Source organism: Methylobacterium gossipiicola, assembly GCF_900113485.1.
GTDB classification, from domain to species: Bacteria; Pseudomonadota; Alphaproteobacteria; order Rhizobiales; family Beijerinckiaceae; genus Methylobacterium; species Methylobacterium gossipiicola.
In genome coordinates this window covers 109,901-221,822 of the sequence record NZ_FOPM01000007.1, presented here as the reverse complement: position 1 = coordinate 221,822, position 111,922 = coordinate 109,901, and the positions used below count along the sequence as shown (strand labels likewise).

The 111,922-nt window shown below is 67.7% G+C and carries 115 protein-coding genes, 1 tRNA gene and 2 pseudogenes (2 of these 118 cut by a window edge); 69 read left to right on the top strand and 49 right to left on the bottom strand.

Translation table 11 applies throughout. From position 1 onward, the window contains the following. The 3 genes from BM249_RS08655 to BM249_RS08645 form a co-directional block, all read right to left on the bottom strand. A protein-coding gene (locus BM249_RS08655) for a hypothetical protein (RefSeq protein ID WP_091970839.1) crosses the window boundary here: on the bottom strand, positions 1–122 show its beginning. It extends 340 nt beyond the left edge of the window; only the first 122 of its 462 coding nucleotides appear in the window; it begins with the start codon at positions 120–122; its stop codon lies off the left edge, out of view. Between the two features lie 129 nt (positions 123–251). Further along, a complete protein-coding gene (locus tag BM249_RS08650) occupies positions 252–1,292 on the bottom strand; it encodes a hypothetical protein (RefSeq protein ID WP_091970933.1) in 1,041 nt (346 codons plus the stop codon). Next, positions 1,289–2,539: an MBL fold metallo-hydrolase gene (locus BM249_RS08645; protein WP_091970838.1), complete on the bottom strand. Its 1,251-nt coding sequence runs from the start codon at positions 2,537–2,539 to the stop codon at positions 1,289–1,291. The genes BM249_RS08650 and BM249_RS08645 overlap by 4 nt, the downstream gene beginning before the upstream one ends. Before the next feature lie 110 nt (positions 2,540–2,649). Here BM249_RS08645 and BM249_RS08640 point away from each other — a divergent pair, with 110 nt between their 5' ends. Continuing rightward, a complete protein-coding gene (locus BM249_RS08640; RefSeq protein WP_091970837.1) occupies positions 2,650–2,907 on the top strand; it encodes a helix-turn-helix domain-containing protein in 258 nt (85 codons plus the stop codon). A gap of 75 nt (positions 2,908–2,982) precedes the next feature. On the opposite strand, the gene BM249_RS08635 is transcribed toward BM249_RS08640, so the two are convergent. Continuing rightward, complete coding sequence (locus tag BM249_RS08635; RefSeq protein ID WP_091970835.1) at positions 2,983–4,740, bottom strand: site-specific integrase; 1,758 nt, start codon at positions 4,738–4,740, stop codon at positions 2,983–2,985. A gap of 664 nt (positions 4,741–5,404) precedes the next feature. Here BM249_RS08635 and BM249_RS08630 point away from each other — a divergent pair. The 3 genes from BM249_RS08630 to mcrC all read left to right on the top strand — a co-directional run bounded on the left by BM249_RS08630 (position 5,405) and on the right by mcrC (position 9,296). Beyond that, the gene (locus BM249_RS08630) at positions 5,405–5,626 is read left to right on the top strand and encodes a site-specific integrase (RefSeq protein WP_091970833.1); all 222 of its coding nucleotides are present in this window, start codon (positions 5,405–5,407) and stop codon (positions 5,624–5,626) included. A 427-nt stretch (positions 5,627–6,053) separates the two neighbouring features. After that, positions 6,054–8,198 carry an McrB family protein gene (locus BM249_RS08625; RefSeq protein WP_244528651.1) on the top strand — a complete coding sequence of 715 codons (2,145 nt, stop codon included), beginning with the start codon at positions 6,054–6,056 and terminating at the stop codon, positions 8,196–8,198. Positions 8,199–8,201: 3 nt separating this feature from the next. Further along, on the top strand, positions 8,202–9,296 hold the full coding sequence (mcrC, locus tag BM249_RS08620) for a 5-methylcytosine-specific restriction endonuclease system specificity protein McrC (RefSeq protein ID WP_244528650.1): 1,095 nt from the start codon (positions 8,202–8,204) through the stop codon (positions 9,294–9,296). Between the two features lie 119 nt (positions 9,297–9,415). Here mcrC and BM249_RS08615 read toward each other — a convergent pair whose 3' ends face one another. From BM249_RS08615 to BM249_RS08585, 7 genes are all read right to left on the bottom strand, one after another. Next, positions 9,416–10,492 carry a glycosyltransferase family 2 protein gene (locus tag BM249_RS08615; RefSeq protein WP_056459914.1) on the bottom strand — a complete coding sequence of 359 codons (1,077 nt, stop codon included), beginning with the start codon at positions 10,490–10,492 and terminating at the stop codon, positions 9,416–9,418. 48 nt (positions 10,493–10,540) lie between these two features. Beyond that, positions 10,541–11,026: a GNAT family N-acetyltransferase gene (locus BM249_RS08610; RefSeq protein WP_143103724.1), complete on the bottom strand. Its 486-nt coding sequence runs from the start codon at positions 11,024–11,026 to the stop codon at positions 10,541–10,543. After that, a complete protein-coding gene (locus BM249_RS08605; protein ID WP_056459922.1) occupies positions 11,007–12,005 on the bottom strand; it encodes a hypothetical protein in 999 nt (332 codons plus the stop codon). The genes BM249_RS08610 and BM249_RS08605 overlap by 20 nt, the downstream gene beginning before the upstream one ends. A 5-nt stretch (positions 12,006–12,010) precedes the next feature. Beyond that, complete coding sequence (gene yhhB / locus BM249_RS08600; protein ID WP_091970829.1) at positions 12,011–14,158, bottom strand: cyclophane-forming radical SAM/SPASM peptide maturase YhhB; 2,148 nt, start codon at positions 14,156–14,158, stop codon at positions 12,011–12,013. An 8-nt stretch (positions 14,159–14,166) separates the two neighbouring features. Next, the gene (gene yhhA / locus BM249_RS08595) at positions 14,167–14,349 is read right to left on the bottom strand and encodes a YhhA family cyclophane-containing RiPP (RefSeq protein ID WP_056459928.1); all 183 of its coding nucleotides are present in this window, start codon (positions 14,347–14,349) and stop codon (positions 14,167–14,169) included. A 424-nt stretch (positions 14,350–14,773) separates the two neighbouring features. Then, a complete protein-coding gene (locus tag BM249_RS08590; RefSeq protein WP_091970827.1) occupies positions 14,774–17,638 on the bottom strand; it encodes a TrlF family AAA-like ATPase in 2,865 nt (954 codons plus the stop codon). A gap of 203 nt (positions 17,639–17,841) precedes the next feature. After that, positions 17,842–18,090 (bottom strand): hypothetical protein, encoded by a 249-nt coding sequence (locus BM249_RS08585; protein WP_056459934.1) that lies wholly within the window; start codon positions 18,088–18,090, stop codon positions 17,842–17,844. Between the two features lie 708 nt (positions 18,091–18,798). On the opposite strand from BM249_RS08585, the gene BM249_RS08580 reads away from it, so the two are divergent. Next, complete coding sequence (locus tag BM249_RS08580; RefSeq protein WP_056459938.1) at positions 18,799–19,419, top strand: tyrosine-type recombinase/integrase; 621 nt, start codon at positions 18,799–18,801, stop codon at positions 19,417–19,419. A gap of 545 nt (positions 19,420–19,964) precedes the next feature. Further along, positions 19,965–20,102, top strand: a pseudogene (locus BM249_RS21950) (flagellin); the annotation flags it as partial. A gap of 111 nt (positions 20,103–20,213) precedes the next feature. Here BM249_RS21950 and BM249_RS08570 read toward each other — a convergent pair. Next, positions 20,214–21,287 carry a hypothetical protein gene (locus BM249_RS08570; RefSeq protein ID WP_091970825.1) on the bottom strand — a complete coding sequence of 358 codons (1,074 nt, stop codon included), beginning with the start codon at positions 21,285–21,287 and terminating at the stop codon, positions 20,214–20,216. Positions 21,288–22,117: 830 nt separating this feature from the next. Here BM249_RS08570 and BM249_RS08565 point away from each other — a divergent pair. The 7 genes from BM249_RS08565 (at position 22,118) to BM249_RS08535 (ending at position 31,179) form a co-directional block, all read left to right on the top strand. Continuing rightward, positions 22,118–25,243, top strand: coding sequence for a MobA/MobL family protein (locus tag BM249_RS08565; protein ID WP_056459944.1), 3,126 nt, complete (start codon positions 22,118–22,120; stop codon positions 25,241–25,243). A 282-nt stretch (positions 25,244–25,525) separates the two neighbouring features. After that, positions 25,526–26,170 (top strand): ParA family protein, encoded by a 645-nt coding sequence (locus BM249_RS08560; RefSeq protein WP_024830162.1) that lies wholly within the window; start codon positions 25,526–25,528, stop codon positions 26,168–26,170. Then, the gene (locus tag BM249_RS08555; RefSeq protein WP_024830161.1) at positions 26,167–26,496 is read left to right on the top strand and encodes a hypothetical protein; all 330 of its coding nucleotides are present in this window, start codon (positions 26,167–26,169) and stop codon (positions 26,494–26,496) included. The genes BM249_RS08560 and BM249_RS08555 overlap by 4 nt, the downstream gene beginning before the upstream one ends. 370 nt (positions 26,497–26,866) lie before the next feature. Then, positions 26,867–27,934, top strand: a complete 1,068-nt coding sequence (locus tag BM249_RS08550; RefSeq protein WP_143103723.1) for a hypothetical protein — start codon at positions 26,867–26,869, stop codon at positions 27,932–27,934. A gap of 458 nt (positions 27,935–28,392) precedes the next feature. Beyond that, positions 28,393–29,346 (top strand): hypothetical protein, encoded by a 954-nt coding sequence (locus tag BM249_RS08545; protein ID WP_056459954.1) that lies wholly within the window; start codon positions 28,393–28,395, stop codon positions 29,344–29,346. A 235-nt stretch (positions 29,347–29,581) separates the two neighbouring features. Beyond that, positions 29,582–30,949 (top strand): exodeoxyribonuclease VII large subunit, encoded by a 1,368-nt coding sequence (locus BM249_RS08540; protein ID WP_244528649.1) that lies wholly within the window; start codon positions 29,582–29,584, stop codon positions 30,947–30,949. 23 nt (positions 30,950–30,972) lie between these two features. After that, positions 30,973–31,179 carry a hypothetical protein gene (locus BM249_RS08535; protein WP_244528648.1) on the top strand — a complete coding sequence of 69 codons (207 nt, stop codon included), beginning with the start codon at positions 30,973–30,975 and terminating at the stop codon, positions 31,177–31,179. A gap of 498 nt (positions 31,180–31,677) precedes the next feature. On the opposite strand, the gene BM249_RS08530 is transcribed toward BM249_RS08535, so the two are convergent. Then, the gene (locus BM249_RS08530; RefSeq protein ID WP_024830156.1) at positions 31,678–32,352 is read right to left on the bottom strand and encodes a Crp/Fnr family transcriptional regulator; all 675 of its coding nucleotides are present in this window, start codon (positions 32,350–32,352) and stop codon (positions 31,678–31,680) included. 185 nt (positions 32,353–32,537) lie between these two features. Between BM249_RS08530 and BM249_RS08525 the strand changes: the two genes are divergently transcribed. The 3 genes from BM249_RS08525 (at position 32,538) to BM249_RS08515 (ending at position 35,856) form a co-directional block, all read left to right on the top strand. Next, complete coding sequence (locus BM249_RS08525; RefSeq protein ID WP_024830155.1) at positions 32,538–33,338, top strand: pentapeptide repeat-containing protein; 801 nt, start codon at positions 32,538–32,540, stop codon at positions 33,336–33,338. 278 nt (positions 33,339–33,616) lie between these two features. Further along, entirely contained in the window at positions 33,617–34,699 is a 1,083-nt protein-coding gene (locus BM249_RS08520) for a YeiH family protein (protein WP_024830154.1), read from the top strand. A gap of 65 nt (positions 34,700–34,764) precedes the next feature. Beyond that, positions 34,765–35,856: a molybdopterin-dependent oxidoreductase gene (locus BM249_RS08515; RefSeq protein ID WP_056459962.1), complete on the top strand. Its 1,092-nt coding sequence runs from the start codon at positions 34,765–34,767 to the stop codon at positions 35,854–35,856. A gap of 13 nt (positions 35,857–35,869) precedes the next feature. Here the strand turns inward: BM249_RS08515 and BM249_RS08510 are convergent, their stop codons facing one another. The 3 genes from BM249_RS08510 to BM249_RS08500 all read right to left on the bottom strand — a co-directional run bounded on the left by BM249_RS08510 (position 35,870) and on the right by BM249_RS08500 (position 38,119). Continuing rightward, positions 35,870–36,754: a LysR substrate-binding domain-containing protein gene (locus BM249_RS08510; RefSeq protein ID WP_056459965.1), complete on the bottom strand. Its 885-nt coding sequence runs from the start codon at positions 36,752–36,754 to the stop codon at positions 35,870–35,872. Between the two features lie 61 nt (positions 36,755–36,815). After that, positions 36,816–37,613, bottom strand: a complete 798-nt coding sequence (locus BM249_RS08505) for an anti-sigma factor family protein (RefSeq protein ID WP_091970823.1) — start codon at positions 37,611–37,613, stop codon at positions 36,816–36,818. Further along, positions 37,610–38,119 (bottom strand): sigma-70 family RNA polymerase sigma factor, encoded by a 510-nt coding sequence (locus BM249_RS08500; protein ID WP_056459972.1) that lies wholly within the window; start codon positions 38,117–38,119, stop codon positions 37,610–37,612. The genes BM249_RS08505 and BM249_RS08500 overlap by 4 nt, the downstream gene beginning before the upstream one ends. A 197-nt stretch (positions 38,120–38,316) precedes the next feature. Between BM249_RS08500 and copM the strand changes: the two genes are divergently transcribed. After that, positions 38,317–38,715, top strand: a complete 399-nt coding sequence (gene copM / locus BM249_RS08495) for a CopM family metallochaperone (RefSeq protein WP_056459976.1) — start codon at positions 38,317–38,319, stop codon at positions 38,713–38,715. Positions 38,716–38,764: 49 nt separating this feature from the next. Then, the gene (locus tag BM249_RS08490; protein ID WP_056459978.1) at positions 38,765–40,204 is read left to right on the top strand and encodes a YncE family protein; all 1,440 of its coding nucleotides are present in this window, start codon (positions 38,765–38,767) and stop codon (positions 40,202–40,204) included. 49 nt (positions 40,205–40,253) lie between these two features. On the opposite strand, the gene sorB is transcribed toward BM249_RS08490, so the two are convergent. From sorB to BM249_RS08395, 22 genes are all read right to left on the bottom strand, one after another. Next, a complete protein-coding gene (gene sorB, locus BM249_RS08485) occupies positions 40,254–40,574 on the bottom strand; it encodes a SorB family sulfite dehydrogenase c-type cytochrome subunit (RefSeq protein WP_091970929.1) in 321 nt (106 codons plus the stop codon). 13 nt (positions 40,575–40,587) lie between these two features. Next, positions 40,588–41,799 carry a SorA family sulfite dehydrogenase catalytic subunit gene (gene sorA / locus BM249_RS08480; protein WP_091970821.1) on the bottom strand — a complete coding sequence of 404 codons (1,212 nt, stop codon included), beginning with the start codon at positions 41,797–41,799 and terminating at the stop codon, positions 40,588–40,590. Positions 41,800–41,922: 123 nt separating this feature from the next. After that, positions 41,923–42,639 (bottom strand): anti-sigma factor family protein, encoded by a 717-nt coding sequence (locus BM249_RS08475; RefSeq protein ID WP_056459988.1) that lies wholly within the window; start codon positions 42,637–42,639, stop codon positions 41,923–41,925. Continuing rightward, a complete protein-coding gene (locus tag BM249_RS08470) occupies positions 42,639–43,127 on the bottom strand; it encodes an RNA polymerase sigma factor (protein WP_056459991.1) in 489 nt (162 codons plus the stop codon). The genes BM249_RS08475 and BM249_RS08470 overlap by 1 nt, the downstream gene beginning before the upstream one ends. Positions 43,128–43,522: 395 nt before the next feature. Next, entirely contained in the window at positions 43,523–45,748 is a 2,226-nt protein-coding gene (locus BM249_RS08465; RefSeq protein WP_024830143.1) for a tyrosine-type recombinase/integrase, read from the bottom strand. Positions 45,749–46,143: 395 nt separating this feature from the next. Further along, entirely contained in the window at positions 46,144–47,328 is a 1,185-nt protein-coding gene (locus BM249_RS08460) for a tyrosine-type recombinase/integrase (protein ID WP_091970819.1), read from the bottom strand. A 192-nt stretch (positions 47,329–47,520) separates the two neighbouring features. Then, the gene (locus BM249_RS08455; protein ID WP_091970928.1) at positions 47,521–47,880 is read right to left on the bottom strand and encodes a DUF4031 domain-containing protein; all 360 of its coding nucleotides are present in this window, start codon (positions 47,878–47,880) and stop codon (positions 47,521–47,523) included. Beyond that, the gene (locus BM249_RS08450) at positions 47,877–49,034 is read right to left on the bottom strand and encodes a phage Gp37/Gp68 family protein (RefSeq protein WP_091970817.1); all 1,158 of its coding nucleotides are present in this window, start codon (positions 49,032–49,034) and stop codon (positions 47,877–47,879) included. The genes BM249_RS08455 and BM249_RS08450 overlap by 4 nt, the downstream gene beginning before the upstream one ends. Then, positions 49,034–49,462, bottom strand: coding sequence for an ASCH domain-containing protein (locus tag BM249_RS08445; protein ID WP_091970814.1), 429 nt, complete (start codon positions 49,460–49,462; stop codon positions 49,034–49,036). The genes BM249_RS08450 and BM249_RS08445 overlap by 1 nt, the downstream gene beginning before the upstream one ends. Positions 49,463–49,467: 5 nt before the next feature. Next, positions 49,468–51,411 carry a DNA cytosine methyltransferase gene (locus tag BM249_RS08440; protein WP_091970811.1) on the bottom strand — a complete coding sequence of 648 codons (1,944 nt, stop codon included), beginning with the start codon at positions 51,409–51,411 and terminating at the stop codon, positions 49,468–49,470. After that, positions 51,408–51,920 (bottom strand): zinc-finger-containing protein, encoded by a 513-nt coding sequence (locus BM249_RS08435; RefSeq protein WP_091970809.1) that lies wholly within the window; start codon positions 51,918–51,920, stop codon positions 51,408–51,410. The genes BM249_RS08440 and BM249_RS08435 overlap by 4 nt, the downstream gene beginning before the upstream one ends. Positions 51,921–51,924: 4 nt before the next feature. Continuing rightward, positions 51,925–52,374, bottom strand: coding sequence for a winged helix-turn-helix domain-containing protein (locus tag BM249_RS08430; protein WP_091970807.1), 450 nt, complete (start codon positions 52,372–52,374; stop codon positions 51,925–51,927). 84 nt (positions 52,375–52,458) lie between these two features. After that, the gene (locus BM249_RS08425; protein ID WP_091970805.1) at positions 52,459–53,169 is read right to left on the bottom strand and encodes an exonuclease domain-containing protein; all 711 of its coding nucleotides are present in this window, start codon (positions 53,167–53,169) and stop codon (positions 52,459–52,461) included. Further along, positions 53,169–53,822 carry a hypothetical protein gene (locus BM249_RS08420; RefSeq protein WP_091970803.1) on the bottom strand — a complete coding sequence of 218 codons (654 nt, stop codon included), beginning with the start codon at positions 53,820–53,822 and terminating at the stop codon, positions 53,169–53,171. The genes BM249_RS08425 and BM249_RS08420 overlap by 1 nt, the downstream gene beginning before the upstream one ends. Further along, positions 53,819–54,538 (bottom strand): lambda exonuclease family protein, encoded by a 720-nt coding sequence (locus BM249_RS08415; RefSeq protein ID WP_091970927.1) that lies wholly within the window; start codon positions 54,536–54,538, stop codon positions 53,819–53,821. The genes BM249_RS08420 and BM249_RS08415 overlap by 4 nt, the downstream gene beginning before the upstream one ends. Positions 54,539–54,543: 5 nt before the next feature. Next, on the bottom strand, positions 54,544–54,765 hold the full coding sequence (locus tag BM249_RS08410; protein WP_143103722.1) for a hypothetical protein: 222 nt from the start codon (positions 54,763–54,765) through the stop codon (positions 54,544–54,546). Next, the gene (locus BM249_RS21635; RefSeq protein WP_177232367.1) at positions 54,762–54,920 is read right to left on the bottom strand and encodes a hypothetical protein; all 159 of its coding nucleotides are present in this window, start codon (positions 54,918–54,920) and stop codon (positions 54,762–54,764) included. Before BM249_RS21635 ends, BM249_RS08410 begins: the two co-directional genes overlap by 4 nt. Next, on the bottom strand, positions 54,920–55,225 hold the full coding sequence (locus BM249_RS21225; protein ID WP_143103721.1) for a hypothetical protein: 306 nt from the start codon (positions 55,223–55,225) through the stop codon (positions 54,920–54,922). The genes BM249_RS21635 and BM249_RS21225 overlap by 1 nt, the downstream gene beginning before the upstream one ends. A 64-nt stretch (positions 55,226–55,289) precedes the next feature. Then, positions 55,290–55,802: a hypothetical protein gene (locus BM249_RS08405; RefSeq protein ID WP_091970799.1), complete on the bottom strand. Its 513-nt coding sequence runs from the start codon at positions 55,800–55,802 to the stop codon at positions 55,290–55,292. A gap of 63 nt (positions 55,803–55,865) precedes the next feature. Beyond that, positions 55,866–56,741 (bottom strand): hypothetical protein, encoded by an 876-nt coding sequence (locus BM249_RS08400; protein WP_091970797.1) that lies wholly within the window; start codon positions 56,739–56,741, stop codon positions 55,866–55,868. A gap of 208 nt (positions 56,742–56,949) precedes the next feature. Continuing rightward, positions 56,950–57,315 carry a hypothetical protein gene (locus BM249_RS21220; protein ID WP_143103720.1) on the bottom strand — a complete coding sequence of 122 codons (366 nt, stop codon included), beginning with the start codon at positions 57,313–57,315 and terminating at the stop codon, positions 56,950–56,952. A gap of 6 nt (positions 57,316–57,321) precedes the next feature. Continuing rightward, positions 57,322–58,053 (bottom strand): XRE family transcriptional regulator, encoded by a 732-nt coding sequence (locus BM249_RS08395; protein ID WP_177232366.1) that lies wholly within the window; start codon positions 58,051–58,053, stop codon positions 57,322–57,324. Between the two features lie 83 nt (positions 58,054–58,136). Here BM249_RS08395 and BM249_RS08390 point away from each other — a divergent pair, with 83 nt between their 5' ends. After that, positions 58,137–58,364 carry a transcriptional regulator gene (locus BM249_RS08390; protein ID WP_091970793.1) on the top strand — a complete coding sequence of 76 codons (228 nt, stop codon included), beginning with the start codon at positions 58,137–58,139 and terminating at the stop codon, positions 58,362–58,364. A gap of 192 nt (positions 58,365–58,556) precedes the next feature. Here the strand turns inward: BM249_RS08390 and BM249_RS21215 are convergent, their stop codons facing one another. Continuing rightward, entirely contained in the window at positions 58,557–58,751 is a 195-nt protein-coding gene (locus tag BM249_RS21215) for a hypothetical protein (protein ID WP_143103719.1), read from the bottom strand. A gap of 110 nt (positions 58,752–58,861) precedes the next feature. Between BM249_RS21215 and BM249_RS21630 the strand changes: the two genes are divergently transcribed. The 14 genes and pseudogenes from BM249_RS21630 (at position 58,862) to BM249_RS08325 (ending at position 69,046) form a co-directional block, all read left to right on the top strand. Further along, positions 58,862–59,014 carry a hypothetical protein gene (locus BM249_RS21630; RefSeq protein WP_177232365.1) on the top strand — a complete coding sequence of 51 codons (153 nt, stop codon included), beginning with the start codon at positions 58,862–58,864 and terminating at the stop codon, positions 59,012–59,014. 621 nt (positions 59,015–59,635) lie between these two features. Next, positions 59,636–60,073, top strand: coding sequence for a hypothetical protein (locus BM249_RS08380; protein WP_177232364.1), 438 nt, complete (start codon positions 59,636–59,638; stop codon positions 60,071–60,073). A 2-nt stretch (positions 60,074–60,075) separates the two neighbouring features. Beyond that, on the top strand, positions 60,076–60,837 hold the full coding sequence (locus BM249_RS08375; protein ID WP_091970789.1) for a Gp49 family protein: 762 nt from the start codon (positions 60,076–60,078) through the stop codon (positions 60,835–60,837). 81 nt (positions 60,838–60,918) lie between these two features. After that, a pseudogene (locus tag BM249_RS08370) lies at positions 60,919–61,185 on the top strand (DUF2312 domain-containing protein); the annotation flags it as partial. A gap of 300 nt (positions 61,186–61,485) precedes the next feature. Further along, entirely contained in the window at positions 61,486–62,025 is a 540-nt protein-coding gene (locus BM249_RS08365; RefSeq protein ID WP_091970787.1) for a RusA family crossover junction endodeoxyribonuclease, read from the top strand. Then, entirely contained in the window at positions 62,022–62,903 is an 882-nt protein-coding gene (locus tag BM249_RS08360) for a DNA adenine methylase (protein WP_091970785.1), read from the top strand. The genes BM249_RS08365 and BM249_RS08360 overlap by 4 nt, the downstream gene beginning before the upstream one ends. After that, entirely contained in the window at positions 62,900–63,748 is an 849-nt protein-coding gene (locus BM249_RS21945; RefSeq protein WP_244528647.1) for an MT-A70 family methyltransferase, read from the top strand. The genes BM249_RS08360 and BM249_RS21945 overlap by 4 nt, the downstream gene beginning before the upstream one ends. A 5-nt stretch (positions 63,749–63,753) precedes the next feature. Next, entirely contained in the window at positions 63,754–64,299 is a 546-nt protein-coding gene (locus BM249_RS08350) for an endonuclease domain-containing protein (protein ID WP_091970783.1), read from the top strand. An 816-nt stretch (positions 64,300–65,115) separates the two neighbouring features. Next, complete coding sequence (locus BM249_RS08345; RefSeq protein ID WP_091970782.1) at positions 65,116–65,670, top strand: hypothetical protein; 555 nt, start codon at positions 65,116–65,118, stop codon at positions 65,668–65,670. Then, the gene (locus tag BM249_RS08340; RefSeq protein ID WP_091970780.1) at positions 65,667–66,068 is read left to right on the top strand and encodes a hypothetical protein; all 402 of its coding nucleotides are present in this window, start codon (positions 65,667–65,669) and stop codon (positions 66,066–66,068) included. The genes BM249_RS08345 and BM249_RS08340 overlap by 4 nt, the downstream gene beginning before the upstream one ends. Beyond that, positions 66,058–66,468, top strand: a complete 411-nt coding sequence (locus tag BM249_RS08335; RefSeq protein ID WP_143103717.1) for a hypothetical protein — start codon at positions 66,058–66,060, stop codon at positions 66,466–66,468. The genes BM249_RS08340 and BM249_RS08335 overlap by 11 nt, the downstream gene beginning before the upstream one ends. A 167-nt stretch (positions 66,469–66,635) precedes the next feature. Continuing rightward, complete coding sequence (locus BM249_RS08330) at positions 66,636–67,379, top strand: DNA-processing protein DprA (protein ID WP_244528646.1); 744 nt, start codon at positions 66,636–66,638, stop codon at positions 67,377–67,379. Next, entirely contained in the window at positions 67,376–68,020 is a 645-nt protein-coding gene (locus BM249_RS21205; RefSeq protein ID WP_143103716.1) for a hypothetical protein, read from the top strand. Before BM249_RS08330 ends, BM249_RS21205 begins: the two co-directional genes overlap by 4 nt. A gap of 105 nt (positions 68,021–68,125) precedes the next feature. Then, positions 68,126–69,046: a hypothetical protein gene (locus BM249_RS08325; protein WP_091970776.1), complete on the top strand. Its 921-nt coding sequence runs from the start codon at positions 68,126–68,128 to the stop codon at positions 69,044–69,046. Between the two features lie 7 nt (positions 69,047–69,053). On the opposite strand, the gene BM249_RS08320 is transcribed toward BM249_RS08325, so the two are convergent. Continuing rightward, on the bottom strand, positions 69,054–69,890 hold the full coding sequence (locus tag BM249_RS08320; protein WP_091970772.1) for a S1 family peptidase: 837 nt from the start codon (positions 69,888–69,890) through the stop codon (positions 69,054–69,056). 255 nt (positions 69,891–70,145) lie between these two features. Between BM249_RS08320 and BM249_RS08315 the strand changes: the two genes are divergently transcribed. Then, a complete protein-coding gene (locus BM249_RS08315; protein WP_091970770.1) occupies positions 70,146–70,433 on the top strand; it encodes a hypothetical protein in 288 nt (95 codons plus the stop codon). Here BM249_RS08315 and BM249_RS21200 read toward each other — a convergent pair whose 3' ends face one another. Then, positions 70,434–70,874: a hypothetical protein gene (locus tag BM249_RS21200; RefSeq protein WP_143103715.1), complete on the bottom strand. Its 441-nt coding sequence runs from the start codon at positions 70,872–70,874 to the stop codon at positions 70,434–70,436. Positions 70,875–70,936: 62 nt separating this feature from the next. On the opposite strand from BM249_RS21200, the gene BM249_RS08305 reads away from it, so the two are divergent. From BM249_RS08305 to BM249_RS08210, 20 genes are all read left to right on the top strand, one after another. After that, positions 70,937–71,779: a recombinase family protein gene (locus tag BM249_RS08305; RefSeq protein WP_091970924.1), complete on the top strand. Its 843-nt coding sequence runs from the start codon at positions 70,937–70,939 to the stop codon at positions 71,777–71,779. 52 nt (positions 71,780–71,831) lie between these two features. Continuing rightward, positions 71,832–72,023, top strand: coding sequence for a hypothetical protein (locus tag BM249_RS08300; RefSeq protein WP_091970766.1), 192 nt, complete (start codon positions 71,832–71,834; stop codon positions 72,021–72,023). A gap of 13 nt (positions 72,024–72,036) precedes the next feature. After that, entirely contained in the window at positions 72,037–72,270 is a 234-nt protein-coding gene (locus BM249_RS08295; RefSeq protein WP_143103714.1) for a hypothetical protein, read from the top strand. Next, complete coding sequence (locus BM249_RS08290; protein WP_244528645.1) at positions 72,267–72,905, top strand: putative metallopeptidase; 639 nt, start codon at positions 72,267–72,269, stop codon at positions 72,903–72,905. The genes BM249_RS08295 and BM249_RS08290 overlap by 4 nt, the downstream gene beginning before the upstream one ends. A 24-nt stretch (positions 72,906–72,929) precedes the next feature. Continuing rightward, the gene (locus BM249_RS08285) at positions 72,930–73,397 is read left to right on the top strand and encodes a DUF2280 domain-containing protein (RefSeq protein WP_091970760.1); all 468 of its coding nucleotides are present in this window, start codon (positions 72,930–72,932) and stop codon (positions 73,395–73,397) included. Next, complete coding sequence (locus BM249_RS08280) at positions 73,330–74,688, top strand: PBSX family phage terminase large subunit (RefSeq protein ID WP_091970758.1); 1,359 nt, start codon at positions 73,330–73,332, stop codon at positions 74,686–74,688. Before BM249_RS08285 ends, BM249_RS08280 begins: the two co-directional genes overlap by 68 nt. Then, complete coding sequence (locus BM249_RS08275; protein WP_143103725.1) at positions 74,685–76,634, top strand: portal protein; 1,950 nt, start codon at positions 74,685–74,687, stop codon at positions 76,632–76,634. Before BM249_RS08280 ends, BM249_RS08275 begins: the two co-directional genes overlap by 4 nt. A gap of 61 nt (positions 76,635–76,695) precedes the next feature. Next, positions 76,696–77,718, top strand: coding sequence for a hypothetical protein (locus tag BM249_RS08270; RefSeq protein WP_091970754.1), 1,023 nt, complete (start codon positions 76,696–76,698; stop codon positions 77,716–77,718). Between the two features lie 4 nt (positions 77,719–77,722). Then, positions 77,723–78,319: a hypothetical protein gene (locus tag BM249_RS08265; RefSeq protein ID WP_091970752.1), complete on the top strand. Its 597-nt coding sequence runs from the start codon at positions 77,723–77,725 to the stop codon at positions 78,317–78,319. Continuing rightward, positions 78,319–79,692, top strand: a complete 1,374-nt coding sequence (locus tag BM249_RS08260) for a phage head spike fiber domain-containing protein (protein ID WP_091970750.1) — start codon at positions 78,319–78,321, stop codon at positions 79,690–79,692. Before BM249_RS08265 ends, BM249_RS08260 begins: the two co-directional genes overlap by 1 nt. After that, positions 79,692–80,114: a hypothetical protein gene (locus BM249_RS08255; RefSeq protein WP_091970749.1), complete on the top strand. Its 423-nt coding sequence runs from the start codon at positions 79,692–79,694 to the stop codon at positions 80,112–80,114. Before BM249_RS08260 ends, BM249_RS08255 begins: the two co-directional genes overlap by 1 nt. Before the next feature lie 415 nt (positions 80,115–80,529). Further along, the gene (locus BM249_RS08250; RefSeq protein ID WP_091970747.1) at positions 80,530–81,633 is read left to right on the top strand and encodes a N4-gp56 family major capsid protein; all 1,104 of its coding nucleotides are present in this window, start codon (positions 80,530–80,532) and stop codon (positions 81,631–81,633) included. A gap of 84 nt (positions 81,634–81,717) precedes the next feature. Further along, positions 81,718–82,131: a hypothetical protein gene (locus BM249_RS08245; protein WP_091970745.1), complete on the top strand. Its 414-nt coding sequence runs from the start codon at positions 81,718–81,720 to the stop codon at positions 82,129–82,131. A 109-nt stretch (positions 82,132–82,240) separates the two neighbouring features. Beyond that, entirely contained in the window at positions 82,241–82,882 is a 642-nt protein-coding gene (locus tag BM249_RS08240; RefSeq protein WP_091970743.1) for a phage adaptor protein, read from the top strand. Positions 82,883–82,894: 12 nt separating this feature from the next. Beyond that, on the top strand, positions 82,895–84,376 hold the full coding sequence (locus BM249_RS08235) for a hypothetical protein (RefSeq protein WP_091970740.1): 1,482 nt from the start codon (positions 82,895–82,897) through the stop codon (positions 84,374–84,376). Next, the gene (locus BM249_RS08230) at positions 84,373–84,678 is read left to right on the top strand and encodes a hypothetical protein (RefSeq protein WP_091970737.1); all 306 of its coding nucleotides are present in this window, start codon (positions 84,373–84,375) and stop codon (positions 84,676–84,678) included. The genes BM249_RS08235 and BM249_RS08230 overlap by 4 nt, the downstream gene beginning before the upstream one ends. Then, positions 84,678–85,094 carry a hypothetical protein gene (locus BM249_RS08225; RefSeq protein WP_091970735.1) on the top strand — a complete coding sequence of 139 codons (417 nt, stop codon included), beginning with the start codon at positions 84,678–84,680 and terminating at the stop codon, positions 85,092–85,094. Before BM249_RS08230 ends, BM249_RS08225 begins: the two co-directional genes overlap by 1 nt. After that, positions 85,091–86,386: a hypothetical protein gene (locus BM249_RS08220; protein WP_091970734.1), complete on the top strand. Its 1,296-nt coding sequence runs from the start codon at positions 85,091–85,093 to the stop codon at positions 86,384–86,386. The genes BM249_RS08225 and BM249_RS08220 overlap by 4 nt, the downstream gene beginning before the upstream one ends. Before the next feature lie 291 nt (positions 86,387–86,677). After that, complete coding sequence (locus BM249_RS08215; RefSeq protein WP_177232363.1) at positions 86,678–89,119, top strand: LPD23 domain-containing protein; 2,442 nt, start codon at positions 86,678–86,680, stop codon at positions 89,117–89,119. Next, on the top strand, positions 89,116–92,427 hold the full coding sequence (locus BM249_RS08210) for a hypothetical protein (protein WP_091970729.1): 3,312 nt from the start codon (positions 89,116–89,118) through the stop codon (positions 92,425–92,427). Before BM249_RS08215 ends, BM249_RS08210 begins: the two co-directional genes overlap by 4 nt. 188 nt (positions 92,428–92,615) lie before the next feature. On the opposite strand, the gene BM249_RS08205 is transcribed toward BM249_RS08210, so the two are convergent. Continuing rightward, complete coding sequence (locus BM249_RS08205; RefSeq protein ID WP_091970727.1) at positions 92,616–93,047, bottom strand: hypothetical protein; 432 nt, start codon at positions 93,045–93,047, stop codon at positions 92,616–92,618. Between the two features lie 142 nt (positions 93,048–93,189). Next, positions 93,190–93,444, bottom strand: a complete 255-nt coding sequence (locus tag BM249_RS08200) for a hypothetical protein (RefSeq protein WP_091970725.1) — start codon at positions 93,442–93,444, stop codon at positions 93,190–93,192. A gap of 396 nt (positions 93,445–93,840) precedes the next feature. On the opposite strand from BM249_RS08200, the gene BM249_RS21195 reads away from it, so the two are divergent. The 9 genes from BM249_RS21195 (at position 93,841) to BM249_RS08155 (ending at position 101,033) form a co-directional block, all read left to right on the top strand. After that, complete coding sequence (locus tag BM249_RS21195) at positions 93,841–94,680, top strand: hypothetical protein (protein WP_143103712.1); 840 nt, start codon at positions 93,841–93,843, stop codon at positions 94,678–94,680. Between the two features lie 298 nt (positions 94,681–94,978). Further along, complete coding sequence (locus tag BM249_RS08190) at positions 94,979–95,758, top strand: transglycosylase SLT domain-containing protein (RefSeq protein ID WP_091970721.1); 780 nt, start codon at positions 94,979–94,981, stop codon at positions 95,756–95,758. An 87-nt stretch (positions 95,759–95,845) separates the two neighbouring features. Beyond that, positions 95,846–97,114 (top strand): tail fiber protein, encoded by a 1,269-nt coding sequence (locus BM249_RS08185; protein WP_091970720.1) that lies wholly within the window; start codon positions 95,846–95,848, stop codon positions 97,112–97,114. Between the two features lie 15 nt (positions 97,115–97,129). Further along, entirely contained in the window at positions 97,130–97,924 is a 795-nt protein-coding gene (locus BM249_RS08180) for a hypothetical protein (protein WP_091970719.1), read from the top strand. Between the two features lie 71 nt (positions 97,925–97,995). Next, complete coding sequence (locus BM249_RS08175; RefSeq protein ID WP_143103711.1) at positions 97,996–99,114, top strand: hypothetical protein; 1,119 nt, start codon at positions 97,996–97,998, stop codon at positions 99,112–99,114. A 65-nt stretch (positions 99,115–99,179) separates the two neighbouring features. Further along, positions 99,180–100,001 carry a hypothetical protein gene (locus tag BM249_RS08170; protein ID WP_244528644.1) on the top strand — a complete coding sequence of 274 codons (822 nt, stop codon included), beginning with the start codon at positions 99,180–99,182 and terminating at the stop codon, positions 99,999–100,001. A 4-nt stretch (positions 100,002–100,005) separates the two neighbouring features. After that, positions 100,006–100,260, top strand: coding sequence for a hypothetical protein (locus BM249_RS08165; protein WP_091970717.1), 255 nt, complete (start codon positions 100,006–100,008; stop codon positions 100,258–100,260). Further along, a complete protein-coding gene (locus BM249_RS08160) occupies positions 100,260–100,667 on the top strand; it encodes a hypothetical protein (RefSeq protein ID WP_091970716.1) in 408 nt (135 codons plus the stop codon). The genes BM249_RS08165 and BM249_RS08160 overlap by 1 nt, the downstream gene beginning before the upstream one ends. 3 nt (positions 100,668–100,670) lie before the next feature. Further along, complete coding sequence (locus BM249_RS08155; RefSeq protein ID WP_091970715.1) at positions 100,671–101,033, top strand: hypothetical protein; 363 nt, start codon at positions 100,671–100,673, stop codon at positions 101,031–101,033. 62 nt (positions 101,034–101,095) lie between these two features. Here BM249_RS08155 and BM249_RS08150 read toward each other — a convergent pair whose 3' ends face one another. Continuing rightward, positions 101,096–101,350 (bottom strand): hypothetical protein, encoded by a 255-nt coding sequence (locus tag BM249_RS08150; RefSeq protein WP_091970714.1) that lies wholly within the window; start codon positions 101,348–101,350, stop codon positions 101,096–101,098. A gap of 128 nt (positions 101,351–101,478) precedes the next feature. Here BM249_RS08150 and BM249_RS08145 point away from each other — a divergent pair, with 128 nt between their 5' ends. Beyond that, a complete protein-coding gene (locus BM249_RS08145) occupies positions 101,479–101,934 on the top strand; it encodes a LexA family protein (protein WP_425284806.1) in 456 nt (151 codons plus the stop codon). Then, complete coding sequence (locus BM249_RS08140; RefSeq protein ID WP_091970713.1) at positions 101,931–103,223, top strand: Y-family DNA polymerase; 1,293 nt, start codon at positions 101,931–101,933, stop codon at positions 103,221–103,223. Before BM249_RS08145 ends, BM249_RS08140 begins: the two co-directional genes overlap by 4 nt. Before the next feature lie 1,027 nt (positions 103,224–104,250). Here the strand turns inward: BM249_RS08140 and BM249_RS08135 are convergent. Continuing rightward, positions 104,251–104,325: transfer RNA gene (locus BM249_RS08135), tRNA-Gln, on the bottom strand. Between the two features lie 97 nt (positions 104,326–104,422). Between BM249_RS08135 and BM249_RS08130 the strand changes: the two genes are divergently transcribed. The 4 genes from BM249_RS08130 (at position 104,423) to BM249_RS21625 (ending at position 108,191) form a co-directional block, all read left to right on the top strand. Beyond that, the gene (locus BM249_RS08130) at positions 104,423–105,175 is read left to right on the top strand and encodes an SDR family oxidoreductase (RefSeq protein WP_091970712.1); all 753 of its coding nucleotides are present in this window, start codon (positions 104,423–104,425) and stop codon (positions 105,173–105,175) included. Between the two features lie 121 nt (positions 105,176–105,296). Then, complete coding sequence (locus BM249_RS08125) at positions 105,297–106,916, top strand: peptide chain release factor 3 (protein ID WP_091970711.1); 1,620 nt, start codon at positions 105,297–105,299, stop codon at positions 106,914–106,916. A gap of 433 nt (positions 106,917–107,349) precedes the next feature. Further along, a complete protein-coding gene (dksA, locus tag BM249_RS08120) occupies positions 107,350–107,769 on the top strand; it encodes an RNA polymerase-binding protein DksA (RefSeq protein ID WP_091970709.1) in 420 nt (139 codons plus the stop codon). A gap of 245 nt (positions 107,770–108,014) precedes the next feature. After that, positions 108,015–108,191 (top strand): hypothetical protein, encoded by a 177-nt coding sequence (locus BM249_RS21625; RefSeq protein ID WP_177232362.1) that lies wholly within the window; start codon positions 108,015–108,017, stop codon positions 108,189–108,191. Positions 108,192–108,626: 435 nt separating this feature from the next. Here BM249_RS21625 and flgH read toward each other — a convergent pair whose 3' ends face one another. The 4 genes in view from flgH to flgF are tightly spaced (at most 35 nt apart) and all read right to left on the bottom strand, a layout consistent with a single transcriptional unit that may run on beyond the window. Further along, positions 108,627–109,373, bottom strand: coding sequence for a flagellar basal body L-ring protein FlgH (gene flgH, locus BM249_RS08115; protein ID WP_091970707.1), 747 nt, complete (start codon positions 109,371–109,373; stop codon positions 108,627–108,629). 35 nt (positions 109,374–109,408) lie between these two features. Continuing rightward, complete coding sequence (flgA, locus tag BM249_RS08110) at positions 109,409–110,455, bottom strand: flagellar basal body P-ring formation chaperone FlgA (RefSeq protein WP_091970705.1); 1,047 nt, start codon at positions 110,453–110,455, stop codon at positions 109,409–109,411. A gap of 17 nt (positions 110,456–110,472) precedes the next feature. Continuing rightward, positions 110,473–111,264, bottom strand: a complete 792-nt coding sequence (gene flgG, locus BM249_RS08105; RefSeq protein ID WP_091970703.1) for a flagellar basal-body rod protein FlgG — start codon at positions 111,262–111,264, stop codon at positions 110,473–110,475. Positions 111,265–111,276: 12 nt separating this feature from the next. Next, positions 111,277–111,922, bottom strand: the 3' portion of a protein-coding gene (gene flgF, locus BM249_RS08100) for a flagellar basal-body rod protein FlgF (protein ID WP_091970701.1). Its footprint extends 95 nt past the window's final position; 646 of the gene's 741 nt are visible here — the last part of the coding sequence; its start codon lies beyond the right edge, outside the window — the gene reads right to left on this strand; the stop codon is at positions 111,277–111,279.

Sequence of the window (111,922 nt, the reverse complement as noted above, 5' to 3'; positions counted from 1 at the left end):
GCGGCGATCAGGACGAGGGTGAGCAGCGCGCCGAGACGCAGGGCGATCGAGGTAGTGTGTGTCTGCTGGCGAAGCCTCGACGCGCTCCGGCTCGGGGCGAGGAAAAGAAGCGGGCTGGACATGACGAAGGGGTCTCGCGGAGGCTCCGGCAGAGCCGAGGATATGTATTCCCGTTGACCCCCCTTGGATTTTACCGCCGGACGCAGATTCCTGCCGCGGCCGGCGGTCGCACCCTACCTGGGCGGGTGCCGTTAGGCCGCGTCGGTGGGGCGGAAGGCAGCCGTCGTGCGCCCGCTGGGCCGGCCGACCGCATAGACCTGTAGCCTGTGCTGGCCGCGCAGTTCGTCGATCACCGCTTTCAGTGCGCCGTCACGCTGATCGGCATCGAAGCCGAACACCACGAGACGCGGCTCGGTGTCGACCCGGAGCCGGCGCGCGCCGCGGGCAACCTCGTCCACGAGTGGATCAAGGGTCGGCACGGCGGCGAGGCCGCGGGCGGCACGCACCGTCCCGCGCAGGGCATCGAGGCGGACGAGGTCGCGGCACAGGGCCGGGTAGCTCTCTGCCAGCCGGTCCGCCTGCTCCGTCAACGTCGCGCGGTAGCGCGCGAGTTGCGTGACGATCGCCGGGGTGGTCCTCGAACGAAGGCTCGGGTTCGCAGCCAGCTTAGCCTCGTGGAACACCAGCCACGCCTCGTCGGCCGCGCCCCGTTCCTCCAGGCTCGCGGCATCGAGCCGGTCCTGGCGGGTCTGAGCCGGAGTTGGAGTTGCCGAGGCTTCATTGTCCGGTGCCAGGAGCATGGCGTCTGCCTCTGCGCCCTCCCGCTCGGTGGGCGCAGCCTCCATCGGTGCGCCGGTGAGCGCGATCTCGACATCGACGACGTTCGGGCTAGCCTTCACCAGCGCGTGCACGCCCGCCTTCTCCAGGCCGGAGAGTGCGGCAGCGGCCCGCTTCATCTCGGCCAGCGTGCCGGGCCCCTCGTAGCGCGTCCACACCGCCGTTCCTGGGTCCAGCGCGAAGCTGCCGTCCTGGCCGAGCCGGGTCAGCGTCTGACGCTGGCGCACGAGGTACTTCACGTGCGTCTCAGCCGAGACGCCCGCGCCCGCCGGGGTGATCCGGAAGAGCGATGCGCCACGGTAATAGACGTTGAGCGAGCGGTCGCGCACTGCCAGCAGCAGGTCCGGATCGGCGAGGACGTCCGCCCACCAGCCGCCATGCGGCGCAATCGCGAGGGCTTCGAGCGCCGCGAGGAAGGGCTCGCCCAGAGCCTTATAGGATATTGTCTCGCTCATGCCGTCGTGTCCCACCACTGTCCGTCCTCCTTGATGTCGACGCTTGCGCCGAACAGCGCTGGGAAGCGCTGCGGCTCGAAAGTGTGAATGGGCACGACCCGCCGGGGCGCGATTGCCGCCACCAGACGCTTGAGGTCCGGGATGCTGGCGTGGCCCGAGGTGTGGGCGTGGGTCAGTGGGATGTCGCGGGCGGCGAGGTCGACGGCGAGAGCCTGCCCGCGGGGCTGCCGGAGGTAGCCGTCCCACTGCGACCAGATCGCCTCGGCGCCTGCCAGGCAGCCGGCCCGGTCGAGGTCCGGCAGCAGGGAGTGGCGGAACAGCAGGGCTGCCCGGGGCGCGAGCGCCGCGAGGTGCTCCGCGTAGATCCGCTGATGGCCGTGCCGCGCGAGTAGGTCGAAGCGGCCGGTGCGCTTGATGCGCACGCGCTGGTGGTGCGGGACGAATACCGCCACGCCCGACCAGTCTGATTGCGGGATGCTGGGGTGGCTGGTCGCGGCCAGGATCTCGGCGGCGTAGAGGTCGAGGATCAGCGTACGGTCGGTGCGCTTGCAGGCGCGGTAGAGTGAGACGACGCGGTCGATGTTCTGGGCGGAGGCCGCGACGAGGGCCAAGCCTGACATCTCGCGGAACCGCGCAACGAAGCGGTCCTCGATCTCATCCTCGGTAGGGAAAAGCCGCTCGGCGTCGAGGCGGCCGAGGCTGGATCCTTCCATGAGGAGGGCGTCGATGGCGCGCGGCGGGCTGCGGACCAGACGCTCGAAGAGGGCGCCCTTGCGTCCGTGCGCGCGCAGGTCGCCGGAATAGAGCAGCCGCTGCCCGCCGGCTTCGACTAGGAGCGCGTAGGCATCGAAGGCGGAGTGGTCGACGAGAATCGGCGTGACGGTGAAGGGGCCGAAGGTGAGGGACTGGTCGTGGCCGAAGGTCACCGTGTTGGGCGGTACCCAGGTGTCGGGCACGAAGGTGGCGGCTGCCTGGAGGATGCGGAGTGTCGCCGCGCCGAGCGCAACCGGCAGGTCGGGACCGGCGAGGTGGCTCAGCCCGACATGGTCGCGGTGGCCGTGGCTGAGAATGAGCGCGAGGAGATCGCCGCTGCCGTCGAGTCCTTCAACCGGTGGGTGACAGGTCGCGTCGTTTGCCGTGGCGTCGAGCGGCAGGCCGAGATCGAGGAGGAGTCGGGCGCCATCGTGGGCGAGTTCGACGCAGGTGCCGCCGATCTCGCGCGTGCCGCGGTGAATGCGCACCCGCATCGTGACCCTGCCTGCCCCGCGCGGTCTTCCTCGCCGCGGGACAACCGTAGCCGTTCCCTGTGGCTATAGCCAGTGGTTTGATAGCCCTCGCTGGCCGCTGGTCCTGGTCTATGAAGGGACGAGCTTTGGTCGCGTGGAACCTGCGCCGCGTACGCGTGGCACAAGGGCTTAGCCAGGAGCGACTGGCTGCCGATGCGGGCGTGGACCGCGCGTATCTTGGCGGCTTGGAGCGGCAGGTCGAGAACCCGACGGTTGACCTGCTCGACAAGATCGCCGAGGCACTCTCTGTACCCTTGAGCGAGTTGTTCGTCACCCCCGCTGATGATGAGCCGCCCCCTAAACCGCTGCGGGGTGGGCGCAGAGGCTAACGTAGAGCGAGGAGATTTCTTTGCGCAGACAGGGGGGCTTGAAGGTGTTGCTACGCCGAGATGTCAGGATGTTCGTTACGCAGACTTTGTCGTGTGGAGCTGCGTAAGGTCGACCCCGATGGCGATCGACTCGATTGCCGCTTGTAGCTGGGATAACGACGAACGCTTGGTGTACCGCGCCGTCTCGCCCGGCGTGACGTGCCCGGTCACGTGGTCGATAACGGCAGTTGCTGTGCCGGCTTGGTGCATCAGCGTCGTCGCCGTGTGCCGGAACGAGTGGAAGTCGAGACCCTGCCGGTAGAGCTTCACGTCGCGTCGATAGCGGGTGAACCACTTGGTGAAGGCGTGGCCCAATCGACCATCGGCCCCTCCGGGTTCCAGGGTGGGAAAGATGCGGTCTTGCCGGCGGCGGCGCTGCGCTTCGACATGCGCGAGGAAGCCCAGACAGATCAGCTGCGAGTGGATCGGTACGCGCCGGACCGCCGTCGCGTTCTTGAGTTTCCGCGGGGGCCGGTCGTTGATGTCGATGAACCAGATGCCCTCGTCCTGCCGGATGTCCTCGGCATGCAGCTGGCAGATTTCTTCCTGGCGCATGCCAGTGAACACGGCGATCAGGGGCAGCCAGAATTTCTCGTCGCGTAGGATGAGTGTGCCCGGTGTGGTTCGCCGGCCTGGGGAGGCGCAGCCTGTCCAGATTGGCGTTGCGAAGAGGCGGGCGAGCTCGTCCCGCTCCCACATGGCGCGTTGCTCGCTCGCCTTACGGGTGTTGCTGAAGCGGAAGCCCAGGAAAATGTTCGCTGCCGCCTCGTCTCTCGCAACCGCGGCCGTCCAGAGCGCCGACAGGGCCGAGAAGTGCCGCTTCACGGTCCGCTGCGTGATCGGCTGTGTGCGCTGTTTGTCGGGCAGCGCCTCGTGCGCCGCCAGGATCTCGTCCACCGTGAGGTTTCGGTAGCGGGGGTGTTTGCCGTAGTCGTTCGGGAGCCGTTCCACGAGGCTGCGGAAGTGGCCGGCGTCCTTGCGGGTGTAGGCGGCAAGGGGACGGTCTCCGCAGATGTCGACGAACAGGCGGAAGGTCGCCCCCGCTTGGGACGCGGTCTGGTTGTCCCAGGTATTGGTGGCGGCCTGCGTGTTTCGGAATACGGCGGCGACTGCGGAAAAAAGCTCGAGGGCGTGCGGCGGCACCGCCTCCTTGTCGGCTGGGCGGGGTGCCGCAGTATTCTGCGTGGGCGGTGCTTTCGTAGCCTCGTCGAGTGCCGTCAGCTGCATCTTGAGCAGGCGGTCGCGGGGCTCGAAGTTGAACTCGCCCTCGTAACGTGCCTTGAGCGCTTCGGCGACGTCGATGCCCGCCCGCAGCATCGCCTGCCGTGCTTGCGCGACTGCACGCGGTTCGAGATCGGCTGCCGTGATGCCCTGCTTGCGGAGCATGGCGACCGTGACGAAGCCTGCCTCTTCCAGCCGGTTGCAGGCTAGAGCGTCGCGTGCCTGCGCCGCCATCGTCTCGTACTGGGCGACGCGCCGCTCCCGCATGTCGGCGGTGATCGCTGCGTGCGTCAGTCGTCCCTGTCCATCCCCGTCGAGGATCGTTCCGTAGAAGTCCTGTACGAGGCGGGCGAGTTGGTCGTCGGTCAGCATCGGCGTCGCGCACAGGGCCGTGAATAGGCTCTCCGAGGCGAGGTATACCCGACAGGCTCTCGCCTTGGCAGCACGAAGGTCGGTGGTCGCGAGGCTGCGCACCAGTTCCTTCAGGCGGAGCCTGGGTCTGAGCGTGTCCGGCACGCGGCGCCGAAAATGGAAGGTTCGTCCCCGGAGGACGACGTTAGCGATGGACCCCACTCCGCTCCCTCGCCGCCCGGGCGGGCGGCCTTGTGTAGCAGCGGAATGTAGCAACCGGCTCACTCCGCAGGGCGCCTGCGCGAGATCGTGAGCAATCTGAATGGGTTAGGTGAAAAGGTGGCTGGGGCGCCAGGATTCTCACCCAGCATGACCTCAGAGGAACGCATCAACTAAGTTATTGCAATTGCAGGCGCTTTAGCTTCTTGCGCACACGCAGTGGATACGATCCTGCGCTCATTGCCAAGAGCGCCTTCTTGCAATCCACAGGCAGCCGAAAGGCAGTGCGTTTTTGCTCACTCAGCTTGATTTGAGGCATGTCGAGGTTCAGCAATGCGCCGTTGGACTAAGCCGCTCTCGCGGCAGGGGCGTCGCGTGTCGGTTGCGGTGCGGATCATGGTGTAGGGGCACTCGCTCTGTCTGAGGATCGTGAGGTTTACTTCCCCCAGACGAGAGCCTCCCATGATCTCCAAAGCCCTTTATCCGTTGCGTCGGCGGATGATCGAAGACATGACCATCCGCCAGTTCGGCGGGAAGACCAAGAGCGACTATATCCGGCAGGCCCGCGAGTTCGCGGTCTTCCTCGGCTGCTCGCCGGACCGGGCCGAGCCGGAGGATCTGCGGCGCCCAGCTCCATCTCGCCTCGTGTGGGGCCAGCTATGCCCGTATGAACCTGACCGCGACGGCGCTGCGGTCCTTCTTCCACACGACGTTGGGCCGAACCAGTTTCGGCAACCGCATGGCCCGCACCCCCCCCGAGCGGCTGCCGGTCGTGCTCAGCCCCGAGGAGGTCGCGCTGCTCCTGGCCCACGCGCCGAGCCTGAAGTACCGCGCTGCGCTCTCACTCGGCTATGGCTGCGGCCTGCGCATCTCCGAGATCACGAACTGAAGGTCGCCGATATCGACAGCGCGCGGATGCTGATCCGGGTCGAATAGGGCAAGGACCGCTACGTCATGCTTGCGCCCGACCTCCTCGACCTGCTGCGTCAGTAGTGGCGGGTGGGCGACAACACCTGCCGCCCTCACACGAGCCTCGATGGGCTCACCACGAACGCGTTTACAGCCCGGTCCCGACCAAATCAGAGCCACATCGAACACTGATTATGGACGAGAGCGAACTGGGGGCAAAGTCTCGACCACCTTCGGTTGATAGCTGGCCACCGGAACGCGTACAGGATCCTTCCCCGGCACGTTGGCCACCGCCATCGCGTGGGGTAGGCAGGGGAAAGGGAGTCGGAATGCACAGCCTAGGTTCAGCGGAACTGCGTAGCCTATACGAAGGCGAGTTCGCAGCCTACAGGAACGAGGGCTGGGCCATGGACTGGCGCCGCAACTACTCGAACCAAGTCCATAAGGTACTCGATGCCGACCGAGCGGCGTGGCATGCGCCGGAGTTCCAGAGGATGCTCTGGGACGCATCGGACGTCTCTGGCATAGGACCGGGGCAGGCGGTCACCGTTGTCGGCGCCTACTCGGACATGCAGCTGGCGGACCTCCTGTTCGAGGCGCGCAGCTCGCTGGACGGACTTGGTGTCGAGGAGCGCGGCAAACGGCTCCAGAACCTGTTCGATGAGGTGCTGGCCTGGGTCTACCCTCGCTATGCCAAGCGTAGGCCTAAGGCTCGGTTGGTGCGGCTGCTCGCCGCCATGTTCCCTTACGACATGACCTGCTTGATGGATGCGGGACGCGTGTTCGGGGTCCAGCGCGCACTCGGGGCCCTGCGCCTGCCGGGTAGTTACGTCGCCCAACATGCAGGCCTGCGGGAGCGGGTGCGCGAGGCAGTTGGCACGGCCGAGACGATTGAGGAGGCGGTGGACCAGGCGATTTTCTGTTGGTTCCTCTGGCAGACCAAGGTGGAGCGTGCGGACGACGGTGCCGTGGCGCTGCAGTCGCCGCAGCGGGAGGCCAACGACCTCCCGGCCTTCTCCCTCCTCCCGGCCAACGCGCAACGCCGAGCGTTGGCGGCGGTCAAGGACAATGTCAGCCTGCTCGTCGCCATGGTGCGAGAGGCCGAGCAGGGCATCGCACGGGAGGATCTGATCGATGTTATCCTTGCCGAGGCGTCCCAACTAAACGCGAGCTCCGCGCCCAACATGATCTCCCAGGCCATGGGCGGCCTAGGGCTGATCCGGCTTGAGGGTGGCAGCTACCGTCCGACCGAGCGCGGACAGGAGCTCCTCATCGCGAGCGACCCGGCTCAGGTGCTGCAAGCTCCCCTTGTGGGACGTGTCTTTGGGATGGGACACCTGCTGCTCATGGTCGGCCGCGAACCGGGCACGCTGCGGCAGAGCGAGGCCGCCAAGCGCCTTCAGGATCTCGTCCCGACGTGGAAGACCACGCTCCCCGGCTCGCATATCATATCCTGGGCGAGATTGGTCGGCCTCGTCCAGCTCGACGGCTCTGCGGGCGGCGGCCGGCTTGTCCTGACGGACGACGGTGAGGATTACGCCGCGGCGCTACCGGTGGATTTCGAGCGGCTGTGGCAGCTCGCGCCCGAGCAGGACGTCAAGGTCGAAGGGGTCCCTGACGAGGACGCGGCACCTGCGCAGGAACGGCGGGTGACGCCCGCGCCGCCCTACGACGCGCAGTCCATCGTCGACGAGGGCTGCTTCCTACCAAAGGACCGCATCGAGGCCGCCGTCGAACTTCTGCGACGCAAGAAGAACCTCATCCTCCAGGGACCGCCTGGCACGGGCAAGACCTGGCTCGCGAAGCGGCTAGGTTACGCGCTGATCGGCGCCAAGGACACCGAGCGGCTGGTCGCGCTGCAATTCCAGCCCTCGCTCTCGTACGAGGACTTCGTCCGCGGATGGCGGCCGGACGGACGGGGCGGTCTGAGGCTGGCCGATGGCGCTTTCCTGGAGGCGGTGCAGGCGGCGACGGTCGAACCGGGACGGCCTTTCGTTCTCGTGATCGAGGAGGTCAATCGCGGCAACCCCGCACAGATCCTCGGGGAGCTGTTGACCCTGGTCGAGGCAACGAAGCGCGGTCCCGAGGAGGCGCTGCGCCTCGCCTACCCAAGGTCGATCGACGAACGCGTGTACGTCCCCGAGAACCTGTACATAGTCGGCACGATGAACCTCGCCGACCGCTCGTTGGCCTTGGTCGACCTCGCGCTCCGCCGACGCTTCGCCTTCCTCACGCTCATGCCGGAACTGGGCAGCCGGTGGCGGGCATGGTGCATCGCCCGCGGTGTCCCATCGGCATTGGTTGCCGAGATCGGGGCGCGCATGGACGTGCTCAACGCCGCGATCGCAGAGGACCGCGCGCTCGGCCCCCAGTTCCAAGTCGGCCACAGCTTCGTAACGCCGTTGGGCGACGATGCCCTGTCGGAGGACGGCTGGCGACGGTGGTACGACGAGACCATCGAGACTGAGGTCGCGCCGCTGCTCGCGGAGTATTGGTTCGACGACGCGACGAAGGCGCGCCAGCAGACGGCCGCGCTCCGCCTGCAGGGTTGAGGGGTGACCGTCGCCTCGACCGTCGACGGGGACGCGACGTGGCACAACCACGGCGGAATACCCATCCGCAATCTCTGGATGCTGCTGGTCTACGCCGCGGATCTGGCCGGCTTCTTGGATCGGGCTGACGCGGACGTCGACGAAGAGACCGAGCTACCCGAACTTCTGGCGATTCTGCTCGCGACCGTGGTCGAGCGGCGCCTACGACGCAGCCTCTCGCGCGGCTACCGGATGACCAGTGCCGCGCCGCCAAGGGTGCGCGGCCGAATCGACTGGCTGGCGACGGAGAGCGGCTCGCTTCTTCGGCGCGGACTGGTCGCCTGCCGCTTCGAGGAACTGACCAACGACACGCCGCGCAACAGGCTGGTGCGGGCCGCGCTCGAACGCATGGCCACCGTAGTCCCGAAGCCTGAGCTGTCCCGGCGCTGCGGAGCCCTCGCGCGCACCTTAGCCACGCATGGCGTCGGAGGTAAGCGCCCGACCCGCTCAGAGGCCTCCAAGGATCAGGTCGCACGGCATGAGACCGAAGATCGCCTAATGGTGGCAGTCGCGACGATGGCGCTCGACTTCTTGGTACCCGCGGAGGCGGCGGGCGACGTCCACCTCACGCGCCTGGATCGCGACGAGCGGTTGCTCCGAAGGATCTTCGAGAAGGCCGTCGCGGGCTTCTATCGGCATGAGCTCGCAGGCTCGCGGCGCGTGCGGGTGCAACTCGGGCTCAGCTGGGACACCGCCGCCCCAACGCCCGGATTGACCGCGCTCTTACCGGGCATGCAGGCCGATGTAGTTCTAGAGGACGGGAAGCGCCGAACCGTCATCGACACCAAGTTCACCGGCATCCTCACGGCCCGTCCCTATGGGGGTGAGTCGTTCAAGAGCCCGCACCTTTACCAGATGTACGCCTATCTGCGGTCCCAGGCAGGAAAGGGTGACGCCCAGGCGGACACCGCGGAGGGGGTGCTGCTCCATCCGTCCCTGGATCGCGACGTCGACGAGAGCGTGACCATACAAGGGCATCGCATCAGGTTCACGACGGTGGACTTGGCACGCTCTGGGGCGGATGTGCGCGCCAGACTTCTTGAGATCGCAGGCGCATGACTTCGGAACGATTTGGCGTGCCGCTTACGAGATGCCTACAGGCTTGTGGAAAATGAGCATAGGGACCGGCCATCGGACCACCGGTGCCGTGCTCATCCCGTTTTTTCTCCAAGCTCACTTCACCTAGGTCCCCCAAGGAAGTTCTGCCATACCTCGGCAGCCTCCAAAACCACGTCAAAAAGCGTAGGGACGTCCGTCTGCGCAGGCATCTGGCCCATGTCGTGGAAGAACTGGTCCACAAGATGATGTAGGCGTCCAGCCCGTCGTGCTGTTGCCAGTTCCTGTTGACCGGCGACCATCAGTGGCAACGCCGACATCAGCGCGAGCAGGTGGGCCTTGCGCATGGCAACCGCGGCCATGAGCAGCGTTCGTGCATCCTCGCGCTCGAAATCTGGAAGTCCGCGCGGTCCTGAGTAGCCGCGGCTCCAAGACCGCCACCAAGCCTCGTCTCGTGGGAAGCCTCCCGTGGCGAAGTGACGGATCGGATTCCTCAGGATCTTCCGGCGCGATGGCGTGGCCTCTGCGTGCGGAAGGCGGAAGTGGATGGCGCCCGCCGCCTTGCCACGCAGGAACAGCCTTGAGGTCTCCGCATGGATCTCGCGGCCGTCCGAGCGATACTCGCGTCTGTGACCGCCCCAGTCCCGGTAGCTCGCGAGTGAGTAGCCGCACACCTTGTCGTCCACCATGACGTCGAGGGTATCGTCGACCAGGAACGGTCGCATCTCCTCGTCGATCGCGTCAGCCAGGCGCTGATAGCCGGGATGCCCTTCCAGAAACCGGTGCGGGGGATGGGTGAGCCCTTCGAACAACGCGGGCCGACGATCTTCTGCGGCGCTGCGGAAGGCGCGGACATATCCCTCATGGTAAATCGTGTCGGCGTCGCCTTGAACGATCAGCAACTCGGAGGACGGAACCCCTCGCGCCCGCGCGGCGCACGCGGCGGCCTCGACGCCGGCCGCCCGGGGCGGCACGTACCCTCGCTCGGCCTCGTCGATGACAACGACCGCATCCCTGCGCGATGTCCGCCCAATCCCGGTCAGCGCGTCACGCGTACCGTCCGTCGATCCGTTGTCGACCAGTACGAGCAAGGCTCCATCTGGCGTTGCCTCGTCTCCGAGGCCGAAGCCGAGCGAACGTGCTGCGTTCGGGATAGTGTCGCGCTCGTTCAGGCACGGGATGACGATCGCCGCCAGCATGGCATGCCCTCGCGCTCGTGTCGGCGCCTCGCCATAAGGAGCCGTCTGTTATGTCGCCGCGGCGCACCGACGCCACACCATGACCTTCTGCCGTTCCTCGGCCGGTGTTTCGTCGACAAAGCCAGCCGCGGCGGCGGCGCGGGCCGAGGCCGTGTTCGACTTCTGCATATGCGCGTAGATCACGTCGTACCGGCTCGCGGCACAAGCGAGGCCATACCCGATGGTCCCGATGCCGCGTCCCTGGCTCGCCCGATTGAGGTAGATCTGGATGGAGGCATGCGGTCCGATCGGGGGCTGATCGATCAGGTTGATGAAGACCTGACCGGCGCGCTGGCCGTCGAGCTCGATGCGCCAAGCCTCCCCATCTCGACCACCACCCCGGCCCTTGGTGCCCTTTGTCGCGACCAACCGCACGGCATCCGCCGATACGGTCTCACGCTGCGCCGACGGTTTGGCTGGTCTCGACGTCGCGACCGGCCGCCGTTTCCGCCGCTGCGCGCTCGGCTCACGACGCTCATCCCCTGCGTTCGGCATCGAGGCCCAGCCCCTGCGTCAACCGTTCGTCCGCCCGGCCCCAGTGTTCCGCCGGAAAGAAGCCGGGGGAGAAGGCGATTACGACATCCTCGATCCGCCCGGCCAAGCCCTTTGCGTCGAGGGCGCCGACAACTTCGTCGATCTTGTGGTCGATCATTTCGGGCGGGGGATCGAGCCGCAGTTCCCGATCGCCCCAGTCGCTGTCACCGTCGTAGCGGTTGCAGAAGTAGTCCATATCGACGTGTAAGAGGATCGGGCCGCCGTCGATGTCGGCCAGCCAATCATCGACCGAGGGCGTCGTCCTCCATCTCCCAGGTCCGGTTCCTGGTTCGGCAGGCACCAGCTCGATCCCCGGGCGCAGCGTGCCAGGGGCAAGCAACGTGTCGGGCACGTCCGTCGGCCGGAACAGGTAATCCTCGGTCCGCTTCCCTTTCGGCGGCTGGCAGAGGTGCCGCACCTCTGCCTGCGGCACATCCAGCAGGAAGGGCGTCATGAAGCTTCCCATGCCGATCGCGCCGCTCTCGATCGCGGCAGCCACCGACGAAGGCTCATGCAGGTCGCATGTCCGCTCTGAGATAAGGTCCAGCCATGGCGTCCCCTTGCCGCCCAATCGAGGACTGCCCAAGTCGCGATGGTCATCGACATGGAGGATCGTGACGAGGCCGGCGGTTCGATCCGGCCGCCGCGCGAGCCATTCCGACCAACTGGCGAGGGTCCAGCTGTCGTAGAGGGTGCGAAGGAGCCTTGAAGTGCGGCGACGGGCGGTGGCCATGTCTTCGCGCCGGACGTCGCCCCACCATCGGAGGCCGGCGTCGAGGCCGGGATCGACGTGGCGGTCGGGGTCGCCAGGCCACGATAATGCCAACGCCCAACCCTCCGGCGTCCGTACAGCGGAGGCGTCCTTGTCGCAAAAGTAGTTGCGCAGTGCCGCATGGCGCTGGATCGGATCGGCCGGCAGGCGCTCCGTCGCGACCATCATGGCGATCAGGCCGCGACAGGCCGCTGATGACGCGCCCGGTCCAATATCCCGATCAGTACGTCGCCGAGCGGTGTCATGCTGCAGGTGCGCAGCGTCGCGAAACCGAGTTCGAGGTTACGGTCGGTGTCCCGCAACTGGTTTGCCGCGCGGTCGCGCATGTGGCGCGGGCCGATCTCAAAGACATGCGTCCAGAAGCGCTTCAGTTCGACGAACACGAAGACGGCGTGCAACAGGCCAGAGGGTGGTCGCAGATCGGCGCGCCATGGCGACACGACGCGTGGGGCCGTCGGACTCACGGTCGGACCGAACCGTTCGAGCAGATAAAGTTTCTGGTGGCGGTGCTCGTGGATGAGCGAGTCGGCCAAGTCGTACGGATCGATAAGCCGATCTCCCTGGGACACGGAGACGAAGAGGGCTCCCGGGACCGAATCATCGCTGTACGAGACGATCTTGGCAGGATCCGCGGAGGGGTCTCTCACGAACTGGACTGCCCGGCACGCAGCCGCCATCTCGTCGGCGAGCGCAGGGCGCCAGCTTCGCACGATCCCAAGTGCCTGCGCGACCAGCGGCACGGCATCCACGGCCACTGCGGTCGGCTCGAACACGATTTGGTCCCCAAAGGGAGCCCGCAGCCAGCGGTCTTCGACGCCCACGGCCATCGTCGGCTTGCCACCTCCTAGCCGGTCCGCGAGTTCGATGAGGTACTCACCGTCCGCACGCAGTGGCTTGCCGTCCACATCGTGCACCAGACCGCCAGCGGCTTCGGTCAACACCGCTCTCGTCCAAGCCACGACGCCCGGCTGACCCGCGAGGTCCGCGAGCGCGTCTTCGGAGCCGTCTGCAAGCTGGGTCGCGGCGACCGCAACGTCACGTCCTAACCCCGACGCGTGGTGAAGCGCCGACCTGAAGCGCGCGAGGTAGGCGCCGCGGGCGTCATGGGTCAGCAACCTGATGGCGGGACCCGAGGTCTCGGCCAGCTCGAAGCGTTCGAGGTCGAAATCGGGCGGGAGCCGCGAGCCCAGATCCTCCGGCTCAGCCGCGAGGCCTTCGGCGAGGCGCGCTTCGACGTGGCGGATCAGCGAAAACAGCTCGCCGCAGTAGACTGAGGGATTCCTGAAGCCGCCCTCATTGTAGCGATGGGGGACGGATCCCCCTCCGCACACGTCGACGACCGTGCAACCCAGACACTTTTCGCTAAGGCCATCCTTCCGCAGGAGCGCCCTGTGCGCCTCGATGCCGGGAGATGCGGCGACGGCGGAAACGGCCGCATCCCGGACCGAACCGGACAGGGCGGTCGCCCCGTCGCGCACGATCTTGAGGACGTCGAGGTCGTGGTAGCTGCCGTCTGTCTCGATCGATAACAGGTTGACGTCACCGAAACCGAACGCATCGGTGGCCGACGGCAGGCCGGCGGCTACGTCGAGCATCGACTCGAACGTCCTGACCGGCAGGTGAGGATAGACATCGAACCAGAGGTCGAAGGCGCGAACCAGCCAGTCCCTGTAGCGCGACGGTTGCGCTTCGCGACCGGGCGGTGGACGTAGATGATGCGCGTCGGGTAGCAGGAAATCCAGCTTCGGCGGCCGGAGTTCATCGAAGAAGGCGAACAGGTCGTCGGGCGGGATGGCCGGATCCACGACTGCAATGACCCCTGCGAAAATGCTCTTCCGCTTTTCCAGCAGACGGTACGCCGCCATCACGCGGTCGAAACTCGACCGACCCTTCCGGCTCGTCCGATGGAGATCGTTAGCCTCCCGGGGCCCGTCGAGGCTGAGCGAGACCGAGATATCCGCAGCCTCGATCACATCGAGCGCGGCCTCGGTCAGCAGAAGGCCGTTCGTTTGCATCGCGATGTCAAGCCGGACTTCAGGACCGACCGCCCCGCGCAACTCGTCCGCGAAGGCTGCGATGGTGTCCGCACCGGCAAGCAAGGGCTCGCCACCGTGAAAAACCACCACGGCGCGCTTAAGCCCGACCTCGGTCGCGTATTCGGCGATCCGGCTCGCGAAGGCACTCCGCACCTCAAGCGACATCTTACTGGGCATCGACCGCCAGCCCTGATCTGCGTGGTGATAGACGTAGCAGTAGTCGCAATCGAGGTTGCACCGCGAGGCGATCTTGACCAGGAACGAGGTGATCCGAGCCGACGCCAAGGGTGCCCTCAGGAACGGTTGTGCCGGTGGTGCATGCGATCGTAGCTCGTGATGACCTCGCTCGCCTCGGCACTGGCCAAAACCCGGCTGCGCAGCCGCTGGATAGCCGGGTTGACGGACTGGCTTCTCATCACCGCGGTCTTCACTACCTCGCCGCTGGATTGCTGAGCAGCCGCAACTTCAGTCGCCATGACGCCTGTCCTGTTTGTGATTTGCTCAAGCCAACCTAGAATAGGACTAAAGGCGCGGCAACCGGAGTGTGCGAAAAAAATCATAAAAATGCTCAGGAGGTTACAAAGCACAAGAATGGCAGTATTAGATTAACAGTCCTGACGGTTCGATATGAAATATTTCACCATAATTCCATATAATTGATAGTAAATTCAACCAATTATTGATCGCTACGATGTAAATTAGATGTTTTTAGCAACGTATCCGCGTCGATGCGCGATAGTTCCAACACAGATATATAAAATCCACACACAAATGCGGAGCGCAACCCAATGCGGGGCCTCTGTTTTGCGCGCATCGGAATAGAATTGATCTTCAAAAGCTGATTGCTTGCCATTTACTACCTATCATGTGGCAAGAGCACTTGAGCACTGGGTTTGTGACCTAAGATCGCTGCGCGCCCTCGACACCGTATTTACGTGCTCGGAGATCGAACGCCTCCAAGCCTCCTTCCATGATCCGCGTGACGGCTCGCCGTACGTCGGGCGTCTCGATTGCTCCGTCGACCTCAACGCGGACGTGGACAGTTCCCTCTGGCTGCCGGTCCTCCGCAATCGTCGATACCATCGTGACGACCTTGTCCGCATCGCCATTCACGACGAGGTTAGCGTTGTGTGTCGCGAAGATGATCTGTCGAGCAGACTTCGACGTTCGGATACCCTCGACGATCCGCATGATGACGCGATTGTCGAGGTCGTCCTCCGGCTGATCGATGATGAGGGTTCCTGCCTCCTGACGGAGCAGGAGTTCAAGCAACGCGGATGCCTGCTGACCAGGCGAGGCCCGCGAAAACGCAATTTTCTGACGCCCGCTAACGTAGGTCAGGGCAATGGAATCTCTTGGTACCGCGGAGAGCATCACCTCGACAGTCTGGTCAGTCAGCCGGGTATACAGGCGTCCGGCTTGGTTATCTGTGATGCCGGCGCCTCCGAATACCAAGTCTTTCAGTGTCGCGATTGCGTCGGGTCCGGGCTCCTGCGGGCTGCCGGCCATGATCTTGGCGCGGTACACCCCGAGGACGGCGTCGCATAGGTTCGACCATCCCCTGCTGTCTTCCCGGCACGTATCCGCGACCCAATCCAAGCATGCGCGATCCGATTGCCGGATCATCGACCCTTCCATCCATGTGCAGAGCGACTGCACGCACTCGACAGGCTTCCGATCCCGGGAAACCCGGGCAAGGAGCGTACCGCCGGATTTAATGGCCACCTCGTCCGATGCCCTAGCGAGCAGGCTGCGGCGGCCCTCGATCAGAGCCTGTAACCGTTCCCGCGCGTCCAGCAGGCCGGCTGGCGCAGCACGCGTAAGGTTGAATCGATCTACACACTTGGAAACCTGCGACTCGGCTTCCGCCGCTTGTTTGGCAAGAGCCTCAGCCTCCTTGATCAGAGCACCATGTGCCGCTTGCCGCTCCTTCGCGGCCGCATAATCGACTTCAAAAGCCTCTCGCAGCGCGTTGAAGGCGTCCCTTTCGCCTGCGTGGATGTCCGTAAGGTTCCTGAGCTCCTGCAGGATCCCATGGAGACGCGCCACCACATCGGCGCGAACAGTGCCAACACGGGCGTCTAGCGCCGCGATTGGCGGGAAGGCCAGTGCCTCTGCATGGCGGTTTCGATCGACGATCAGAATGGATTCCAGGCTGAGCCTGATACGCTCGTCATCATCGACGATGCGTTTCTCAACGTCGTCCAAATAGTTTTGGGCACGAGCGTACCGTGGCGCCTCACGGATGATATCGAAGTCGGCCTCGCGGACGCCGCCCTGCTCCATGCGGTTCCGGACGGCATCGAGCCGTCGGCGGATGTCCGCGGAATGCCCGCGAGCTCTCTGGAGCTCCAACTCGGCCTGCCAGTGAGCGGCCACGTCCTGCAGCGCAGAAGTCACGTCGCGCTTAACCGCAGTGATCTCCGCATCGAGCCGTCGGCGTTCCTCAATGACTTCGGCGGCCGCTATGCCAGTTATGTGCTCGGCGGCCGCGACCGGGTCGACCATCGTCGTCGAGAGCTCCTTCTGGTGAAACGCGCGGGCTGGAAAGCGACGCTGCGCGTCGGCCACCGTGATGATCTCATCACCGGCCAACGTACCGACAGCGATCGTTGCCGGTGCGTCGCCGGTTCGGAGCCAGCGCTCGCGCAACCCTCCCCGGTCCAATTCGATCGCAACCCAACCGCCAAGAAGCGTCTCCTCGATAAGCGTCCGTTCCCGGGCACGGGCCTTCCGGCCGGGCGCTTCCTCCTGTCCAATGTCGAGCTCGGACTTACCGAGGCCGAAGCGGAGGAATTCCAATACCGCACTTTTCCCTGATCCCCGGCCGCCTATCAGCGCCGTGAAGCCTTCGTTGACGAGAATGACAAGCGTATCCGGACCGGTGATGCTGGAGCGGATCTCTATCTTGACGACGCGGTTGGCCGGCAACTGCGGCGGGACGTGCGTGATGCGAGCCCCGTCTGCTAAGAAGGCCTGACGCAGGGCCTCCACGGTAGGCTCGCCGAGGCGCGCCCAGCAATCGTGTACGCCCAAGCGCTCCCAGGAGGCGTTCCTATTATCGCCGGTTGCCAGGATGGCTCTGCGCCGCCGCCCCCACTCCTCGGTTCGCCCCTGCACCTTGTCGAGCGTCCCGGCATCGAGGTCGCCGTGAGGGCATTCGATGTACACGCCGTCGCACGGCAGCTCGGCAAACCGCGGCGCGAAACCTTCAGCGTTCAGGGATTTGTGTGCGCCTTCCTTGGAGAAATGTGGCACGAGCATTATGCGCGTTGAGAGTGATCCGTCCGCGGCGACGATGCTGAAGAGGGCCTCGACGGTAAGGCCGCAATGCCTGATTTGGTCGGTGTGGGGGGCGTCGAGCGCCGTCTCGGCCACCGCATCCAGCCGCGACAGCAGCCTACGCCAATCCGCCGGCTCGGTACCGGGCTCGAAGATCGCCAAGCACTGAACGTTGTCACTGCACGTGATTTCGATGCCTGGGAAGACGGTGAGCTTGGCAGCGGGCCCGAGCCGCCCTGCAGCTGCGATGACGTAGGGAAGGAAGGCGATGTCGTGGTGGTCCGTGACTGCCACAGCACCGAGACCTCGACGGACCGCCTCCGAGACGAAGGTGTCCGCCCAGGCGTGTCGTTCGGCTTCGAGCTCGGGCGTGCCGCCGGCCAACCCCGGCGAACCGATCCATCCACGGTCGCGGGGCGTATGACACTGGAAGTCGAGCTTAACCCAGACCGCGCCGGGATGGTAACCGATGGGGGCTGGCATTGAGCGAACGACGAACCTTAACCAGGTGTCCGCGAATAACGGACGCCTGCGGGGAGCACAATCTCAGATCGCCATTCCATGGCGCTCAGGTCGCCGCAGCAGGCTCCTCAAATGTATACCGTGCAGTTGAAAGACCGCTTCACTTTGGCTGCGGTTGCCGCTTGGCGAGACCGCCTCGCTGCGCTTCTCGCCTGGCGCTCACATCAGGACTCCCCGCAGAGTGCTTTAGCCTCCCGCTTGTGCGTGACGCCATCGTATCCGGGGCAGCCGGTGAACGCGCCGTCGCGGATCTCACGCACCACGAACAGCAGCAGCAAGGCAGCCAGCAGCATCAACACGGCCCAGGCAGCGAGGTCCGACAGGCGCTCACCCGGCAGGAGCAAATCGGCTGTGCGACGCAGCCGCTGCGAGAACCGGCGAGAGTGCGAGGATGAGCGACGGCTCTCGGACATGACCTGGGATCTGCAGTTTCAGGGGTACGACAGGGATCAGCCGAGCCAGGCACCGACCATCAGGACGAACAGGTAAGTGACCAGGACGAGGGCGACGCAGACGGCGAAGCTTTCAGGGGTCGGCTCTCGCCTCATCGCGGCGCCAGCCGCTCCAACGGAGGCTCATCGACACCGACCTCAGCTGCGGCCCCGGAGCGGTCATCCCACGAGAGCGTCGTGCGATGTCGGTGGCCCGCGATGGACATCACCATCCGTCTCGCGGTGATATCCAACGCGAGGAAGCAGCTTCGCACGGGAGAAGACTGCACTGGCAGGTGCGTTGGATATCTTCTCGCGTCGAATACCGCACGCCCGTCAACGTCTTAGCGCTGCGTTGGATATCACGCGCGGCTCGGCGAGCGCGGCTGGCGCAGCGATCAGAGACAGTCTCAGAAAGTATCGAATCGCGTGTGATGGCACACATGGATCTTTACGAAGCCTCTGACCGGCGCTACACAAGCATCAATGCGCCGAACAGAATTGCCAATTCTGTCTTACTTTGATCCATAACGCGTTTTTTGCTTGCACGAGCCTGACGGGCTGCTGTACAAGCGCGGCTGTTGCATCCCGCCACAGAGCGCATCAGGCGCCTCCGAGGGCGGCGCCGAACAAAATTGGCAATTCTGATCACCCAGGCACCGGCTCCGCCGCGTGCGAGGACGCGCCACCATGACCCGCAGCCCTGTCCCGGCCGGCCATGCCCGGCGGTCCGCCGAACGCTCGCCCGCGCCCTCCGGCATGTCGCTCCACACCCTCCAGGGCCGGCGCAAGTACCTCACCCCCGACGAGCGCACCCGCTTCATCGCGGCGGCCTCCCGTCAGCCGCCCGAGATCCTCACCCTCTGCCTGGTCCTGGCCTGGACCGGCTGCCGCATCTCCGAGGCGCTGGCCCTGCCCCATGCCGACCTCGACCGGGCCGGGGGCCTCGTCAGCCTGCACTGCCTCAAGAAGCGTCGCGCCGGTATCGTGCGCGACGTGCCGGTGCCCGAGGGCGTGATGGCCATCCTCGATCTCGTGCACGACCTCGATCCGTCCGAGCGGCGGCTCTGGCCGATCGGGCGCAGCACCGCCTGGCAGCGGGTCAAGGCGGTGATGCGCGAGGCGGGGGTCGGCGCCTCGGCGGCCTCGCCCAAGGGCCTGCGCCACGGCTTCGGCGTGCACGCGCTGCGCTCAGGAGTGCCGCTCACCCTGCTGCAGCGCTGGCTCGGCCATGCCAGCCTCTCGACGACCGCCATCTACGCAGACGTGCTGGGCGCCGAGGAACGCGAGATTGCCGCCCGCATGTGGTAGTCGGCTCGGGCGATCGCGCTCCGGCGCGCTCCCCACGGATTACCCAATCGCCGCCTTCGCCGTCCTGCGCGTCGTGCCCGTCGCACCCCTCGCGGGCGGCACGGCGGTGATTCTCAAGCACCGCTTCGCCCACATCCCCCAGGACGCCCGCAGCGGCCGGGCCTGGATCGCCGCTCTCGCCCCCACCCTTCGCGGCCCGCCTCGCCCCGGACGCGGCCGTGCCCGTCGAGGCCTACCAGCGCTACATCGTCTCGGCGTCGTCCTGCTCGCGGCCGGAAGCGGCCCGGCCCAGCTGCTTGAGCGCAGCCCGGAACAAGCCCGGGCGCGGGCGCTCGACCATCTCGTGCTCTGGACGCCGCTCCACGGTCGCGCCCGCATTCTCGCCTGAGGCGAGACCGCGAGCCTCGGCCCGGGCGAGATCCTGCTCCTCGACCTCTCCCGTCCCGTGCGGATCGAGATGGACGCCCCGGCCGCGCGGATGCTCGTAGTCCCGCACCGGCTCCTCGACGCCGCAGACGACCCGCCCGAGCGGCACGGCCGCATCCTCGGGCAACCTCGTGAACGCGGAGTTGAACGCGGAGGCCGCGATCTCGCAGGCGCTGTCGACGCGCCAGTCGCTAGCGATCTCGGCGCTGTCGCTGGCCAACCAGGCCAACCAAGGCATCCTCCAGCTCCTGCGCTGATCCCGAGCGTGGCCCCCGGCGCGGCGGATGACCCGCGCCGGGCGTCTGCCGGCGAACCGCGCTGCCGGCCTGCTGGTCTCTGCTCAACATCCTGCCGTACTCATCGGTCCTTCAGGCGCCGCCGGCCAGAAGCGCTGTGAGTTCGAGCCAGACCGAAAGTCGATGGGGATCCAGGGTCGCGACGAACTCAGCCTGCTCTTCCTGGAACATCGCCCGGACCTGCTCGCGCGTCGCGGCCTGCCACGAGCCGCCGGGCGCGAGCGCCACGACCCAACGATACCACCCGAGCAGATTGCACCAGACGGCTCGGCGGGCCTGCTCCCGCTCGATCGCCTGCGAGAGCGCTGCCCGGCAGGCGGCCCCGTCCTCGGACCAGAACCACTCGAACAGATGCGCCGCGAAGATGGGCGCCGCCCGGACGAGATCGTCATGCTCTGCGGGTAGCAGCACCAGGAGTTCGATCAGATCCTCGCGGTCGATATCCCTCAGTGGACCGATCCGCTTCTCGAACAAGGGAAAGCGCTCACGCACGCTCTGCGGGGGCGAACTGACGTCGCGCCAATCCGGCGCACACGCCTCGATCGTCGGCAGCATGGCTGCGAGCTCCGGATCGACATCGTACTCGATGGGATCGCCATCCGGCCCCGGGCCGGGGTCACGATCGGCAGGCCGCTGCGCCATGGACACGCCGTCGCCATGCACATCCTCGGCTCCCGCTCCGTTGTTCGTCCGGGAAGCCGGCGCCGGCTCTCCGCTTCCCGGATCGGCCTCGTGATCGGGAAGCGTCGGCGTCTCCCCGCTTCCCGGATCGGATGAGGGTGCGACCGTCGTCCCGAGGGGCGACACCGCCTGCGCGTTTGAGTCCGGGGCAGGCGCGGCCGCGTCGGGCTTGCCCGACCGTTCCGCCGCCGCGGCATACAAATCCGCCATCGTCAGCTCGAGCAGGCAGGCCGCGCGCCGTTGGCCGAGCTCGTGCATCCTGCGGGCGAAGGCCTGCGTCGCGGCCTCCTGCTCGGCCTCGATCACGGTGAGCTGCCGCATCAGGCGGTTACAGCGGGCCCGCAGTTTCTCCTCGCCCCAAACGTACGCTGCGCCGGGACGGGGCTGGTAGGGCTGCAGCCCGAAGCGGGCGCACAGGGCCGCGAACACCTCGCGGACGTCCGGGTTGGTGACTCTCCGCTTCACGACACCACGCACCTCGCATTCGGGCCGCGCCGGGGATCGGCGACGGGCTCACGCGTGAAGGCGACCAGGACGCGCGGCCAGCCGTCAAGCTTCCGCTGATCCCATCGGAGCGCCGGATCGGCTGCCCGGGCCGCCTCAACGGATGGCCTGGGCAGCCCTCAAAATCCCGGAAAAGAACCCCGGAAGACGGCCGCCCCGACGGGCGACGGCCGGGCTTTGCCGTTCGCTCGGGCGCGCGAACCAAAGCCCGGCCGGGCCCCCGGAATGACATCGATCCCAGGAAGGACGATCCCCAAAAAGACGTTCCGGTTCGGCTCGGAGGTGCGAGCCGAACCGGAACAGGGCTTAGCTCCCCTAATCCAGAGCAGCCCGGCGGCCGCTCCCGATTAGGCGGCACCTGCGCGCCGGCTTCGACTTCCCAAACAAGGGCGGGCTGACCGGGCCGTCAGCCGCCGGATCGCGGTGCTCCGATCGGCTCGGCACGAGGCTGCCCAAGCCCGTCTGACACGTCCGCCGGTTCGCGGCCGGGTCGGGTACCAGCGACCTGTCCGAGCACGCCCAACGACGGCTCGGGATGCCTCGTGCGGCAGAACATCGCACAGCGCTGAATGCAATCTAGGGTAAGACATATAGCATCAGATCAATCTCAGATGGTTAGCGATTCCTTACAGCCAACCATTCCTTTCTTAAATCCAAGACGTCAGATCGATCTACCGAATCGAGCCACTCCGACCGAATCGCTCAATGCTTTTGTGCGCTTGATCGAATCGGTAGAGCCTGCCTAAGCTTGGCCATCTACTCTTGCCGGTGCTTGCCGGCGGCCATCGAACATGCCCGATCCGATCACCACGCACCCCTTCGTGCGCGGCGTCCTCGCGTCGCTCTGCCACGACGCGGACGGCCCGCTCATGCCCGAACACGGCCTCGGCCGCGCTCGCCTGCCGGAGACGCTGCGGCACCTCTATCGTGCGCCGGGCGTGCGCTTCGCCGGCCGCGGCGGGCGCGAGCGCCCGCTCTCGCGCGACGGGGCGGTGACCTGCCACTTCTCCCAGACCTCGGTCTCGAAGACCTCGCCGATCCTGGCGAGGATCCGGGCCGCGAAGGCCGGCCGGTGCTACCAGGGATCACGCGCCGTCGCGCACGAGGCGTATATCGAGCGGCCGGGCGCCGCCGAGCGGCTCGGGCCGGCCCGAAGCCGACGCGCCACCGGCCGCGACGGTCGCGAGCAGCAGGCCTACCTCGAGCGCGACGGAGCGGTCGAGGCAGATCCGGACGCCGCCCTCGCGCTCGCCTCGTTCGGCACGATCGGCGACACGCCCGAGGAACGAGCGCGGTTCTGGACGCTCGTCGAGGAGAGCGAGCGCTCGGCCCGGGGCGACCGGATCAGGATCGCGCCTGGGCGTGACCCGGACTGGTGGGCACGGGCACTCTCCGCGATCGACGCGGCACCGGAGGCGGCCCGGGCCACGCTGCGGGCGGCGGGCCCGCAGCGTTCGGCTCCCCTGACGCTGACGCTTCCGACCGAGGACGCCTTCGCGCTGTGGCGCTGGGCCATCGGCCTCGGCGCGGACGCGCCGGTCGCGATCGCGCCGGGGCGCGGCGGGCGCATCCAGACCCGGATCATCGCCGAGCTGCCGCACGAGATCGACGCCCGTCAGCGGCTGGCCATCGTCGAGGCCTTCACGGGCAAGCTCGAGGCCAAGGGTTTTCCCTACTGGGCGGTGGTGCACGCGCCCGACGAACGCAACGACGCGCGCAACGTCCACGTCCACATCGTCTACTACGACCGCCCGGCGCGGCAGATGCCGCATCCGGACACGGGCGCACCGAGCTGGGACTTCGCGATCACCTGCGAGAGGCGGCGGGCGAACCGCACCCGGGTGCTGACGCGGCCCTACCGGCAGCCCAAGGATCGCGCCAGCCACGACCGCACTTGGATTGGAGAGCTGCGCGCGAACTGGGGCGCGTGCTGCAACGCGGTGCTGGCCGAGGCGGGGATCGCCAAGCGCTACGACCTGCGCGCCTACGCCACGATCGGCATCGGGCAGGCGCCGGGCGTGCACATCCCGGCGCGCCAGTACAACAAAGAGCGCAAAGGCGCCCTGACCGAGGCGGGGGCCGACCTCGCCCGACGGCAGTGGCAGGCCGAGGCGGACCGCATCCTCGAGGCGCGGGCCGCGGCGACCGGGACCCAGATCGACCTGTTCCTGCAGCGGGGCCGGCAGGCCGAGTTCGCCGTGCCGAGCCGAGGAGCGGGCCAGTCCAACGCTGCAGCCCGCGCCGGCATCGGCGACCCCGGCGAACCGGTGCGGGCACTGATCCGGCGCGGGCTGGCTCTCGTCGTGGAGATCGGCCGGCTCGAGCTCGCGCGGGATCTGGCCCGGCTCGTCTGCGCGCGGACCCTGTCCCGGCCTCGCCTGCTCCTGGCGGCGAGAACGGTGCTTAAGCACGCTCGGGGCGCGAAGGCCGATCCGGGCGGGATCACCGGGGAGGATCCCCCGGTGCCGGAGGGCGCGCCCTTCGGTCTGGCGCGCCGGAGCGCGCTCGCCGGGCTGTGCGAGCGGCTCGACCGGGGGGCGGGACAGCTCGCTGCGGCCTACGAGGCGCGGATCGCGGACGCGTCCGGTCGGCTCGACCGGATCCGCGCCGACCTCTCCCTTGCCGGGCGAACGCCACTCATGGATTCGGCGCGGGCGGGATCGGGCTCCGCGGAGGGCCCGGATCTGGCGATCACCACTGTTCCGATCGATCCGGTCCCGGAGGCTGAGTTCGCCGCACGGGTGCGGGCGAGCCTCGAGCCCGCCACAGCGGTGCTCTGGCATCGGTACGACGTGGGCGTGCTGCAGACGACGGAGGCTGTCACCAAGGCACCGTCGCCGGCGATCGCCTCGATCATGCCGACACCGAACCTGCGGCCCGCGACAAAACCACCGACAGAGCCGCCGGCTCCGGTCGCGCCGGTCATTACTCCCGCTTCGTCCTGGTCGGACGCCGTCGCGCGTGCGGCGGAGCGGCATGGCAAAGCTCAGGTCGATCCGATCCCAGCCCTGCGGCCTCTACAGCCCCAGTACGAACTCGCCCGACCGCCCTTCGCCAGCCTCGGCGGGGCTCGCCGCTCGAACGGTGCGCCGCTGACGCCGGCCGCTCCTCGCCCCAAAACCGATCGTGCGGGCGCAGAGGCCGCGGATCCGGGCGGAGGTCAGCCGCTCGCGTGGACGCCCGAGGCGCGTCGTGCCTCTTCGCTGACCGCCTCGGCCATGCCGGCACCCCTGCCTGCACCGGAGGCCGCGCGCGCGATCGTGGCAGAGAGCGGTGCGCCGAGCGCCGCCACAACGCCGGCAGCCCCGCCCGCGGCCGCGCCGATGTCCGACAAGACCGCGGTGCCGCCGGCGGTGCCCGTGCCGGCACGACCGGATTCCGAGGTCACGGACACCACGTCGGCTCCGGTCGCCGTCGCGGTCGAGACTGACGCCCCGTCCAAACCGGCCGAGCCGGCCCCGGCCCCGGCAGAGATCGTAGCTGGTCCGGCCACCGCAGACACGAAGCCCAGTCCGATCCAGTCCCCGCAGGTCGGGACGCCGGCAATCCGGATTGAGCCCGAGCTACAGCTCCCGGCGCTCCAGCTCGAGCGGGCGGCGCAGGTGCGAGCGGAGAGATCCTCCACCGCCGACGAGTCGATCACGGACCGGGTGGCGACCGGGCCGCAGCAGCGCAACGACGAGGACGATGCGCCATGGCCCGGGCCGCCGCAGGACGGAGCGCCGGACCCGGCGCCTCGGGTCGCCCCGCCGGCCCGCCCGCCGGCCGAGGCCCCGCCGCTGCGCGTGCCGCTCTCGGCCGTCCACGGCGCGGACGAGGCTGCCGCGACCGGCGAGCGTCGCGCGTCTCGGCGGCAGCACGCACCACAGCCAAAGCGAAACGGACGCGACCGCGGCGGTCGCGGGATCGGAGACTGAGATAGTGAACCCCCGTACCCGTCGGACCCGACATCGCCCGCCCGCCTCGCACCCGGCGAGCGGCCGGCCCCGCACGACGAGGCTGCAACGTCATGGCGCTGTGAGGCCAGGATGCCGTAGCGCTGCGATGCCGTGGCGCCACGACACCGGGACGCCAGGGCGCTGGCGCATCACGATGCCCTGGCGCTGCAGCGCCGTGACGCCGTGGCGTCGCGATGCCGAAGCGTCGGGGCGCCGTGATGCGGCAACTCTGGATCTGCCCGTGCGCGGGGGGCCGTCGTGATGGACGTCCTCGCGATCGCCACCCAGAAGGGCGGCTCCGGCAAGACCACGGTTGCCGTCAACCTCGCGGTCGCCGCCCATCAGGCCGGGCGGCGGGTCGCCGCCCTCGACCTCGACCCGCAGGGCTCGCTCGCCGCCTGGGCCACACGCCGTGCTGCGGACGATCCGGCCGTCGATCATCTCGGACTCGAGCGGGTCGGGCAATTGCCCGAGATCCTCGCCGCGCTCGCGCGACGCGGCTTCGACCTCGTCGTCCTCGACACCGCCGGGGCCCTGAGCCCCGCGGCCAACCAGGCGCTGCGCGCGGCCCATCTCGTCCTGGTCCCGGCCCGGCCGACCCTGCTCGATCTCCTCGCCACCGAGCCGACGCTGCGCGCGCTCGCCCAGATCGGCCTCGCCGCGCGCGTGGCGCTCGTTCTGAGCCAGTGCCCGCCGCAAGGGGGGGCGCGCACCGCCGGCTACGCCGAGCGCCTGCGCCGCTGGGGGCATCTCGCCGAGCCGCCGCTGACCCAGCGGGTCGACCATCAGGACGCGCTGCTCGGCGGGCAGGCCGTCACCGAGTTCGCGCCGGCCGGCAAGGCGGCGGCCGAGATCCGCGCGCTCTGGGCCTGGACCGCGCAGCGCCTGACGGAGATGCCGCGATGAGCGATCCGACCCGGCCCCCGCGGAAGCGGCTCGACCTGCTCGGCAGCCTGGACGATCTGGGGGGGGCACCGCCCGGCTCCGGCCCGTCGGCCATTCCGGTAGAGCGCCGTCCGGCGGAGCGGAGCGAGGTGTGCCCGGCCCCGGGCCGAGGCTCCGCGGCGACGCGGCGCACCTCGGTCTACCTGTCCGCGGCGATGCTGCGGCGGCTGAAGGAGCTCGCGCTCGCCCGCGACTGCAAGGTCAACGACCTGCTGGTCGAGGGCGCGGAGGCGGTCCTGCGCGAGAGCGGCCACCTGCCGTCCCCGGTCCACCGGGACACGAGCTGACCCCGCTCAGGCCTCGATCCCGAGCGCCCCGGCATCACGACGCCTCGATGCCGTGACGCTCCGGCATCGTGACGCTTCGGCATCACGGCATCTCGGCGCTCCAGCATCACGGCGCCTCTGCAGCCGCGAGCGCTCCGGCGTCTCACCCCGGAGGCCGGACGAAGACCGCCCCGCCTCCAGCCTCGATCCTCAGCGCCACGCCCCGCCGGCCGGCCCCATCCCCGGGTGCTGCGATGCCGGGACACCCACCATCCCGCAGCATGAGCACAAGGAACCCACGATCATGTCGAACAAGCGCCAGATCTACGATCCCAACATCGATCGGGATCACTCTCGACCCCCAGCGGCCATCGCATCGGTCCTCGATCACATGCGCGAGGGCGTCGCGAGCCAGCGCTTCCGCTTGGCCCTTGTGGGCGCGAAGCCTTCGAAGGCCGCCACGGCGACAGCGGACCGGCACGCCGTAACGGATGGCGGTGTCGGGCAGCCACCCCGCGACGTTGCAGCACCCACTGGCTCCGAGGCATCGCGCCGCCATGCGGCGCGGGACAGCTTGAACGCGCGGATGCGCCCGATCCTCTACGCACTCGCGCAGAACGCCGGTCTCGACCCGGCTGTCTGGAAGGCGCGCCTCGATGCTCCGATGCCGTTGACCGATCCCGAGATCGTGCGTGCCCTGCCCGAGGTGTTCGCCTCCGACGCCTTCCGCGATGCCCGCGCGGCCTGCCGCGACCTCACCCTGCTGCCGCCTGAGCAGCGGCCATTCGCCGAGGCACCGTTCGATCTCGGCTTCCGCGGGCGTCCACCGGCGCAGATCGTGGAGCATCATCCCTGCTGGGACCTCCCGTTGGTGCCGGGCGCCCGGGCGCTGGAGCGCTGGACCATCGCGGATGTCGCCGAGTGGATGAAGAACTGGCCGCCCAAGCCCTCGAGGCCGAAGACACCGCTCGATCTCTGGGACGCGCCCACCGCCGATCTCTGGCTGCGCCGGCACACGCTCGCCGAGGGCCAGGACGCGGACAGGAGGAATCTGGTCGTCGCCTTTCGGGCCGGACGAACGCGGAAGGGCCCACTCGAGGTGCTGGCCGGGCTCCGCGGCGACGCCCTGCTCGTCTTGACCGATTCGGTGCTGTGCGAGCGCCTGCGTCGCGAGGTGATGGCCGTGCTGCTGCAGGATCGCGCCGATCTGATCCATGTCGGCCTGGACATGGTGGCGTGCGGCTACTTGAGCCTGGCCGGCCTGCGGGCGGCACTCACCGTTCATGACGAGGCACGCGACAAGACCGTGTTGGAGACTTTCGCCTGGAACGCCGACTGGATGGGCGAGTGGATCGTCGAGCGGAGCTGGTGGCTGATCAGCCGGTACGATTGGCCCCAGCTCTGCCCGTCTCATGCCGGGCCAGGACCGAGTGAGGCGGTGACCGGAACGGAAGCTTGAGTCAGACGCCTGTCGATCCGAGCGATGAGATGAAGCGGGGGCTGCCGGATCGATGGGATCCGGCAACTGGGATTGGGGTACGACGCCGAGACGGATGGCGCTGCGTTACGCGTCGGCAGGGTGGGTGCGTTGGACAACACGTAAGGACCAATGCCGGTTGTGCGGCAAGGACTTGTCCCTGCGTTGGACAACACACGACGGGCTGGACAATGGCGTGCTCACTGGAGCCGGTGCCGCCGGGGACGCGGTACCGGCTTGGGTGGGGGATCGGTGACGATCGAGGACGGGAACAGGCGAGGACGAGAACAAGGGTGGGGAAGCAGGGCGAAGGCACCTTCGCTCGAAACCCCGGAATGACCTGACGACGGGATGACGGAGGGCGACGCTCGTACAGCGTCCGCTCGAGGTCGGCGAGGCTCCTTCGATCCCCTGACCCCGCATCACGAAAGTCTCCCACCATGACAGATCACGACGCGCCCTCCGGCGCGAACGAGCCCGGCTGCTCGCTTGCCCCGACCGGCCTGTGGGTCCGTGCCCAGGTCCGGCAATCGCGCCGGCACCGGGACGGGCTGCTCCTCGCGCTCGAGCCGCTCGATCCGCATCGCCCGGGTCGGCTCAGCGCCGTCCTCTCCGGCTCCTTCCTGCGCCAGATCGAGGCGGCCTCGGGCGTCCTGCTCGACCCGGACCACCTCGTGGGCGAGCACACCCTGCTGCTCACCCTGGTGGTCGATCCGCTGCTCGGCCTGACCGGGCAGGTGCTCGGGCTCGAGCGCGGCGCGTTCCTCCAGGCCTGGCGCGAACAGGACGCGACCGCGCAGGCCGCGCTCCAGGCGCACGGTCTCTGGGAGCGCCAGCGCAAGCTGCCGGCCCCGCACAAGCTCCGACGGGTCGTGCTGATCGAGCCCGACGACGGCACGCCGCACCCGCTCGGAGCGACGCTCTCCCGCTGGTACGAGCAAGGTCTGCTCGAGCTGATCCGCCTGCCCGTCGCTTACGAGGAGCCGGGCTCGGTCGTTGCGCTGCACGAGGCCTTCGGGGCGGTGTTCGACCAATGGGACTGGGGCACCCTCGACGCGGTCGTGGTCGAGCCAGGCCTCGGCTTCGCCCACCGCGTGCTCTCGGACGAGGGGTTGATGCGCCGCATCGCGGTGCTGCCGGTGCCAGTGCTGTTCCGCCGGGCCGGCGCGCCGACCCTTCTCGACGGCGTGGCCTTCCGCGCCTGCGGCACCGCCGAGGCGCTGCTCGCCGATCTCACCGGGATCCTGCGCGGCGAACTCCGCACCGGGGGCTACGCCCGCCTCACCGCGATCGCCCGCGCGCTCGGTCCAGATCCAGCCGCGCCAGTGCCTGCTTCAGTGTCCGACGCTCCCCCCGATCCGAGCCCCGCCCGTCAGGGCCCGCTGTTCGACTGACGCCGTCCCAATGTCGATCCGGCTGCCCGTTTCCGGGCGGCCGGACCCAATCCTCTCAGGCAGATCGTCTCACGCTGCTCCTCGACCCTCCGCACGCGAGCCCGTGCGCTAGCGACACCCTCACCCCAACACGGATCCCGACACCCCCATGCGCCATCACAGATTCCACCACGGGCCGGACGCACCGCCCCGACCGCCGCGCCCGGCCTCACTGCCGGACGGCGCCCGCCGAAGCTTGCCCGATGCGAACGATGCGGTTCACGCCGACGCGGCGGTCGTCGGCGAGCTGCGCGACCTCATCGGCTGGCTGCGCCAGCGCCTGCGCGGCGAGCACACGGTGCGGGCCAGCGTGCTCACCGCGGAGCCGAATGGGCCCGACAGCTATCTTATTCTGCTCGGCGAGGCCGAGGCCCGCCTCACCAACGATCCGCCCCGGCTGAAGGCCCGGCTCGACGCGGCCGAACTCGCCCAGATCCGAGCTGAGCACGGTTCGGACTTCGATCCCGCCGGGCTCGTCAACCGCACGGTCACGCTCAGCTTGCGCACCAGCCTGCGCCAGCGCTTCGGCCGCGGGGCTGGCGTCCAGGCCAAGGTCATGGCCTTGCTCTCCGTCGGCCAGGTTCCGCTCGAGGCCGATCTCGACCGCGAGCGCACGCTGCAGCGGCTCCGCCTGGAGGGGCGGCGCTTTGGACCCGAGACCTGGAGCGAGCCGGAGGATCCCTACCAGATCGCCCTCGTCGTCTCCGAGCACGGCGAGGTGCGCCGCGACGTCGAGCACGTGCTCCAGCCGCTGGAAGAGGCCGGATTGATCCGGATCCACCGGGTCTGGGCGATCTTCGAAGGCGCGGGGGCGGAGCGCTCGCTCGCCGAGGCCTTCGCCCGGGTGGCGGGCCTGCAGCGGGAGCACAGCCTCTCCGCGACACTGGTTTGCCGGGGCGGCGGACCGGTCGAGGCGTTCCGGCCTCTTAACGCCTTCGGGACAGCGAACGCGGCCGCGCACCCTGAGGTTCCGAACCTGATCACCGGCCTCGGCCACGCCGGCTCGCCATGCACCGCGCTCGATGTGGTGGCGGCGCGCTCGGAACCGACCCCGACGGCGGCGGCGATGCGGGTGCGCCAGCTCGTCGAGCGCACCGGGGCCCGGGCCGAACGGGCGCTGGCCGACCTCGATGCCGCGATCGAGGCGGAGCTGAAGGCGGCGGGCCGCATCATCCTGGCACGGGCTTCAGCTACCTTCGATCAGACGCTGCGCGATCTCGCCGATCTGGCCGATGATCGGCTGAGTCAGCTCGGCCAAGCGGTCGAGCAGAGCCTGCTCGCCAACCTCGCCACAGCCACCGGTGTCAACGCGAAGTCCGCGTCGGGCGCCAACACCGCCGGGACCGACCCTCTCGATCAGGCTGCCCTGCTCGACGAGACCGGGGAGGACGTTCTCCTGAGCGATGCGCTGACGCTGGTGATCGCGGCCGGGACAGGCCGGGTCGTCACCATGGCTGAGCAGGCCCGCGCGGCGGCAGAGCTGCTGCTGCACTTCCCGGACGGCGTCGTGCCCGCCCGGGTCGAAGCCCGGCCCACATCCACACGCTACGCAACCACCCACTGACCCATCACGAGAAGAACCCCATCATGACCACGACCCGTACCGACATGACCGCTGCACACGAGACGCGGAGCTTCCTCTCGGCGGTGAGGCGCATCGAGGCACTGACACAGGAGATCCGCCGCGAGGGTCTCGGCGCGTTCGAGAAGGCGGAGGCCGCCTACACCGAGGTCGAGCACCTGCGCGCCGTGCTGACCACGCGCATCGCTGACCTCCGTCGGCGCAACGCGTAGTTGGGATCAGCGCAACCGCCGAGGCTCAAGGTGTCGGCGGTGGCGCTTCTGTGATCAAAGGCGAGGAGGCCGTTTCCTTCGGATGCGATGCCGCACAGGCATGGGTACGGTACCAAACCCCGTGCGAACACATCAGACGGCAGCCCCATGAACCGAAACCTCGGTTCGCAGCGGAAGGGGCTGCTACGGTAAATCCTGCTCAGTCGAGGGTCGGACCGAGCCAAGCCGAACACCACCTGTCCACTCTGGAACGTGGCCTGCGAGAATGCGGACATTCGGCACGGCCCAAACGGATGCCTCAGTTTGACCCATTGCAGACGGTCGGAATGTCCGCTTCCAGGCAGTTCAATGGACACGGTTCGGCAACTTCTGGCCAGTAGTGGCCTGTCTGCTCTGGGGAGGGCTTGCCAAAAAGAGCAGACAAGGTCCTGCCGAACCAACCCAGTCGTAAAGCTCGATTGGCGTCGGCCTCAAAAATGGACACCAGCACGCCGCCAGTCACCGCCGCCCTGCGGCCTCCAAGCGGGTCCGGTCAACAATCTCGACCGCGCCTCGACGAAGTTCGATTAGGCCCGCCTCGGCCCATTGTGCCAGGATGCGGCTCACCACCTCGCGCACGCTGCCGACATCGTCCGCGAGTTTCTGATGAGTCACCGCGGCGACGCCCCGCGGATCAGCCTCGGCCAGGAGCCGTTGCGCGAGGCGCTGCTTCAGCGGTGCGAACGCGACCTCGTCGATCAGCGTGAACAGGCCGGACATCAATCGCGTGTAATCATCCATGACGAAGCTGCGGAACGCCGCGCTGTCGCCCATCAGGTGCTGGAACGTGCTGTCCGGCAGGGCCGCGAGCTCGGTCCGCTCCTCGGCCACGCTCTGCGCTGGAAAGGTGCCGCCAGACAGGAGACACTGGGTGGTCAGGGCGCAGGTGCCACCCGGGCCAACCTTGTAGATCAGCACCTCGCGTCCGCCCTCCGACATCCGGAAGATCCGCGTGCGTCCCTCCAGGCACATCAGGTAGTTGGCACACTCGCCATTCAGTTCGTAGGCGATGGCGCCTGCATCCAGCACCGGGAAATGCACGGTTCCCCGAGCGATCTGAAGGTGCGCCGGGCTGAGAGCCTGTAGGAGCGGAAACCGATCGATCCACCGCTCGACCTTCTGGGCATCCGTCATGGCTGGCGTGGTCCCCCGGCCATGACGACGGGTTGATCGTCCGGCGCGCGTTGCGCTTTTCTCCCGCCGCGCCGGATTTGTGTGACCGGGGTCACCGACCGGGTGCAGCGGCCCGGCATAGCATCGCGACACAACGAACACGATAAGGGTGCCCGCCATGCGTGGCGCCCGCCGGGAGTAAACCGATGCGCCGTTTCGCCCTCAGCTTCATGCTCGCCGTCTTCGCTGCCGGCCCTGCCGCGGCCGAACAAGATCTGCTGCTCGGTGCCGATATGTCCTCACCCGCCATGACGAAGGCCGAGATGAGCCGCGCCGACGTCGAGGCGATGATCCAGGACGCGAACGGAAAGCCCATCGACCTGCACGACAAGGCGCTGTCGGGGCTCGATCTCTCGGGGCTGAATCTCCGGGGCGTCAACTTACGCACTGCGCGCCTGAACAAGGCCAATCTGCGCGGCGCCGATCTCAGCGGCGCAAACCTCGAACAGGCATGGCTCCTGAAGGCAGACCTTTCCGGCGCCAAGCTCGCAGACGCGAAGATGTTCGGCATCACGGCGCGGGACGCCAACCTCAGCGAGGCCGACCTCAGCCGGTCCATGCCCATCGGCGATTTCAAGGGCGCCAACATGAGCGGCGCCACGCTGGTCGATCTCAAGGGCGGAGCCGACATCAAGAATCAGTCCATGGGTCTGATGCGGGCGGTGTTCACCTCGGTGAACCTGTCGGGCGCGAACCTCAGGGGAGCCAACCTCGGCCGGTCACGCCTGGAGTATGCGAATCTCAAGGATGCCGATCTCACCGGCGTGGTGCTGATGGGATCGGACTTGTCCGGGGCCAATTTGACTGGTGCTACGGTCACGGGCGCGGACTTCAAGAACGTCGACGTCAGCGGTGCCCGGCTGATCAACCTCAAGGGTCAGTCCGAGGCCAAGGACTGGGCGGAGAGGGTGAACATCGACCGTGCCGTCACTCAGGCATCCAATTGACGCGCCCGTTCACCGACCTGACGGCCCGCCGCTGACCTCAACGGCTTGTGTCTCCGGAGACCCAGTCAGCGGGGATCTGCAACGTTCCTTGCATATCAGCGAAGCCACAAACTCGGGTTGCCCGATCGACAAGGCTCGCTTCAGTCCGAAGCACGACGTTCGTCGTCGCCAGCCAAATCATCGCATCATGTGATCAAAACGATCGATACGTTCCGTTGGAGCGAACGAATGGATGCGGTCATGGTCGTAGCAGATCCATTCCACGAGGTGCACGCACCATGCCCGCAGCAGCATTTCTCCGATCACGCGCGCTTGCCCTGCCTTCCATCCTGCCCGGCCTGAGCCTTTGCCTCGCGGTGACGGGCGTCGCCCTCGGGCTGGAGAGGGTCGAGAAACATATCTTCGGCCGTGCGTGGCTGGAGGCTCTGGTCCTCGCCATCGTGCTGGGCACGGCCGTCCGCACGGCCTGGAGCCCAGGTCGGCGCTTCGTTCACGGTATCGCGTTCGGCGCCAAGACCGTCCTGGAAATCGCCGTCGTCCTGCTCGGCGCCTCGCTCAGCCTCGGGACGCTGCTCGCGGCCGGGCCGGGGCTTCTCGTCGGCATCGCGGTGGTGGTGGCTCTCGCCATCGCGGCGAGCTACGGCATTGGCCGGGCTCTCGGGCTGGCCCCGCGTCTCGCCATCCTCGTGGCCTGCGGCAACTCGATCTGCGGAAACTCGGCGATCGCGGCGGCGGCCCCGGTGATCGACGCGGACGGCGAGGACGTCGCCTCGTCCATCGCCTTCACCGCCGTGCTCGGCGTTCTCGTCGTTCTCGGCTTGCCCCTGCTCGTGCCCCTGCTCGGCCTCTCGCCGATGCAGTACGGCGTGCTCGCGGGGCTGACGGTCTACGCCGTGCCGCAGGTTCTCGCCGCAACCGCGCCGGTGGCCGCCCTCAGCGTCCAGGTCGGCACCCTGGTCAAGCTGGTCCGCGTGCTGATGCTCGGGCCGGTGGTCCTGGCTCTCTCGCTCGGGATCGGCCGGCTGCGGGCGGAAACGGACGCGACCGTACCGTCCCAGGCGGTCGATGAGCGCCCCGCCCCGGGCCGGATGCCGCTGCACCGGCTGGTGCCGTGGTTCATCCTAGCCTTCCTGGCCCTGGCGGGTCTTCGCTCGGCGGGGCTCGTTCCCGAAGGGGCTCTGCACCCCATGGCCGCGACGGCGAACGCGCTGACCATCGTGTCGATGGCGGCCCTCGGCCTCGGCGTCGACGTGCGCAGCGTCGCCAAGGCGGGACCGCGCGTCACCCTGGCGGTGGTCGCTTCGCTCGCCGCCCTCACGGCCGTGAGCCTCGGGCTGATCCGCCTGCTCGGCATCGCCTGACAGAGGCCTGCCACCTGGCGCGTCCGCGCGCGTTGAGCTCCGACCTTCTGCGATAGAGACACCCGATGTCGAGCTTGACCGAGCGTATGGCGCGCCTGATCGTTCATGGGGAGCGCCCCTACAACGCCGAGCCGCCGCTGACTCGCCTGCGGGCCCGTTACCGGACCCCTGCGGAAGACTTCTACGTCCGCTCCCACGGCGACCTGCCGGAGATCGACCCCGCCACATGGCGTCTGTCCATCGACGGCGCGGGTGTCGGCCCCCTCGATCTGTCGCTGGCGGATCTGCGCGCGCGTTTTCCCGAGGCGACCGTCACGGCCACGATGCAGTGCGCCGGCAACCGCCGCGCCGATATGCGGGCGGTGGCCCCGGTCTCGGGCGATCCCTGGGACGGCGGCGCCATCGGGACGGCGGACTGGACCGGAATCCGCCTCGGCGACATCCTGCGTGCGGCGGGCGTAGCGCCGGGAGCGAACCTCCACTCGGACCTCCACGTGGCCTTCGAGAGCCACGATGTGGTCGAGGGCCAGTTCTACGGCGTCTCGATCCCGCTCGCCAAGGCGGTCGCCGACGAGACGCTGCTGGCCTTCGCGATGAACGGGGCCCCGCTGTTGCCCGAACACGGCTTCCCCGTGCGAGCCGTCGTGCCGGGCTTCGCAGGCGTGCGCAGCCCGAAATGGCTGAAGCGCATCACGGTGCAGGACCACCCCTCGACCAACCCGATGCAAGCCGACGACTACAAGCTGTTCCCGCCGGACGTGACGGCCGAGACCGCCGATCCGGCGAAAGGCCACACCATCGAGACGATGCCGCTCAACGCCGCGATCTGCGAGCCCGCACGCGGAGCCCGGCTCAAGATGGGCGAGACCACCGTCCGCGGGTACGCCATCGCGGGAGACCGGGCGGTCGTGCGCGTCGATGTCTCAAGCGATGGCGGTCGGTCCTGGCATCAAGCCGTGCTGGAACACAAGGCCGGCGCCCCCTTCGCCTGGACGTTCTGGGAGATCGTGCTGGACCTTCCGTCCGGCGAGCGCGACCTCGTGGTGCGCGCCTGGGACGCCGCTGGGCAGACCCAACCGGCGCGGCCGGACGAGACGTGGAACTTCAAGGGCTATCTCAGCGCTTCCTGGCACTGTGTGAGGGTCGAGGTCGCCTGAGTTCCGCGACGGATCAAGGAGCGGCACGGATCAGGTCGAGCAGCGCGTCGGCGGCGCGGCTGCGGTAGCGCTCCTTGTGGCGCAGGACCCGGAAGGTCCGCGTCGGCAGGGCGAAGGGCACGGCGACGAGCGCTCTGGTTCGCAGCGAGGGTCCGACCACCGCTTCGGACAGAACGCTTGCCCCGGCCCCTGCCACGACGGCGGCGAGGACCGCCTCGTTCGACGGCAGTTCGAGGGCAACCGTGAGTGCGTCCGGTGCGATGCCCAGTGCGGTGATCGCCGCCTCGAAGGCGGAGCGCGTGCCCGATCCGGGTTCGCGCAGAACCCAAGAGACTGACGCGAGATCGGATCGTCCCGGCCGCGCGCATGCGGCCAACGGGTGGCCGGGCGAGACCACGAGGACCAGCCGATCCTCGGCGATCGGGGCGCTCGCGAGGCTGCCGTCGTCGATCGCGCCCTCCACGAAAGCGAGTTCCGCCGTCCCCGCCCGGACCGCCTCGGCGGCCTCTGCGGTGTTGCCGATGCCGAGCCGCAGGACGATGTCGGGATAGGCCGCCCGGAAGGCGACGAGGTGCCGGGGAAGCCAGTGGCTGGCGATGGTCTGACTCGCCTGAATGGCCAGCGTGCCGCGCCGCATGCCGCTGAGGTCCGCGAGCACGAGTTCGGCCGCTTGGGCGCGGGCGAGCACCGCGCGAGCCTCGCCGAGAAAGACGCCGCCCGCCTCGGTCAACTCGATGCCCCGGCCGACCCGGTGGAACAGCTTGACGGCGTGCCGGCTCTCCAGGGCGTTGATGGCGGCGCTGACCGCCGACTGGACGAGGTTCAGCGCCTCGGCCGCCCGCGTGACGTGCTGGCGCTCGGCGACCGCCACGAAGATGCGCAACTGGTCGAGGGTCATGGCGTCTCGGGCTCGGCGGAGGCCTTGGCCGGCGTGGTCCGGCAGGGTTCGGATACGAGCGTCACCGCGCGCCTTCGCGCTTGCCCGAGACCTGCGCATCGACCGCCTCGGCGACCCGGAGCAGCCGCGCCTCGTCCGTGCGGGCCGTCACCACGTAAGACATCCCGGCGTCGATCCACGAGAAGGCGGCGACGTCGTCGGCGCGGGCATAACGGAACACGCCGCGCCCGCCGGTCGGCCCGGCCCGGCTGTAGAGCGTCAGGCGGGTGCCCCGGTCGTCGTCGTACATCAGCATCGCCGCCGGCTCGTCTCCGGCGGGGAGCAGGCGCCCGCCCATCAACCGGAAGCCCTGCGCCCGCAGGTCCGGCACGGTGACGGGTCGGCCTAGGCGCGCGCTGAGCCATCGCACGAGGTCGGTCGAGCCGTCGGCGCGGACCTCGACCGGATGGGCGGCCTCGACCACGTAGGTGCGGAAGGCAGAGACGGCCGCCTGCGTCATTGGTTCGGCCGGGGCGCCAGCGCTCGGCACGGCGCCGCGCCCGACCCACCCGGCCGCGCCGCCGACGGTGAGCAGGAGCGCCGCCGCCGCCGCGTTAGGCCACCAGCGCGGGATGCGCCTCCGGCGTGGGCCCGCGAGATTCGCGATGCGCAGGCGGGCGGGGATCGGCTCGTCCGCCACGGGCGCGAGGCGCGCCCGCAGGCGTTCCCGCACCGCCCGGTCGGCGGCGACCCGGGCGGCCGCCTCCGGATGCGCAGCGAGCCACGCCTCGACGCGGTCGCGGCGGCCTGGATCGAGCCGTCCGTCCACGAAGGCGTGCAGATCGTCCTCGCCGACGGGACGCGGGTCGGACGCGGTCATTTCACCCTCCGCAGATGCCCGGTGACGATAGTCGGGGCCTGATCGAGGAAAGCGCGCATCCGGCCGCGTGCCCGGCTGAGGCGCGACATCACGGTGCCGATGGGGACCGCGAGCACGGTGGCGACCTCGGCATAGGACATGTCCTCGACCGCGACGAGGAGCAAGACGGACCGCTGCTCCTCGGGAAGCGCGGCGATCCCGTCGAGCACGTCCCGCGCGCCCACGGCCGCCTCGGGATCGACCCCGACCTCCGCAATCTCCATCAGCGCCTCCGGGCCGACCTCAATGCCCCGGCGGCGGCGCACGCCTTCGAGGTAGCGGTTGCGCAGGATCGCGAATAGCCACGCCCGCAGATCGCCCTCGCGGCGTTGCGGCCAAGCGCGGATCGCCCGTTCCAGCGTGTCCTGGACGAGGTCGTCGGCCGCCTCGCGCTGCCGCAACAGCGCGGTCGCGTAGCGCCGCAGGGCCGGGATCTGCGGTTCGATCAGGACGGCGAGGTCGTCCAAGGGCGGTCTCCGGTTCGCGCCGACGGCAAGGCCCGCGCCGCCGCTCGGATGAGAGATGCCGGAAACGCCCGAACTATTCCAAGCCTCGCCCCGGTAAGCTGATCACGCATCCGTGATCGATTAGCCGGGAGCGGCGGGGAATATCCCGGCCCGGCCGGCATCTCTCCCCGCGTGACCTCGACACTGCGGGAGAGACCATGCGCGGAGCACCGACGGCGATCCTCATCACACTGCTCATGGCCGGAGGCGTCCTGGCTGGCGGGATGATGATGCGCGCCGGGCATGCGGAGACCGCCCCCGGCGGCTTCGATGCGATGATGGCCCAATCGATGGCGCGGATGCACGCGGACATGGCGGTGGTGCCGTCCGGCGATCCCGACCGGGACTTCGCCGCCATGATGATCCCGCATCATCAGGGCGCGATCGAGATGGCTAAGGCCGAACTCGCCTACGGCCGCGACCCGGTCCTGCGTCGGCTCGCGCAGGGCATCATTGTCGAGCAGGCGCAGGAGATCGAGGTCATGCGCCGCGCCCTCGCCGAGCGACCGGCCGTGTCAGCCACGCCGCCGCAGGCCCCGCCCCGCCACCATCACTGAGCCGATCGCCGCTTACCGACCCAGCAATCAGAGCGAAGAGACCCCCACGATGCGACAACTCATTCCGGCGACCTTGCTGATCGCCTTCCTTGGCGGGACCGCCCTGGCGGGCCAAGCGCCGGGGCCCGCCTCGGCGCCGGACGTGCCCGTCGGCCCGCGCGACCGGTTCTATACCTCGGACCAGTTCTCCAACACGGTCTCGGTGATCGATCCCGCCGCCAACACGCTTCTGGGCGTGATCCGCCTCGGCGACACGACGCCCGCGAACCTGAGCCCGCTCTATCGCGGCCAGCTCCTCGTGCATGGCATGGGCTTCTCGCCCGACCGCAAGACTCTGCTCGCCGTCTCGATCGGCTCGAACTCGGTCAGCTTCATCGATACCGCCACCAACACGGTGCGCCGCACGACCTATGTCGGGCGCTCGCCGCACGAGGCGTTCTTCACGCCGGACGGGCGCGAGGTCTGGGTCAGCGTGCGCGGCGAGGACTACGTCGCGATCCTCGACGCCGGTACGGGCCGGGAGACGGGCCGGATCACGGTGCCGAACGGGCCCGGCATGACGATCTTCTCGCCCGACGGGCGTTACGGCTACGTCTGCTCCAGCTTCAGCCCCGAGACGGTCGCCATCGACGTGAAGAGCCGCGAGATCGTCGGGCGGATCAAGCAGGAGAGCCCGTTCTGCCCCGACATCGCGGCGACGCCCGACGGAAAGCAGGTGTGGTTCACCCTCAAGGACGTCGGCCGCGTCCAAGTGTTCGAGGCCACGCCGCCGTTCAAGGCGCTCAAGACCATCGAGACGGGACCGATCACGAACCACGTCAACATCGCGCGCACGAAGGCCGGGCAGTTCGCCTACGTGACGGTCGGCGGCCTGAACCGAGTGGAGGTGTTCCGCACCGACGACTTCTCGCAGGTCGCGACGATTCCCACCGGCGCGCTCCCGCACGGCCTCTGGCCCTCGGGCGACGGTTCGCGGATCTATGTCGGCCTGGAGAATGCCGACGCGGTCGCGGTGATCGACACCGGCAGCAACGCGGTGATCGCCACGATCCCGGTCGGCCAGGGGCCGCAGGGGGTGGCCTACGTCCCGGAGGCGGTGCCGGAGGGAGCGGGTGCGCCGAACCTCCAGCCGCTGGGCGCGGCGGGCCAATCAAGCACGCTGACGCTGGCCGGCCCGGACGGCAAGGCGGCCACGCAGGTCACGCTGTTCGACCAGGGCGTGTTGCAGACCCTGCAGGCGGCGGTGACGGGCCTCACGCCGAAGAAGCCCTACGTCCTGGCCCTCGCGGCCGATCCAAAGGGCACGGGGCTTCTCGAGCCGCTCGCCGCCTTCATGACGAACCCGGCGGGCGCGGCCATCGTCAACGCCGTCGGTCCGATCCGGCAGGTGACGCAGAACGCCAACGAAGCCACGCGGCGCAGCCTCGTCATCGTCGAGGGCAAGCCCGGCGAGACCGGCGCGACGGTCCAGACCCAGGCACCGCGCTGACGGGACGAGGGGGCGGTCGCCGGACCGCCCCCCTGTTGCCCGCCTCGCCTCAGTAGGTGTCGGCGAGGTAGGCGGCGATGGCCTTGGCCTGCGCCGCGTCGATCGGCGCGTGGTAGACCTTGACCATCTTGGTCACCTCGGACTCCCAGAAGGCCGCGCCTTTGCCCGGTGGCTGCATCGCGATGTAGTCCACCGAATGGCAGACGAGGCAGTTCGCCTGGGCCGCCTCGAAGCCCTCCGCGTGCATGCCGGCCTTCGGCGCCCGCAGCTCCGCGGTCGGCTCCGGCACCGCGTAGGATTTCGGCGCGGCGAGCGCCGCGCCGGTCGCGAGGGCGAGGGCCGCCGCGAGGGCGAGGGTGATGCGGGTCATCGTCGTCACTCCCTCAGACCGCGCGCACGCGGGTGGTCTCGACCACGTTGCGCAGGTACCCGGCCGGGTTCCAGCGCGGCTCCATCGGCTGGCTCGCCCCGTCGTTGGCGGTCGCCCGCACCCGGATCGCGTGCGATCCCGGCGACAAGTCCACGTCGAGGGTCCAGGGCCGGAAGGCGTAGGGGCCGAGATCCTGCCCGAGCCGCGCCTCCGTCCAGGTCTTGCCGTCGTCGGTCGAGACTGCCACCGCCTTGATCCCAGAGCCGCCGTCGAAGGCGATGCCGCGCAAGGGCGTGTGGCCGGCCTTCACCTGCCCCCCGTCGGTCAGGTTGGTGAGGAAGGAGCGCACCGTGAAGCGGTTGATCGGCACGGTCTTGTCCGCGGCCTTGCCGGGTTCGGTGCAGGCGCAATCGTTGTGGGGGATGCGATAGGCCTTCTGCATCCAGAAGCCGTCGAAGGGTTTGTCGAGCACGCTGATGCTCTCCAAATGCTTGACCCAGTAGGTGCCGTAGAAGCCCGGTACGACGAGGCGCAGGGGATAGCCGTTGAGCCAGGGTAGGTCCTGCCCGTTCATGCCCCAGGCCAGCATCACCTGCCCGTCGCTGGCATGGTCGAGCTTGAGCGACTTGGCGAAGTCCGGCGTCTCGGGGATCACCGGGCCGTCGAGCCCGGTGAAGGCGACCTCCACGGCGCCCGCCTTCACCCCAGCCTTGTCGAGCACGGCCTTCAGCGGCACGCCGGTCCAGCGGGCGCAGCCCATGGCGCCGTTGGCGAGCTGCCCGCCGGCCATCCGCGGCGTGAAGAAGCCGCGGGAATTGCCCGAGCACTGGTTGACCGCGACGATCTCGGTCGTCGGCATCGCCTTCAGGTCGGCGAGCGAGAGCGAGACCTCCCGCTCGACATGGCCCTTGATCGCGACGCGATAGGTCTCGCGATCGATCTCGGTCGGGATGTCGGCGAGATGGTAGCGCACGAAGAACGCGTCGTTGGGCGTGATCGCGCCCTCGTCGAACACCGAGAACGGAGTCTCCAGCTGCGGCGGACGCGCGGTCATCTGGAGCAGCGGGCGCTTGCCCGGATAGGCCACCAGGGGCCGTTCGCCGTTGCCGAAGGGCAGCGTGGCGTTGTCGCCCGCGAGCGTGCGCAAGGACGCGAAAGTGCCACCGCCGAGGCCCGCCAGGGCGGTGAGGCCCGCCCGCCTGATGAGATCGCGTCTGTCGAGCATCCGAAGTCCTCCCCTGTCCGCGCGTGACTCCGGCGACCGGGCCCGCGACGTGCGGAGGAGGAGACGCAGGTCGCCCCCGGTCTATTCGCGGCGGGTCGAAATAAATTCCGCGGCTCGCGCCGGTCAGCCGGTGCAGGGGCGCTCCGCGAGGCTGGTCGCCCGGTCCAGCGCGAGCCGCAGGCGGTCCGTCTTGTTCGGTTCGGTGAGCAGCACGGCCGCCTCGGCCAGCAGGGCGAACCGCTCGGCCGGCACCGTCTTGGACAGGAGGACGTAGTGGCGCCCCTCGCTGTCCCAGCGCGCCACACGCAGGCCGCCGCTCCCTTGCGCGATCTCCCGACCGGCCTGCCCGCGCGACGGTCCGCTCCAGATGGCGAGCCGGCAGCCGTGACGCCCCTCGTAACCTGCGAGCCGACCGGCCGAACCGTCGTCCGGGGACAGGTAGACCAAGCGGAAGCCTGCCGCCCCCAGATCGAGGGGGAAGCCATTCGGGCCGCCCGCGGGCCGCACGTCGTTCGCGGGTGAGCCCGCCGCACCCCATGCCGTGAAGGCCGCGCGCGCGGGGTCCGCCGGCGCGCGAGACGACAGGGCGAGCCAGCCGGCGCCGACGAGGACGACCAGGGCCGCGGCGCACGCCCATCCGAGGGAGGCGCGGGCGATCGGCGCGCGCCGGGGCGGCACGGCCGCAGCCTTCACCTCCTGTTTCACTCCCTGCTTCAGCCGGGTCAGGGTCGCGACCCGCGCGGCCAGGACCGGATCGCGGGCCAGCGTCTCCGCGACTGCGCGCCGGTCCTGCGGATCGAGTTCCCCATCGACGTAGGCATTGAGGGTCTCCCAGCGCATCACGGCCCCTCGCTCCCATCGGACGGCCCGGCGATCCGGTGCAGCATGATCCGCCTCGCCCTGTGCAGACGGCTCATGACCGTGCCGACGGGAATGCCGAGCCGTTCGGCGGTCTCCCGGTAGCTCAAGCCTTCGACGTCCACGCAAGTCACGACAGCCCGGCAGGGCATATCGAGAGCGGCGAAGGCTTGGCGCACGGCGATCGCCTCGATCAGGCGGTCGTCGAACCCCTCGTCGGGCCAATCGAGGAGCTCATCCTCGTGGTGGAGGCGGGTCCGGCGGATCCGGTCGATCCAGGCGTGGCGCACGATCTGGAACAGGTAGGCGCGGGCCGCGTGAGGCTCACTGGGAGTCGTATGCGTGGAAAGCGCCTTGAGAGCACTCTGCTGCATCAGGTCACGTGCGGCGTCGGGCTCACGCGTCAGGGCTAGCGCGTAGCGGAACAGGCGCGGCCACGCATCGACGAGGTGCTGACCGATGGACCGCATCCTGATGTGTCGTCCTCCCCGCACTCCATAGCACATCAATGCATGTCCACACAGAGCCGCAACGGTCGACGATGGTTGTGGATGTCGGGAGGCCTTACACCTCTGCAGCGCTACTCGGAGCGTTGTTATTGCTGAACAATCGATAGCAGGCTCGCATGTCTGCTTTCAGGCATGTGAGGATGCGGTTTTAAGGCAGGGGTGGGCGCGAAGCTGAATGTCCGGTTACGGGTATCGAGTTGATGTCCGCTCATGGCGCGTCTGAGACCTATGATCCGATCTGCGCCGATATCCGCTTCTGAGATGCCGGAAGGCTGCTGAATGGCCGAGATTAAGCGCAAAACGGCACGTCGGCTTTAGCGAGCTTGATCACCGAAGCTGACGTGGCGCATGGGTCTTTAAGGCACGTCAAACGGCTTCTGGTTTCGGCGCGGACACGCCTCAGGCAGCAGAGAAGACCGTCCAGGTTCTTCCCTGTTGTCCTTTCGCAGCGAGTGAAGTGGCGATGATGGAAGGGATCGGCGGCGCGACGAACGTCCCTTTGCCGATACTTGGTCCCCCAAGGAGCCGAGCGTCAGGGAAGGCCCAAGGAGCGTCCAGTCATACGCCCGCAGATCCCGCGTGACTTCGGGAATGGCGGCAATGGCCGTGCGCATATCTTCCGGCTTGAGCGTCTTCTTGTAGTTCCGTGAGTTCACGGTGGCGCCCTCATGGCCCATCATTGACTCCCGGATCGGATCGAGCACCTGCTGCCGGATCATCTCCGTATTGCCGAAATGCCGGAAGGAATGGAATGTCTTGCGCTCCTCACGGGCCGAAGGCACGGCTTCGTCCAGAACGACCGTCCAGCGCTTGTCGAACAGGTTCGACAAGGGCGTGTTCTCGCCAAACTGCGCGATCTCCGCGAAGATCAGATCGCTTCGTGCACCGGATCTGTCCCGCACGTAATCCAGGAAACCGAGGCGGATCAGCTCTGGATGGAGTGGCAGCGTCCGACGCGACACCGCGTTCTTGAGGCGCCGTCTGCGTGTCGGCCGGATCTTGAGCGTGGCCTGCTCCACATCGACGTCGCCGAGCTCAAGGTAGACCAGTTCGGACAGGCGCGCGCAGGTGTAGTAGCCCAGGAGCGGCAGCCAGTAGACGGCTGCGAAGATCTGCTGCCCCCGTGCGACCCGCAGCATCTCCGCTTCCGAGACCGTCGACGTCCAGACGGGGTGCGCGAACAGCGTCTTCACCTCGTCGACCTCAAAAGCCGGTCGCTTCTCGCCGTCCCGCTCCGGGTCGATCAGGCGGAAGTCGCCCAGGAGCTCGACCTGTCCGATCGGGCGCTGCTTGGCCCGGCAGTACTTCGCGATGGTCGAGAGCTGCGTGATATGCCGGTTCACGGTCGCGGGGCTGAGCCCGACTTTCTCGGTCTGCCCCATAGCTCGCATCGTTCGGCCGCGCTCGACCAGGTCCGCGATCGACAGTGCCGCGTCACGTGAACTCTTGCCGTAGGACTTCGGCAGATTCGAGAGGTTCTGGATATAGGCAGCGAGATGGGAGTGCCTGATCTGCCGCAGGTCATCGGTGCCTGCGATATCGCCCAGCATCGCTGCGACGGCCCGATGCTGACGCTGAGTTTTCTCATCCCAGGTGGTGCCCTTGTGCGTGATGAGTTGTTCGACCACCTCAGTCAGCGAGTTCGTGACCGGACCGGAATCGGCTTCGCTCCCCTCACGCGCATCGTCCAGACCTCGTTGATCGACGTCTGGAGTGTGATCGGTGGCGGCTGGAACGCGATCCTCCCCGTCAAACTCCGAAGCGCCAGACGATGGTCTTGACGCCATATCCGGCGCGGCCGCCTCCGCTTTTGGAGGGTACGACGCAGGGTCTGATGCCGCGGGTGGAGGGTTCCGGTCGGCGATAGGGTCTTGGTCGGGTGCCGGCTGGCTGAGGGGGGCGGATTTGGGACTGGCCGGATCGGTATAGCTGCCCTCTACCTGCGGCGGCATGTTTGAGGCCTGGACCTCGAAGTCGCCCCACTCGAAGCTGTCAGCGCCGTCGAAGTCGGATGTGGCCCAGCCCAGCGTGTCGCGCGGCATCTCATCCCTGGCACGCATCGCCGAGAGGTTGGCCCAGGCCTCCCGCGGATCGCAGCGGGCCTCGGCATAGGTCGTGGCGAATTCGCGCGAGACGTGCCCCGAGACGGCCGCGAGCCCGCGCAGGCACTTTGTCAGCCCGGCTTCGGTCACGGGCTCGCCCATGCTGATCAGCATGGCCTGGAGATAGGCGCGAGGTGGTGTGAGCCGTCCCGTCTCGTCAGGGCGTCCGAGATCGCGCAGATAGCCGTTCACGATGCGGCGGCGGATCGCTCCGCGTTCCGTCAGGCTGAAGCCTTCCTGCTTCAGGCGCGCATCGAGTTCGCTGTCGTACCCCGCATCGAAGCCGTCCTCGCCTGCGAGCGCCTGCAGACGCCCGAAGATGCGGTACTCTCGCGCACGCCTCTCCATCAGCGCCGGCCAGTCGCCGACGAGCGGATCACGCGGTGGATCGAGGTCGCGCCGCAGGCGCGTCAAGCGCGCGCTTCGCTCCCGGTCGACATAGGCGCGGAGATGGTCACGGATCTGACTGGTGCTACGCATGGCGGGATCGTCCCGGACGCGGAGGCTTTCCGCGTTGAGTGCCCAGCCGAGTGTGCGCGCACTCGCCGGGTCGGTTGTGCCCAGGCTGAGAGCGACCGTGGCGGAACTCCCCTTAGCAGAGGTACCAGGGGGTCGTGTCCGCTCATCGCAACGGAATCGCCTACGCCACCAGTATACCGCACCGCGTCGGTACACGTTAGAACAAATCGTCAACGGCCTGCCCCTGTGGACAAGCGCGTGCAACAGCTCTGCGTACAATCGGTGCAGCCGCGAGAGCGGCTGAGCACGGATCACAGTCAGATCAATAACTTAGCGGAGGCTTGGCTGGGGCGCCAGGATTCGAACCTGGGAATGGCGGTACCAAAAGACAATCTGCCAAAGTACTAAGGCGTTGCTTAGGCTGGCTTTTTTAAGTCAGTCCGCCGCCCCTGTGCCGGCTTTTGTGCCTCGATGGGCTTGCCTGTTGCTGCATCAATCTCCTGCGCGGGACCTGTGCCGGGATTTGTGCCGGCCCCGTGCGCGGCCATTCTGCGGTCCTCGACTTCGAGGAAAGCGTAGGCGCGTTCGGTCTGGACGACGCTGCGGTGGCCGAGCTGGTCGCGGACCATCTCCAGGGACCACTTCTCCTCTTGGAGCAAGCGGCAGCCGTGGGTGCGCCGGAGATCGTGCCAGCGGAGGTTCTTGACCTTGGCGCGGGCCGCCGCGCGCTTCATGCCCCGGTCGAGGTGATTGAAACGCTCGCCGTCGTTGTGATCCGGCCGGGGGAGGGCGCCCTGGCGGCGCGGGCCGCGCCGCGTGGTGGCCGCGCCGTGGTGGAAGACGAACGGGCTTGTGAGGTGGCGCGGCATCGCCTTCAGCACCGCAATCGCCGGATCCAGCAGGATCACCGTCCGGTCGCGACGGCCCTTCGCGGTCTCGGCCGCCACCGTGATCTGATTCCGTGCGAGGTCGATCTGCGACCATGTGAGGGAGAACTGTTCCTCCATGCGCAGGCCCGTGTAGATCGCGAACACGATGGCGTCGCGAACGTAGGGGAGGGCGCCTTCCATCAGCCGGGCCTCTTCCGCGCGGGTGAGGTAGCGCGTGCGTGGCGGCGCCTCGCGCAGGCCGCGCTTGGAGCGTTGCTTCAGGAAGGGCGTGACCGGATTGACGTCCACCCACCCGTTCTCGATGGCAAAGCCATAGATGGTCGAGAGGCAGGCGAGATCGCGGCGGATAGTCGGCGCCGAGACACCCATGGTCCGGCGCGCCGTCTCGAACTCCTTCAGGTCGGCCATCTTCAGGTCGAGCAACAGCCGACCCTTGAAATGCGCGTCGAGCCACGCAATCGACACGCCGTAGCGCCGGAGGGTGTTCGGCCGCAGGGTCGGGCCGTGCTCCTTGATGAACGCGGCAATGACCGCGTTCACGCTCAGACGCGGCTTTGCCCCCCACGCCTGGGCTTCGAGGTCGTTGAGCCAGATCCTAAGGCGGTCGCGAGCAACGCTTTCAGATCGTGTTCGCAGGGACTCGCGGATGTCCTGGCCGTTCTTCTGGACGCGGGCCCACCACGTTTTGCCGCGTAGGTAGATGTCGGCCATTCGTTCACGGTCCTACGGGTTGATTCCCACCACCGGCTCACCGCAACAGGATCGAACACCCAGCTTGTGCCAGGACCGAAGGGCTGTCGAGCGCCGGGGACACGGCCTGCCGCCGCCATGCGGGTCCAGTGCCGTTCGGAGAAGCCATATTCATTGACGAGTTCTGCAACGCTGAGGTCCCGCGCCATGGCGTTACTCCGTTGGGAACAGTGAGGTTTGCCGAGGGTCTTCGCGGGCGCGCAGGCGCTCGATCTGTTCGACCTTCGCGGTGTCGCCGTCGCACTTGGCTTGCCAGTGGACGGGGCCGTACCGGTCCGTCTCAATGGCGCCGGCCTTGAGGGCGAGGGCGCGCTTGCCCTTCGCGATATCGAAGTGGACCCACGAGGCGTTGCGGTGGTGCCCGACGCTCAATTCCGGGTGGCCCTGAATCCACTTCCGCTGCACGCCGATGCGGTCGACTATCGCCAACAGCTCGTCGAGCGTGTCGGCCCAAAGGTGGCACATCAGCATGTTGCCGAACGGGTGGGTCGGCTGATCGACGTAGACCGTCACCGGCCACACTCCGTGTCCTGGCCGAGCGGCGGCATGCCGTTGTGCTCTTCACCGTCGAGGGCGCGACCGGCGGCTTTTTTGCCGACGAGAGCGAACGCGCTCCACTCCGGGCCGGCGCCGACGCGCTCGATGGAATTGGGGTGAGACTGGATCGCCTGGAACGAGATTTGCCCGCTGCCTTCCCGCATGGCATGCGTGCCGCCATCCCGGCACCACGCGCGCGGTTGCCATGATCCCCATTGCTTGAAGAAAAACGCCGTTCCGGCCGTCGCGCATTGGTCGCGGATCGCGCGGACCCAAGCCGGATGGGTCGGCCGCGCTTGGGCGCCACTCTCGCCGCCGACAATGACCCAATCCAGGCGCTCGCAGGGCATGCCTTGATCGAAGTTCATTCCTCGAAGCGCGTTTAGCTCGGCCCGATCCAAAGGCTTGATGTCCCGGAAATCGATGGGCCCAAGCAGCGGCTCGGCCGACACGAACCGCACGGCGGCAGGCGTCGCCAGCAAGTCTGGCACGCGCTCGTTGGCCCGGCGCTGATCCTCAGCGCTGACGCCGAGCCACACGTTTGGGAGCGGCCAGCCCTGCCATTTGCGGGACCCATCGGGGTTCCAGAACCGGTCGCTGACGGTATCGAGGTCAAGGAACTCGCCAGTCGCTTGATACACGCGCTCGTGACGATCATCGCCCTCGGCCTGCGCGGGCATGTCGTAAGCGGGTAGACCGGGGAACACGATCCGCTGGGCGGGTGCCGGCTGCCAACGCTCCTCGAACCACTCCCGCATCCGAGCGGCGCGCTTCGTCAGCACCTGAAAGGTGTGCTGCGGCGCCCGGGCCATGACGGCAAACACCCGGTCGATCCATTCATCCGGCACGCCCTCGGCGAACAGGTCGCCGTGGGCGCAGACGAAGATGCGCCGGGGCCGCTTCCACTGAAGCGGCTGGGTCAACCACGCCTCGTTGAGACGGACCTTGCTGCTCCAGACCGGCCCGGCCTTGCTGTCCGTGGTGAGGCCGGCGCGGGACGGGTGGTGCTTCAGTCGCGTGCCGGCGAGGCCCATGGCGTAGCAGTTGGTGCAGCCCGGCGAGACGATGGAACAGCCGGTGACCGGATTCCACGTCGCGTCGGTCCACCCGATTTTAGTGGTCTCGGCCATCAGGCGACTCCTGCGGTGTCGAGTTCGTTCGTGGGTCGAAGCGGCTTCCAACGGATCAGCACGCCCTCGAAGGCGATGCGGTCGCCCTCCTCCGGCGGGTGCTCGGCCCACCAAAAGCGGGCCATGTCCTCGACGCTCTCAAAGCCGTCCTCACGCGCGAAGGCGTCCATGCGGGCTGGATCGAGCAATTCGCCGCCGACCTCGAACAGTTCGGTCGCGGCGCGTTCCGAGAAGCACAACCGCACGGGCATCACCGACAGGCACGGTGTCCGGCCGAGGAGCGCGCAGTGCTTCGTCCGCATCCCGGTGTAGAGTTGCAGCTGCTCGCCCGGCCGCGCGTGTCGCTTCCGGTTCGCGCGGATCGTCTGCGCCTTCGTGCCCACGAGGATGGGCGGGCCGAACCGCTTCTTGAAGCTGTAGGCGACCACGGGCGTCACTCCGCTGCGAAGAGGGGCATGGCCGCCGGGGCGGCGGCTGTTCTGACGGTGTCGAAGTCGATGGCGTCCGCGTTGGCCCCGATCAGCGCCTTGGCCATGTCGGGGCACACGGAGTTCCCGCACGCGCTGCCCTGCTGCTCCAGGGTGAGCGGGATGATGGTTCCGTCTTCCATCTCACCCCGGTCGATCACGTAATCTGGCCGGAAGCCCTGCGCGCAGAACCGCTCGCGCGGCGTCAGCATCCGCATGCCGATGTCCACGATGGCGTAGGGCTGGCCCTCGACGCTCACCGTGACGACTCCGTGTCGATCCTTCGCGGTCAGCGTATGGGCGGGCTCGTTCGCCGCCTGACCGATGGCCCCGCTGCCGTAGTATTTCGACAGGAAGGCGTAGACGGCCGCCGCATGGTTGCCGCCGGCCGAGAACGTGGGGGCCGGCGCGTCGACCGGGCCGTCACGGCGGTCTGAGCCGCGCAGGTTCAGCATGTGGGCGGCGACGACCTGCTGCTGCGAGCCCTTCTGGCTTAGTGTCGACAGCGGCTCGCGGGCATCGTGCCCGACCGCGCCGAGGTTATGCTGCGCCAGGAATGCCGCGACCACACCGGCCTTGCCCGCGCCGCCGGCCGTGATGGTACCCACCGGCTCCTCGACGTCGGACCCGACCGACGCGCCGAACTGGCGGGTCATGTGGATCGCGGCAAGGCTCCCCTCGTTGCCGGTCGGAACGAGGGCGGGGAACGGCTCTTCGAGCGAGCGCGTGCGCGGATCTTGGCCGAGCCGCTCGCCGTAGCGAGGGACGAGGAAGCCTGAGACGACCGCCTGGGCGCCTGCGGTTGTGATGGTCGACACCGGGTCGCCAACGGCATGCACGCCCTTGCGCGCGGGGTCGCCGCTCGTCTGGTCGACGCGGATCAGATGCGGCGCGACCACGGTGTTGTGGTCCTTCGGGCTCGCCGTGATGGTGTGCAGCGGGGCCGTGATGTCCCGATTCGCGCCGCCTTGCTGGGCGTAGGACACGAATGAGGTGACGACGGCCTCGCCGCGCTTGCCCGTCATGGTCGGCATCGGCTCGTCAACAGCGTGGTCGCGGCCCCCGGTGCTGCCGCCGTGGTTGATCTGGACGAGGAACGGCTTGGCCGCGTCGAGGACGTACCGCTTCGTGCCCTTGGCGATGCGGGCCATGGTTGCGTCGGCCAGGGGGCGGTTCGCGCGGATGCCGTACCGGGCCTTGATCTCGGCCGAGGTCTCGAAGATCGACGGGCAGGGCAGCGACCAATCGATGATCTCAGCGGCCGTGCGCCAGGGCTTGAGCACCCCCGCGATCACGCCCGGGTTCGTCGGGCCGCCATGGGTTGGAGCCGGCCAGACGATGGGCCGCCCGTCGCGCCGGGCGACGAGGAACAGGCGTTTCCGAATCGTCGGCGCGCCATAATCGCACGCCCGCAGTTCGCGCCATTCGACGGCGTAGCCCATGGCGCGGAACGCCGCGACGAAGCTCTGGAACGTGGCGCCTTTCTGAACGGGGCACGGGCGCCCGTCCTCCAGCAGCGGCCCCCAATCCTGAAACTCCTCGACGTTCTCCAGGCACACGAGGCGCGGGCGCTGCCGCTTCGGCAGGCTCTTGATCCAGCGCACGCCGACCCAGGCGAGGCCGCGGATCTGCTTCTCGCGCGGCTTGCCGCCCTTCGCCTTCGAGAAGTGCTTGCAATCCGGTGACATCCAGAGGAGCCCGACGGGCCGCCCGGCGCACAGCCCCACGGCGTCGACGTTCCAGACGTCCTCCTCGACGTGGTGCGTGTCCGGATGGTTGATTCGGTGCATCGCGAGCGCGATGGGATTGTGGTTGAGGGCATAATCCGGGTCGCGACCGAGCGCGGCGCGGATGCCCTCGCTGGCGCCGCCCCCGCCCGCGAAGCTGTCGATGATGAGGGGGCGCGTCATGCCGCGACTCCCTGGCGCTTAGCCTTCTTCGGCTTCCTCGCAGGTCGATCCCCCACCTGCGCCCAGCGGCGAACCTCGGGGTACGTCACGCCCTTCAGCGCGACCCACGCCTCGCGGCACTGCTCCAGGGTGAACATCGCGGTGTGACAGGTCTCCTCGGTGAGCCCCATACGGTTCGCGAGGAAGCGATAGACCCGCGTCCGGGCGGCGCGCCGGATCTGCTTGCGGGCGCGCTCGTCCTCGGGCTCGTACAGCCCGCAACGGTCGGCCATCTTCCACAGCGGGTCGATGCGGCTGTGATGCAGCATCATCCGCGCCTCGCGCAGGGCCGCGTCCGCCGGGAAGCCCAGCGGGTTCTCCGTGCCCGGGTGGCACCCGACGTAGGTGTCCTCGCAGATCGTGCACGTCCAAATCGGCTTGTCGGCGAGGTCAGGCCGGCGCGGGTAGATCTCGGCGTCGTCGGTGAGGCGGGCGGCGGTCCCGCAGGTCGGGCAGATCGGCGCGGTCATCTCCCTACTCCGCTGCGATCAGGAGCGGGTTGCCGGGCGTCCACGTCGGCTCGGATGCCTCCTCAATGTAGCCGTTCAGGCGCGCCAAGCTCTCCTGATCTAGCCGCCAGCCGCGCCCCCAAACGGTCTCGATGGTCACCCGCGTCTGCGAAAGCATCAGCTTCCGCCGGAGCTTGCAGATCCACACATCGAGGATCTTCTGATCCGGCATGTCGGCTTCGAGGATGCCGTACAGCGTGATCAGCATCCGCTCCCGGTGCAGCACGTTCGGGCTGGCCTTGCGCAGGGCCAACAGCACATCGCGCTCGCGCCCCGTGAGGCGCCATGCGGAGGGGATGATCGCCTGCGGGATGAGGAACTGCCGCATCTGACGCAAGGCTTCCTTCAGCGTCGCGTTTTCCTCCATGAGGGCGATCACCTGCGGCCGGGTGAGGTGGTGAGCGGATGCGTTCATCTGGCCCTCCTGAGGGCTTGGCGGCGGGGAGACGGTGGGGGCGGGAGGCGTCAGGCGGCTTGGTCGCGCTCGGGCGTGCCGTCGTCAGCGCTTGGCGCGCGCGGCGAGGTGGTGCTGGGCGGTATGAAGGACGTCCTCGTCCATCTGCTGGCCGGTGACCCACCGCAGGTAATCGGACGGGACGTCGGCCCAGGCCGTGCCGCGATGCTTGCCGAAGTTGCAGCGGGGCAGAAGCGCCGGCCGCGACGAGATCCGCACGAGTTCGTCGAGGCTGGCGAGCTTCAGCATCTCGCGCAGGATAAAGGCGGTGACGTAGGCGTCAGGGCCGGCCCGATGCGCGGGGTCAGCCATGGCTCGATCCAGGCCGGCCGGCTTTAGCCAATAGCGAAGCGTTCCGTTGTTGTGGGCAGGCGCGTCCGGCCAGAGCGTCAGGGCGCATTTGTAGGTGCAGACCCACTCCACATCACCGGTCACCTCCGGCGTGAGCCACTGCCGCTCGAAGCGGGCGTTGTGTGCGACCAGCACCACGCGGCGAGCCTGGAACCGCTCTTCGTCGTGCAGTACGGGGGCGATCGCGACCTTGATGTCGGGCGCGCCGATCACGTCATCATCGGTGATGTGGTGGACGGCCGAGGTCTCGGGTGGGATGGGGTGCCCAGGGTTCACGAGGAGGTTCGCCGGGCGCCCGACGATCCACTCGTCGCCGTCGCGGACAAGATCGCAAAAACCGATCTCGCAGATGCCTGCGGGCGGCTCGAAGCCGGTGGTTTCGAGGTCGACGACACGGATCAGCATTAGGCGGCCTCGTTCTGGCTGGAGTGGTCGCTGTCGTCGGGATTGGAGGCTTCGGCGTCGGCGACGAGGCGCTGCAACTCGTCCCAGATGTCACCGAGCGCCCCGTAGGCGGCTTCGGGAAGCGGACCAACGAACTCGTCGAGCGCGCTCTGCCCCTTCGCTGCGGCTGCCCGTGCTGCGGTGAACATCCGGTCTCGGGCAGTTTGCGGCCTGGTCTCGCCCCCTCCCGCATCGCCTTTGGAGGGCGTCGGGCCTCGCTCGGAAGCGAGCGGTTTCACCGTGAAAGGCTTCCGGCTCGCCCGCTTCTCCGTGAGCGCCATCGTCACCGGGGCGGCGATGTCCGACATATGGCTGATGCGGATGCCACCCACGGCCATGCCGCCGAACTGCACCTTGTCGTCGCGGTACAGCGTCATCCGGCGCCCGACGTAGGCGTTGCCATCGGCGCCCCAGACCCACACGAGGACTCGCCGCATGGACTTGCCGGGCTTGTAGGGTTTGCCGCCGTCGCCCTCGAACCCGATGGCGATGGGCTGGTCGGGCTCGGCCATCTTGGTGACCCGCGTCACCTTGATGGTGCGCGGGCCGCCGATCAGGTCGTCGGCGTTGAGCTGGTCGCTCTTCGGAGCGATGGTCTGCGAGAGGTCCGTCACAGCACGATGTCCCTGACGGGACGCACGGTCGGAACAGCTTTCGACGCGGCCACGGCGCCCAGGTAGCGGTCATGGGCCTCGGCCAGACGCTTCTCGAAGTCGCTGGCCGCCGCAACGATCGCAGACTGAACGGTGTCGTCCGGATAGACCCGCATCACGGCCATGGGCAGGCCGCCGGAATACGAGACGAGATCGCACCACGACCGCTCGGATACGAGGAGGCCGGTCTGGATCTGAAGCAGGTAGTCGCTCGGGATCGTCCCCTCGGCAACGTGCACCACGAAGGTCTCGATCTGGTACTTTTGAAGGCGGGATTTCACCTCGACGAGACCGTCGCTGCCGACGAGGCCGTCGGGCGAGTACCCGAGCGTGAAGCCCCATTTATCGTTGGTGATGAAGCCGACGCACTCGGTAGGCGCGTAGTGCCGGCTGTAGATGGTGAGGGCTTCGACCTCGTCTTCCTGCCCGCGCAGCATGTCGTCGCTGATGTATCGGGGCTCGACGTGCTGGGTGATCCGCTGGGCGAGGAGTTCGTAGAGGTGCGCCCGCTCCTTCTCGTTCTTCGCCGCCTTGAAGGTCGGCGTCAGGATCAGCTTCATCTCGCTGGCGGTGAGCATGCCGCAGCGGGCGGCGAGCCACTCGTCGGTGCCCTGGAAGAGGTCGGCGTGGATGCGGACGGACGAGGAGGCTCGGCCGGCGTTGGCGATCATTTCCATGGTGTTCACTCGGCTGCGACGGGAAGGGCGGACGGCTCGGCCTGGGCGGCGGCCGCGTTCACCTGGGCGATCCAGGCTTCGGCGAAGGCGATGCGCTCGGCCGGGTTGTCGGCGGGCTCGATGACCATGAAGGCGCCGGCGCCGTGCCGGTCCTCGATGGTGGCGCAGGTGCCGAACCGGATGCGGTACGGGGCGCGGCTGTAGAGTTCGGCGGCGTCCACGCTCACCCCTCCATCCGGTCGCGGAGGCGCAGGACGGTGTTCTCGGCCCGGTCGAGCATCAGTCCGAAGACGATGGGGGCCGAGGTGCCCAGGACCCAGGCGAGCCCGATCAGGAACGGACCGGCGGCGATGGCGAGGCAGGCGAGTTGGGGGTCGGTCATCACCGGCCGCCCAACTTCGCCAGATCTGCCATAGCGTTCTGGATTTCGGTGAGGCGCTCCTGCAGAAAGGCATGCATCTGCGCGTACGCATCGGCTTTGTGCGGCTCTTCCCGGAATACAGGATCGACAACGCCGACTTCCTGCAGAACCGAAAACGGAATTCCTTTTGCGCGAGCGACCCGCTCGGCCTCTTGGAAGGCTGATTCCAAGGTTTCGTGCCGGAATGGCGCCCGCCACGTGGCTGTATTTGTGGGATCGGGCTCGCGCTGACGGACATAGAACCCACCTTCGGCAGGGCTGGACATCGCAAATCTCTATCGTTGGGAGGAGGTGGCCGGGCCGCCCGGCGTGAGCGGCCCGGCGGGCGGCTCAGGCGGCGGGCTGAAGGTCGGCCGCCTCGGTCTGGGCCGGGGCGCTCGCGGGTGCCGGGTCCTGCTCGCCGGTCTCGGCCGGCGGCGTGTAGGGCTCGAACATCCAGCCCTCCTCCCAGGAGGCGGTCACCTCCCCGTGGGGGCAGTCGCAGACCGAGGCGACGCGGATATCGAGCTTGGCGCCGAAGCGGGGGTGATCGACGTGGTTGGGGTCGGTCACCGCCAGATCGGCGTCGATCCGCTCCATCAGTTCCAGCACGATGCGCGGGCGGCCGATGCCCTTCAGCGGGCTGTCCGCACGCGGCGTCACCAGATCGCCCGGCTCGAACGGGTTCGGCGCTTCATACCGCTCGGCGGCCGCCTTCAGCGTGGCGATGTCCTGGGCGAGGGGGCGCTTCGGAAGGTGGGCCGCCTTCTTCGCCGCGTCCGCCCCGGCAATGGCGGCGAGGAGGATGTCAGCGAACGGCGTGCCGGTGATGTTGCCGAGGTCGATGATCTTGGGATTGGACATGGGTTCTCTTTCGTCTGGAGCGCGACGCGCTCGGGGGTGAAGGCGGAAAGGGGTGGGAGCCGCTCAGGCTGCGCGGCGCCGATCCAGGCAGTCGGCCGGCCCGAGGCGCTCGCCCTCGAAATCGGGAGCGCGACTGCCAGCCTCGACCCACGCCGTGGGCTGCGGGATGCCGTGGCGGGCGAAGGCGTCGTCGAGGCTGCGGGGCAGTTCGATGGCGGCGGCCTCGACGTAGGCGGCGACGTCCCGGAGGATCGCGGCGGTGACGTCGGTGAGCGACTCGGCGCCGGGCGTCAGGTCGGCCGCGTACACCTCGGTCAGGACGTAGGCATCGAGTTGGCCGGTGCCGAGGTATTCGACCACGGCGGCGGCGGTGTCGCCGACACGGGTCTCGGCCAGAATGTCCTCGGGCGCGCTGCCGTCCCGGGGAATCGTGAACCGAACGATGTGGGTCGGCGGCGCGGCCTTCCGGATCGCGGCAAGGCGCATCTCGATCTGGACCGCCGCCCGCGCCTGGGCTTCGGTCTCATGGCGCCCGAGGTGCCGGCGAAGGTTCGGGCTGTGGCCCTTCGTGTCGACGAACTCGGCGTCCCACCGGCCGTAGAGCTTGATGACGGAGCCGAGGATCACGCCCTGCGCGCCGGTCAGGTCGCGGCGGGTCGCGGAGGTCTCGATCCAGACGGGGGCGGGTGCGGAGGCAGCCTGCGCCTGCTGCTGCTGGCACGGCTGCGGGACCATGGCGCCGGCGGCCTGCTGGGCGACAAGGCGGGTGCCGAGCTTCCGCACCGAGAACGGCCGAGCGTTCTTCTTGTCGACGAACCCGTCCTTGGTGCGCTTGACCTCGACGCCCTCCCAGATGTGGTCGAGCGCGGGATCCGCGAACGCCTTCACGCGGAAGAACTGGCCGGCGAGGGTTTCGATGATGGTGGTGGGCTGGGGCACTTCGGGGCTCCATCGCGTGAGCTGATGGAGCGAAGCTACCGATATTCCGGTATCGGTGTCAACCGGTATTCCGGTTGCGTTCTACCGTTTCGGTTCAATACGGTATGAAATGACGCAGGTGCAGGGACATCACAAAATTTGGCGGTCCACAGGAATGGAAAAAGCCCCACCGGTATGGCGGGGCCTGCTGTTTGGCAAAAAAAGTCCGCTAATTTTGATTTAAAGTAAGTGCTTTTGCAGTTTCCGCGATCTTCTTATTTGAGTAGTAATCAAACTCTTCCATTGAAATCTTTTTGTCTTCGACCATTTTCGCCAACATAATATTATAAAGATTTAGCTCTATAATGGCGGCGGGCGGATCGAAATACGACATATCTATTTGATGATACCTCTTATAGTATTCCAAGAAAGTAATCTTATTTGAGCGAGCGAGAGCTTTGAGCCGATCTGTGGCATCGCGCCCTTGTGCCGCGCGATCTCGCGCTCCAACCGCTCCCATCTGCGCCTGTAGCGAGACTGAAGAGGTCGCCACCCCGATCAAAACAGCAAGAGGTATGACGAATGATTTTCTCACAGCGATCTACATCCTTGAGAATTTCGCTGAAACCCGACCGATAATGTGGACATTGCCGTCCAAGGCGAGAAATATCGGCTTATAGTTGCTATTTCGGGAGGTGCAGACGATCTTTGGTGGAGATGAGCCGCGAACGATTTCTACTTGCTTGATTATTACTCCATCGCCATCCCAAACCGCGAAGATCCCACCCTGCCTTGGGTCGGTGTCTTTTCGGTCGATGACTACCCGATCCCCGGATAAGAGAGCCTTCGCGGTACCGTCATCCATGGAGTCGCCCCGGACCGGCAGGATATCGGCAAAGCCATACGTCAGCCCCAGTTCGCGCTCGACGTAAGATTGCGGAAGCCCCCAATTTGCGACTGGTTCGTGACCAGAGACACCGCCGTCGCGCCATTCGCCGTCGTCCATCCCGCCGCCGTAGGATGCCCCGGCACGAATGTCGTATTCAGGCAGGGATTTGCGGGAGACGGAAGCCTGGTTCGTAGGGTGCTTGGCCGCCCGTGCGGGACGTGGCCCATCGGCGCCCGGCTCAAGCCGATCCTGGCTTTGACCCAGCAGCCACTCTGGCGTCACGCCACAAGCACGGGCGATTTCAATTAATTTTCGAGGGCGGCTGCCCTTAGTTTCGATGTCCGCGACACCCTGCTGCGACATGCCAACCCGCTCCGCCAGTTCTGACTGAGACAGGCCAGCATTTTCGCGGGCTGATTTCAAACGGCTGCCGAGGTGGTCCATGCCCCTTGCTATCGGTGGCATAACCGACCGTCCCTACCGTAAATACGGTTGACTTTACCGCTTTCTCGGTACATTTCGGTGGCATGAGCCCGAACCATCAAGCGCTCGCACGAGCTATCGAAGTTGCAGGTGGCCAAGCGGGCCTGGCGAAGGCGATTGGCACATCCCAATCGAACGTCTGGACATGGCTCAATAAGAGCAAGCGCGGCGCCCCGGCCGAGTGGGCGCTTCGGATTGAGGCAGTCACGCAGGTTTCGCGTCACGATCTGCGCTCCGATGTCTTCCCCGCCCCAGCCGAGGTCGCCGCCTGATGCGCCGCCGCCGCACCCCCTGGCAGGGCCGCACCGAACCGAACTCCAAGCCTACAGCGCGCAGCGGCAAGCGGTTGCCGACGCCGGTGATCGATCGTTCCGGCTTCTACGGTTTCCGAACGCAGGGACTGGAGCGCGTTCTGAGTTCCCGTGTGCTTGCCGATGCAAAGAATAAAATCGCTGAGGCACGGGCTATGGCCCAGAAAACTTCGTGCGAAGGCGAAGGACAGCTTCGGCCGTACCCGGCACTCCAGAAGCAAGGCCATTAGCCATGCCCTCCAGATGCTGCAGCACTTCTTTCTGCTTTGAGTCCGACAAGGTGTTGAATATTGCTTTCAGGGCAATCTCTATCGCTTCCGCGCGCGGGTTGATCGCGGGCTCCGTCATTCTCAGCTCCTTGGTTCGGTTGGCACTGACCAAGGTAGCGGACCGGGCGGGACGCGCCATCGCGGCGTGCATCCCGTCCGCGTCTGCGCTCGTCGCGGGGCGCGCCTGACATGGCCGCGCTCGCCGCCATCATCTTCGCGGCCTTGGCCATTGTCGGCCTTGGCACCGCGTTCCTGACCGGCTCCGGCCGCGCGCTGACGTTCGGCCTCGCCGACGTTGCAATCGGGCTCGTCGCCTTCTGCATCTGGGCGTGGTCGCTGTGAGCGCCGCCCTTAAGAATTCGTCCTTCGGGGCGTCCACAGGTGGAGTGACGGCGAGCGCTGCCGCACCGACCACGCAAACGGGCACACGCAGCGCCGGGGACATGGCCCCGCCGGTGGCGTCGCAGGCAACTGCGCCGGCCACGGTCAAAAGTCATGTGACTGTCGGGATAGTTCGACTGCAATCGAACGCCGGATACGCGAACGCGAACCGCCCTCGGGCCTACGCAGAAGATGCAGGCGTGACTTCGCCGGGTGGAGAGCAACCCGGCACCCATTCCCCTCGAGCCGGGATGATCCGGCCGAGCGCCGAGACCGTGAACGGGTTCTGCGTTTCGACACGCGGCCTTGGCGCTTCCCCTTCGCGCCTCGTTGGCGCGTCCGTGGCCCGTCGTGCGGGCATCCAGCGCTCTCTCGCTGGTCTTCCTCACTGGACTGGCCGGGGTCATCGCGCCCCGGCCCTTTTCCCCTCGCGTGATCGTCGTCGCCGCCAAGCTGCCGATCACGCATCTGTACTGCGTGCCTCGTCTAACCTCCATTTGCATAACAGCGTCTCCCGCCCGTGTTTCTCAATAAACACGGACAGATTTGATGATGTGCAAATTCTGTTTGCGGAGGATGCAAGTGCCCGACGCTGATATCGCCCGCGCTCAAGACTTCGCCGACGACCTTCTCCGCTGGGAGACGCGCGGCCCCGGCGACACCGCCAACGCCATGAAGCGCGTCGCCCAGCGCGCCGCCCTGCCCTTCTCCAAGCTCTGGGCGCTCCGCTACCGGCCGCCCAAGGCCGTCGCCTCCCACGTCCTTGCGGCCCTGGAGGCCGCCCATGCCCGCGAAGTCGAGCGGCAGTTGAGGAAGCTCGCCCATGACGTCGAGATCACCACCCGCCTTACCGGCCCTGCGGACCCTGCTGTCGCTGCGGCTCAAGCTGCTCTTCGCGCGGCTGAAGGCGCGCGTGCGGGCCTGGTGGGACCGCCTCTGGCGCCGGCTCCGGCCGTGGCGCGGCGGGTGAAGCCCCACTTCGATTTGCCGCTGTTCCAGGCGGCCCAACAGGGAGAGTGACGATGGTGGACAGTGGTGATCAGGCGCGGGCGTTCGCGCAGAAGATGGCGCCGCTGCCGGCGTTCCATGCGACGCACGTCAGCCACAAGCACGTCGAGGCGTACCGGATCGCGGCAGTGGAGTGCCTGCGGGACGGTTCCGGCACCGTGACGCTGGAATGCGGTCTCGTCGTGGGCGCGCCACTCGGGTTCGCCACACGCGGAGTTCCGTCCGCCGGGGATTACCTCGTCCGGTACGAGCCGACCGACACGCATCCGCAGGGCTACCTCTCGCATTCGCCGCGAGCGGTGTTCGAGGCCGGGTACGTCGCCGCCTCCCGCCAACCCGACGGCACCGGCGCCCCGGCCCTGACCCGCGACGAAGCCGACGCGGTGGTGGAGCGCTCGACGGCACCCCGCGTCACGGCGGACAGCATCACGGCGAAGATCGCCGGCTCCAAGTTCTTTCGCGACGGGGTGCTGACGATCTGCATCATCACCATGCGGAACGGCTTCACCCACATCGGCAAGTCGGCCTGCGCCTCGCCGGAGAACTACGATCAGGCGGCGGGCGAGCGGTACGCCTACGACGACGCGTTCCGGCAGGCGTGGGCGTTCGAGGCGTATCTGCTGCGCGAGACGCTGACCGCCAGCGCCGCCGAGCGGCGCGGCCAGGACGTCACCGTCGAGGCGCCCCCTTCCGCGACCCAGGACACCCGCTCGCGCGGCGAGCCCCGCGCGCCCCGGTTCGACGACCGTCTGCCGGGCGGGCGCCCGCATCCCTGACCCCAGAAACAGAACCGCCCGGTCCCTTTGCGGCGAAGCAGGGAGCCGGGCGGAAGTGGTGTGCTCTTGTGGAGTAGGAAAATGGTATCCCAACATGCCGCGTCTCCGCAAGTAGACGCATCCAGCGTTGCTGCCGATCAACTGAAATCCTTCATCGAGCGCATCGAACGGCTCGAAGAAGAGAAGGCCGGCTTGGCCTCGGACATCAAGGACGTTTACGCGGAGGCCAAGGGGACCGGCTTCGACGTGAAGACGATTCGCAAGATCGTTCGGCTTCGGAAGATGGACCACGCCAAGCGGCAGGAAGAGGAGGCCGTCCTCGAACTCTACATGATGGCGCTCGGAATGCTCGGTGACACGCCGCTCGGGCGTTCGGCCGTCGAGCGCGAGGTCGCTCAGACCAAGATCACCATCTCGGCCGGCGGGCGGACCGTCGAGACCACGGGCACGAAGCTCGCCGAAGCCACTGCTCGGATGGAGTTGCAAAGCCGGGTCAAGGACGCGTTCGCAGGCGTGCCGGGCGTCACCGTCACCACCAATGCGAGAATCCCTCGCCGTGGCGCCTCGGTGCTGCGCACGGCGGCGAAGCGAATGCGCTCCGACGGGCAGATCGACATCGAAGACGCCATTGCCGGGAGAGCCTGAGCCATGGGCTGCTCTGATCCCGTCATCACTGCCGCCGATTTCCGCGCCCTCGGCCCGGCTGGCGTCCTCGCCCGCCTGAAACGCGAGGAGGCCGCGCGACGCCCAGCGCCGGCCACCCGCCGCGCCCACACGCCGAAGTGCGAGTTGCGCCCCGAATGGGTCGACCGGCCCATAGCAGAGACCGTCGTCCTCGACCTGCCGATGCCGCCAGGGGTGAACAACCTCTATTTCAATCGGCCCGGCGTCGGGCGGGTGAAGGCGGCCCGGTACCGCAGGTGGCGCGCCGACGCCGTGCGCCTGGGCGCGCTCCAGGCTCCCGGCCGGATCGTCGGCCGCGCGGACATCACCATCCACCTCATGGCCACTGAGGGCGATACCGACGCCTACGCCAAGCCGCTGATCGACGCCGCCAAGCAGATCGGAGTCATCGCCGACGACGGGAAGCGGTACGTCCGCCACGTCACCAGCCTCCGGTCCGATAGGCCCGATGCCGTGCGGATGGTGTTCGTGCGCGTCACCGACGGCGTTGCGGTGGCGTCATGACCCCGACACGCCCCCTCCTCCGCTGGCACGGCGGCAAATGGCTGCTCGCCCCCTGGGTGTTGAAGCACTTCCCGGCCCACCGCCTCTACACCGAGGTATTCGGCGGCGCGGCCAGCGTCCTGCTGCGCAAGCCCCGGTCGCATGCCGAGGTCTACAATGACCTGGACGATGACGTGGTGAACCTGTTCCGGGTCCTGCGCTCTGGGGACGCCCCGCGACTGATCGCCGACCTGCGCGCCACGCCGTTCGCGCGCGCCGAGTATGAACAGGCCCACGAAATTGCCACCGACCCCGTCGAGGAGGCGCGGCGCTTGGTGGTGCGGTCCTTCATGGGCTTTGGCTCGGACTCCAGCAATCGTGGTGTCCGGAGCGGCTTCCGTGGCAACGCGAATCGGAACGGCACCACCCCATCGCAGGACTGGGCGGGGTTCCCCGACGCCCTCGTGATCCTCGTCGAGCGCCTGCGCGGCGTGGTGATCGAATGCCGGGACGCGTTCGAGGTCCTGACCCAGCAAGACGGGCCGGAAGCGCTCCACTACCTCGACCCGCCCTACCTGCCGGCAACCCGCTCGCAGAAAGGCCGGCGGGTCGGCTCTGGCTACTATGCATACCGCCACGAGCTGACGAGCGAGGACCACGCCCGCCTGCTCGACGCCGTCCACGACTTGAGCGGCATGGTGGTCCTCTCCGGCTACCCGGCGCCGGCCTACGAGGCTGCGCTGCGTTCCTGGCGCCGCGTGGAGCGGCCCGCCCTCGCCGACGGCGCCCGGGCTCGCACCGAAGTGCTGTGGATCAACCCGCGCGCCGCCGCCCGCCTCGAGGCTTTCGGCTCGGTCTTCGCTCAGTCCCACCTCTTCGACACGGCAGGTGCAGCATGAAGGCGGCCCCCACGTTCCGCCCGAGCGAACTGCACGCGATGGGTCTGGCCCTGCTCGAACGCGAGCGGGCCGAGGCGCGCGACCGGATGGCCCATGGCCGTAAGGGTCGGAAAATTTCCGGACCGTCAGAGGTTCGTGACCGGGTCGGCGCTCGCTTCGGGATCTCCGGTCGCCAACTCGACAAGATCGCTGACATCTGCCGGGCGGCCGAGGCCGAGCCCGAGCGGTTCGGCCACCTCCTCGAGGAGATGGATCGCACCGGCAAGATCAATGGCCCCCACACCAAGCTGCTGCGCGCCCGCGACGAGGACCGCGTGCTCGGTCTCGCCCCGGTGAAGGGCCGGTTCCGCACCCTGGTGTTCGATCCGCCGTGGGACGAGGACAACATCTCGGACGCAGCCGGGCACGACTATGCCCTGATGCCGTTCGACGAGATCCTCGCCATCCCGGTCCGCGATTGGGCCGAGGACGACGCGCACCTCTACCTCTGGGTCACGAACAACACGATTCTGCTCGCCCCGCCGCTGCTCGCCGCCTGGGGATTCCAGCACAAGACCGTCCACACCTGGACCAAGCCGCGCCTCGGGCGCGGCCGCTATTTCCGCAACACCACGGAGCACGTGATCTTCGCCGTGCGCGGCGACCTCAAGACACGGGCGCCCGCGCGCGCCACCCGCACCAACCACGCTTGGCCCGTGGGCGCGAACAGCGTGAAGCCCGAGGGCTTCTACGACCTCGTGCGGGCCTGCAGCTACCCGCCCTATGGCGAGGGCTTCCAGCGGACGGCCCGGCCCGACTTCGTGAATCTGTACCAGCCGGGGCCTGTCCTCGCGGCGGCGGAGTAGCGGCGATGCGAAACGCACGTCTTGGGGGCCTTGCGCTGCTCGCCCAGGAAGCTGCCGACGACGCCTATCGTGAGGTTCATCGCCTTCACGAGGCAGTTCCAGGGGACTCGCCGATCGAGCGCCTGTTCTGCGCAGCGATGTGGTCGCTTGCGCATCGTCGGGATCGGCCTGTCGATAACCTCCTAGCGCTGAGTGCTCAGTACGAACTGGCAGAAGCCGTCCGGGATTCGATCGCCAAGTGCACCTTCTTCTCGACCGCCTACGTCGAGTCGCAGGTCCAGATCGCCGGCTGGCGTGTGGATTTTGCGATCTCCTTTCCCGACACGGCCGCCCCTGTTGGCGCGCCGCTTCGAAAGCTTCTGGTCGAGTGTGACGGCCACGAGTTCCACGAGCGGACCAAGGCACAGGCAGCACGCGATCGATCACGAGATCGCCTCGCCCAGCACCAGGGCCTTCCGATCTTCCGGTTCACCGGCTCGGAGATTTGGAACGACCCGTGCGGCTGCGCGGACGAGGTACTGAGCTTCATCGCTGGGGAGACCCGGCCATGACCGTCACTGCCGAGATGATCGACGCCATGGTCGCCGCCGGGATCGCTCCGGAGCAGATCCTTGTCGTGGTCCGGTCCGAACTCGCTCGCCAGCACGTCGCGGACGGTGAAGCCGAGCAAGCTCGGATCGAGCGGAACCGTGAGGGCAACCGCGCCCGGCAGGCGGCCTACCGAGCACGGCGTAACGCGCGTAACGCCGAAAGTAACGGATGTAACGCCGATAACGAAAGTAACGGCGTTACGCCCCCTAAAAGGTCCCCCACACCCCCTAAAACTACACCCCCGGTAGATTCCCCCTCGGACCCTAAGGGGTCCTCTGCCCCCAAGGGGGCCGACCGGCATCGGGGGACCCGCATCCCGACGGATTTCGGACTGCGGCCGGAAGCCCGGCAGGCTTGCCAGGACGCCGGACTGACCGGCGGCGACGTCGACGAGGCTCTCGCTGAGTTCCACGATTTCTGGGTCGGCATGCCTGGGGTCCGGGGTCTGAAAACCGACTGGCTGGCCACCCTCCGGAACCGCCTCCGCGAAACCGTCCGACGGGGCTCGAAGGCCCGATCACCGCCAGCGAAACGCGGCACCGGCAACGGCTTCCTCGACGCTCTCCTCGACGACCACGGGGCTCCCCATGACCCAACTCCCGACCATCAGCGATACGATCACGGAAACGTCCATCGCCTTGCGGCCGGCGGACGCCACTCGGGACGGTGACGTGCTCGTCGCAACGTACCGGAATCGGCTCGACCGTGACGGCAGGCGGGGTGTCCCAGCGTCGATCCGTGCTGACCGGGCGCCTAGCGATGCCGACCGGGACGTCATGGCCGGGCGGCTGGCTGATCTGCGGTCCGGCCTTGCCGATGGAGCGGAGGGCGAGGCGGCAAAGCGCAAGGTCGTCCTCGCCCTCCTGAGTGCCTTCCCGACCTACGGCCTCGACGCCAAGGGCGCCGGGACTATGGCCGCCCTCTACGTCCGAGCCCTGGTGGATCTGCCAACCTGGGCGGTCCAGGCCGCCGCATCGAGGTTCCTTCAGGGCCGCACCCTCACGGAATGGTCGGGCGACAAGTGCCCGACACCGCCCCAGGTCACCGCGGAATCGCGCCGGTCGCTTGATGCGATCCATGCGGAGATCAAGACCCTCTGCGAGGTTCTCGACGCGGTTGTCTACCAGCCGATCTCGGACGCCGAGAGGCAGCGGGTCCTCGACGATATCGCCGCAGCGCCCAACAGCCTGCTGATCGCCGGCCGTACGCCGCGCCTCGCAGCCCCCCCCAGCCTCGCAGGGTCGGCGGTGTCCGATATCGTCGCCCCGCTTCGGGGCCTCGATCTCTCGCACCTCATGGAGCGGCTCGACCGCAGGCGGGTGTCGGCGTGAGCGCCGCCCTCGCCCTCCCCACGGAAGCCAAGCGCATCGTCGAGGCGTGGCGGGCCGGCGTGCGCTCCCTGCCGGTCCTGGCACCGCCCTGTCGGGGGATGACGTCGGCGGGCTGGCCGGGCGTCCGCGCCGGGATGCTCGAGTTCCTCGACACATCGGGCCTCGACGCGGTGCGCATGGGCTTCGGCACCCGGGCGCTGTTCGGCGTCCATCGCCTTGCTGCTGCCCTGCGCGTCGATTCCTGTGGTGTCCTCGTCATGGTGACATGGGTGCCGATCGCGAGAATGGAGCCGGGCGTAATCCGGCTCGCGAACGGCCTTGTGAGCCGGGGCATGACGAACCCCGACGAGAGTATCCCCATCTGGAAGTTCGGAGACAGCCCCACCCGTGGCAGATGAGACCCTTGTGCGCGCGCGTCCCGAAGGCCCGGACCCACCGACGAGCCCCAGCGGACGCACGCCCTCATTCGATGCCGGCACCGTCGAGGAGTGGACTGTGATCGCCTGGCGGGCCGACCGCAGGGCGAAATACGAAGGGTTCGAGACCACGGCCGGCAATGCCCTGAGCTGGCCCGACCAGTACCTGCCGACCGCCCACCCGATGCGTAGCGAGGCGCGCAACTTCCTCCTCATGTGGGCTTGGTGCGAGGCCGGAAACGACACGTGGCGGGGCTACTGTCGAAAGCGGGGGTGGTCCCGGACGACGGCGGATCGCTGGCGGAAATGGGCGGCGGAACAGATCGCGGCCGGCATCAACGAGGCGATCCGGAGGGCAACGAGAGCTGCGAGAGGAGCGTGAGGATACAGCGGAGCCATTACAGGGTTTGCTGGACCACAGCGCTCGAGCGCACAACCTGTGATTCATGCGCATGGCACGTAGCCAGCCGTTAACCAATAGTTTACCGTTCCCTAAAGTTTCCGCCCGTCGCAACTGCCGGTTAAGCTGCGTGACGAAATATGATGTGCATGGAACTACAGCGGCAGCATACGGCTATGCCCCGGCGCACACGGTATCGCTCCCCGAGCGATATTCGTACTATTACGCTGCCGTCGTTGCTTGCCGAAATGCATCGGCCAGCCTTGGAGGCGCGCCAGCTCGATTTCTTAGCTTCATCTACGCAAGACGGTCTCGCCAGCATCTACTATTCTGGCGATCTATCGGCTCTCAGAAGCCGTGCAATCTCCATCGTCGGCACGCGCGAAGTGAGCGATGAAGGCCGTCGCAGGGCGAGGAAACTCGCACGCGAACTTGTGGCCGCAGGTATCACGATCGTCAGCGGGCTAGCAAAAGGTGTCGACACGGCCGCGCTCACAGCTGCCATAGACGCCGGCGGTAGAACTGCAGCTGTGATTGGCACACCGCTCGACAAAGCTTACCCGGCCGAGAATGCTACTTTGCAGGAGCTGATCTATGGCGAGCACCTGCTTCTTACACCGTTTGCGATCGGTGAACGAACGTTCAAGGGTAATTTTCCGAAGCGAAATCGAGTTATGGCTGCCATCTCGGATGCTACTGTCATAGTTGAAGCTTCAGATACATCTGGCACTTTGCATCAGGCTGCCGAATGCGGTCGGCTCAAGAGATGGCTCTTTATCATGCGGTCTGTAGCAGACGACCCATCCCTCACATGGCCGAAGAACTTCATCAACAAGCCAAAAGTTGCCGTTATTTCATCAACGCAAGATATTCTAGACGCGATTGAAACATGACGACACTCGTTACTCATAGCTTTTGCAAGTACCTAACTTCCACAGGAAATTGGCGCGACCAAGATTATCGCGCTCGAATAGTAGTTAAAAGCGTGAAGGGCGACGACTTCAAGGGCTATTGGGATCGCAAGATCGGCGACAAAATCGTTAGACTTGATGAGAACAACAAAGAAGTAACGGCAGATTTAGCCGCGTCGTTCATGGCGGCTCGTCTGAAGGACTTAGTGAATTGCAGTGTGACGCTCGTTCCAATCCCGAACAGCAATGCTTGCGTGGGTGGGCCGCGTGACTTTCGTACGCGACTTTTCGCCGATGCGATTGCCAAGCATGCAGGCGATAGGGTTGCGGTTAAGAGTGCCTGCCTCTGGAAAAAGCCTAAAGAACAGCAACATAAAACTGATGGCTACCGCCATGCATCACAATTTATCCCATTGCTAGAAATGGTCTATAAGCCAAAAAGACCAGTTATACTCATTGACGACATGATAACGTCCGGATCTCAAATGCTAGCGTGCACATATATCTTACGCGCTGCCGGCGTAGACGTCAGGTTTGGGATGGCAGTAGGACGGCAAACAACGGAACAAGAAGACGGGGTGCTTAAATGGGACGAGAAGGAAATATCCCAGCTCATCCTGTGACCTAACGTCAGACGAGTGAAATCCACTTGACAGTGGTGCCAAACGCCCCGGACCACGGCGCTCAAACCCGGTGAACGCATCGGGAACACGCATAGGGGCACCCCCGTGACCGCGTCGGCCAAGAAGTCGTCCAGCACCACCCGCATCTCGAACCCTGACCGCCTCGCCCTGATCCGCGCGAAGGCGGAGGAACGCCGGGCCGCGAAGGCCGAGCGCGTTGCCATGAAGGCGAAGCTCGACGCGAAGGCTGCGGCCGAGGATAGCGAGGCCCTGTCGGCTTGCCACGTGATCCTCGACCGCATGTCGATCCGTGGGGCCGAGGCCCGCGCCCGCCGTGAGCGCCAGAGCGGTACGGGGCCGTCGCGCAAGCGCGCCCGCATCGCCCGGGCCGCACCGATCACCGCGCGCGATGTCGAGGTGGACACGGGCAAGGCCTCCGTCCGCGATCCCTACGACCCGTCGAGCTTCATCACCGCCACCGTGAATCGCCGGGTCGACGTGCTCGCGGCCGAGCGTGGGGCGAACCGGATCACCGAGGCTCAGTTCCTCGTCGGCCGGATGCTGCAAGCGGCCTGGGAAAAGCAGATGGGTGTGCGCTCGGGTGGAACCTGGGACAGCACGACGTCCGGCGCCGGGCCCGGCTCGCTCGCGGTGTCCCACGCCTTCACCATCGAGGACATCCGGATGCTCGGCCGGATCGAGACCGCGAAGGCCGTGAAGGCGATGAACGAGCGCGCAGCCAAGGAGATCGGCCACAGCGGGGTCCGCTTCCTCCGTGCGATCCTGTCGGAGGGCTACAGCTTCGCGAGCTACGCCGAGGCGCGCGGGCGCGGGACCGGCGAGCGGGCCGCCTCGGACATCGCCAAGCGGTTCCGGTGGCTCCTCGAGGAGTTGACCGAGGCGCATCACACCGCGCGGGCTCCTGGTGTAGCAACGATTCGGGACGGGTATGCTGCCCAGGCCGATGCGGTCGGGGAGCGGCTGAATCGCTCAAAGTCTGCAGGGCTCAAACCAGCCGAGGGCTAGACATGACTTATGCGCTGCCCCACTTTTGGATTAACAACCTTTGCATTTCGAGCACCCTTTCCGACTTAAGACAGTATCCAAGATTTGTCGGCATCGACGAAACTGATATTGGCACATAATTTGTGGGCACAGGTTTCGCTATAATATTTCCTTCGGTAGTATACTGCGGGCCGCCCCATAAAACGCCCAGAAACATCAGTCGCTCACCGGCGGTGGTTGTGCCGGATGAATCGGTGAACATTCCACTGTTGGCAATGAGAACCGGTGAACCTGATGATCCTGGGAAGCATGCGGTGTCGACCATGAACTCCTTTTTCCCGTTGTAATCCGATCCAAATGGGGTTGCGGTGATCCCCCTTCTTATGATTGGGAAATTGTTTCTACTATCCCACAATCCGATTGGGTAACCTATCATGGTTATTTCTTCGATTGCGCGAATAGTTTTAGTTCTTGCTGCATCTGGTATGTCGGAACTCCTCAGCTGTCGAAAAAAAGGTCTCAAGCCCCTTTTCTGCATTTCGTTTAGAGCCGCTGATATGGGGAACATTGCCAGGTCAACTTCGGGATCTGGATGTAATTCCACGATGTTCTGAAAATTCTCCAGATCCAACCGAATGTAGCTTCCCGGAATAGGCATGCCATCTTCCCCCGCCTGGGAGATGTGAATGACAACTATATTCGCCCCCTCCAATACGTGCTTGTTTGTTCCGACTAGGCTCATATGGCCTTTGCTTGGCAAATCCACGCCGAAATGAAATCCTGTGCCAGTTGATTTGGTGCCGTCTAATCGATTTGCTTCAATTCTTACAGTCAAATATGGAACTTGATCAAGCAAAGAAAGCATTGCATAATTCCTACTTTAAATAGACTGCCGAACGGTTTTTCCAAGTTCCAAGGTGGCAGCCCGATGCAATGCGAGCAAGTGCAGAGTTGTCAGGCATCCTTGACCCGACGGGCGAAAACCGTCATCACGTCAACGTCGCACGACACGCGCCCGGGGCCATCAGCCGCCGGGCGTTCGTATGTCTGGACCCGTTTCCGAGCTTGAGCGTTCCCCTTGCGTGACGCCGGCCGGTATCCCTGACATGATCGGCACCCGATGATGACGGATCGCGAGCGCGCCGATCAGGTCGCCGACCTGCTCCGCAAGGCCGACCGGCTCCGCGTGCCGGGGCATCGACACACCGTCGACATGGTGATCGAGGCGCAGGACGAGCTTCGCGCCGGGCTTCGCCGCCTCTACCGCGATCTGGCCGGCGCCGACGTGCCCCGTGAGGCGCCGCCGCGCCGCTCCGTGGTCGCATCGTTCCAGACCGGCGCCATCGCCGGGACGCGCGCAACGGTGGCGTTCCGGGGCCGTCCCAGGGGCATCGCGGCGCGGGCTTGATCAGCCTTCGAGGCGCGCGGTTGCTTCTTCGGCTGAAATCGAACGCTGGAATACGACCTCTCCGTCATCCGTGCCGGGTCGGAAGGTCCATCCGCTGCCAAGCACGGCGAGGACTTCGCTCGGGTCTCCCGTGCCGATCTCCCGCTCGACGGTGGCGAGGTCGAACATGAACTGGTCGTGGCCCGCACGGAGGCCGCCGATCATTTGACTTGCGAGGTAGCTTCTGGCGCGGTTTGGGTCGGTCATGATGGCCTGATCCTGGGACTGCGTCGTCGGGGACATCATAGCCCGGCGCGGGTTCTGACGGGTAGCAAATCCCGGGCAAATCTTCTCGCGCGACCCGCGCGTGAAAATTCGGATGGCAGGGTTCAGCCGGAGCGCCGGATCGGCCCGCCACAGAGCGAAAACCGCCCCGATTTCCGAACTCTCGGGGTCCGCCAAGCTCTCGGAAATCCGAGACGGCCCGGCATCCGAACTCTTTGCAGAAGCCGAACGGGAAATCGATGATCGGATCGGCTCGCATCAAGCGGTTGAAGGGCCGCGCGACGAAGGCCGGGCCGACGGCGGCCGCCTCTAAGATCCGCGCCGTGGGGTACGTTCGCGTCTCGACCGACGGGCAGGTCGCGGACGGCCACGGCATCGACGCCCAGGACCGCGCCATCCGCGCATTCGCCGTGAGCCAGGGCTATGACCTCGTCGACGTCGTGCGAGAAGAGGGCGTCTCAGGCGCTTCGCGTCCTGCGGAACGACCCGGCTTTGTCCGCGTACTGGAGTTGGCTGAAGGCCAATCCTTCACGGTGCTCCTCGTCTACAAGTTCGACCGCCTCGCCCGTCACCTGCTCCACGCCGTCACCACGGTTCACGACCTGCGCGACCGCTTCGGTGTTGTCCTTCGGAGCGTGAGCGAGCCCATCGACACCAGCACGGCCATGGGGGAGATGATCTTCACCATCCTGGCCGGCATGGCGGCGCAGGAGCGGATCACCATCACCGAACGCACGATGGGCGGCCGGAAGGAAAAGGCGATCAAGGGCGGGTTCGCCGGGGGGCGCGCGCCCTACGGCTACACCCACGACCAGGACCGCAGGCTCGTCGTCGTCGAGGAGCAGGCCGCCGTGGTCCGCCGGATCTTCGCCGAGCGCGCCGCGGGCATCACGCTCCAGGGAATCGCGAACGGTCTCAACGCCGACGGCATCCCGTCGCCGACCGGCGGCATCTGGCGCGCCGGTGGCGTCCACTACATCACCGACAACCCGAAATATCAGGGGCACGTCGAGTACCTGTTCCGGTTCGGCGGCGCCGAGCAGCACGTGCTCCGGCCCGGCGACCACGCCGCCATCGTCTGATTCCCTCCCCCTGCGGGAAGGGTCATCGTTCCCCGGACCCGAGGCGCGATCCATGAACGCCGTCGCCCTCGCCCGCCGCCTCGCCGGTCTCGCCCTCACCGTCGAGCGCGACCGGCCCACCGCCGCGCATTGGGTCGCCGCCATGGCCCTCGCCGCCGAGGCCGAGCCGGTCCCCGGCCACACCCGTGAGGTCGCGTTCGTCGCCGGCCGCGCCCGCGTCCACCTCCATCCCCTTTCGCGCTGACAGGACCATGCCCGTGACCGAAGACGACGACGCGGCGGTCTATGCCTGTCCGCCGCCCTCCCTGCGACCCTTGCCGGGCGCGGTGATCCTGGTGAGCGCTGCGGCCCGCCGCCGGATGCGGACCGCCCTCGCCGGGCGCGAGATCAGCGCCGGCCGGGCCTCCCTCGGCGTCACCGGCCCCGATCCGGAGAAGCTGTCCGCCGAGGAGGCCATGCGGTGCTTCGGTGTCGAGCAAGGCGCGGCGTGACGTTGATCCGGCCGCGCCCGCCCGAATCCCTGCTCGGCCAGGAGGGATTCGACACGGCCACCCCGGTCCAGCCGGCTCACGATCTGCTCGCCTGGATGCGCGCGACCTTCATCGATGAGGACGCGCCGCTCCTGAACGAGGATCACGCCCACTTGCGCAGCGCCCGCCTCGGCGCGCTCTGGTGTGCCGTCCCGAACGCCCGTCAGGGCAACGCCGTCGTCGGCATGTGCGAGACGACGGCCTTCATGGGCAACCGCTGGGCCAAGGCTCGCTTCCAGCAGCAGATCGTCGGGTGGTTCGGCTTCATGCCGCACTTCCTGTTGACCTTCGACGCCGGGTTCGCCGACCAGTGCGACGACGCTACGTTCTGCTCCCTCGTCGAGCACGAGCTGTATCACGCGGGCCAGGCCAAGGACGCGTGGGGCGCCCCGCGCTTCTCGAAGACGACGGGCGAGCCGGTGTTCGAGATCCGGGGACACGACGTCGAGGAGTTCGTCGGCGTGGTCGCTCGCTACGGCGTCGGCGCGGCGGCGGGCCAGACGGCATCCCTGGTTGCGGCGGCGAACCGCTCGCCGATCATCTGCGAGGCAGAGATTGCCGGGGCCTGCGGGACGTGCGGCGGGCGCATCGCCTGACCTTGATCGGACATTGATGCCGCCATGGCGATGAACACCCTCTCGGACGAGGTAAAAACCTTCATCGTCCAACAGCTTGCGTGTTTCGACCCGCCCTCGGTGGTGGTGAAGGCCGTCAAGGAAGAGTTCGATCTGGTGGTCAGCCCCCAGCAGGTCGAAACGTACGATCCGACCAAGCGCGCGGGCCGGTCGCTCTCAGAGGTCTGGCGGGCGGTCTTTGAGGAGACCCGCGCCGAGTTCCTGGCCGATACGGCGCGCATCGGCATCTCGCACAAGGCGGTTCGCCTGCGCACGCTGGCCAGACTCGCCGACAAAGCGGAGCGGGCGGGCAACATGGTCCTGGTCGCCTCCCTCCTGGAGCAGGTGGCGAAGGAGTGCGGCGACGCCTTCACGAACAAGCGGCAGGTAGAGGCGAGCGGTAAGGATGGCGCCTCCCTCCTCGCCGGCGGCATCACCGTCACCTTCATCGACGGTCCCGGCAAGCCAAGCTGAGTTTCCGCGCAAGCTCGCGTTCCTGTTCCGACCAAGGCGCTACAAGATCGCGAAGGGCGGCCGCGGCGGGGGCAAATCCTGGGCGTTCGCCCGGGCGCTCCTCATCCTGGGCGCGGGCAAGAAGCTGCGCATCCTGTGCGCCCGCGAGTTTCAGAACTCGACGGCCGACAGCGTGCACGCGCTGCTCAAGGATCAGATCGACAAGCTCGGACTGTCCAGTTTCTATGATGTCCAGAACACCCGGATCACGGGAGCGAATGGAACGGAGTTCTCTTTCGAGGGGCTTCGGCACAACGTCACGAAGATCAAATCCTACGAAGGCGTGGACATCTGCTGGGTAGAAGAGGCCCGCACCGTCTCGAAATCCTCGTGGGACATCCTGCAGCCTACGATCCGCAAGCCTGGGTCCGAAATCTGGGTCAGTTTCAACCCGGAACTAGCCGAGGACGAGACCTACAAGCGGTTCATCACCCACACCCCGACGAATGCGGAAGTCGCTACCATCAATTGGTACGACAACCCCTGGTTTCCGCCAGAGCTGCAGCAGGAAGCCTTGGACCTTAAGGCTCGCGATCCGATTGGGTACGAGACCGTCTGGGAGGGCCACTGCAAACAGGTTCTCGACGGCGCGATCTACGCCAACGAGATCCTCGCGGCGAACGCCGCCGGGCGGTTCGGCAAGGTGCCGTTCGATCCGTCGAAGCCCGTCCACACGTTCTGGGATCTCGGCCGCGCGGATAAGACCGCGATCTGGTTTGCCCAAGTGGTCGGCTTCGAGTTCCGCCTGATCGCCTATTACGAGAACCGGGGCCACGCCCTGCAGCACTACATCGACGTGCTGCGCACCGTCGCCGAGGAGCGCGGCTACGTCTACGGCGAGCACTGGCTGCCGCACGACGCGCGCAACGAACTCCTCGCCTCGAAGCGCACCATCGAACAGCAGATGTGGGACGCGGGCCACCGGGTCCGCATCGTCCCGAAGCTCACCGTGGCGGCCGGCATCGACGCGGCCCGCCTGCTGTTCGCGCGGTGCTGGTTCGACGAGGACCTCTGCGCCGACGGCCTGCAGGCGCTGCGAAACTATCGCTACGAGGTCGACGAGGCCACGCAGCAATTCTCGAAGAACCCGCTGCACGATTGGGCCAGCCACGGCGCCGACGCCTTCCGGTACTTCGCGGTCGGCATCGCCGAGCCGCAGGGTCCCCCCAAGGCGCAGGACGGCCCGAACGACCGCTACGCGCGCCAACGGCGCCGGGCCGCACAACCCTCAGGATCGGCATGGACGGCATGACGGACACCGACGCCGATCACCCCGCCGTGGACGGCGGCGACCGCGCCGGCCTCGACAAGGAGGCGCTCTATCACCGCCTCAAGGCGTGGTTCCGCGTGGACCGCGACGCCTCCTCGCGCTGGCGGGAAGAGGCCCGGATCGACTTCGACATGGTGTCGGGCCACCAGTGGGCCCCCGGCGACAAAGCCGCCCTCGACGCGGCGGGCCGCCCGGCGATCACGTTCAACCGCTGCCTGCCGATCATCAAGGCGGTCGCGGGCTCGGAGGTGAACAGCCGCCTCGACATTCAGTACATGCCCCGCGAGATCGGCGACGCCGCGCTGAACGAGTTGCTGACCGAGGGCTCGCGCTACCTCGCCGACGAGGCCGAGGCCGAAGACGAGGAATCGGATGCGTTCATCGACCTCGCCATCTGCGGGATGGGCTGGGTCGAGATGCGCCTCGACTACGAGACCAACCCGGACGGCGCCTACGTCGAGGATCGGGTCAACCCCCTGGAGATGATCTGGGACGCTTCCGCCACGAAGCGCAACCTGTCGGACGCGCGTCGCCTGTTCCGGGCGAAATCCATGGACCGCGCCGAGGCCGAGGCGATGTTCCCCGACGCCGATCCGGACGATCTCGACGCGGCCTGGGCCGAGGATCGTGATGGCGACGGCCCACATCACCAGATCCAGCCCGGCCAGCGTCGCTCGGACCGGCCCGGCGCCTCCGACGAGGGCACGGCCCGCGTCACCATCGTCGAGGCGTGCTGGTGGGAGCGTAAGCGCGTCGCCATCGTCACCGACCCGACGACGGGGCAGGCCACGGAGATGGACGAGAAGCGGGCGGCCATCCTTGAGCGCCGCGCCGCCGCCCTCGGCATGACGGTCCAGGTCGCGCGCCGCACGAAGCGGGTCTATCGCCGGGCTTTCCTCGGTGGCGTGATCCTCGCCGAAACGGATTCGCCGGCCGGCGACCGGTTCCACTACGCCTGCATGACGGGCGACCGCGATCAGAACCGGAACTCCTGGTTCGGCATCGTGCGCCCGATGCGCGACCCGCAGCGGTTCGCGAACAAGTGGCTGTCCCAGACCATGGACATGCTCAACCGCCAGGCCAAGGGCGGCGTGTTCATGGAGACCGGCGCGGTGCCCGACCAGGCGCAGTTCGAGGAGAGCTACGCCAAGCCCGGCGGCGTGACGTGGCTCGCGGACGGTACGCTGGCGAGCGGCCGCATGAAGGAGAAGCCGCTGCCGGTCCTGCCGTCGGGCCACTACCAGCTGATGGAGTTCGCGATCATGTCGATCCGCGACTCCTCGGGGGTGAACCTCGAACTGATGGGCCAGAAGCAGCAGGAGCAGGCTGGCGTGCTGGAGTACCAGCGCAAACAGGCGGCCATGACCATGCTCGCCAGCCTGTTCGACGCCCTGCGCCGCGCCCGCAAGCACATCGGCCGGGTGCGGCTCTACATGATCCAGAACTTCCTCTCGGACGGGCGCCTCGTCCGGATCATGGGCGACGGCGTCACCCGCGTCGTGCCCCTCCTGCGGGACAAGACCGCCGGCGACTACGACGTGGTCATCGACGACGCCCCGGCCTCGCCGAACCAGCAACAGGTTGTGTGGCAGACCTTCACGTCGGTGCTGCCGATCATCAAGGACATGATCACGCCGCAAGTCCTCCTCGAGGTCTTGCCCTACTCGCCCTTCCCGGCCTCGTTCGTGGCGAAGATGCGCGAACTGCTCGCCGAGGCCCCGGCCGATCCGCAGGCCGAGGCCCAACAGCAGGTCGCGATGCGCACCGCCCTGGCGAAGATCGAGGATCTGACCGCCGGCGCGAACCTGAAGAACGCCAAGGCCGGGCGTGAGGCCGGGCTGACCAAGCACGACGAGATCGACGGCTTCGCGAAGGTGGCGGCGCTCGCCGCACCGCCGGAGCCGAGCGCCACGGCCTTCGCGGCCTGAGCCCGACGCGCGGCCGGTCGCGCCCCACCGGCTTTCGTACCCTTCACGTCACGAGGACCCCATGAACGACGGCTTCAACAGCACGGACGACAGCTTCAACGCCGAGGAAGAGGCCGCCTGGACGGCCATGGCGAGCGGTGAGGCCGTTTCGGAGCCCGCCAACGCCGATCTTCCCGCCACCGGTGGCGAGGCCGCCGCCGCACCCGTGCCGGCGCCCACCGGCAATCCGCAGGCCCCGGGCGAGGTCGTCGATCCCGAGGCCGAGGAGGGCGGCGCCGACGAGAACAAGGGCAAGTTCGTCCGCCATGGCGCGTTCCACCAGGAGCGCGAGCGCCGCAAGGCCGTCGAGCGCGAGCGCGATGAGTTCCGCGTCCAGATGGCGCGTATGGAAGAGCGCTTGCGGATCGCTTCGGAGGGCGCGCAGGCTCAAGCCCCCGCCGCCCAGGCTCCGCAGGCCCCGGCCCAGCCCGCAACCCCGCCCGATCCGAACGAAGACATCTTCGGCGCCTATGCCCACCTGCAGGCCGAACTCGCGGCCCTGAAGGCGGGTCAGACCCAACTCACCGAGGCGCAGAAAGCCGAGCAGGCCCAGCGCGCGGAGGCCGCGCAGCGCAACGAGGTGCTGACCGGCTATCGCAGCGACGTGCAGCGGGTCATGGCCGCGCGACCCGAGTTCGCCGACGCCTACGAGCACCTGTTCTCGAGTCGGATCCAGGAACTCAAGCTTCTCGGCGTGCCGGAGGCGGATGCGGTCCAGGCCGTCCGCGAGGAGGAGTTCGGCATTGCTCAGGCCGCGATCCAGGCGGGCCAGTCCCCGGCCGAGCGCCTGATGCAGATCGCGCAGATCCGTGGTTTCGCGCCGAAGGCCGCCGCCCCGGCAGCGCCCGTGGCACCCGCCGAAACCCCGGCCGAGAAGACCGCCCGCATCGCCAAGGGGCAGGCCGCATCGCTGTCGCTGTCGTCCGCCGGCGGCGCCCCGGCCGGTGAACTCACCCTCGAAATGCTCGCCAGCATGTCGGAGGCGGATTTCGCCAAGATGGAAAAGGCCAACCCCGCGCGGGTCCGCGCCCTGATGGGAGGCTGATCCGATGAAGCACCTGTTTCTCGTCTTGGCGCTGTGCGCCCTGCTACCGACGGCGGCCCTGTCGCGCGCGGCCATGGAGACGAACCAACTCGTCGACGACAACGGCATCCCGTTCGGAACGGCGACGAACCCCATCTACACCCTTGGTGGCGGCAGTGGCGGCGGCCCGACTGGTTCCGTCACGGCGGCCGGCACCAACGGCACGAGCGCTCAAGCCGTTCAGGGCATTACGGGCGGCGTGCCGCAGAATGTGCAGCTGCCGTCCGGAGCGACCACCACCACTGGCGCGCTTCAGCCGCCCACGGCAGCCTCAGGCAAGATCGTTGATACTAGCGTCACGCTGACGTCGAACACGTCGACCGTGCTTGTCGCCGCCCGCGCCACGCCCGGCGACCGCCTCGCCGTCGAGATCCAGTGCGACGGCACCGCCGTGGTCGGCATCGACATGAAGGGCGGTACGCTCACCAGCGCAACCGCTGCGCCCCGCGTGATCCCGTCCGGCTCCTACCCACTCTACACGCCGCCGGTCGCCACTCAGACCGCGATCACGGCTTACACCGGCACGGCCCAGACTTGCCGCGTGACGGAGTACCTGCGGTGATGCTGCGCCGGGTCCTCCTGGCGCTCATCGCGCTCGCGCTAGCGAGCGTCCAGGCACATGCGCAGCTGCTCCCCGGCCGGGCGCCAGGGTTCCGGCCGGGGTTCCAGTTCATCGGCGGGGCCGGCGGCTTCCCGGCGAGTGGCGCCGTCCTCGACTACGACTTCAAGGGTGACCGCTACAGCGGCCCGGCCATCTCGGTCTCGCGCGCCTCGCCGGCCTACATCGACGACAGCGCCGGCAACTGGACGCTCGTAGCCGCCAACGCCCTCAGGCGCTCGGACAAAGGCGCGCTGATCGAGGGCGCGCAGACCAACAGCGTCCGCAACAACTCGATGCAGGGAGCGGTAGCTGGGTCGCCGGGGACGCTCCCCAATCTGTGGGTTGCTTCCTTAGGCAGCGCGGCTCTCAGCCGTCAGGTGGTCGGGGTCGGGACGCTCAATGGGGTCGACTACATCGACCTGCGGGTATTCGGGACCGCGTCCAACAGCGGGGCCTGGCTCCCGCTCAACCTTCAGTTCGAGAGCGCGGGGGCGGTCGCCGCAGCAACAGGTCAACTCTGGACGATATCCGCATTCGTGCAGCTTGTCGCCGGATCGTTGCCCAGCAACGTTCAGTTGGAATTAGAAGAGTTGACATCTTCTAACGCTAACGTGCGTTATAACGCTAAGCTTATCACTCCCGACAACACCTTCAGGCGGTACGAGTTCAACTCGACGCTGTCGGGAGGATCGACGACCGCCGGAGTTCGGCCTGGGATTTGGATTTACGGCCCCACCACCGCCAATGTCCCGATCGATTTCACCATCCGCGTCGGCTGGCCGCAACTAGAGCAGTGGTCCTCCGCCATCACCACCGTAGGCGGCGCATCCTCCCCGATCCGCACGACTGGCACGGCGGCGACACGAGCGGCAGATGCAGTCAGTGCCAGCCTCACCGGGTTCAGCGTTCCGCTTACGGTCGCCGGGGTCATCCGCAGCGCCCCCTTCGCGCTCGCTGGGGCCGCTGTGCCGGCAAGGATCGGCACCAGTTCGACGGCAAGCTACCGCACACTCCTGAATGCGGCCGGCGGCTCTGTCGTCGGCGGCGAGACGGGCTCGGCTGGCGTGGATCTCGGGGCGCAGCCTTCTGCGGGCACCCGGTTCGCCTTCGCCTTTGCCGGCGACGCCGCCGGCCAGTCTGGATCGCTGAACGGTGGGGCTGTCGTCGGTATCGCGACCGGGCTGACCGCCGGGCACACCTTTCTCGGCATCGGCGGCAACGGGGACGGCAGCGCACAGACCTACGGCTACATCGAACGCCTTGCTCTGTGGCCTTATCGCGCCGCCAACGACAACGTGCGGACCTACGGCACACTCTCGAACTGGGGCGGCTGATGATCGACTATCTGTTCAGCTTCCCCGACGAGGCGACGGCCCACCAGGCGCTCGACCCGCTCGGCTTCGGCTTCCCGGCCGAGCCCGATGGTGAGGGCGGCACCCGGCCGGAGCGCTGGGACGAAAGCCGGGTACTGCCGCTCCGGGTCATCGTGGACGAACGGCGGATCGGCATGGACGAGGCCGGTAACCCGCTGACCTCGCCCGTTCCCGCCTCGGGCTACTGGCTCGCGGTGTCCACGCCCTCGCCCCGTGATGACCTCTACGCGCTTCACGCGTGCATGAGGGAGGCGGACCGGGATCTAGCGGAGGCGGATCGCCCCTACGTCCTGCGCGAGCGCTTCACGCTCGAGCAGCTGGCCCACCCCTGGCGCCTCGACCGGCAGTGGTGCGGGTGCGATTACTCGAACCTGGGGGCCTGACGTGCGCGCACGTACCCTCTTCGGCACCATCGCCAATGGCGTGAAGGTCAACCTTTGGGCTGCGGACCCGACACAGTAGCGGCTTGACCCGACGGCCGAACCTCGCGCAATAGGTACGCTGTCGCCAGCGCTGTGAAGACCCGCACGAGGGTCCCCCTCCGGCCTTTCCCGACATCCCGGTTCGACGCTCGCCAGACGCCCGCCTTCGCGCGGGCTTTTCGCGTTCGCCGCGCCGGTCCGCCCGGTCGCACGTCACGCGATCCGCCCGGCCGCGTCATCGCCTTCGTCCGCGCCCCGTCACGGCGCCCGTCCGATCACCGTCCCCAACGGCACATGGGGCCCGGCTTCCGTCCGCGCGGCGACGCACTGCCCGCAGCACCCGTCCCACGGAACCCCAAGCCCCAGAGGCTCCCCCATGTCCGTCACCACCTATGGGCTCAACGACGCCCTCGCCGTGAAGCTGTGGTCGAAGAAGCTCGCCACGGAAGCCACCAAGGCCCTCGATATCGCCCCCCTGTTCGGCGAGGGCGACAAGTCCGTGATCCAGGTCAAGACCGAGCTCAAGAAGGGCGTCGGCGACAAGGTCACGTTCGGCCTGCGGATGCAGCTGTCCGGCAACGGCTTCACCTCCTCGGACCGCGCCGAGGGCAACGGCGAGCAGCTCACCACGAACTCCGACGCCATCGTGATCGAGGAGCTCGGCAACGTCGTCAGCATCCGCTCGAAGAACACCATCGACGCCCAGCGCGTGAGCTTCGACCTGCGTGAGCAGGCCCGCGCCGGCCTCGCCGACTGGTTCCAGCTGCGCACCTCCGTGTCGTTCTTCAACCATGTCTCGGGCTTCACCCCGGCGAACTTCATCCAGCCGGATGGCTCCGGCGGCGTGAAGTTCACCGCCAACAACGCGGTCACCGCCGCGACCCGCGTCGTGCGCCCCAACGCCCGGGCCAACGACGGCGCCCTCGTCGCCGGGGACATCATGACCCTCGACCTCATCGACGCGGCGGTCGAGATCGCGAAAACCGGCGGCAACGCGGGCGACGTGAAGATGCGACCGGTCAGCGTCGACGGCATGGGCGAGATGTGGGTGATGTACCTGCACCCGACCCAGGTGACCCAGCTGCGCCGCAACACCGGCCAGGGTCAGTGGCTCGATATCCAGAAAGCCGCGATGCAGGGCGGCGAGGTCACGAAGAACCCGATCTTCACCGGGGCGCTCGGCGTCTACAACAACGTCGTCCTGCGCGAGTCCCAGCAGGTCACGATGGGCGTCGCGCCCGACGGCAAGACCATCCTGCCCACCGTCCGCCGCGCCGTTCTCATGGGCGCGCAGGCCGCCACCGCCGCCTTCGGCAAGGACAACGGCACCGACAAGTACCGCTGGAACGAGGAGCTGTACGACCACAAGCGCGAGCTTGAGGTCTCGGCCTGGGCGATCTGGGGCCTGAAGAAGACGACCTTCAACGGTCGCGACTTCGCCGCCATCGTGATCCCGACCTACGCCGTCAACGCCGGCTGATCCGGACCCGCCCGAACCTGACGCGCGGGCCGGTCACCACCGCCCGCGCGCCCTTCGCCTCATCCCGATCTGAAAGGGCCCGCCATGGCTACCAACGTCACTCCCTCCAAGCCGCCGTCCCGCTCGCTCCTGCACGGTCAGGTCGGCGAGATCCGCGCCCGTGTCCGCTTCGACGACAACCTCGCCACGGGCATGCCGATGAAGAACGCCTTCCCGGCCGGCGCCATCATCACCCGCACCACGGTCATCGTCAGCCAGGCGTTCAACGCCGGCACGACCAATCCCCTGGTGGTCGGCTCGACGCCGGGCGGCAACGACCTCGTCTCGGCCACGGATTCCGCCGCCCAGACCGTGGGCGTGAAGCGGCCCGACACCGCCACGGCCCTCGCCCAACTCCCTGCCGAGACCGTGCCGTACGTGTCCTATGTCCCGACCGGGACCGCGCCCACCGCCGGTGTCGCGGACATCGTGTTCGAGTACGTCGCGCCGCGCGGCTGATCCGCGATGAACCTCGCCTACTGGATGCTGCACGCGGCATCTGTCCTGGCGGCGGAGCCCGAGGCCCCGCCGTCATCTCCCGTCCCACCCGAGCCGAAGGTCGAACCCGATGCCGAACGCGCAGGGAAGGCCGACCCTCGGCGATCTCCTCGACGAGATCGCGGACGACCTGGACCGTCCGGACATCCCGGAGAAGATCGCGTCCGCCGTCACAAAGGCGATCCGGCATTACCAGCCTGAGCGGTTCTTCTTCAACGAGCGGATCCTGACGTTCCAGACCGTTCCGGGCGCCGACGTCTACGGCGGCGGGGATGCCTCCGAGATCCCCGGTCTGCTCGCCATCGACAACGTGGTGCGCCTCGAGAACGATCAAGCCTACACCCTGCAGCGGATCGCCGAGACGGACGTCGAACGGCTGGACCATCCGGCGAGCGCCACCCAGCCCTGCGCCTATTCGTATTTCGACCGGTCCATCCGCTTGTGGCCAATCCCGTCCGGGGCCTGGACGATTCGACTGGCGGCGCACATCGAACTGCCCGCGCCCGTGAAGCGCGACGACACCTCGCCCTGGGTGGACGAAGCCGTCGATCTCATCGCGGCCAGGGCGAAGCGCCACCTCGGCATGAGCGTGCTGCGCGACCCCGCGCTCGCCGCGTCGCAGGACGTGCTCGCGAACGAAGCGCTGCGCTCGCTGCGCGGGCGGACGAACCGCATCGCCTCCTCCGGGCAAATCCGGGCCCACGACCTCTGAAGGAGCCCGCCCTTGGCCCTGATCGGACTTGCCGCCTTCGAGCCGGACGTCGCATCCGTCGATAGCTCCGTGTGCGAGGTCGCGACCAACGTGGTGCCGCGCAAGGACGGGTATGGGCCGTTCCTCTCCCCGGTCCCGATCTCCCTTGCGCTGCCCGCCGGCTGTCGCGGCGCCGTCGAGGTGAACTCGCCGGGCTACGGCTTCCCGATCTACTTCGCCGGGACCGGGACGCGGCTCTACCGCTACAACCTCGGCACGTCGGATTGGGACGACGTCTCCCAGCCGGGTCGGACCTACAGCGTGCCGCCGGGCGACTACTGGTCCTTCGCGGTCTACGGCTCCCGGCTCCTGGCCTGCACCTTGGGCACGCCCGTGCAGGTCATCGACATCGACATCGGCAAGCAATTCGCCGATCTGGCCGGAAATCCGCCCCGCGCCCGCCACATGGGCGTCGTCGGCGAGTTCGTGGTCCTGGCCGGTCTCGCCGCCGATCCGAACGCCGTCGACTGGTCGGACCTCGGCAACATCGAGTTCTGGCAACCGGGCGTCGGAGGCGGGCATACCTCCGACCTGCAGATCTTCCCCGACGGCGGGGCGGTGACGGGGTTCGCCGGCGGCGAGTTCGGGGTCGTGTTCCAGGAGCGCGCGATCCGGCGCATGGTGTTCATCCCGAACTCGTCCGAGGTGTTCAGCTTCGAGGTGTTCGAGGAGAACCGCGGCGCCGTGGCGCCCTGGTCCATCGCCAAGACCGGCCCCCGAGTGTTCTACCTCGACCGGGACGGGTTCTACGCGTTCCAGGGCGGCGTTTCGGTGCCTATCGGTGCGGAACGGGTGAACCGGTTCTTCGCGGCCCGCGTCGACCCCAATCAGGTCGCTTCGGTGGTGGCGATCCGCGACGTGACCGGCCCCCGCGTGCTGTTCGCCTACCGCAGCCGAGCGGCCGACCCGTCGGACCCGACGCTCCTCGACGAAATCCTTCTGTACGACTGGCTCCTCGACCGCTGGACTTTCGTGGCGCTGCCGATCCGGTTCGGCCTCGTCGCGGCGACCCCGGCGGTATCCATCGACAACATCCCCGGCTCTCTCGACGATCCGGGCCAGAAGCCCCTCGACGATCCGTCCTATGCCGGCGGCGTCCCCGCCCTCGGCGTCATCACGGCGGACGGGCGCCTCGCTCTGCTCAACGGCCCGGCCCTCGAAGCCGTCATGCAGACCTCCGAGGCCATGATCTTTCGGCCGCAGCGGACCTTCGCCCGGGGCGTGCGGTTGAGCGGCGACGCGGACGATTGGCGCGCCGTGATCGGGACGCGTGAGAAACCCGCCGTGTCCGAGCCCGTTCGTTGGCGCCCGGAGACGAGGCCGAACACCCAAGGGTTCGCGCCGTGCCGCGCCTCGGGCCGCTACCACCGCGCCCGCATCCGCATCCCGGCCGGCGTGCCGTGGACCTATGCCGCCGCCATCGAGCCGGATGCGGTTCGCGAGGGCAATCAATGATCATCCCCGGCAAGGGCGAAACCCGCCTCGACCGCATCATCCAGGCCATCGGCGAGATGGCGACGGGCGGCTCGAACGCACTCGGTCGGGCCGATGTCGTCCTGGCGCCGGGCGCCGCCGAAACCGTTGTGACCGATTCCCTCTGCGCCCCCGGCGCCCTGGTCACGGTCGCGCCGCTGTCGGCCTCGGCCGCCGCCGCCGGCATCTTCCTGAAATCCACGGCGCGCGGCGCCTTCGTGCTCGGCCATACCGTGTCCGACGCCACCGACCGCGTGCTCCGCTACGAGATCCGGCGGCCCTGATGCATCTCCACCCCGTCGACCGATCCGACCTCGCACGCGCGTGGGCGGTCGCGGAGCCGTGGCTGGCCCGGGCCTGCGCCCGGCCCGGCTGTGACCTCTCCGTCGCCGATCTGCACGCGCTCGTCGCCGACGAGGCGGCCTTGTTGGTCCTCATTTTCGGCGACGACGACGCCCCCATCGGCGCGGGCGTCACCCAGGTCCGTGAACTCGCGGGCGGCGGGCGCTCCTGCTGTGTCCTGGCGGCCGGCGGCACCGACGTGCGCCGCTGGCGGGAGATCATGGCGCAGATCGAGGCCGGCGCCGCGCGCAACGGCTGCGAACGGGTCGAGTTCGTCGGCCGGGTCGGCTGGGCCGCCCTGCTCCCGGACTACCGGGTCGACGCCTACTACGTGAAGCACCTCGGGAGCGCGGCATGAGCGGCGGATCGAAGACCACCACCACGACGCAGAACTCGAAGACCGATCCGTACGCCGCGGCGGTCCCGTCGCTGCAGAAGATCGTGGATGCCGGCAACAAGGCTTTCGATTCCGGCGTCGGCTCTCAGGTCTATGGCGGCCAGCGCGTCGCCGGTCTCGGCGACACCACCCGCGCCGGCCTCGACGCCATGAAGGCGAATGCCGGGGCGACGACGGGCACGGCATCGGCCGGGAACGGCTTCCTCGGCGATCTCCTGGCCGGTGGCGGCTCGACGAGCGGCACGCGGGGCGCTACCGCCGCCCTCTCGGGCGTCGACCCGACGGTGAACACCTCCGGCGTGTCGAGCGCCGCGGCGCGTCTCGCCGATCCGAACAGCGTCGCCCGGACCACCGGCGCGGCCCTGGCCGGCGGGGCCTACGGCACGGACACCGCCGCGCTGACGACCCTCGCGGACGGCCTTGCCACGGGGCCGTCGCAGACCCGAACCTCGCTGCAGGACGTGGCGGACGGGAAGTTCCTCGGCGGCGCCAACCCGTTCCTCGACGATATCATCAACCGGTCCTCGAACGAGGCCGCGTCCCAGGTCGGGCAGAAGTTCGCCGCCTCGGGGCGGTACGGCTCCGGTCGGTTCGCGGCGGCCACGGCCGATGCCGTCGCCAACGTCGGCACCCAGGCCCGCTACGCCGATTACGAGGCCGAGCGCGCGCGTCAGGCGAACGCGGCCACGGCCATCGATTCCGCCGAGAACGCCCGGGCCGGCACCGTGGGCGGGCTTTACCAGGGCATCGCCGGGATCAACTCCGGCAACGGCGGCCTCGCCGCGACGGGCGCGAACCTGTCCCTCAACGCCGATGGCTCCGCGCTCACCGGTGCCAATGCCCTCGCGTCGCTTGAGGGCTCGAACGCGGATCGGTCGCTGGCCCGGGCCGGCGCGCTCCTCTCCGGTGCACAGAGCGACCGGGCGGCGGGTCTTTCCGGCCTTGGTCAGGTCTCGACGGTGCAGAACGATCTCCTCACGCCCGGCCGCACCCTGGCGAGCGTCGGCGCGGCCGAGGACGAGGCGCGCCAGCAGGAGTTGGCGAGCGCGCAGGACGTGTTCAACGAACAGCAGAGCGCCCCCTGGCGGCAGGCCGGGCTCCTGAGCGAGCTCGCCCTGCCCGTCGCGGCCTCGGGCAACACGACGACCGGGACGACGACGCAAAAGGTCCCGCAGGCGTCGCTCCTGCAGCAGCTTCTCGGCGGTGGCCTCGCCATCGCCGGCACCGCCTCGAAATTCTACAAGCCGGTCTGAGGGAGGACGATGAGCGCGGGCTTCCCCTTCAGCCTCACGCCGCCGGCCGCCCTGCGCCGCTCCGTGATCGATCCGGAGACGGGCAACCCGGTGATCACCTCGGCGCCCACCGGTGCGATCCAGCAGCGGTCGCAGGTACTCCCCATCGGCCGCACCGACAGCGGCTCCCTGGTCCCGGCCTTCCCGAAGGCCATGTTCGACGCGGTCGATGCAGCCCGCTTCCCCGGGCAAGTCCTGCGCGGGGAAAAGGACGTGTTCGATCCCGCCACGGGCCACGTCTCCGACGAGGCGATGGGCGCGGCGGCGGGGATCGCCGGTACGGCCATGACGGGCTCCTTGCCGTTCGGGGCGCCAAAGGGGGCTCTGCGGATGTTCGGCGGCTGGAATGCCGAGACCGCCGATCATGCCGCCCTGTCGAAGGCGCAAAATCTGAAAGCGACGGGCGCCGACCGGCAGGCGATTTGGGATCAAACCGGCTGGTTCCAGGCGCCCGACAACTACTGGCGCTTCGAAATCCCTGACGACCTCGCGACGCTTGGCACCCCCAAGAACGCGCCCCCAGGATACTCGCGCCTCTACCACGACGATTTGGGAGACGCCTATCCCGAACTCTGGGGTAGCACGCAGCAAAGCATCCGCGAGTCCCCCGTTATGGCGGGGCGATACGAGGCTCAAGACGGCGTAATTCATGCGCAGGGACCGACGGCGGCGGACCAGCGGAGCGTCGCTCTCCACGAGCTTCAGCACGCGATCCAGTCCCAGGAGGGGTTCGCGCGCGGTGCGAACCCGCGCAGCTTCACGGCAACGGACTGGGAGGCGGCCGGTCTGCCCATGTTGTCCGAGAGCAAAAACGCAGCCCAGGCACATGAGCGGTGGGCGCGCGACCAGTACCATCGAACGGCCGGCGAGGTAGAAGCGCGCAACGTCCAAACGCGTCGCGATTTCACTCCCGAGCAGCGTCGCGCCATCCCGCCTTGGGAGACGCAGGATGTGCCGGATGCCCAGCAAATCGTGCGTCCTTCCGATACGGCCCTCTTCAGCGGCGGACGCGGAGGCGTAGCCCCTGCGGCGGCAGCCATGGCCCGCCCCGAAGCACCCTCGAACACGCAGGACCCGCCGATGAGCGCAGGCATCCCCTACGGCCTCCCCACCGACATGAGCCCGGCGGACCTCGCGCGGTTTTTCGGCCGGGCGCCGATGGGAGCGCCGCAGGCTTTCACCGGCACGTCGGGCACGGTGGTGCCGCCGGAGGCTCAGGCCGGTCCGATGCCTCTGTCTCTTCGGGTGCCGCCGCGCGCATCGGCGCCGACTGCGCCCGATCTCGACCGCGGCGCTCCGGCCTCGCCCGATTTTCAGTCGGCCCAGCCCTCGGCCGGCGGCCAGCCTCCGCGTATGGCCGACATGCCCGCCCCCGGCGCCGTCCCGACCTCCGGAAAGTTTCCGGGGCTGGCGTCCCCGGCGCCGACGCAGCCGGCCGCATCTTCGGTGTCGGCCGGGGGCGAAGACGGCTTCGATCTCGGCGGCGCCTTGAAAAGCTTTCAGGCGAATGGCGGCGGGGACCTCCTCGTCGGCCTCGGCACCGGTCTGATGTCGACGCATGGTCTCGGCAACGGCCTCGCGGTCGGCTTCCAGAACGCGCAGAAAGCCGAACAGCAGCGGGCCGTGACCGGCCTTGCGCAGGCCGAGCTAGGGCTGAAACAGCGCAAGCTCGCGCAGGAGACCGGCGCCCTGGCCGGGAACGCCGCCATCATCAAGCGGGCCTTCCCGAACCTGTCCGACGCCGAGGCGGCCGCCGCCGGCTCGAACAGCGGACAGGTCACCGAGGCGCTGAAGATCCTGCGCGATCCGACCCATGGGCGGGACATCAAGACCGATAGCTCGGGCGTGAACCGATTCATCGACACCGGGAAGCCCATCTTTGCCGACGACGAGGGGAAGGCGGATTGGCAGCAGGCCAAGACGCCCGATGGCGGTACGATCCTCTACAGCAAGAGCGACCCGTCGAAGACGCAGGTTCTGGTTCCAGGCCAGCCCGTGCGGCCCGCCACGACGGAGGAGCGTGCCATGTTCGGCATCCCGTCCAACGTCCCGGTGAAGATGACGCCGACCGGCCCTCAGGCGATTGGCGGGGGTGGGACGAGCGTGAACGTCGACCTCGGCAAGAAAGCGAACCAGGGCCTGGACGAACTGACGAACGCGAAGATCTCGGAATCCTATGACAAATCGCAGGGCGCCATCGGCACCCTGAAGGCCATCAGCCGGCAGAAGCAGGCCATCGACGGCGGGATGATCACGGGCTGGGGCGCCGACTATCAGACCCAGGCCCGCAGTCTCCTGGCGAAGGTGCTCGGGCTCGACCCCGCCTCGGTCGTCAACTCCGAGACCTTCGACGCGGCAGCCTCGCAGAAAGGCGCGGAACTCGCGAAGGCGATTTCGCAGGCCGGGCACACCACCAACATGGACCTCCAACTCGGCAAGACCATCGCGGGTGGCGACCGCAGCAAGATCGAGCAGTCCATCCGGAACGCCATCGAGGCGCAGGAGCAGCTCGCGCGGGACACGATTGCCCACCACAACGAGTTCCTGAACAAGTACGCGAAGGTCGCCCCCGACACCGCCGACCGGCTCGGCGTGTTCCGCGTCGATACCCCTGAGACCTACCAGTACCGCCCGGCGGCCCCGGATCGCGCCGCCGTTGAAGCCGAGTTGCGCCGGAGGAAGGTCATCAAATGAGCGACGACCTCACCAAGCTGTCCACCGAGGACCTGTTGCGGATGTATCAGGCCAAGCCGGAGCCCGCTGCGGCTGCGGCTGCGGCCGCTCCCGCCTCCGACCTCAGCGCGATGTCCACCGAGGATCTGCTGCGAGTCTATCAGGCCCCGCGCCAGGCCGAGAAGCCGAGCGCGGCGCTGGACGTCGCCAAGACGATCCTGCCGGGCCTCGCGCGCGGCCTCGCGGGCACTATCGGCCTCCCGAATGCCGCCGTGGGGCTGATGGACCGATTCATGGCTGCTCCTGCCGCACGCGTCATCGGGAAGGCGTTGGGTGTCACGCCCGCGAATGCTCCGTTTTTCCCGAGCGACAGCCCGATTGCCGACGGCTTCCCCAGCCAGGAACAGATCCTCAAGCCCGTCGAGGCCGTCACCGGCCCGCTGTACAAGCCGCAGACCGTGCCGGGCGAGTTGGCGAACACGCTGGCCGAGTTCGCGCCCAACGCCCTGTTCGGAGGCGGTTCGGCGGCTCAGCGCGTCGGGCAGGTGGTCGTTCCGGCCCTGGCGAGCGAGGGCCTCGGGCAGGCCACACGGCAACTGCTCCCGGAAGCCGAGCCGGCCGCGCGTCTGGTCGGCGCCGTCGCGGGCGGTATCGGCGCGGGTGTGGCGCAGGCCCCGCGCGGCGGCAATGTCGTCATGCGCGAAGCCATGGATGGCATCACCGATGAGCATCTGACCGCAGCCCAGACCTTGCGCGAGAACGCCCGCTCGCTGCCCGGCGGCGGTATGGAGATCCCGCTGGACGAAGCGTTGAACCACGTGACCGGCGGCAAGGCCGGGCGCCTCTCCCAGATCAGCCGCGTCGTGGCGAACTCCGGGGGTGAGGGCGGCCGCATCATGGGTGACGTCTACGCCGCGCGGCCGGATCAGATCCGGAGCGTGGGCGAGGCCGCGCTCGATGCCATCGCGCCGCCGAACCTCGCGCCCTCGGCCCTCGGCCTCGACGTCCAGACCGCTGCGCGGGCGGGCGTGCGCCAGACCCCGGAAGGCATGGCGTTCACCCAGGCACGCGAGGCGGTGGGCCCGCGCGTCACGGACGACGCCGCCGGGCAGGTGATCCAGCCCGAGATGCGTCGCGTGGCGGATTCGCGCGAGGCCGCTCGCAGGGCGCAGGCCGATCAGGACTATGCCGCAGCCCGCGCCGCGCCGGAGAAGGTCGGCGTCGAAGGCACGGTCAGGGTGGAGCGTCCCGGCGAGCCCATCGTGACCCAGCCGCAGTTCTCGCGCCCGCAGTTCGAGGCCGATGCTCCGCGCCCCGTCGAGGCGTTCGAGCGCCCGGCCGGCGCGTCTCCGGATGGTGGCCCGGAGAGCCTTGCGCGGTTCATCGCCCGCAACGGCGGTCTGCGCCTCGACGGCGACGCGGCGGCGACGGATCTGCACCGCTTCAACATCCCCGGCGTCGGCAACGTGGCCCGTCCAGACGGCAAGAGCCTGGACAACTTCTGGCGCGAGCGACTGATCGAGGAGGGCTATTTCCGGCCTGATCCGGACGGCGGCATGGCGCGGGACATCTCGTCCGAATTGCTGCGGAAACTCCAGAACGAACAGCGGGGCGTTCCCTCGTACCCGCTCGACGCACAGGGCCGCCCGCGCGGGCGGGCGCCGGGTGGCGCCGCCGCCGACGAGTACGCCGCGGCGCGCTCCACGGCCGAAACCCGCCTCGCCGAGGATCTGACCCGCGTCGGCATCGACCCGGTCGGCGTGCATCCGGATATCCGCGACCGCGCCGTTGGTGCCCTCATGCGTGGAGAGATCGCCGAGCCGCTCGACGCCTACGAGCAGGTGGTGAGCCGGATGAAGGGGCCGCTCGAACCCTACGTGAAGTCCACGACGGTGACGGAGGAAATCCCGAGCGTCCGGTTCGGGCAGGTGAACCCGCAATCCGCCCTCGACGCCATCGACGCGCAGTTGCGCACGGCGAAGGGCGACGTACGCGGCGCCTTGGCTCAGGCTCGTAAGGACCTGTTCGGCCCCGGCGGCGAAACCGACTTGTCCGTCGAGGGGTTGCTGCACGCCCGCGAGCGCCTGGATACGGCGATTCGGACCGCGCGTGACCTCGGCGACGCCACGAAGGTTCGCGACCTTCAGATCGCCCGCTCGACCCTCGACGGCGAGTTGAAGGGCGTGCCGGAGGTCGCGACGGCGGATGCGAACTTCGCGGCCAATTCCCGGCCGGTCGAGCCGTTCGAGGGCGACACGCCCCTGGCTCGCGTCGTGCGGCAGGACCCCAACACCGGCCGCATGGCGACCCCGACGGAACAGGTGCCGGCACACCTGCAGGGGGCCTCGGCCACGCGCGAGTTCCTGGCGAACGCCACGCCCGCCGCCCGGCAAGCCTATGAGGGCCGCGTGGCGACCCGGATCCTCGATGGTGCCACGGATGCGCGCGGCAACGTCGATTCGAATCGCTTGAGCGAGGCGCTCCGCGATCAGGCCGACGTGCTCGCACAGATGCCGGAGGTCTACCGCAGGCTCGAGCACGTCGTGCGTACCCGCGACGGGCTGGCACGGGTCGAGAAATCGCCTCTCGGCCAGGTGGCGGCGACGGACGATGCGAAGCGTGCCGTAGCGGCCATTTTCCCGCATGACCCGTTCGGCAGCAATCACGTCGAGATCGGCAGCGCCATGTCGGCACTGGCGCGCAACAATCCGACAGCGGCCAGAGATCTCGCCCGAATCCATCTCGAAACGGCCTTCAACGCCGCGACCCGCGATGTGCGCGGCACCGCCTCGCAGTACGGCGGCGCAGGGTTCGCCTCGGCTGTGCGCGGCAACGACCAGCAGGCCAAGAACCTGCAGGCATCCATCCGCGCCCTGCCGGAGGGCGACACGATCTGGGCCGGCCTGGACCGCTTCTTCGCGACGCTCGAAGCGACCGGCTACAAGCCGCAGAAAGGGTCGGACACCGCGTTCAACATCGAGATCCGCAAGAGCCTCGCGAACGGCACCGGGCCGCTGGCCTCGGCCATCACGGAGGCGGCCGGCAACGCCGCGGCGGGCGGTGTCGCGGCGGGCGCCGGCGGGGCTGCCGCCGGCGGGTTGCTCGGCCTCAAGAAAGCGGGCTCCGAAGCGCTCCTGAAACACCGGATCGCCGGCAACTCGGAGCAGATCGCCCGGATGCTAACCGATCCGGCCGCGCTCCCCGACCTTCGCGCGCTCGCTCGGTCGCGCGAAGGCACCAAGAATGCCCAACTGTTCACGACCCGGCTCCTCGCCCTGGCGGATCGGGGCCGGACGTCCGGAAATCTTCCGGAGCGCAAAGTCCCATGACTTTGTGATGAGGCCCGTGGCGAATGCCACCAGCAGCACCCAGCAAAACGGGATGAGGACGTAGGCCAGGGGTGGCATCGGCTCGGCCGGTCTTGGCTCAGCGAAAAAGCTCAACCAGATCCCAGCGCCGATGGCGCCTGCCTGCGCGACCATCCAGAGGAGGCGGGAGAAGCGATTTGGCGGCCTGCTCATCGTACCGTCTCGCACGTTCCGGTCAGAACCATCGTCAGCCCGACCATGAAAAACACGGGCGTCGTCATGCCCTCCCAGAGCCTGACCCGGAAAAGGTTGGCCGAGGCCATGGACGGAGATGGGCCGGCAACCGCTACGAAATCGTTCTGCGATGACCCTTTCTGCGCGACGTGCCATCGCCACGTCGACGAGCCGACCCGGATCACGCCCGTGGCCGTATCAACCAAGATGCTCTGAAAGGACTGGAAGAGGGCCGTGTCCGTTCGGATCGGCAGCATCCGACCGTCGTTGCTCAGGTCGCGACCTTCGATGGCCTTGCACCGATAGACAGGCTCTTCACCCGCCGTCGCCGGCAGCACCCACCCCACCGCGAGCATGACGGCGGTGAACAGGGCCAGGGTGACGGGGACGGCGAGCCAGCGGGGCATCAGCGGTGCACCGAATGGCTTGGCGAGCGACTCATTGAGGAAAGAGTGATTCAGTGCGCGCGACGGGCGAGCCACGTCACGCCGAAGCCCAGGGCAAGCGCGCCGAGGGCCCAGCCGATCACAAGGTAGGATTGCGGGTCGCTCATCGAAGCCCCCTGAGAATGCTGCGTCCCATCCAATGTAGGACGCCGCTGACCACGATACAAACGAGGGACGTGAGGGCGGTCCGAATCGCCGCCGAGGGGTCTATCGGTCCCGGCAACCTCTGGGCGAAGACGGGCGCCAGTCCGCCTACCGCCAGCACGGCGACGGCCACGCCGTTCACATAGGTCGCGGTCAGCTTCGCGCGCTCATTCGTGACGAGTTTATTGCGCTGATCGAGTTCGTCAGATGCCAATTTATAGCTCCTTTCTGTAGTAAAGAACTCAACTGGCGGTTCTTTCTCATATGAAGGTGCTCACGCTATTCGAGGTCATCGTCAATGAGAAAAACTCTGCAGGGCATCGCACGCCAAGGCCGACGGCCCCGGAAACTTTCCGGACCTCCGATCAATCCGCCGGCTGAACCACCGGCGTCGGCGAGCGCAGGAAGATCAGCATGCCGCCGGCCACGGACAGGCCGAGGGCGGCGGTGACGAGCAGGAAGAACCAACGGGGCATAGTGTCGGCGTAGCACGGCGTTGGGACGGGACGAAGCGGGCGAAACTTTCACACCCATGCGGCTTGACCCAGGATACAGCTTGACCGAGTAGTCGCAATTTAAGATGCTGCCTCTAAGCAATCGATGGTGGCCCATGACAATCGTTGTTACTGTAAAAATCAATGATGGAATAGTTCTGGCCGCAGATAGCGCAACATCATTTTTTAGAGATGATGGTAACGTATTAAAGATTTATAATAATGCCAACAAGACATTTAATCTGGTTAAGGGGCTATCTATTGGTGCGCTGACATTTGGGTCGGGCGGTATTGGGTCGTCGTCAATATCAACTTTGACGAAAGATTTACGACGACGGCTGTCCGGGGAAGATCCTGCCCATCTAGATTGGAAACTAGACCCTAATAATTACACGTTGGAAAGTGTCGCATCGAGGGTAAGAGAATTTTTCTTTGAGGATAAATTTCTATCTGCTTATGGCGACAATCCACCAGACGACTTCATGATGGGATATAAGTTGTGTGGATACAGTTCAGGTGCTGAGCAGCCTGAGCTATGGGACGTTCCAATAACAGCCGAAGGGTTGGTTCCTAAAATTATCAGGGACACGAGTTCCTGTGGAGCGAACTGGGACGGGGAGTATGAGGCAATGGACCGCCTGTTCTTTGGGCTTGGAAGTAATTTCAGGCTGGCGCTGTTAAACCGTGGCCTTCCGGCGGATCAGGTAAATGAGATTTATCTTGGTCTAGCCAGCGAGCTAAGCGCTCCGCTAATTATCCCCGCAATGCCCATACAAGATGCCATTGAGCTGGCGCGTTTTATGGTGGAGACAACCATCCGTTACGTTCGCTTTAACCTGCGTAGTGAGACCGTAGGTGGCCCGATTGAGATCGCGGCAATCACGAAGCACGAGGGCTTCAAATGGGTGCAGAGAAAACTTTTTTACCAGAGCGATCTGAACCCGCCGGCTGGGTAGAAGCCCTGCAGCAAACATTCAGTTCAGGCCGCAAACTCGCGGATCTGAAAAGTCCTGATTTTCGATTCGTCGATTACCCGCATCAGAAGCCAAATCTATCGAACTCAAGCCATGCCCAAAACGCTATCTCCGGTGGGGCTTCCAGCCGACCGACCGAAAGTTGATGGGCAAAAACCTTAGAGCATCTCCCCCTTGACCCGACGGGCGATCCGCCCGAAACAGCCATTGTCCAGCGCCTCGCGCGCCAGACCCGAAGGCCGCTCCGCAAGGGCGGCCTTTCGCGTTCCCGGAGACCGCCATGCCGTTCGATCCCAAGGTCGCCTCCGCGATTGAGGGGGCGGCCCAGCGCTACGGGCTCGCCCTCGCCTATCCCGGCTACATGGAGCGGATGGCCGGCATCGAGAGCAGCGGTAACCCGGCCGCCTATAACCCCTCGGGTGCCGCCGGCTTATTCCAGTTCATGCCGAAGACAGCCTCGGCTTACGGCCTCGCCAACCCCTACGACGCGGCCGAGGCGTCCGACGCGGCGGCCCGGTTGACCCTCGATAACGCCAAGGTGCTGCGGCGCGCGCTCAATCGTGAGCCCACGGCCGGCGAACTCTATCTCGCGCATCAACAGGGCGCCGGCGGCGCCTCGAAGATTCTCACCAACCCCGATGCCTCGGCTGCTTCCCTGGTCGGCACGAAGGCCGTTACGCAGAACGGCGGCTCGGCCGGAGAGACGGCGGCCCAGTTCGGCGGCCGGTGGACGGGCAAGTTCGATGGCTCGGGCCCCGCCATGTCGATGCCCGGCGAGGTCGCGCCCACCACGGCCCGCGCGCCCTTCGATCTCTCCGGCCCGGCCTCGAGCGCCGCGCCGGCGCCGACGATGCCGGCCGAAGCCCCGAAGACCGATAACGGCCCGGACCTCGGCTCGATCATGAGGCTGTTGAGCGCTTCGCAGGGCGCGGCGGCACCTCAACCCGGCGCCGAAGCCGCACCGGCGCCGGCTTTACCCGCCCCGCAGCCAGCACCAGCGCCGCGCCCGGCCGCGTTCGACGCCACGAAGTTCCTCAGCCTGCTGCCAACGCGGCGCTGATCCGCCCATCCACGCCCTCCCGCTCGGACCGACCCGGACGTCTTGCGTCATCGGGGCCGTACGCGCGCGCCTGCCTCGGGATGCTCCATGACCGGCCTCATCGACTTTTCCAGCGACGCGGCCTCGAACGATCTCGCCGCCCCTCCGATTCTCTGGATCGAAGGCCAGCCGGCCAAAACCGTGAACAACTCGATGCGGGAGGTCATGGCGGCGTTGGCCCGCTGGCGGGACGACAACGCGGGCGCCCTCCTCGCTACGCGCGGTGCCGGCGACGCCTACACGGTCTCCACCGGTCAGATCTTCAACGCGGCGAGCGCCGCTCGAGCGCACACCCTCTCGTTCAACGTCTCCGCGCTCAACGAGGGACCGGCGACCCTCTCGCTCGACGGGCAGGCCGCGCTCCCGCTGCGCCGGCCGGGCAACATCGAACTCGGCCCCCGCGATCTTCGCCCCGGCATCGTCTACCGCGTCGTGCGCTCGACCACGGCGCCGGTCTATCTCATCGTCGCGCCCACCTTCGCCGAGTGCGGCACCGTCTCGGCCTTCGCCTCCCCGGCCGTCCCCGAAGGCTGGCTGATCTGCGACGGGCGATCCCTGTCGCGGACGGCCTATGCGGCGCTGTTCCTGCTGATCGGCACATCCCACGGCGCCGAGAACGACAGCACGTTTCGGATTCCCGACCTGCGCGGGCGCACGATCTTCGGCCTCGATAGCGGCGCCGGCCGGCTAACGGGCGCGGGCGGCCTCGGCGGCGACCTCGGTAACGTGGGCGGGTCGCAAACCGTCACCCTGACGGAGGCACAGCTTGCCCCTCACGGTCACGGGGGCTCGACCGGCAACGCGGGTGGGCACGACCACGGCGGTTCGGTCGTGGCAAGCGGCCAGCACAGCCATGGCGGCGGAACGGGTGCGGCCGGCGCCCACAGCCACACCGGCGCGACCAGTGCAGCCGGCGCCCATAGCCACACCGGCACGACCGAAGTGGGCGGCGCTCACATTCACCCCATCGGCTACAACCGCGTCTCGATCTACCAGACCGGCGGGTCCGGGGTTGCCGTCGCGAGCATCTACCCCGGCGTGGTGAACGCGGGCGGCGCCACCGACAGCGAGGGGACCTCCTCGGGGCAGCACCAACATTCGCTCACGACGTCGGGCGTTGGCGACCACGCCCATTCGCTCACGACAGACAGCGTCGGCGATCACGCTCACTCCATCGCGCTCGATGGCCAGCACGCCCACGGAATCCCCGCCGTTGGCGACCACGCCCATTCGCTCACGATCTCGGCGGCCGGCGGTGGGCAGGGACACCCGAACGTCCCGCCCGGCCTCGTGCTGACCCTCGCCATCAAAGCCTGACCGGAGAACTGATCCATGGGTGTCCTCGACTGGTCGGTGGTCCCGGCCCAGAACGCGATCACCGACCCCGCGATTCCCGCCCGCGACGGCGCGTCCGCTCGGGAGTTTCCCGGTCAGTCGCGCGGCATCATGGCGGGGGTCGCGGCCCTCGCCGCGGATCAGGGGGGCGCCCTGGTCTCGACCGGCACGGACAACGCCTATGTTGTCGCGACGCTGTCGGGCGTCACCACGCCCCAGGCCGGAACCACAATCTCGTTCTGGGCTGATCGCGACAATACCGCTTCGCCATCCCTCAACATCGACGGAACCGGGCCGAGGCAATGGCTCAACGGGGACGGTGTCCCCTTGCCGGCGGGCTCGATCCGGAAAGGGGTCCTCTACACCGTCGCGTGGTCGTCCGCGCTGGTCGGCTCGGCGCCGGCCTGGCGTCTCGTCTCCGGCGGCAAGCAGATCGCCGCGGTTTCCGACGTTCCCGGGCTTCCCACGGCGTTGAGCGGAAAGGCGAGCCTCGGCCATACCGCCGCGCCCGATGCCGATTACCAAGCCCTCGTCACCGACGTGCAGATCGGTTTCCCGGTCCTGACGGCCGCGCGCACGGTCTACTTCCCCGACGTGGACACGTACCCCCTTGGTCAGGATTTCGTCGTCGCCGACGAGTCGATGCAATGCTCCCCGGACAGGCCGATCATCATGGCGCCGGGGCCTGGCACGAATGATCAGATCGGCGACGGCACGCCCATCGCCATCACTGCGCCGAACCAGGGCCTCCGCTTTCGTCGAGGTCGCGCCAATCTGTGGATCCTCGTCTGATGAAGTCCCTGTGCATCCCCTCCGCTGCGGCAATCATGATCGCAGTCGGCCCGGCCTCGGCCTTCGACCGCGTGCTGCCGGCCCCGCGCATCAAGGACAACGGCGACATCCGTCTGTCCGATGATGTCCGGATCGGTCGCTTCCAGGGTGGACGCTACAACGCCACCCCGGATTCGATGACGATCCAGTCCCTGAAAGCCCCGGCATTTTCCGAGGCGTCCGGCGTACTCGGTCGCGGCATCATCTTCGACAGCGGCGGAAGCGTCGACACGCCGACCACCTTCACGATGCCGACGGACAAGCAGTTCGACTACATGGGGTGGCGCCAGACCATCCAGCAGACCGGCGGCTCGAAGGTCTCGTGGCTGGACTTCGACCTAGTCGTCAACGGCGGACGCGCCGACGCGCCGGGCGTTCCGGGCTCGAACGCCTACTTCCACATCGGCAACATCACGAACAACGGCCCCGGCACCGTGGCGGGCTCCTATTCGCGCGTCACCATCGGGACCGACAACACCGGCGGCAACGCGATTGCGTTTAAGGGCGGCGTCTCGACACGTCCCGGTGCCGGCACGACCGCCGGCTTCCAGATGTCGGTGGACAGCACCAGCGCCAGCAAGCCGGTGGATTTCGGGTACTACCTTCAGTCCAACAATTATGGCGGCTTCGGCTATGGATCGGTCAATTATGGCTTCCTTGCCATGCAGAACGTCCATGTCGAGCAAGCCCTGATCCAGGGCTTTGCAGGCGGAGCGGGTGACGCGCTTCGATGGTTGTCCGTAGACGGCACCACCTATCTCGCCCGCATCGACAAAGCGGGGGCCGCCTCGTTCACCCGTCTGGATATTCCGAACGGCCCCACGCTTCGATCTGACCGGCTCACGATGCCGGCCCAGGGCATCGTAAGCCTGCCCAATGCCAACCGGGAGTTCCAATTTCAGGGAGTGGACGCCGGAGACCGCGTCCGCGTGACGGCCGGCGGCGTGGGCGAGGTCATCTCGCTCGATGCCAACCAAAACCTCGGCGTTGCCGGGTTCACGGACCGTCAGGGTGCCACCAAGTCGATCCTCATCCCGAACGGCACATGCGCCACGGCGGCGCCGACCGGCGGCGGTGTCCTGTGCGTCGAGGGTGGTGCGCTGAAGTATCGGGGTTCCTCCGGCACGCTGACGACCATCGCACCGCCGTAGCCCGCCCGCCGCGCCGCCTCCGGGACGTCTCCGGGCCGCCTGCTCCACGCGTGAAGGGTGCCGCGATGACGCCCTTCCTCGCCGCCCTGTGCGGCCTTTTCCTCCTGTGCGAAACCGCTCCCATGCCCCTCGATATCGACCGCGCAGCATTCTTCGACGCCGTGCGCCGCTCCCCCTTTGCCGGGCACCTGACCCAGCCCCAAGTCGACGGCATGGGGGCGATCCTCACCGCCTGCCCGGCATCGGTATCCATCGACGCGGCGGCCTACTGCCTCGCCACCACCTTCCACGAGACGGCTCGCACCATGCAGCCCATCGAGGAGTTCGGCCGGGGCAAGGGGCGGAAGTACGGCCCGACCGGCTTCTGGGGGCGGGGCTACGTGCAGCTGACCTGGGAAGTGAACTACGCCAAGGCGACGAAGCGCCTGCGCAGCCTCGGCATCCTGAAAGCCTCCGAGGATCTGGTGAAGACGCCCAACCTCGCGATGCGCCCCGACGTGGCGGCCGCGATCCTGTTCTACGGCATGATCGAGGGCTGGTTCACGGGCAAGAAGCTCGGCGACTATTTCGCTCCCGGCCGGGCCGATCCGGTCGGTGCCCGGCGCATCATCAACGGCACCGACTGCGACAAGCTCATCGCCGGGTATCAGGCGCAGTTCCGGGCGGCGCTGCTCTCCTCGGTACGGCTTCCGGTCGAAGGATCGGTCCCGAAACCGCCCGACCCGCTGGCGCCGATGACGGCCCGATCCGCCCCCGAGACCACGTCCAAGCCCGCCCTCACCGGCGGGCTTCTTCGTTCCGGGGCCCAGGCGACCGGCACCGCCACGCGCGGCCTGCTCAACGGGCTCTTCTCCGGCATCCACAACGCCCTGGCGCGGAAGGTCTGACCCGATGGACATGCTCAAGCGCGCCAACGCCCGGCTGGCCGGGCTCCGGCTCTACCTGCTCGCCTTCGTCTTCACCCTGCCCGACGTCCTGGCGGCGCTGGTCGGCTTCGACTGGTCGCCGCTTCTCCCGACCGGGCATGAGGGCCTCGGCGTCCGGATCGGCGCCGGTATCTCCCTCGCGCGGCTGGTGCTCGTCCCGGTGCTGAAGGGGATTCGGGACGCGGCCCGCCGGACCGGACCGGACGGGGACCCACGCTGATGGAATGGTTCCTCAACCCCGTCGGCAAGATCGCCGGGCTGTTCGGCTCGGGCCTCATCAAGGTTCTGGGCAACAGCGTGCTCGCGCCGATCCTCAAGACCCTGGAGAACGGGCAGAACGCGCAGAGGGACGTCGCGGTCTCCATCGTCCAGGCCGAGATGTCGGCGAACCAGGCCAAGGCCGCCATCGCACCGGCGTTCAAGGGCCTGATCTACGGCATCGGCATCCCGCCCGCGATCCACTTCGGCGCCCTGTGCCTCTCGGCGACCTTCGATCTCGGCTGGCCCGTGAAGGATCTGCCGGCGACCTACGTGCCCATCGAGGCGACGGTCCTCACGGCGTTCTTCGTCTCCTCGCCCCTCACCACGCTGGCCCGGGCCGGCGCGGCCCGCCTGCTGAAAGCCTGAGCCATGGATTCGTCGTTCCTCTCGGCCGGCCCGCTTTCCTGGGCGCAGATCCTCGCGTTCGGCCTCTTCGTGGTCGCGCTGCTCAAAGGGTACGACTGGATCGCGGGCAAGATGCGCGCCGGCACGAAGGACGCGGTCTCGCCACTCACCATCGACATGGCGGCGGTGAAGATCCAGATCGCCAGCCAGGCCGAGGCCCTGAGCGCGTTCAAGATCGAGGTCGCGCAGAAATACGTGACCAGCGACGTGATCACCCGCCTCGAGAGCCGGATCGACGGCATGGTGTCCTCAGTTCGTGAGGAGATGCGGGCGACGCGCTCCGAGGTGATCGAGGCGGTTCTGAACGGGCGCGCCCCGCACCGCTGATCCGCCTACCCTTCGCCGTCCGCATCGCGCCCCGGGGCTTCGGCTCCGGGGCTTTCGTCGTTTTAAGCGCCCTGCAGGCTCTCGGCGAAATCCTCCGGCACCTCGCCGAACTGTCCGAGGATCGTCGCCGCCTTGAGTTCGCCCGTCTCGTCATCCGCCACCACCTTGAGCGCGGCTGTGCCCGGCATCCGCGCAGCCATGGCTTCGGCCTTTTTCAGGGCACCGCTTTCCGTAGGTGACACCTCACGGTCGCCCGGCACCAGCCGCTTCCGCTTGATCACGAACGTCTGCACCAGGAACGTCGATTTCATCGCCATCTGACCGTCTCCATACACAGGCGTCACCGGGCGCCGTCCCCGCTATCCACACGCAGCATTCACGAGCTTGACCGTGGAACCGAACGCGCGCTTGTTCTCTTTCTGTTCTAACACGAAAGGAACGCGTGGTGGGCCTTTTTCAGGTCGCGGAGCTTGTGCGGGACGGGGACAATCTCGTCCGCATCCCCATCATGGGGCAGGCGCTCTGCGCCGGCTTCCCATCGCCGGCCGATGACTTCTTGGAAGGCGCCCTGGAGCTGCCGCGCTGGCTCGCGCCGAACCCGCCCGCGACCTTCGCTTGGAACATCTCGGGCGATTCCATGCGGGCGGCCGGCATCTTCGACCGCGACCTCGCGGTGGTGGACCGCAGCCTGAAGCCCGGCAACGGTAGTGTGGTGGTGGCCGCCATCGATGGCGAGATGTCGGTGAAGCGCCTGCGCATCGAGGGCAACGTCGCCCGCCTAGCCTTCGAGAACCCGGACCTCCCGGCCTTCGCAGTGGAAGAGGCGGCCGAGGGCGAGATCTGGGGCGTGGTCCGGTTCTCGATCCGCTGGCACATCGCCCGCGCCGGCCTCGTCCGATGAGCCGCGCCATCGCGCTGATCGACGGCAACAGCTTCTACTGCTCATGCGAGCGGGTGTTCGATCCGAAGCTCGCCCGCGTGCCGGTGATCGTGCTGAGCAACAACGATGGATGCGCCATCGCCCGTACCGCCGAGGCCAAGGCCCTCGGGATCAAGATGGGCGATCCGTTCTTCAAGATCCGGGAGCAATGCCGCCGCGAAGGCGTGCGCGTCTTCTCCTCGAACTACACCCTGTACGGCGACATGAGCGCTCGCACGAACGCAGTCTATCGCGATTTCACGCCCCGGGTCGAGATCTACAGCATCGACGAATCGTTCCTCGACCTGTCCGACGTCCACCCGGATCTGCGTGTCGAGCTCGCCCGCGATCTGCGCGCCACGGTTCGGGCCTGGACCGGCATCCCGACCTGCGTCGGCATCGGCGCCACGAAGACCCTGGCGAAGCTCGCCAACCACATCGCCAAGACTATTCCGGAGTTGGGGGGCGTCTGCGACCTCACCGACCCGGTGGCCTACGATCACTGGCTCTGCTGCACCTCGGCCTCGGAGGTCTGGGGCGTCGGCCGGGCCTCGCTTGCCAAGATCACCGCCATGGGCGTCGACAGCGTCGCGGATCTGCGCGACCTCGATCCCCGGCCGGTGCGCAAAGCCATGACGGTGGTGGGCGAGCGCATCATCCACGAGCTGCGCGGCGTGTCGTGCCTGCCCCTCGAACTCGTGCCGGCCCAGCGCAAGGGCTGCGCCGTCACCCGCTCGTTCTCCCGCCGCGTCGAGGACCGGGCTACGGTGGAGCAGGCGGTGGCCGCCCATGCGACGCGGCTCGGGGAAAAGCTCCGGCGCGAGGGCCTGGGCACCGACCAGCTCACGGTCTTCTACCACACCTCGACCCATGACCGGGGCGACCCGATGCGATCGGTCTCCACCACCGTGACGCTACCAGAGGCGACGAACGACAGCCTCGTGCTGATCCAGGCGGCGCAGCTCGGCGTCGCCCGGACCTGGCGCGAGGCGCCGGGGGATCGGCCGTGGCGCTACAGCAAAGCCGGGGTCATCACCACGGACCTGATGCCGCTCGCGGCCTCGCCGCGTGCCCTGATCGGCCGCCTCGACCGTGAGCGCAGCGGCCCGCTGATGGCGGCGATGGATGCCTGCAACAGCCGGTTCGGGCGGGGGACCGTGGTGCCGGCACGGGCAGGGCTCACCGAGAAGCGGACGTGGTCGACGAAGTTCGAGATGCGCTCGCCCCGCTACACCACGCAGGTGGCCGAGTTGCCGACAGCGCACGCGTAACGACAAGGCGAGCGTATCCATCATCGGCCACGCAACCAGAGCGGCACCCATGAAGCCGAAGGCATGACGAAGTGGGCCTAGCGGCGACCAGGGCTGATTCCAGCCGCCGCCCCGGGATTGTGGCCCTTAGTGCCGCTGCACTGGGCCGTCTTCTGGCTCAAAGTTACGCGCGATCACTCGCCCGATTTGAAGCATCAACTCCCGCATCTGTTGGATGAGGTGCGGATCACCGATCCGGAATATTTCCTCGGCGAGCGCAAGAGTACACTCCCCCAATCGCTCCCGCGTTTCTGCATCTAAACTTATTGGCTTGCGTCTATCCGACATGCCGCCAGTCCTTGCTTTAGAGTTACCGCACTTGAAGTTTGCGGAACCCTCTGACTGACAGGCTAGCGGTTGAATTTTCCTCGGTTCAACATTGCCAGTCAGCGCAGGAATCACCGATCCGAGCCTTTCACCCCGATTTGATCCGCCCGTCCCTCGCGGCGGGCAATCTCTACCGCAACGCGGCTCCAAAACCGGTCTTCAGTGAACCGATGGACCGCACGCTCCATACGAGGCTGTTCGCGTGCGACGCGGTAGGCCAATTCACCATGGACGGGAGAGTCGGTCGGTGGCCTTGCCCGCGACCTCGAAGCGGAAATCGCCACGAAGTCGTGTCGTGAGTCCGGGCGATCCGGCCATGTGCGTGCCCAGGTGAGGGTCACCGCCACCACGTCAGCAAAGCCGTGATCCCCAGCGCCATCAGAACCCAACCCACGAAGACAACGCCCATGGCTCGCAGAGCCTTGCGATGGCCGGCTCGGGTTTCGGGGGAGGGGGCACGATTCGTCATGGGGGAAGGCTACGTGGGATCGGATCGGGTTTGTAGCAGCCCGATCCCGCCGACACCGCACGCAATCGCGGCGACGCATGGCGATTCCGCGCCGCACAGACTGTGCCGACTCTTGTGCGTCCGGAAAACACGGTCTGTTCCGGTGTGGCCGATTTGTCTGCCGGTGTAAGTGCCCGTTTCCCTAGGGGAAATTGGCTGGGGCGCCAGGATTCGAACCTGGGAATGGCGGTACCAAAAACCGCTGCCTTACCACTTGGCGACGCCCCATCGCTGCTCAGGCCGGTGGTGTCTAGACGCAGTCGCGGAGGCTGGCAACAGGGGAAGCGCGGCTTTATCAGCGGGGCAGGGTGGGGGCAGGTGGCGGATGACGGGACGGATCGCGATGGTGACCGGGGCCGGGTCGGGGATCGGCCGGGCGGTGGCCCTGGGGTTGGCGGGGGCGGGCTATGCCGTGGTGCTGGCCGGGCGCAGGCGGGACCGGCTCGAGGCCGTGGCGGAGGTCGTGCGGGCACGGGGCGCCGAGGCGCTGCCCGTCGCCACCGATGTCGCCGATGCGGATTCCGTGGCGCGGCTGTTCGAGCGGACGCGGGACGCCTATGGCCGCCTCGACGTGCTGTTCAACAATGCCGGGGTGTTCACGCCGGGCGTGCCCGTCGACGAAGTCAGCCTCGCCGATTGGCGCGCCAGCCTCGACGTAAACCTCACCGGCGCCTTCCTGTGCACGCAGGGCGCGTTCCGGCTCATGAAGGCGCAGGATCCGCGCGGCGGGCGCATCATCAACAACGGCTCCATCGCGGCCCAGGTGCCGCGCCCGAATTCGGCGCCCTACACGGCGACGAAGCACGCCATGACGGGGCTCACCCGCGCCACCGCGCTGGATGGCCGCGCCCACGACATCGCCTGCGGCCAGATCGATGTCGGCAACGCCGCGACCGAGATGACGGAGGCCTTCGTCCACGGCGCCCGGCAGGCCGATGGCAGCCTCCGCCCGGAGCCGGTGATGGATGCGGACCATGTGGCCCAGGCCGTCGTCTACATGGCGGGGCTGCCGCTCTCGGCCAACGTCCAGTTCATGACCGTCCTGGCGACGAAGATGCCGTATATCGGCCGGGGCTGACCTCGCGCGCGCTTTGCGCTCGGGGTCGGAAACGCCTACTAGAACCCCATCCCTCCGGCCCGCCGCTCCCGGCGCAGGCCGTCCGCTCCCCGTGGCGGACACCGGAACGCCGTTGCCCGCCATGCTGATGCAGACCGAAACCAAACCCGCCGACACGAAGAGCGACCCCGTCGCCCGGCGCCGCACCTTCGCGATCATCTCACACCCGGATGCAGGCAAGACCACGCTCACGGAGAAGCTGCTGCTGTTCGGCGGCGCCATCCAGCTCGCCGGCGAGGTCAAGGCCAAGCGCAACCGCGTCTCGACGCGCTCGGACTGGATGGGCATCGAGAAGGAGCGCGGCATCTCCGTCGTCACCTCGGTGATGACGTTCGAGTACGGCGACTGTGTCTTCAACCTCCTCGACACCCCGGGCCACGAGGATTTCTCGGAGGACACCTACCGTACGCTGACGGCCGTCGATTCGGCGGTCATGGTCATTGACGCCGCGAAAGGTATCGAGGCGCGCACGCGAAAACTGTTCGAGGTCTGTCGCCTGCGCGACATTCCCATCGTCACCTTCGTGAACAAGCTCGACCGCGAGGCCCGCGACCCCTTCGAACTCCTGGACGAGATCGAGAAGGTGCTGGCGCTGGACGTCGCCCCCGTGACCTGGCCCATCGGCCGGGGCCGGAACTTCGCCGGAACCTACGACCTCGGCAACGGCCGGGTGCGCCGCCTCGACGCGGCGGACGACGCCGGCACCGTGCCGGTGACGGGCATCGAGGATCCGCTGTTCGATCAGCTGCTGACGGAGAACGGCGAGGCCGCCACTTGGCGTGAGGAGGCGGAACTCGCCGAGACCGGCCTCAAGCCGTTCGACCTGCAGGCGTTCCGCGAAGGCCATCTCACGCCGGTGTTCTTCGGCTCGGCCCTGCGCAATTTCGGCGTGCGCGACCTCATCGACGGGCTCGCCCGCTTCGCCCCGCCGCCGCGCGGCCAGGACGCCGACAAGCGCCTCGTGGAGCCCACCGAGCCGAAGATGACCGGCTTCGTGTTCAAGATCCAGGCGAACATGGACCCCAACCACCGCGACCGCATCGCCTTCATGCGGGTGTGCTCGGGGCGGCTCAACCGGGGCATGAAGGCCAAGCTCGTGCGCACGGGCAAGCCCATGTCGCTCTCGGCGCCGCAATTCTTCTTCGCCCAGGACCGCGCCATCGCGGACGAGGCCTTCGCGGGCGACGTCGTCGGCATCCCCAACCACGGGACGCTCCGCATCGGCGACACCCTGACGGAGGGCGAGGAGATCGTGTTCCGCGGCGTGCCGAGCTTCGCGCCCGAGATCCTGCGCCGGATCAAGCTGACCGACGCCATGAAGGCCAAGAAGCTGAAGGAGGCCCTGCAGCAGATGGGCGAGGAGGGCGTCGTGCAGGTGTTCCGCCCGCATGACGGCTCCCAGGCCATCGTGGGCGTGGTGGGCGCCCTGCAGCTCGACGTGCTGAAGGAGCGGCTCCAGGCGGAATACGGCCTGCCCATCGACTACGAGCCGACCCGGTTCTCCATCTGCCGCTGGATCACGGCCGACAAGGAGAGCGACCTCGACAAGTTCATCGGCAGCCACGGCTCGGCCCTGGCGAGCGACCTCGACGGGGCCCCGGTGTTCATGGCCACCACGGCGTTCTCGCTGCGCTACGAGGAGGAGCGCGCGCCGGACGTGCGGTTCTCCGATATCAAGGACTACCAGAAGCGCGCCGCCTGAACGGGCGTCTTACCGGCCGCATTCGATGGCCTCGGATCGACCCGATGCGGGGCGGTCCCCCCTCCTTCCAGGAGAGGGGATCCGCGCTCGCCGGAAACCGAGGGGATCATCCGAAAACGGTATCTCGAAACGGTCTCCTGGGGGGCCGCGTCCGCCATCGGGGCCTTCGGCCCGGACGATCGCCGGGTCCGACGGGCCGACGCCTCGGAACGGATGCGGGATCGTACGGGGAGGGGAGGCCCCTTGGCTTTCGGCGACCACCGGATGCGGCGCAACGAAGGCACAGCCGTTGCGTGTTTGCCGCATCGCTGGCGGCATCGGTTACGATCGAGCCGGCCTGTGGTTTGGGTGCGTTGTCCTGGGCCGATCCCTGCCGTATAGCGGCGCAAAATATCGCCGCAAACTGGCCGCGACAGACTTGCGAGGGGCGTGAATGGCGAAGATCACACTCGAGGACGGCTACGTACCCAGTGAGAGCGAGCCGTTCATGAACGAGCGGCAGCGTGAGTATTTCCGGCGCAAGCTCCTGGGCTGGAAATCCGACATCCTGCGCGAGGCCCAGGATACCCTCGTGGCCCTCCAGAGCGAGAACGAGAACCACCCGGATTTGGCCGACCGGGCTTCCTCCGAGACCGACCGCTCCATCGAATTGCGGGCCCGCGACCGCCAGCGCAAGCTGACGGGAAAGATCGATGCCGCCCTGGCCCGGCTCGAAGAGGGAAGCTACGGCTATTGCGAGGAGACCGGGGAGCCGATCTCCCTGAAGCGCCTCGATGCCCGCCCCATCGCCACCCTGTCCCTCGAGGCCCAGGAGCGTCACGAGCGCCGAGAGCGGGTGTATCGCGACGATTAGAGTTTTCCGATCGCCGGCCCGGCCTCCACTTCGGTGGACCATGTTCGAAAGGTGTGGCGCCGGGCGGGTCGCATCGGCGCCCGGAAGGCCCGTTTTTGATCCGGCGGCGTCGAATGTTCGGTTCGTGAAAGTCTTGGTCGCCGCAAGCTCAGCCGGACACTGATTTCGCCAATCGACGCCGCGCACGGAACCTTGCGACATCGGCCCGGCTTCCTGACGACACGCCTCGTCGGAAAGCCCTCGCCATGAACAATGAAGTTCTCATCCTCGTTCTCGCCCTCGCGACCCTCGGGATCGTCATCGGGGTCGCCCTGTGGCAACGAGGCCGCGTCGCCGCCAAGAAGAACGACCCGGAACGCTCGGCCTTCGTCAGGGACCACGGCGACGCCCCGCGCCAGAACCGGCCGGGCACCGAGCATTAGGGCCTTGTCCGCCGGGGTGGATGCCGCCCGGCGAGAGCCGCTGGCGGTGTCGCGTCCCCCGTCACACCGCTCCGGCTGATCCATTCGGTCTCTGGCAACCGCTGCCCCCTTCCAGGAGAGGGACAGGGTGAACTGGATGACCTCTCCGGAAATGCCCCCACTCACTCCAACCCTCTCCTTATCAGGCGGGGGAGTCCGTCGCGCCCAGCCGATCCGAAACCAGCAAATGGCCGGTGCGTCGCCCTGCGCCGGAACGCGGAGGGACCCGTGCCGCCCGAACGCGGGAGATTCCGGCGCTCGGGCATCGTATCGAACGCGATGAATCCGCCGTGGGCAAACGCCGTTCGCTTCCTTCGGACTGGCGGAACTCGGCTTCGCTCGAGCGCCGCGCGGGTTTACCGATCCCGCGACCGCTCTCCTGGAGCGGGCGCCGGGTCAGAACGGCAGGAGCACGTCGATGACCTGCTGGCCGTACCGGGGCTGCTGCACGTCCGTGATCTGGCCGCGTCCGCCATAGGCGATGCGGGCCTGGGCGATCTTGGCCGAGTCGATGGTGTTGTCGGATTCGATATCCTCGGGCCGGACGACGCCGGCGACGATGAGTTCGCGCACCTCGAAGTTGATGCGGATCTCCTGCTTGCCCTCCACCACGAGGTTGCCGTTGGGCAGCACCTGGGTGACGACGGCGGCGATGTTGGTGGTGACGGTCTCGTTGCGCTGGACAGAACCGGCGCCGTCGCTCGCCGAAGTGGAGGTGGCGTTGAGCAGCTTGTCGGCGGCGAGGCCGGCGGCGGCCACGGCGGGGTTCTTCTCGAAGCCGAAGGCGTTGGGCAGGCCGAATCCTTCGGCGTTGGTCCGCGATCGCTTGGTCTCGTTGTTCAGGTTGGCTTTGTCGGTGACATTGACCTTCACGGTCACGAGGTCGCCGATCCGGGCCGCGCGCTGGTCCTTGAAGAACGCCCGCGACCCCGTGCGCCACAGGGAGTTCGGGGCATAGGACACCGGCTGGATCTCGGGCATCGGCAACCGCACGGGCTTGTAGCCCGGCTGGGCCGTCGGGTCCTCGATGGCCGCCAGGGTCGGCTGGGCGCCGATCTGCGACAGCCGGTCGGCGGTGTTGCAGGCGCCGAGGCCCGTGCAGAGGAGCGCGACGGCGAGGGCGGGGCGGACGCGGTGAGTCATCGGGATCGGGCCTGAGGCGAGTCGGGACATGGGGATCAACGGGCTCCGTCGAGGGCGGCGTTGGCCTGGCGCGTCACCGGAACGGGCGCGACGGAGACCCGGCCGGCCCCGATGACGGTGGCGGTGAGCACCTTCTTGGACACGGGGTTCGTGACCGTGATCACGGCGCCGAGGCGGCCGCCCTCGTTGGCCTGCCCGCGCAGGGACAGGGCGAGGCCGGGCGTGTCGAACACGACGGTGACGGTTTCGCCGCGCGCCACGAGGTCCGGCGGCGCGACATCGCCGTTGCGCATGATCGAGCCGGCGCTGAGACCGCGCTGCGCCACCTGACCGACCATGTCGGCCTGCCCCATGCGAGCGTCAGACGGCACCGTCTCCTTCGAGCGACGCTCGACGGAGATGTCGGCCGCCGTCACGGTCTCGCCGCGATTCAGCGACCGGCTGAGGACGAGGACCTCGCGGACCTCCTGCACCTGCCCGGTGACCCGCAGGGAAGCCTGACGGTCACCGAGGGTGACGAGGGCGGCGAGACGACGGCTCCGGGGATCGTAGGTGAGGTCGAGGGCCGTCGCCTGCCCGTCGAGATCGACGGGCGAGAGCAGCACCGGGGCATCGCCGTCGAGGCGGATCGCGAGATTGCGCGCGTCGAGTCCGTAGCTGGTCTCGAGGGCCCGCTTCAGGGCGGCCTCGATCTCGGGCTGGCCGACACGCCGGGCGGCGCGCTGGACCGTGACCTGGCTGCGCCCGCCCGTCTCGACATCTCCGAGTCCGAGGGCCGTCACGGCCTCGACGATGCGCCGGGCCTGGATCGTCCCATTGGTCCCGAGCGCCGGCGCACGGAACAACGGGCGCGCCGCGGCGGTGGGGGTCGTTCCCTCGACGAGATCGCCGAGCGTCAGCACGTCGCCGCGGGCCGTGACGTCGCCGCGCAGGCGCAGACGCTGCCCCGTTCCCTCCGCCAGCACCGGCAACGTGAGCAGGCCGAGGGCGGCGACCGTGAGAAGTGCGCGGGTGACCATCGCCGTATCCAAAGGTGAGATGCGCGAGCGAACGGCGAGGGGAACGTATTTCAAGGCAGACATGAGACGCTCGCTCCCGATCAGCTACGGAACATCTGGGACGTGGTGGACAACATCTGATCCGCCGCGGTCACGACCTTAGAGTTCATTTCGTAAGCACGCTGCGCCGCGATCAGGGACGAGATCTCGGTCACGGCGTTGACGTTGGCTTCTTCGAGGTAGCTCTGCTGCAGGTTGCCGAAGCCCTCCGAGCCCGGCGTCGCCGAGATGGCCGGTCCCGACGCCAGGGTCTCGATGAAGAGGTTGTCGCCGATGGATTCGAGACCGACCTTGTTGACGAAGCGGGCCAGCTGGAACTGCCCAAGGGTCTGGGGCGCCGTCTGCCCCGGGACGATCGCCTGCACCGCGCCCTGCGCGCTGATCGTCACGGAGGTGGCGTTGTTCGGCACCGTGACGCCCGGATCGACGAGGTAACCGTCGCGGGTGACGAGCTGTCCCTGCGCCGAGAGATCGAACGAGCCGTCACGGGTGTAGGCCAAACGACCGTCCGGCATGGTGATGCGGAACATGCCTTCGCCACGGATGGCGACGTCGAAATCCTTCTGCGTCGATGTCAGCGTGCCCTGGGACATCACCCGTGCCGTCGAGGTGGTCTTCACGCCCGAACCGATGGCGAGGCCGGCCGGGAGCTGGGTGTTCTGATCCGATGTCGAAGAGCCGGCGCGGCGCAGGTTCTGGTAGAGTAGATCCTGGAAGTGAGGCGCTTGGCGCTTGTAGCCAGTGGTACGAAGGTTGGCGATGTTGTTGGAGATGACCTGAACGTTGAGTTCCTGAGCGGCCATGCCAGTGGCAGCAGCGTAGAGTGCGCGCATGAGTGCTATTCCTTAAGCGATTTCGGAGAGGCGGCGGATTGCTGTGCCGCGCAGTTCATCGAGGCGCGAGATCACGCCGGAAACCATGGAGTAAGTGCGGTTCACGTCCATCAGCCGAGTCATCTCGACGACGGGCTTCACGTTCGAACGCTCCAACGCACCGGGTTCGAGACGACCGGCGACGCCCGCTGGGATCGGAGCGGCCGTCGAGGCGTAGAGGTTGGCACCCTCGTTGGTGAGCGCCTGCGGATTGGCGAAGGTCACGAGGCGTACGCGCCCCCGGATGCCTAGGTTGGTGGAGACCGTTCCGTCGGGACCGATGCTGAGGCCCGTCTCCTGCTGTCCGATCTGGATCGGACCGGCTTCTCCCTGAACGGTGTAACCATCGCTGTTGACGAGGGTCCCTTGAGCGTTGGTCTCAAAAGCACCGTTCCGGGTATACCGGTCGCCCGATGGCGTCCGCACCACGAGGAACGCTTCCCCCCGGACCGCGACATTGAGCGGGTTGCCGGTTTGCTCGATGGGACCCTGGCCGAGATCGAGGTCCGTTCCTTGATCGATCACGTACGACACGCGCCGGTCCTGCTTTTGAAACGAATCGGCGCTCGCCACCGGCATCAGGTATTCCTGAAAGCGGGAATTGCGGGCTTTGAAGCCG

Excerpts from the sequence above, each read along its gene's own strand:
- BM249_RS08650 (WP_091970933.1), bottom strand. The coding sequence starts at position 1,292 with ATGAGCGAGACAATATCCTATAAGGCTCTGGGCGAGCCCTTCCTCGCG.
- BM249_RS08645 (WP_091970838.1), bottom strand. The coding sequence starts at position 2,539 with ATGCGGGTGCGCATTCACCGCGGCACGCGCGAGATCGGCGGCACCTGC.
- BM249_RS08640 (WP_091970837.1), top strand. The coding sequence starts at position 2,650 with ATGAAGGGACGAGCTTTGGTCGCGTGGAACCTGCGCCGCGTACGCGTG.
- BM249_RS08630 (WP_091970833.1), top strand. The coding sequence starts at position 5,405 with ATGAACCTGACCGCGACGGCGCTGCGGTCCTTCTTCCACACGACGTTG.
- BM249_RS08625 (WP_244528651.1), top strand. The coding sequence starts at position 6,054 with ATGGACTGGCGCCGCAACTACTCGAACCAAGTCCATAAGGTACTCGAT.
- BM249_RS08615 (WP_056459914.1), bottom strand. The coding sequence starts at position 10,492 with ATGCTGGCGGCGATCGTCATCCCGTGCCTGAACGAGCGCGACACTATC.
- BM249_RS08610 (WP_143103724.1), bottom strand. The coding sequence starts at position 11,026 with ATGCCGAACGCAGGGGATGAGCGTCGTGAGCCGAGCGCGCAGCGGCGG.
- BM249_RS08605 (WP_056459922.1), bottom strand. The coding sequence starts at position 12,005 with ATGATGGTCGCGACGGAGCGCCTGCCGGCCGATCCGATCCAGCGCCAT.
- yhhA (WP_056459928.1), bottom strand. The coding sequence starts at position 14,349 with ATGGCGACTGAAGTTGCGGCTGCTCAGCAATCCAGCGGCGAGGTAGTG.
- BM249_RS08590 (WP_091970827.1), bottom strand. The coding sequence starts at position 17,638 with ATGCCAGCCCCCATCGGTTACCATCCCGGCGCGGTCTGGGTTAAGCTC.
- BM249_RS08585 (WP_056459934.1), bottom strand. The coding sequence starts at position 18,090 with ATGTCCGAGAGCCGTCGCTCATCCTCGCACTCTCGCCGGTTCTCGCAG.
- BM249_RS08580 (WP_056459938.1), top strand. The coding sequence starts at position 18,799 with ATGACCCGCAGCCCTGTCCCGGCCGGCCATGCCCGGCGGTCCGCCGAA.
- BM249_RS08565 (WP_056459944.1), top strand. The coding sequence starts at position 22,118 with ATGCCCGATCCGATCACCACGCACCCCTTCGTGCGCGGCGTCCTCGCG.
- BM249_RS08560 (WP_024830162.1), top strand. The coding sequence starts at position 25,526 with ATGGACGTCCTCGCGATCGCCACCCAGAAGGGCGGCTCCGGCAAGACC.
- BM249_RS08555 (WP_024830161.1), top strand. The coding sequence starts at position 26,167 with ATGAGCGATCCGACCCGGCCCCCGCGGAAGCGGCTCGACCTGCTCGGC.
- BM249_RS08550 (WP_143103723.1), top strand. The coding sequence starts at position 26,867 with ATGCGCGAGGGCGTCGCGAGCCAGCGCTTCCGCTTGGCCCTTGTGGGC.
- BM249_RS08545 (WP_056459954.1), top strand. The coding sequence starts at position 28,393 with ATGACAGATCACGACGCGCCCTCCGGCGCGAACGAGCCCGGCTGCTCG.
- BM249_RS08535 (WP_244528648.1), top strand. The coding sequence starts at position 30,973 with ATGACCACGACCCGTACCGACATGACCGCTGCACACGAGACGCGGAGC.
- BM249_RS08530 (WP_024830156.1), bottom strand. The coding sequence starts at position 32,352 with ATGACGGATGCCCAGAAGGTCGAGCGGTGGATCGATCGGTTTCCGCTC.
- BM249_RS08525 (WP_024830155.1), top strand. The coding sequence starts at position 32,538 with ATGCGCCGTTTCGCCCTCAGCTTCATGCTCGCCGTCTTCGCTGCCGGC.
- BM249_RS08520 (WP_024830154.1), top strand. The coding sequence starts at position 33,617 with ATGCCCGCAGCAGCATTTCTCCGATCACGCGCGCTTGCCCTGCCTTCC.
- BM249_RS08515 (WP_056459962.1), top strand. The coding sequence starts at position 34,765 with ATGTCGAGCTTGACCGAGCGTATGGCGCGCCTGATCGTTCATGGGGAG.
- BM249_RS08510 (WP_056459965.1), bottom strand. The coding sequence starts at position 36,754 with ATGACCCTCGACCAGTTGCGCATCTTCGTGGCGGTCGCCGAGCGCCAG.
- BM249_RS08505 (WP_091970823.1), bottom strand. The coding sequence starts at position 37,613 with ATGACCGCGTCCGACCCGCGTCCCGTCGGCGAGGACGATCTGCACGCC.
- copM (WP_056459976.1), top strand. The coding sequence starts at position 38,317 with ATGCGCGGAGCACCGACGGCGATCCTCATCACACTGCTCATGGCCGGA.
- BM249_RS08490 (WP_056459978.1), top strand. The coding sequence starts at position 38,765 with ATGCGACAACTCATTCCGGCGACCTTGCTGATCGCCTTCCTTGGCGGG.
- sorB (WP_091970929.1), bottom strand. The coding sequence starts at position 40,574 with ATGACCCGCATCACCCTCGCCCTCGCGGCGGCCCTCGCCCTCGCGACC.
- sorA (WP_091970821.1), bottom strand. The coding sequence starts at position 41,799 with ATGCTCGACAGACGCGATCTCATCAGGCGGGCGGGCCTCACCGCCCTG.
- BM249_RS08475 (WP_056459988.1), bottom strand. The coding sequence starts at position 42,639 with ATGCGCTGGGAGACCCTCAATGCCTACGTCGATGGGGAACTCGATCCG.
- BM249_RS08470 (WP_056459991.1), bottom strand. The coding sequence starts at position 43,127 with ATGCGGTCCATCGGTCAGCACCTCGTCGATGCGTGGCCGCGCCTGTTC.
- BM249_RS08465 (WP_024830143.1), bottom strand. The coding sequence starts at position 45,748 with ATGCGTAGCACCAGTCAGATCCGTGACCATCTCCGCGCCTATGTCGAC.
- BM249_RS08460 (WP_091970819.1), bottom strand. The coding sequence starts at position 47,328 with ATGGCCGACATCTACCTACGCGGCAAAACGTGGTGGGCCCGCGTCCAG.
- BM249_RS08450 (WP_091970817.1), bottom strand. The coding sequence starts at position 49,034 with ATGGCCGAGACCACTAAAATCGGGTGGACCGACGCGACGTGGAATCCG.
- BM249_RS08440 (WP_091970811.1), bottom strand. The coding sequence starts at position 51,411 with ATGACGCGCCCCCTCATCATCGACAGCTTCGCGGGCGGGGGCGGCGCC.
- BM249_RS08435 (WP_091970809.1), bottom strand. The coding sequence starts at position 51,920 with ATGACCGCGCCGATCTGCCCGACCTGCGGGACCGCCGCCCGCCTCACC.
- BM249_RS08430 (WP_091970807.1), bottom strand. The coding sequence starts at position 52,374 with ATGAACGCATCCGCTCACCACCTCACCCGGCCGCAGGTGATCGCCCTC.
- BM249_RS08425 (WP_091970805.1), bottom strand. The coding sequence starts at position 53,169 with ATGCTGATCCGTGTCGTCGACCTCGAAACCACCGGCTTCGAGCCGCCC.
- BM249_RS08415 (WP_091970927.1), bottom strand. The coding sequence starts at position 54,538 with ATGGAAATGATCGCCAACGCCGGCCGAGCCTCCTCGTCCGTCCGCATC.
- BM249_RS21635 (WP_177232367.1), bottom strand. The coding sequence starts at position 54,920 with ATGACCGACCCCCAACTCGCCTGCCTCGCCATCGCCGCCGGTCCGTTC.
- BM249_RS21225 (WP_143103721.1), bottom strand. The coding sequence starts at position 55,225 with ATGTCCAGCCCTGCCGAAGGTGGGTTCTATGTCCGTCAGCGCGAGCCC.
- BM249_RS08405 (WP_091970799.1), bottom strand. The coding sequence starts at position 55,802 with ATGTCCAATCCCAAGATCATCGACCTCGGCAACATCACCGGCACGCCG.
- BM249_RS08395 (WP_177232366.1), bottom strand. The coding sequence starts at position 58,053 with ATGGACCACCTCGGCAGCCGTTTGAAATCAGCCCGCGAAAATGCTGGC.
- BM249_RS08390 (WP_091970793.1), top strand. The coding sequence starts at position 58,137 with ATGAGCCCGAACCATCAAGCGCTCGCACGAGCTATCGAAGTTGCAGGT.
- BM249_RS21215 (WP_143103719.1), bottom strand. The coding sequence starts at position 58,751 with ATGACGGAGCCCGCGATCAACCCGCGCGCGGAAGCGATAGAGATTGCC.
- BM249_RS21630 (WP_177232365.1), top strand. The coding sequence starts at position 58,862 with ATGGCCGCGCTCGCCGCCATCATCTTCGCGGCCTTGGCCATTGTCGGC.
- BM249_RS08375 (WP_091970789.1), top strand. The coding sequence starts at position 60,076 with ATGGTGGACAGTGGTGATCAGGCGCGGGCGTTCGCGCAGAAGATGGCG.
- BM249_RS08365 (WP_091970787.1), top strand. The coding sequence starts at position 61,486 with ATGGGCTGCTCTGATCCCGTCATCACTGCCGCCGATTTCCGCGCCCTC.
- BM249_RS08360 (WP_091970785.1), top strand. The coding sequence starts at position 62,022 with ATGACCCCGACACGCCCCCTCCTCCGCTGGCACGGCGGCAAATGGCTG.
- BM249_RS21945 (WP_244528647.1), top strand. The coding sequence starts at position 62,900 with ATGAAGGCGGCCCCCACGTTCCGCCCGAGCGAACTGCACGCGATGGGT.
- BM249_RS08350 (WP_091970783.1), top strand. The coding sequence starts at position 63,754 with ATGCGAAACGCACGTCTTGGGGGCCTTGCGCTGCTCGCCCAGGAAGCT.
- BM249_RS08345 (WP_091970782.1), top strand. The coding sequence starts at position 65,116 with ATGGCCGGGCGGCTGGCTGATCTGCGGTCCGGCCTTGCCGATGGAGCG.
- BM249_RS08330 (WP_244528646.1), top strand. The coding sequence starts at position 66,636 with ATGGAACTACAGCGGCAGCATACGGCTATGCCCCGGCGCACACGGTAT.
- BM249_RS21205 (WP_143103716.1), top strand. The coding sequence starts at position 67,376 with ATGACGACACTCGTTACTCATAGCTTTTGCAAGTACCTAACTTCCACA.
- BM249_RS08320 (WP_091970772.1), bottom strand. The coding sequence starts at position 69,890 with ATGCTTTCTTTGCTTGATCAAGTTCCATATTTGACTGTAAGAATTGAA.
- BM249_RS08315 (WP_091970770.1), top strand. The coding sequence starts at position 70,146 with ATGATGACGGATCGCGAGCGCGCCGATCAGGTCGCCGACCTGCTCCGC.
- BM249_RS08305 (WP_091970924.1), top strand. The coding sequence starts at position 70,937 with ATGATCGGATCGGCTCGCATCAAGCGGTTGAAGGGCCGCGCGACGAAG.
- BM249_RS08300 (WP_091970766.1), top strand. The coding sequence starts at position 71,832 with ATGAACGCCGTCGCCCTCGCCCGCCGCCTCGCCGGTCTCGCCCTCACC.
- BM249_RS08285 (WP_091970760.1), top strand. The coding sequence starts at position 72,930 with ATGGCGATGAACACCCTCTCGGACGAGGTAAAAACCTTCATCGTCCAA.
- BM249_RS08280 (WP_091970758.1), top strand. The coding sequence starts at position 73,330 with ATGGCGCCTCCCTCCTCGCCGGCGGCATCACCGTCACCTTCATCGACG.
- BM249_RS08275 (WP_143103725.1), top strand. The coding sequence starts at position 74,685 with ATGACGGACACCGACGCCGATCACCCCGCCGTGGACGGCGGCGACCGC.
- BM249_RS08270 (WP_091970754.1), top strand. The coding sequence starts at position 76,696 with ATGAACGACGGCTTCAACAGCACGGACGACAGCTTCAACGCCGAGGAA.
- BM249_RS08265 (WP_091970752.1), top strand. The coding sequence starts at position 77,723 with ATGAAGCACCTGTTTCTCGTCTTGGCGCTGTGCGCCCTGCTACCGACG.
- BM249_RS08260 (WP_091970750.1), top strand. The coding sequence starts at position 78,319 with ATGCTGCGCCGGGTCCTCCTGGCGCTCATCGCGCTCGCGCTAGCGAGC.
- BM249_RS08255 (WP_091970749.1), top strand. The coding sequence starts at position 79,692 with ATGATCGACTATCTGTTCAGCTTCCCCGACGAGGCGACGGCCCACCAG.
- BM249_RS08250 (WP_091970747.1), top strand. The coding sequence starts at position 80,530 with ATGTCCGTCACCACCTATGGGCTCAACGACGCCCTCGCCGTGAAGCTG.
- BM249_RS08245 (WP_091970745.1), top strand. The coding sequence starts at position 81,718 with ATGGCTACCAACGTCACTCCCTCCAAGCCGCCGTCCCGCTCGCTCCTG.
- BM249_RS08240 (WP_091970743.1), top strand. The coding sequence starts at position 82,241 with ATGCCGAACGCGCAGGGAAGGCCGACCCTCGGCGATCTCCTCGACGAG.
- BM249_RS08230 (WP_091970737.1), top strand. The coding sequence starts at position 84,373 with ATGATCATCCCCGGCAAGGGCGAAACCCGCCTCGACCGCATCATCCAG.
- BM249_RS08225 (WP_091970735.1), top strand. The coding sequence starts at position 84,678 with ATGCATCTCCACCCCGTCGACCGATCCGACCTCGCACGCGCGTGGGCG.
- BM249_RS08220 (WP_091970734.1), top strand. The coding sequence starts at position 85,091 with ATGAGCGGCGGATCGAAGACCACCACCACGACGCAGAACTCGAAGACC.
- BM249_RS08215 (WP_177232363.1), top strand. The coding sequence starts at position 86,678 with ATGGGCGCGGCGGCGGGGATCGCCGGTACGGCCATGACGGGCTCCTTG.
- BM249_RS08210 (WP_091970729.1), top strand. The coding sequence starts at position 89,116 with ATGAGCGACGACCTCACCAAGCTGTCCACCGAGGACCTGTTGCGGATG.
- BM249_RS08205 (WP_091970727.1), bottom strand. The coding sequence starts at position 93,047 with ATGCCCCGCTGGCTCGCCGTCCCCGTCACCCTGGCCCTGTTCACCGCC.
- BM249_RS21195 (WP_143103712.1), top strand. The coding sequence starts at position 93,841 with ATGACAATCGTTGTTACTGTAAAAATCAATGATGGAATAGTTCTGGCC.
- BM249_RS08190 (WP_091970721.1), top strand. The coding sequence starts at position 94,979 with ATGCCGTTCGATCCCAAGGTCGCCTCCGCGATTGAGGGGGCGGCCCAG.
- BM249_RS08185 (WP_091970720.1), top strand. The coding sequence starts at position 95,846 with ATGACCGGCCTCATCGACTTTTCCAGCGACGCGGCCTCGAACGATCTC.
- BM249_RS08180 (WP_091970719.1), top strand. The coding sequence starts at position 97,130 with ATGGGTGTCCTCGACTGGTCGGTGGTCCCGGCCCAGAACGCGATCACC.
- BM249_RS08170 (WP_244528644.1), top strand. The coding sequence starts at position 99,180 with ATGACGCCCTTCCTCGCCGCCCTGTGCGGCCTTTTCCTCCTGTGCGAA.
- BM249_RS08165 (WP_091970717.1), top strand. The coding sequence starts at position 100,006 with ATGGACATGCTCAAGCGCGCCAACGCCCGGCTGGCCGGGCTCCGGCTC.
- BM249_RS08160 (WP_091970716.1), top strand. The coding sequence starts at position 100,260 with ATGGAATGGTTCCTCAACCCCGTCGGCAAGATCGCCGGGCTGTTCGGC.
- BM249_RS08155 (WP_091970715.1), top strand. The coding sequence starts at position 100,671 with ATGGATTCGTCGTTCCTCTCGGCCGGCCCGCTTTCCTGGGCGCAGATC.
- BM249_RS08150 (WP_091970714.1), bottom strand. The coding sequence starts at position 101,350 with ATGGCGATGAAATCGACGTTCCTGGTGCAGACGTTCGTGATCAAGCGG.
- BM249_RS08140 (WP_091970713.1), top strand. The coding sequence starts at position 101,931 with ATGAGCCGCGCCATCGCGCTGATCGACGGCAACAGCTTCTACTGCTCA.
- BM249_RS08130 (WP_091970712.1), top strand. The coding sequence starts at position 104,423 with ATGACGGGACGGATCGCGATGGTGACCGGGGCCGGGTCGGGGATCGGC.
- BM249_RS08125 (WP_091970711.1), top strand. The coding sequence starts at position 105,297 with ATGCTGATGCAGACCGAAACCAAACCCGCCGACACGAAGAGCGACCCC.
- dksA (WP_091970709.1), top strand. The coding sequence starts at position 107,350 with ATGGCGAAGATCACACTCGAGGACGGCTACGTACCCAGTGAGAGCGAG.
- BM249_RS21625 (WP_177232362.1), top strand. The coding sequence starts at position 108,015 with ATGAACAATGAAGTTCTCATCCTCGTTCTCGCCCTCGCGACCCTCGGG.
- flgH (WP_091970707.1), bottom strand. The coding sequence starts at position 109,373 with ATGACTCACCGCGTCCGCCCCGCCCTCGCCGTCGCGCTCCTCTGCACG.
- flgA (WP_091970705.1), bottom strand. The coding sequence starts at position 110,455 with ATGTCTGCCTTGAAATACGTTCCCCTCGCCGTTCGCTCGCGCATCTCA.
- flgG (WP_091970703.1), bottom strand. The coding sequence starts at position 111,264 with ATGCGCGCACTCTACGCTGCTGCCACTGGCATGGCCGCTCAGGAACTC.